The 92574-nt window shown below is 48.5% G+C and carries 86 protein-coding genes, 1 tRNA gene and 1 other RNA gene (1 of these 88 cut by a window edge); 54 read left to right on the forward strand and 34 right to left on the reverse strand.

From position 1 onward, the window contains the following. A protein-coding gene (locus H608_RS0119390; RefSeq protein WP_051268557.1) for a glycerophosphodiester phosphodiesterase family protein crosses the window boundary here: on the reverse strand, positions 1 to 584 show its 5' portion. Its footprint begins 331 nt before the window's first position; the window shows 584 of its 915 coding nt (coding positions 1–584); its start codon is at positions 582 to 584; the stop codon falls past the left edge of the window. A 228-nt stretch (positions 585 to 812) separates the two neighbouring features. Next, a complete protein-coding gene (locus H608_RS23085; protein WP_038009242.1) occupies positions 813 to 1880 on the reverse strand; it encodes an Mrp/NBP35 family ATP-binding protein in 1068 nt (355 codons plus the stop codon). Between the two features lie 137 nt (positions 1881 to 2017). Here H608_RS23085 and H608_RS0119400 point away from each other — a divergent pair, with 137 nt between their 5' ends. Continuing rightward, positions 2018 to 2656: a carboxypeptidase-like regulatory domain-containing protein gene (locus tag H608_RS0119400; protein ID WP_028789140.1), complete on the forward strand. Its 639-nt coding sequence runs from the start codon at positions 2018 to 2020 to the stop codon at positions 2654 to 2656. Between the two features lie 87 nt (positions 2657 to 2743). Continuing rightward, entirely contained in the window at positions 2744 to 3631 is an 888-nt protein-coding gene (locus H608_RS0119405; RefSeq protein ID WP_028789141.1) for a 3-hydroxyacyl-CoA dehydrogenase family protein, read from the forward strand. Between the two features lie 123 nt (positions 3632 to 3754). Here the strand turns inward: H608_RS0119405 and H608_RS0119410 are convergent, their stop codons facing one another. Next, positions 3755 to 4195 (reverse strand): type I restriction enzyme HsdR N-terminal domain-containing protein, encoded by a 441-nt coding sequence (locus H608_RS0119410; RefSeq protein ID WP_028789142.1) that lies wholly within the window; start codon positions 4193 to 4195, stop codon positions 3755 to 3757. Positions 4196 to 4242: 47 nt separating this feature from the next. Here H608_RS0119410 and H608_RS0119415 point away from each other — a divergent pair, with 47 nt between their 5' ends. Genes H608_RS0119415 through H608_RS0119425 form a run of 3 tightly spaced genes read left to right on the forward strand, consistent with a single transcriptional unit; the run spans position 4243 to position 7146 of the window. After that, positions 4243 to 5013 carry an AMP nucleosidase gene (locus H608_RS0119415; protein WP_028789143.1) on the forward strand — a complete coding sequence of 257 codons (771 nt, stop codon included), beginning with the start codon at positions 4243 to 4245 and terminating at the stop codon, positions 5011 to 5013. A gap of 26 nt (positions 5014 to 5039) precedes the next feature. Then, complete coding sequence (locus H608_RS0119420; RefSeq protein ID WP_028789144.1) at positions 5040 to 5432, forward strand: hypothetical protein; 393 nt, start codon at positions 5040 to 5042, stop codon at positions 5430 to 5432. 7 nt (positions 5433 to 5439) lie between these two features. Then, entirely contained in the window at positions 5440 to 7146 is a 1707-nt protein-coding gene (locus H608_RS0119425) for an ABC transporter ATP-binding protein (protein ID WP_028789145.1), read from the forward strand. Positions 7147 to 7148: 2 nt separating this feature from the next. On the opposite strand, the gene H608_RS0119430 is transcribed toward H608_RS0119425, so the two are convergent. Then, positions 7149 to 10988: a TraB/GumN family protein gene (locus H608_RS0119430; RefSeq protein WP_162142907.1), complete on the reverse strand. Its 3840-nt coding sequence runs from the start codon at positions 10986 to 10988 to the stop codon at positions 7149 to 7151. Between the two features lie 352 nt (positions 10989 to 11340). On the opposite strand from H608_RS0119430, the gene queA reads away from it, so the two are divergent. Next, on the forward strand, positions 11341 to 12390 hold the full coding sequence (gene queA / locus H608_RS0119440) for a tRNA preQ1(34) S-adenosylmethionine ribosyltransferase-isomerase QueA (protein ID WP_028789148.1): 1050 nt from the start codon (positions 11341 to 11343) through the stop codon (positions 12388 to 12390). A 131-nt stretch (positions 12391 to 12521) separates the two neighbouring features. Next, on the forward strand, positions 12522 to 12977 hold the full coding sequence (locus H608_RS0119445; protein ID WP_028789149.1) for a TonB-dependent receptor plug domain-containing protein: 456 nt from the start codon (positions 12522 to 12524) through the stop codon (positions 12975 to 12977). Between the two features lie 214 nt (positions 12978 to 13191). Here the strand turns inward: H608_RS0119445 and H608_RS23910 are convergent, their stop codons facing one another. The 5 genes from H608_RS23910 to H608_RS0119470 form a co-directional block, all read right to left on the reverse strand. Next, positions 13192 to 14472 (reverse strand): carboxypeptidase-like regulatory domain-containing protein, encoded by a 1281-nt coding sequence (locus H608_RS23910; protein WP_162142908.1) that lies wholly within the window; start codon positions 14470 to 14472, stop codon positions 13192 to 13194. Next, on the reverse strand, positions 14472 to 15137 hold the full coding sequence (locus H608_RS0119455; RefSeq protein WP_028789151.1) for an alpha/beta fold hydrolase: 666 nt from the start codon (positions 15135 to 15137) through the stop codon (positions 14472 to 14474). The genes H608_RS23910 and H608_RS0119455 overlap by 1 nt, the downstream gene beginning before the upstream one ends. 79 nt (positions 15138 to 15216) lie before the next feature. Beyond that, a complete protein-coding gene (locus H608_RS0119460) occupies positions 15217 to 16539 on the reverse strand; it encodes an aspartate kinase (RefSeq protein WP_028789152.1) in 1323 nt (440 codons plus the stop codon). A 109-nt stretch (positions 16540 to 16648) separates the two neighbouring features. Further along, positions 16649 to 17740 carry an Ldh family oxidoreductase gene (locus H608_RS0119465; RefSeq protein ID WP_028789153.1) on the reverse strand — a complete coding sequence of 364 codons (1092 nt, stop codon included), beginning with the start codon at positions 17738 to 17740 and terminating at the stop codon, positions 16649 to 16651. Between the two features lie 527 nt (positions 17741 to 18267). After that, complete coding sequence (locus tag H608_RS0119470; protein WP_028789154.1) at positions 18268 to 18708, reverse strand: single-stranded DNA-binding protein; 441 nt, start codon at positions 18706 to 18708, stop codon at positions 18268 to 18270. Between the two features lie 291 nt (positions 18709 to 18999). On the opposite strand from H608_RS0119470, the gene mnmA reads away from it, so the two are divergent. The 6 genes from mnmA to H608_RS0119505 all read left to right on the forward strand — a co-directional run bounded on the left by mnmA (position 19000) and on the right by H608_RS0119505 (position 26274). Next, positions 19000 to 20109 carry a tRNA 2-thiouridine(34) synthase MnmA gene (mnmA, locus tag H608_RS0119475; RefSeq protein WP_028789155.1) on the forward strand — a complete coding sequence of 370 codons (1110 nt, stop codon included), beginning with the start codon at positions 19000 to 19002 and terminating at the stop codon, positions 20107 to 20109. Between the two features lie 120 nt (positions 20110 to 20229). Beyond that, positions 20230 to 20988 (forward strand): hypothetical protein, encoded by a 759-nt coding sequence (locus tag H608_RS23095; protein ID WP_038009211.1) that lies wholly within the window; start codon positions 20230 to 20232, stop codon positions 20986 to 20988. Positions 20989 to 20999: 11 nt separating this feature from the next. Beyond that, positions 21000 to 23006: a S8 family peptidase gene (locus H608_RS23100; RefSeq protein ID WP_051268514.1), complete on the forward strand. Its 2007-nt coding sequence runs from the start codon at positions 21000 to 21002 to the stop codon at positions 23004 to 23006. 66 nt (positions 23007 to 23072) lie between these two features. Next, positions 23073 to 24329, forward strand: coding sequence for an ABC transporter permease (locus tag H608_RS0119495; protein WP_028789158.1), 1257 nt, complete (start codon positions 23073 to 23075; stop codon positions 24327 to 24329). 94 nt (positions 24330 to 24423) lie between these two features. Then, complete coding sequence (gene tsaD, locus H608_RS0119500) at positions 24424 to 25464, forward strand: tRNA (adenosine(37)-N6)-threonylcarbamoyltransferase complex transferase subunit TsaD (RefSeq protein ID WP_028789159.1); 1041 nt, start codon at positions 24424 to 24426, stop codon at positions 25462 to 25464. 87 nt (positions 25465 to 25551) lie between these two features. Then, the gene (locus H608_RS0119505; protein WP_028789160.1) at positions 25552 to 26274 is read left to right on the forward strand and encodes a tRNA1(Val) (adenine(37)-N6)-methyltransferase; all 723 of its coding nucleotides are present in this window, start codon (positions 25552 to 25554) and stop codon (positions 26272 to 26274) included. 5 nt (positions 26275 to 26279) lie between these two features. Here H608_RS0119505 and H608_RS0119510 read toward each other — a convergent pair whose 3' ends face one another. Next, positions 26280 to 27482: an NAD(P)-dependent oxidoreductase gene (locus tag H608_RS0119510; RefSeq protein WP_038009212.1), complete on the reverse strand. Its 1203-nt coding sequence runs from the start codon at positions 27480 to 27482 to the stop codon at positions 26280 to 26282. A gap of 262 nt (positions 27483 to 27744) precedes the next feature. Here H608_RS0119510 and H608_RS0119520 point away from each other — a divergent pair. Continuing rightward, positions 27745 to 27826: transfer RNA gene (locus H608_RS0119520), tRNA-Leu, on the forward strand. A 37-nt stretch (positions 27827 to 27863) separates the two neighbouring features. Here the strand turns inward: H608_RS0119520 and H608_RS0119525 are convergent. After that, positions 27864 to 28718, reverse strand: coding sequence for an SH3 domain-containing protein (locus tag H608_RS0119525; RefSeq protein WP_028789162.1), 855 nt, complete (start codon positions 28716 to 28718; stop codon positions 27864 to 27866). A gap of 204 nt (positions 28719 to 28922) precedes the next feature. Further along, on the reverse strand, positions 28923 to 30242 hold the full coding sequence (locus H608_RS0119535; RefSeq protein WP_028789164.1) for a PKD domain-containing protein: 1320 nt from the start codon (positions 30240 to 30242) through the stop codon (positions 28923 to 28925). A 266-nt stretch (positions 30243 to 30508) separates the two neighbouring features. On the opposite strand from H608_RS0119535, the gene H608_RS0119540 reads away from it, so the two are divergent. The 3 genes from H608_RS0119540 to H608_RS0119550 all read left to right on the forward strand — a co-directional run bounded on the left by H608_RS0119540 (position 30509) and on the right by H608_RS0119550 (position 33684). Further along, positions 30509 to 30781 (forward strand): TFIIB-type zinc ribbon-containing protein, encoded by a 273-nt coding sequence (locus H608_RS0119540; RefSeq protein WP_028789165.1) that lies wholly within the window; start codon positions 30509 to 30511, stop codon positions 30779 to 30781. Positions 30782 to 31004: 223 nt separating this feature from the next. After that, positions 31005 to 32288, forward strand: coding sequence for an acetyl-CoA hydrolase/transferase family protein (locus H608_RS0119545; protein ID WP_028789166.1), 1284 nt, complete (start codon positions 31005 to 31007; stop codon positions 32286 to 32288). An 82-nt stretch (positions 32289 to 32370) separates the two neighbouring features. After that, the gene (locus H608_RS0119550) at positions 32371 to 33684 is read left to right on the forward strand and encodes a GntP family permease (protein ID WP_028789167.1); all 1314 of its coding nucleotides are present in this window, start codon (positions 32371 to 32373) and stop codon (positions 33682 to 33684) included. 219 nt (positions 33685 to 33903) lie between these two features. Here the strand turns inward: H608_RS0119550 and H608_RS0119555 are convergent, their stop codons facing one another. Beyond that, positions 33904 to 34308 (reverse strand): SWIB/MDM2 domain-containing protein, encoded by a 405-nt coding sequence (locus tag H608_RS0119555; RefSeq protein ID WP_028789168.1) that lies wholly within the window; start codon positions 34306 to 34308, stop codon positions 33904 to 33906. A gap of 392 nt (positions 34309 to 34700) precedes the next feature. Between H608_RS0119555 and H608_RS0119560 the strand changes: the two genes are divergently transcribed. The 4 genes from H608_RS0119560 (at position 34701) to H608_RS0119575 (ending at position 37964) form a co-directional block, all read left to right on the forward strand. Further along, positions 34701 to 35555, forward strand: a complete 855-nt coding sequence (locus H608_RS0119560) for an SDR family oxidoreductase (protein ID WP_028789169.1) — start codon at positions 34701 to 34703, stop codon at positions 35553 to 35555. 26 nt (positions 35556 to 35581) lie between these two features. Continuing rightward, entirely contained in the window at positions 35582 to 35812 is a 231-nt protein-coding gene (locus tag H608_RS0119565) for a putative periplasmic lipoprotein (RefSeq protein ID WP_028789170.1), read from the forward strand. A gap of 6 nt (positions 35813 to 35818) precedes the next feature. Continuing rightward, on the forward strand, positions 35819 to 36274 hold the full coding sequence (locus H608_RS0119570; RefSeq protein ID WP_155990268.1) for a hypothetical protein: 456 nt from the start codon (positions 35819 to 35821) through the stop codon (positions 36272 to 36274). 145 nt (positions 36275 to 36419) lie between these two features. Further along, the gene (locus H608_RS0119575; RefSeq protein ID WP_028789172.1) at positions 36420 to 37964 is read left to right on the forward strand and encodes an FAD-dependent oxidoreductase; all 1545 of its coding nucleotides are present in this window, start codon (positions 36420 to 36422) and stop codon (positions 37962 to 37964) included. Here the strand turns inward: H608_RS0119575 and H608_RS0119580 are convergent. The 3 genes from H608_RS0119580 to H608_RS23105 form a co-directional block, all read right to left on the reverse strand. Beyond that, entirely contained in the window at positions 37961 to 39859 is a 1899-nt protein-coding gene (locus H608_RS0119580) for an AAA domain-containing protein (protein WP_028789173.1), read from the reverse strand. The two genes, H608_RS0119575 and H608_RS0119580, sit on opposite strands and share 4 nt — an antisense overlap. Before the next feature lie 29 nt (positions 39860 to 39888). After that, positions 39889 to 41094 (reverse strand): exo-beta-N-acetylmuramidase NamZ family protein, encoded by a 1206-nt coding sequence (locus H608_RS0119585; protein WP_038009246.1) that lies wholly within the window; start codon positions 41092 to 41094, stop codon positions 39889 to 39891. A gap of 138 nt (positions 41095 to 41232) precedes the next feature. Continuing rightward, positions 41233 to 41760, reverse strand: a complete 528-nt coding sequence (locus H608_RS23105; RefSeq protein ID WP_051268516.1) for a DinB family protein — start codon at positions 41758 to 41760, stop codon at positions 41233 to 41235. Positions 41761 to 42290: 530 nt separating this feature from the next. Here H608_RS23105 and H608_RS0119600 point away from each other — a divergent pair. The 15 genes from H608_RS0119600 to H608_RS0119670 all read left to right on the forward strand — a co-directional run bounded on the left by H608_RS0119600 (position 42291) and on the right by H608_RS0119670 (position 52230). Then, positions 42291 to 42896, forward strand: a complete 606-nt coding sequence (locus H608_RS0119600; protein WP_028789176.1) for a hypothetical protein — start codon at positions 42291 to 42293, stop codon at positions 42894 to 42896. Beyond that, entirely contained in the window at positions 42893 to 43300 is a 408-nt protein-coding gene (locus H608_RS0119605) for a hypothetical protein (protein WP_155990269.1), read from the forward strand. Before H608_RS0119600 ends, H608_RS0119605 begins: the two co-directional genes overlap by 4 nt. 72 nt (positions 43301 to 43372) lie before the next feature. Next, positions 43373 to 43945 (forward strand): hypothetical protein, encoded by a 573-nt coding sequence (locus H608_RS0119610; protein ID WP_028789178.1) that lies wholly within the window; start codon positions 43373 to 43375, stop codon positions 43943 to 43945. Between the two features lie 156 nt (positions 43946 to 44101). After that, entirely contained in the window at positions 44102 to 44542 is a 441-nt protein-coding gene (locus tag H608_RS0119615; RefSeq protein ID WP_038009250.1) for an NUDIX domain-containing protein, read from the forward strand. Between the two features lie 36 nt (positions 44543 to 44578). After that, positions 44579 to 45388: a HipA family kinase gene (locus H608_RS0119620; RefSeq protein ID WP_038009214.1), complete on the forward strand. Its 810-nt coding sequence runs from the start codon at positions 44579 to 44581 to the stop codon at positions 45386 to 45388. Beyond that, positions 45366 to 45749, forward strand: coding sequence for a DUF3037 domain-containing protein (locus tag H608_RS0119625; RefSeq protein ID WP_028789181.1), 384 nt, complete (start codon positions 45366 to 45368; stop codon positions 45747 to 45749). Before H608_RS0119620 ends, H608_RS0119625 begins: the two co-directional genes overlap by 23 nt. A gap of 45 nt (positions 45750 to 45794) precedes the next feature. Beyond that, the gene (locus H608_RS0119630) at positions 45795 to 46523 is read left to right on the forward strand and encodes a YoaK family protein (protein WP_028789182.1); all 729 of its coding nucleotides are present in this window, start codon (positions 45795 to 45797) and stop codon (positions 46521 to 46523) included. 70 nt (positions 46524 to 46593) lie between these two features. Next, complete coding sequence (locus H608_RS0119635; protein WP_028789183.1) at positions 46594 to 47556, forward strand: ABC transporter ATP-binding protein; 963 nt, start codon at positions 46594 to 46596, stop codon at positions 47554 to 47556. An 18-nt stretch (positions 47557 to 47574) separates the two neighbouring features. Then, entirely contained in the window at positions 47575 to 48165 is a 591-nt protein-coding gene (locus tag H608_RS0119640; RefSeq protein ID WP_211227097.1) for a Crp/Fnr family transcriptional regulator, read from the forward strand. Positions 48166 to 48299: 134 nt separating this feature from the next. Further along, entirely contained in the window at positions 48300 to 49178 is an 879-nt protein-coding gene (locus H608_RS0119645; RefSeq protein ID WP_028789185.1) for a pirin family protein, read from the forward strand. A 114-nt stretch (positions 49179 to 49292) separates the two neighbouring features. Next, positions 49293 to 49757, forward strand: a complete 465-nt coding sequence (locus H608_RS23110) for a nitroreductase family protein (RefSeq protein ID WP_051268521.1) — start codon at positions 49293 to 49295, stop codon at positions 49755 to 49757. Between the two features lie 7 nt (positions 49758 to 49764). After that, positions 49765 to 50052 (forward strand): hypothetical protein, encoded by a 288-nt coding sequence (locus H608_RS0119655; RefSeq protein WP_028789186.1) that lies wholly within the window; start codon positions 49765 to 49767, stop codon positions 50050 to 50052. A gap of 147 nt (positions 50053 to 50199) precedes the next feature. Further along, positions 50200 to 51141, forward strand: coding sequence for a ring-cleaving dioxygenase (locus tag H608_RS0119660; protein ID WP_028789187.1), 942 nt, complete (start codon positions 50200 to 50202; stop codon positions 51139 to 51141). After that, positions 51138 to 51773 (forward strand): alpha/beta hydrolase, encoded by a 636-nt coding sequence (locus H608_RS0119665; protein ID WP_038009215.1) that lies wholly within the window; start codon positions 51138 to 51140, stop codon positions 51771 to 51773. The genes H608_RS0119660 and H608_RS0119665 overlap by 4 nt, the downstream gene beginning before the upstream one ends. Positions 51774 to 51867: 94 nt before the next feature. Beyond that, positions 51868 to 52230, forward strand: a complete 363-nt coding sequence (locus tag H608_RS0119670; RefSeq protein ID WP_028789189.1) for a cupin domain-containing protein — start codon at positions 51868 to 51870, stop codon at positions 52228 to 52230. A 154-nt stretch (positions 52231 to 52384) separates the two neighbouring features. Here H608_RS0119670 and H608_RS0119675 read toward each other — a convergent pair whose 3' ends face one another. After that, on the reverse strand, positions 52385 to 52975 hold the full coding sequence (locus H608_RS0119675) for a hypothetical protein (protein WP_162142909.1): 591 nt from the start codon (positions 52973 to 52975) through the stop codon (positions 52385 to 52387). Between the two features lie 145 nt (positions 52976 to 53120). After that, positions 53121 to 53261 (reverse strand): hypothetical protein, encoded by a 141-nt coding sequence (locus H608_RS24485; RefSeq protein WP_155990270.1) that lies wholly within the window; start codon positions 53259 to 53261, stop codon positions 53121 to 53123. A 323-nt stretch (positions 53262 to 53584) separates the two neighbouring features. On the opposite strand from H608_RS24485, the gene H608_RS0119690 reads away from it, so the two are divergent. From H608_RS0119690 to H608_RS23920, 6 genes are all read left to right on the forward strand, one after another. Beyond that, positions 53585 to 54217, forward strand: a complete 633-nt coding sequence (locus H608_RS0119690; RefSeq protein WP_028789192.1) for a sterol desaturase family protein — start codon at positions 53585 to 53587, stop codon at positions 54215 to 54217. Between the two features lie 10 nt (positions 54218 to 54227). Then, positions 54228 to 55028 (forward strand): SDR family NAD(P)-dependent oxidoreductase, encoded by an 801-nt coding sequence (locus H608_RS0119695; RefSeq protein WP_038009217.1) that lies wholly within the window; start codon positions 54228 to 54230, stop codon positions 55026 to 55028. A 5-nt stretch (positions 55029 to 55033) separates the two neighbouring features. Beyond that, a complete protein-coding gene (locus tag H608_RS0119700; RefSeq protein ID WP_028789194.1) occupies positions 55034 to 56020 on the forward strand; it encodes an NAD-dependent epimerase/dehydratase family protein in 987 nt (328 codons plus the stop codon). A 7-nt stretch (positions 56021 to 56027) separates the two neighbouring features. Then, on the forward strand, positions 56028 to 57122 hold the full coding sequence (locus tag H608_RS23915) for a sensor histidine kinase (RefSeq protein ID WP_051268523.1): 1095 nt from the start codon (positions 56028 to 56030) through the stop codon (positions 57120 to 57122). After that, positions 57119 to 57880 (forward strand): LytR/AlgR family response regulator transcription factor, encoded by a 762-nt coding sequence (locus H608_RS0119710; protein WP_051268525.1) that lies wholly within the window; start codon positions 57119 to 57121, stop codon positions 57878 to 57880. Before H608_RS23915 ends, H608_RS0119710 begins: the two co-directional genes overlap by 4 nt. Before the next feature lie 65 nt (positions 57881 to 57945). Further along, positions 57946 to 58542: a DNA-binding response regulator gene (locus H608_RS23920; RefSeq protein ID WP_051268528.1), complete on the forward strand. Its 597-nt coding sequence runs from the start codon at positions 57946 to 57948 to the stop codon at positions 58540 to 58542. Between the two features lie 38 nt (positions 58543 to 58580). Here the strand turns inward: H608_RS23920 and H608_RS0119720 are convergent, their stop codons facing one another. From H608_RS0119720 to H608_RS0119770, 11 genes are all read right to left on the reverse strand, one after another. Next, the gene (locus H608_RS0119720; protein WP_028789196.1) at positions 58581 to 59705 is read right to left on the reverse strand and encodes a DUF4932 domain-containing protein; all 1125 of its coding nucleotides are present in this window, start codon (positions 59703 to 59705) and stop codon (positions 58581 to 58583) included. A 221-nt stretch (positions 59706 to 59926) separates the two neighbouring features. Next, positions 59927 to 62116: a T9SS type A sorting domain-containing protein gene (locus H608_RS0119725; protein ID WP_028789197.1), complete on the reverse strand. Its 2190-nt coding sequence runs from the start codon at positions 62114 to 62116 to the stop codon at positions 59927 to 59929. 155 nt (positions 62117 to 62271) lie between these two features. Continuing rightward, entirely contained in the window at positions 62272 to 65298 is a 3027-nt protein-coding gene (locus tag H608_RS0119730) for a sensor histidine kinase (protein WP_081658962.1), read from the reverse strand. A 15-nt stretch (positions 65299 to 65313) separates the two neighbouring features. Beyond that, a complete protein-coding gene (locus H608_RS0119735; protein ID WP_028789199.1) occupies positions 65314 to 65751 on the reverse strand; it encodes an SET domain-containing protein in 438 nt (145 codons plus the stop codon). Continuing rightward, positions 65748 to 65984, reverse strand: coding sequence for a hypothetical protein (locus tag H608_RS0119740; RefSeq protein ID WP_028789200.1), 237 nt, complete (start codon positions 65982 to 65984; stop codon positions 65748 to 65750). The genes H608_RS0119735 and H608_RS0119740 overlap by 4 nt, the downstream gene beginning before the upstream one ends. A gap of 86 nt (positions 65985 to 66070) precedes the next feature. Then, positions 66071 to 68260: a xanthine dehydrogenase family protein molybdopterin-binding subunit gene (locus H608_RS0119745; protein ID WP_028789201.1), complete on the reverse strand. Its 2190-nt coding sequence runs from the start codon at positions 68258 to 68260 to the stop codon at positions 66071 to 66073. A 10-nt stretch (positions 68261 to 68270) separates the two neighbouring features. Next, entirely contained in the window at positions 68271 to 69248 is a 978-nt protein-coding gene (locus H608_RS0119750; RefSeq protein ID WP_028789202.1) for an FAD binding domain-containing protein, read from the reverse strand. Then, entirely contained in the window at positions 69245 to 69877 is a 633-nt protein-coding gene (locus H608_RS0119755; RefSeq protein ID WP_028789203.1) for a (2Fe-2S)-binding protein, read from the reverse strand. Before H608_RS0119755 ends, H608_RS0119750 begins: the two co-directional genes overlap by 4 nt. Positions 69878 to 70473: 596 nt before the next feature. Continuing rightward, entirely contained in the window at positions 70474 to 71394 is a 921-nt protein-coding gene (locus H608_RS0119760; protein WP_028789204.1) for a DUF1735 domain-containing protein, read from the reverse strand. Between the two features lie 31 nt (positions 71395 to 71425). Next, on the reverse strand, positions 71426 to 72856 hold the full coding sequence (locus H608_RS23125; protein ID WP_162142910.1) for a RagB/SusD family nutrient uptake outer membrane protein: 1431 nt from the start codon (positions 72854 to 72856) through the stop codon (positions 71426 to 71428). A gap of 30 nt (positions 72857 to 72886) precedes the next feature. After that, positions 72887 to 75820, reverse strand: a complete 2934-nt coding sequence (locus H608_RS0119770) for a SusC/RagA family TonB-linked outer membrane protein (protein WP_028789205.1) — start codon at positions 75818 to 75820, stop codon at positions 72887 to 72889. Between the two features lie 667 nt (positions 75821 to 76487). Between H608_RS0119770 and H608_RS23925 the strand changes: the two genes are divergently transcribed. Together H608_RS23925 and H608_RS0119780 are read left to right on the forward strand one after the other, a co-directional pair. Then, positions 76488 to 77513 (forward strand): sensor histidine kinase, encoded by a 1026-nt coding sequence (locus H608_RS23925; protein WP_051268532.1) that lies wholly within the window; start codon positions 76488 to 76490, stop codon positions 77511 to 77513. Then, positions 77507 to 78265 (forward strand): LytR/AlgR family response regulator transcription factor, encoded by a 759-nt coding sequence (locus tag H608_RS0119780; RefSeq protein ID WP_028789206.1) that lies wholly within the window; start codon positions 77507 to 77509, stop codon positions 78263 to 78265. The genes H608_RS23925 and H608_RS0119780 overlap by 7 nt, the downstream gene beginning before the upstream one ends. A gap of 209 nt (positions 78266 to 78474) precedes the next feature. Here H608_RS0119780 and H608_RS0119785 read toward each other — a convergent pair whose 3' ends face one another. Further along, positions 78475 to 79470, reverse strand: a complete 996-nt coding sequence (locus H608_RS0119785; RefSeq protein ID WP_051268534.1) for a long-chain-fatty-acid--protein ligase — start codon at positions 79468 to 79470, stop codon at positions 78475 to 78477. A 51-nt stretch (positions 79471 to 79521) separates the two neighbouring features. Here H608_RS0119785 and H608_RS0119790 point away from each other — a divergent pair, with 51 nt between their 5' ends. From H608_RS0119790 to fsa, 8 genes are all read left to right on the forward strand, one after another. Then, on the forward strand, positions 79522 to 79980 hold the full coding sequence (locus H608_RS0119790) for a hypothetical protein (protein WP_028789208.1): 459 nt from the start codon (positions 79522 to 79524) through the stop codon (positions 79978 to 79980). An 18-nt stretch (positions 79981 to 79998) separates the two neighbouring features. After that, positions 79999 to 80838, forward strand: a complete 840-nt coding sequence (locus H608_RS0119795; RefSeq protein WP_155990271.1) for a UbiA prenyltransferase family protein — start codon at positions 79999 to 80001, stop codon at positions 80836 to 80838. A gap of 103 nt (positions 80839 to 80941) precedes the next feature. Then, positions 80942 to 81214: a hypothetical protein gene (locus H608_RS0119800; RefSeq protein ID WP_028789210.1), complete on the forward strand. Its 273-nt coding sequence runs from the start codon at positions 80942 to 80944 to the stop codon at positions 81212 to 81214. Positions 81215 to 81262: 48 nt separating this feature from the next. Next, complete coding sequence (locus tag H608_RS0119805; protein WP_028789211.1) at positions 81263 to 82069, forward strand: 5'-nucleotidase, lipoprotein e(P4) family; 807 nt, start codon at positions 81263 to 81265, stop codon at positions 82067 to 82069. Positions 82070 to 82102: 33 nt separating this feature from the next. Continuing rightward, on the forward strand, positions 82103 to 82828 hold the full coding sequence (locus H608_RS0119810) for a pyridoxine 5'-phosphate synthase (protein ID WP_028789212.1): 726 nt from the start codon (positions 82103 to 82105) through the stop codon (positions 82826 to 82828). Positions 82829 to 83011: 183 nt separating this feature from the next. Then, the gene (locus H608_RS24695) at positions 83012 to 83392 is read left to right on the forward strand and encodes a hypothetical protein (protein WP_051268536.1); all 381 of its coding nucleotides are present in this window, start codon (positions 83012 to 83014) and stop codon (positions 83390 to 83392) included. Positions 83393 to 83585: 193 nt separating this feature from the next. Next, positions 83586 to 83685: signal recognition particle sRNA small type (gene ffs / locus H608_RS24205), an RNA gene on the forward strand. Between the two features lie 81 nt (positions 83686 to 83766). Then, the gene (fsa, locus tag H608_RS0119825; protein WP_028789214.1) at positions 83767 to 84417 is read left to right on the forward strand and encodes a fructose-6-phosphate aldolase; all 651 of its coding nucleotides are present in this window, start codon (positions 83767 to 83769) and stop codon (positions 84415 to 84417) included. A 257-nt stretch (positions 84418 to 84674) separates the two neighbouring features. On the opposite strand, the gene H608_RS0119830 is transcribed toward fsa, so the two are convergent. Next, positions 84675 to 85949: a type IX secretion system plug protein gene (locus H608_RS0119830; RefSeq protein ID WP_028789215.1), complete on the reverse strand. Its 1275-nt coding sequence runs from the start codon at positions 85947 to 85949 to the stop codon at positions 84675 to 84677. Between the two features lie 105 nt (positions 85950 to 86054). On the opposite strand from H608_RS0119830, the gene H608_RS0119835 reads away from it, so the two are divergent. Further along, positions 86055 to 87290, forward strand: coding sequence for an ABC transporter permease (locus H608_RS0119835; RefSeq protein WP_028789216.1), 1236 nt, complete (start codon positions 86055 to 86057; stop codon positions 87288 to 87290). On the opposite strand, the gene H608_RS0119840 is transcribed toward H608_RS0119835, so the two are convergent. Next, complete coding sequence (locus H608_RS0119840) at positions 87287 to 88018, reverse strand: TrmH family RNA methyltransferase (protein WP_028789217.1); 732 nt, start codon at positions 88016 to 88018, stop codon at positions 87287 to 87289. The genes H608_RS0119835 and H608_RS0119840 overlap by 4 nt on opposite strands. Positions 88019 to 88037: 19 nt before the next feature. Between H608_RS0119840 and tamL the strand changes: the two genes are divergently transcribed. Then, on the forward strand, positions 88038 to 90371 hold the full coding sequence (gene tamL, locus H608_RS0119845) for a translocation and assembly module lipoprotein TamL (protein ID WP_245565781.1): 2334 nt from the start codon (positions 88038 to 88040) through the stop codon (positions 90369 to 90371). On the opposite strand, the gene truB is transcribed toward tamL, so the two are convergent. Then, positions 90353 to 91066: a tRNA pseudouridine(55) synthase TruB gene (truB, locus tag H608_RS0119850; RefSeq protein ID WP_028789219.1), complete on the reverse strand. Its 714-nt coding sequence runs from the start codon at positions 91064 to 91066 to the stop codon at positions 90353 to 90355. The genes tamL and truB overlap by 19 nt on opposite strands. Positions 91067 to 91091: 25 nt before the next feature. Then, positions 91092 to 92414 (reverse strand): DUF58 domain-containing protein, encoded by a 1323-nt coding sequence (locus H608_RS0119855; protein WP_028789220.1) that lies wholly within the window; start codon positions 92412 to 92414, stop codon positions 91092 to 91094. Between the last annotated feature and the right edge of the window lie 160 nt (positions 92415 to 92574).

Genomic DNA, 92574 nt, shown 5'->3' on the forward strand with positions numbered 1-92574 from the left:
ATAACATTCATCAGCAGCTCTACGAACTCCGCGGGTTCGGGATGATAAATATTATCGGTAGAAGGCTGCGTTTTGGTTTCGATATTATAGTAGGGAAATGGCCGGCGGCTGACCATCATGTACTGCCGCACGCTGTCTATTATATCGGCGAGCAGTGGTTTGGTCGCTTTCATTTTTGCCTGTTGCGGGAAACGCGGGTGCGGACGCATGCCCACATCAAAACGCGCCACTTCGGCATAAGGCATTTTGAAAATATTCAGTTGTTTTTCCTCGGCTTCGGTAACCGGTTTGCCGTCGGGATGCGTGCTGATTTCGTGGTTGAAAAAAGGTTCGTGAGAGAGCACTACCTTTTTATCGGCCGTAATGACCGCATCCATCTCGAGTGTGGTAACGCCGAGGTCGAGGGCGGTGCGGAAGGCGGGCCATGTGTTTTCCGGTGCCAGGCCGCGTGCGCCGCGATGGCCTTCTGTGTCAAAAGTTTCCGGTTGAGGTGCTATTGGCGGCACGTTTTTACGGCTTATATGACAGGCTGCGAAAAAGGCAACCACTACGAGGCTATAATTAAAAATTGTTTTGCGTTTCATAAGGGTTAATGTGATAATTTGATGATTTGAAAATTTGACAATAAATACAGTCAAACGGCTTTTCAATCAGCAAATTCTCAAACCACGGAACTTCGGGGTCAAATTATCTGCGTTTGAATCTTTCAGGCCGGAAAATTATAAACATTTTCGCAGACCGGAAGATGCTATGTATAATTTGACGATTTGATAATGGCTGTTTGACTGACGCATTATCAAATCTTCAAATTTTCAACTCAGTTGCTTCACCACCTCGCCGGCAAAAGACCTGAATGCTCCTTTCGTCACTTCATCCTCGCTGATCATAATGGGTCGGCCGCGGTCGCCACCTTCGCGGATGCCCTGTACCAGCGGGATCTGCCCGAGGAAGGGAAGATCGTATTCGTCGGCCAGGCGCTTGCCGCCTTCTTTGCCGAAAATGTAATATTTATTTTCCGGAAGCTCGGCAGGTGTGAAGTAGCTCATGTTCTCTACCAGTCCCAATACTTTTACGTTGAGCTGGGCCTGGCCGAACATTGCGATACCTTTTTTGGCATCGGCGAGGGCCACGTCCTGCGGGGTGGACACAATCACTGCTCCGGTTACGGGAACGGTCTGCAGCAGGGTCAGGTGAATATCGCCGGTACCGGGCGGCATGTCTATCACGAGGTAATCGAGATCGCCCCAGTCAACATCGGTGATAAATTGCTTGATAGCACTGCTGGCCATGGGTCCGCGCCATACCACGGCATTCTTTTCATCTACCAGCAAACCGATGCTCATGAGACGGATACCATATTTTTCGAGGGGAACGATCATTCCTTTCCCGTTTACGTCTTTCATCATCGGGCGCTCGCCGCGCACGCCAAACATGATGGGAACGCTGGGACCATAAATATCGGCGTCCATCAATCCGACGGAGGCACCTGTTTCGGCCAGGGCGAGTGCGAGGTTGGCGGCCACCGTGCTTTTCCCTACACCGCCTTTACCGCTGAAAACGGCGATGGTGTTGCGCACACCACCCAGCACGCGCGGAGGGGCGTCCTGCAATGGTTTGGCAGCAGCGGCCGGTTTACCGGAAAAATTAACCCGTACCACCACGTTCTTGTCAATCAGGCGGCGGAGTGTGCTGATGCAGGCCATTTTCACCTCATCCCTTATAGTGCCGGCATTGGTAGCATAATCGAGGGTAAACGAGATATAATATTTCTCCACAACGATATCCCCGACCTTATTAAGCGATACGATATCTTTTCCTTCTGTGGGATCCTGCACATTACTGAGCGCATCGAGTATCTGTTCCCGGGTAATCTCCGCCATGTAAGTATTCTTTAAAAAATTGCCGCTGAAGCAGCTATATTAAAACCTATGTTAAAAAAGAAATAAGACTGCAAAGGTAAACACACAATCGTCTATTTTGTTGGCTCTTTTCAACAACTTGTACTTATTTTTACTCTGTGAAGAAACTTTTACAATACCTGCTCACTGCTGCTCTCCTGCTTCCGGTTGCTGCCAAAGCCCAATTCGAAACCGTCCGTGATTCCGTGGTCCAGCTTTATGGCGTTGTCATGACGGCCGACAGCCTGGAAGGCATCCCGGCTGTAAGCGTTTCAGTTAAAGGCCAGAACCGTGGCACCATTACCAATGCGGATGGTGTATTCTCGATTGTGGTATTGAAAGGAGATATGGTGGAATTTTCGCACGTAAGTTATAAGACCAAACTCGTTGAAGTGCCCCGGAATATAAAGGGCAATCAATACAGCATGGTGCAGTTGATGGTGAATGATACCGTTTACCTGCCTGCCACCATCATCAAACCAAGGCCTACCCCCGAGCAATTCGCGAGGGATTTTGTCAATACACCTGTACCGGACGATGATATTGAAATTGCGCGACGTAATACCAATGCCGCCGCTCTCCGTGCCCGTATGAACAATACGCCGGGCGATGGCGCAGAAGCCATCAACCAGCAGTTCAACCGCGTGGCACAACGCGCCCGCTACCAGGGACAGGTACCACCGATGAATATCTTCAACCCGGCTGCCTGGGCCGACTTCATTCAATCCTGGAAAAGAGGCGATTTCAAACGTAAATAACCGTTTACGCCGAGATGCTTATTTTTGCCGCCATCTGCGCGGCAGAAGCTGTTGCAGTTATTTTTCACCTGAAAACATTGCGAACATATGAACGTTTCTGTTATTGGCGCCGGCACCATGGGTAACGGCATTGCGCACGTATTTGCCCAAAACGGTTATAAAGTAAACCTGATCGACGTATCGGAAGCGGCCCTGGAAAAAGCCATCGCCACCATTACGCGCAACCTCGACCGCCAGGTAAGCAAGGGTTCCATAACGGAAGAGATCAAACAATCGACGCTGCAGAATATCAGCTCGCACAGCAGTCTCGGCGCCATCTCGCATTCGCAACTGGTAGTGGAAGCCGCTACCGAAAACGAAGCCATCAAATTATCGATCTTCAAGCAACTCGATGAGATCGCACCCGAAGGATGCATTCTCGCTTCTAATACTTCCTCTATTTCCATTACCAAAATAGCCGCCGTTACCTCCCGTCCCGAACTGGTGATCGGTATGCATTTTATGAATCCCGTACCGGTGATGAAACTCGTTGAGATCATCAATGGTTACGCCACCGATGCAAAAGTAACCGCCACTATTACGGAGCTTAGCAAAAAACTCGGCAAAGTCCCCTGCGTGGTAAACGACTATCCCGGATTTATTGCCAACCGCATCCTGATGCCGATGATCAATGAAGCCATTTACAGTCTGTACGAAGGTGTGGCAGGCGTGGAAGAAATCGATACGGTGATGAAGCTTGGCATGGCACATCCGATGGGGCCGCTGCAACTGGCCGATTTCATCGGGCTCGATGTATGTCTTTCTATCCTGCAGGTGTTGCACAACGGATTCGGTAATCCGAAGTATGCACCTTGCCCGTTGCTGGTGAACATGGTGACGGCACGGAAACTGGGTGTAAAATCAGGAGAAGGATTTTATGTATATACAGCAGGCAGCAAAGACCTCGTGGTGAGTCCGCGCTTTGGCAATCAGTGAATGGTGAATGGTGAATCGTCAATGGTCAATAGTGAATGGTCAATAGTTGTACTTGCCTAAATACGGTTGACTTTTTGAATTTTGACTTTCGGTCCCTGAGCGTGTCGAAGGGTTACTTTTGAATTATCCCTGCCATGCCGGCAATGCATTCAGTTCCTGCAAACTGCCGTTTGATTTTTCCCAGGCCTGGGTAGAGGTGCCGTTAGTGATCACCAGGAAAGTAGCAGGAAGTGTTATATGATAACGTAAAACCTGGTAGTAAGCTTTTTCTCCGGGTTGAATATCGGGTGCCTTGCACTCGACCAGCATCCATGGCTGGTGTTGCTGATCATACACCAGGATATCGAAACGCTTGCGAAGTTCACCTACGCGTATTTCTTTTTCCAGGGCAATCAGGGCAACAGGATAATGCAGTTGTTCGATCAGTACACGGACAAAATTCTGACGCACCCATTCCTCTTCTGTCAGCAGCAACCAGCGCTTGCGGATTCTGTCGAAGATCATCGGCCGGTCATTCTCGTGCCGTATGCTAAAATCAGGTTCCGGGTAGCTCAGTTTTATCATTAGTCCAAAAATAAAACATTATATTAGCCGAATTTAATTTTCATAGTATGAAGACAAAAGAAGAGATCGTCAACAACTGGCTTCCGCGCTATACGGGCGAGAAGTTGGAGAACTTTGGAAAATATATTCTCCTGACCAACTTCAGTAACTATGTAAAAATGTTTGCCGAATGGAATGGTGTGGAAGTTGTTGGAGAAGGCCGTCCGATGCAGTGTGCCACAGCCGATAATATCACGATTATCAATTTCGGCATGGGTAGTCCCGGTGCCGCCACGATCATGGACCTGCTGAGTGCTATCGAGCCCAGCGCCGTATTATTTTTAGGTAAATGCGGGGGTTTGAAAAAACGCAACAAGATCGGAGATCTTATTCTGCCTATTGCGGCCATCCGCGGTGAAGGTACTTCCAACGACTACTTCCCTGCAGAAGTGCCTGCCATGCCGGCCTTCGCCCTGCAGAAAGCCGTGTCGACCACCATCCGCGATTATTCCGTAGACTACTGGACAGGAACCGTATATACCACCAACCGCCGTGTGTGGGAACATGATGCAGAGTTCAAAGAATACCTGCAGCAAATCCGCGCCTACGCGATCGACATGGAGACCGCCACCATTTTCACCGTAGGTTTTTATAACAAGATACCTACCGGCGCACTGCTGCTGGTAAGCGATCAGCCAATGGTACCGGAAGGTGTGAAAACAGAAGAAAGTGACAAAAAAGTAACAGGCAGTTACGTAGAGACCCATCTGAAAGTCGGCATCGATTCACTGAAACAACTGATTAACGACGGGCTTACGGTACGACATTTGCGTTTTTGATCGTAACACTTCAAAAAACACATACCATGAAACTCCTCCTCGTGTTATCTGCTACCCTGGCGCTGACAGCAGGCCAGAAAGGCTGCGGTAAAAAAAAGACGGCCGATCCTGATAAAGTTTATAAAGGCCGCGTGGAAGTAGCGGGCATCTGTTCCAACATTACCATCAAGGTGCTGGATGAAAAAGTGGATACGGCACTGTTCCAGGCCAATTGGACAGACGAGACCACCGGTAAATCCTATACCAATGTATTTGCCCTGGGCAATCCCTGCGGATTTAACAAAGCCAATGCGGCCACCGATGGCGCGAAAGAATTTTACTTTAAAATAGATACCGCCAAACAACAGGATTGTGCTGTTTGCATGGCTTATTATCCCGTTCCGCAAAAGCGGGTGAACATAAAAATTGTGACGCCCTGATCATTGCATGAAGCCCTTGCTCGATATACAGGATCTGACCATACATTTTTCCGGTGAGCAGGGAGAAATACCGGCATTGCGCCAGGTTTCGCTGACGGTCAACCGTGGCGAAATCCTCGCATTAGTTGGTGAATCAGGATCAGGCAAATCCGTAACATCGCTTTCCATTCTTCGTTTGTTGCCCACTCCTCCTGCCCTCTTTAAACAGGGCCAGATACTTTATTCGCCTGACGGCGAAAAACAAACGGATCTGCTGAAAGAATCTGCCGATGCCATGCAGCAATTGCGCGGCAATCATATCAGCATGATCTTCCAGGAACCAATGACCTCGCTCAACCCTGTGTATACCTGCGGGCAGCAGGTAGCGGAAGCCTTGCGCTTACATAAAAATCTTTCCGCACAGGAAGCACGCGGGCAAACACTTTACTGGTTCGAACGTGTGAAACTTCCGAATCCCGCGGCGATCTACGACCGTTTTCCGCATCAGCTCAGCGGCGGGCAAAAACAACGGGTGATGATCGCAATGGCGATGTGTTGTCATCCATCACTCCTGATCTGCGATGAGCCTACTACGGCGCTGGATGTGACCGTTCAGAAAACGATCCTGCAACTGATCCGGGAATTGCAGCAGGAATCGGGCATGGGCGTTATTTTTATTACGCACGATCTTGGCGTGGTGGCGGAAGTAGCCGATCGCGCGGCCGTGATGTATCGCGGAGAAATTGTAGAAAGCGGCCCGGTGCGCCAATTGTTTACCACCCCTTCTCATCCTTATACACAGGCATTGCTGGCCTGCCGCCCGGTGAATCATCCCCGGGGTAAACGATTGCCGGTGGTGAGTGATTTTATGGGAAATGAAAAACAGCCGCAACCAATAGTCATTGATAATTCACCCGAAAAAAAAGCAACTGCACCAGAACCATTACTGAAAGTAGAAGACCTTTCCGTTTGGTTTCCTATAAAGAAATCATTCTGGGGTAAACCATTGCAGTTTACCCGTGCCGTGGATGAAGTGAGTTTCGATGTATACAAGGGAGAAACGCTCGGGTTGGTTGGCGAAAGTGGTTGCGGCAAAACAACATTGGGCCGCACGCTGCTGCGGCTGATAGAACCTACTTCCGGCAAAATATTTTACAATGGTGAAGAACTCACCGCGCGTTCCGGTAAATCCCTGCAAAGCATGCGGCGCGATATCCAGATCATTTTCCAGGACCCCTATTCGTCACTGAATCCGCGCTTAACGATCGGCAGTGCCATTGCCGAACCTATGCGTGTGCATGGCATTGGCAGCAGCGACAAAGACCGTCGTGACAAAGTAATCGATCTGCTGGAAAAAGTGAACCTGAAAGCGGAACATTACAACCGTTATCCGCATGAATTTTCCGGCGGGCAGCGTCAACGCATCGTAATCGCCCGTGCGCTTGGATTGAACCCTTCTTTTATTATTTGTGATGAATCCGTATCGGCGCTCGACGTGAGCGTGCAGGCGCAGGTATTGAACCTGCTCAACGATCTGAAGAAAGAATACGGCTTCACGGTGATTTTCATCTCACATGATCTCTCCGTAGTGCGTTATATCAGCGACCGGATCCTGGTAATGAACCGTGGAAGAATAGAAGAGATCGGCAATGCGGATGACGTTTATCTCTCGCCGCAATCTTCCTATACGCGTCAACTGATCGCTTCCATTCCCAAAGGTTTGCCGGCCTCGTAATCTCAATCATCTTCCGGCATCATCGAGCGCAAATACCCCATGTCCAGGTCTGAACGTCCGTAGAAAAATTCTGCGCTTTTGCGAAGCGAATATTCCAGTTTCCGCAATTGTTTTTTCAATTGTGCGGCTACCGGTTCTTCCGATTCATTCTTCAACTTAGTAGCGGTCATCTCCGTAAAGTCGGCCCAATCGTCGGTTTCTTTTTGAATCGTGTATTCATCGAAATGAAGGCTGTCTTTGATCATCGGACCAACGATCGCCAGTTTCCAGCCGAAATCATCTTTCTTGGCTCTGTAGCGGAAAAAATAAACTTCTGTTTCGCGGCCACTGATTTTCATGGGGAGTTTGTCGATATAGGCGATGGAATCCGGCAGCTCCGAGCTGTTGTCCATGATCAACCGGCTCTTGGCTAATTTTACTTTATTAAAAGATGTTGCCGGAAACACAGCCGCTTCTTTTTTTATCTCACGGAGATCTCTGTATAACTCATAAGCGAACAGTTCATCGTCTGCAAACCTTTTCACCAATGAATCCGGGTAAGGTTTGTTGTTGCGGATCAGTTGCAGCAAAGTGTTATAGCGCACGCGTGAGTTGGAAGACCGGAGCATCTGATCGAAGAGCCCGGGCACTTGCGCATTTTTATCCCAATAAGGCAGCAGCAAGGTGGCATACAATTCAAGTTTCTCATTGCCATAATCGACGTTGACGCGTGCGGCGAGGCCGGTCTCTTCGATTGCAGCCTCCTCTTTTCCCTGTTCTACCTGGCGGATAGCTTTCTGCTGATCCTGGATAGCCTGGCGTTTAACTTCCTGGCGGGCTTTGAGCAAAAACTTAGGCATGTATTCTTTGTACTCTTTTGCCTTTACCAGGTTGCTGTCTACCATTTCACGGAGGATCGACATAACGGGTTTCTCGTAATCATCGAGATTCAGCAAGGGCAGCAGATCGGGAAGAATGGTTCTGGCGAGTTGAATGGAATCGGTAACATCGCTGAGAAAGGAACCCGCATCGCCCCGCAGGTATTTTTTCACCAATACGTCAGACAAACGGCTGTATTTAGACAAATTCCTGCGAATGTTATAATTCATGTACGGACTATAATCTTCGTTGGCGGAGGCCATCAACACAGGAGGATCGGCTACGACGATATCCCTGAATTTTTTAAATGAATAAGTTGTTTTCTGATCGACCATGGCCGAGAGCACTGCCTGTTGCAGGTCGAGTGTATCGCCTGCCGCCGTGTACAATTCAGCCAGGAAATCCGTGGCTGGTTTGGCCTGGATATTACCCAGCGAACCGATGAAGGATTTTTTGGTATCGAGGTACTTTTTGTCTTTCCAGTTGAGCCCAGCTATTGCGCGGCGGATGTTGGGAATATCTTCTTCAAACAATTTCACATCGTCTACTTTTTTCAATGCGCGTTTGCGGCGGATACTGTCTTCGCTGAAAAAATCTTCGAAGAAATATTTTCCTTTTTTCTCATAAGGGTTGAAGCCTTTGAGTGTATCGGCGGGCGTGAATGTATCGAAGAAGCTGCGGATAAATGAGCTTGCCTGTAAAGTATCCGTTTCGGCAGCGAGTACAAAAGAAACACCATTGCCGATAAAAGCTTTTCGGCGCAACATGCGGCTGCTGCCGGAATCAGACAGATGTATCTCGATCGACTTCATGCCATTGGCGAGCTTCTGTTGTTGTTTGTACCGGACGATCCAGTTGCTGTCGAGTCCTTTGCTCAGATCATATTCATCTTCGAGGCGGCTGCTATCCGGCGTATAGTAATAACGTTGTGTTTTGGAAAAAATAACCAGGATCTTTTCGCCTGTGCTGTCGCTGGCGATGGTGTTCACTCTCGACATACCTTCTTCCAATTGATTCTCTTCCGACTCGTCCACCTCGCGTGCATAGTTTTTCAACACATTGATCAGTTCCAGCTTTTCCTTTTTCTGTGTAGGGAAAACGGGCGACTGTACGCGATAGTATAGGTTGGTATCGACGCGTTCCGTTGCGGCTGCGTACAACAATGGTTTGATCTGGAACGACTCCAGGAATTGCTGCAGGCGCGGATTGTCTTTTTTGCCTCTTGCAAGGATCATATAGTAATGCGGGCCTTTGATCAGGTAGCGTGTTTTCAGTACGCCGCCCTGTACATCGCGGTATTGCACATCAAGTGCGGGGTAACCCTGGTAATTGAATTGTTTGCGGCTGACCTGGCTGTCGATGAATTTGGAAGTGGCAAAGCTTTCTTCCATTAAACCAAGATCAAAAGTGTCTTCTTCCGCGAAATTGAGGTTATGGATATCCATCCGTATAACGCGGTAGTTGGTTTGTGTGGCAGAATCTTCCGCATCGAAGAACCATGTATCGTTTGCCTTTACATGTGGTGTATGCGGGAATGTAGCGGTAAAACCACCGGTTGGTGGTGTATACTGCACCCAGCTATTGTTAGCAGGTTTGAAGTTGCGGAACTGAATGCTGTTGAAGAAACGCTCGGCTTCCGTTCCTTTCTGTACGTAATCGGCATTGCCGCTCATTTTGAAGAACACCAGTTCAAAAGGTGTAATGAAAATACGGTAGCGTTGTACATCGCCGCGGCGTGTTTTGTTGGTGACATCGATATGGCGGTAACCATTGAGGCGGCCGGAGGAACGTTCGAGAATGCGACCGGGAATATTTTCATACAGCATGCTGTCGATCTTCTGCTGTACGGTTTCCAAAGAATGACCCCAAAGCCACGGGCTATAAGGAACGCGCGTAACCACATAGTAACTGCCATTGGCCATATCGGCGAACTGACGGAAGTTGTCTCCGCGGCTGGTCTCGGCTTCGTATAACTTACCGGGTACGTCCACGCGATAGAAACTGTCGGGTGCAAACTGTGCAGAGAAAGTAACAGGTACGCGGATCTTTTCCACGCTGGCTTTAAAGTCGCTGTTGCGTGCGCCCATCTTAACGGGCCGGAGTGTATACCCTTTGCGGCGGAGCAGTTCGATAACACCGCGCTGACCGGGAAGATGCGCTGCGCCGACACCTACAAACAATGAAGCGTTGGTACGCAAAATGGAATCGATATTATCGGCCTGAATCTCGTTGCGGCGGTACAGGAACTTTTCGTCGAATGCTTCGGACTGGCTGTTGACTTTATTGATGGTATCGAGGAGATCAAGGTTGCCGCTTCTGTAGGCGTCCTGGAGTTTACCGGAAGAGAAAGCGTCATCGTAATCGTAGCTGCGCGATTTGCGGTTATTTTTTTCTTTCGCAGCATCTTTATAAGCTTCCATCATGAGGCGCATGCTTTCGGCGTAGGACTCCACGCCGGCTACTCTTTTTCCCCATTTCTTACCGCACTGGTAGATGTGCATATCGAGATAAGTATCCTCTTCGAAATCGCTGGAGCGATCGCCGTAGGAACGGTAGAGCAGGTTATTGATGACGGACGGTGAACTGGAAAGTATCTGTTGAATAGACTTCTCGTACTTCTCAAAACTGAGTGAGCTCTGGCGGAGATAATCATTGAAGCCGCCGCCGCCGCTGCCTCCCATCATACCGAGATAATCGGACTGACTGAGATCGTAGCGGCTCATGTCTTCCTGCCAGGATTCGGGATTGGTTTCGAGGGCCACTACATCGGCATTACGGATGCCGAGATAAAAAGAGTCGGAAAGATTGAAAGCCAGTTTGCTGCTGACGTGCATCGTGCCAAAGAGGTAGGATGTTTTTTTCATTCCGTTACCGCTGATCTCCCAGAGGAGGCTGGGATATTTATCGGGCTTAACTGTTTGAGAAAAACCAAGGGTACCAATAACAGACAACAACAGACAAAACAAGGCTCGCTTCAAATACATACGGAGGCTTTTGGTAGATCGTAAAAGTAAGATGCGTTTTGAGAAAAAAGACATAAAAAAAGCCAGGGCATGGGGCATCGGGCTGACTGGCCGTTTACTACGGTTCTTTAATAATCAACAAATTGAGAGCAAAAATGTTACCGGAAAAAAACTGGCTGCTTTAGTAACTAAATTTAGTAACTTTGCACACTTTCGGTATACCGTGTTAACGGTATACTCAGACAAGGCCCGGTGCCGTAAGACCGGGGATTGCCTTTCTGTTCCGGCTACCATTGGGTAGCGGTCATTGTGAAGTCCATTCCCTGCCTGCGCCGGTCTGCGTCGTCAGACACCTAAATACACTTATTAACGCATGAAGCTTTCACAATTTCGTTTTGACCTTCCTTTAAACCTTATTGCGCAAAACCCGGCTAAAAAACGCGAGGACGCCCGTATGATGGTTGTTCACCGTCATACCGGCCAGATCGAAAACAAGCACTTCCGGGATATCCTCGATTATTTCGACGACAAGGATGTATTTGTGGTAAACAACACCAAAGTGTTTCCCGCGCGCATGTATGGCCGTAAGGAAAAAACAGGTGCTAAGATCGAAGTGTTCCTGCTGCGCGAGCTGAACAAGCCGAACCGCCTGTGGGATGTAATTGTTGACCCGGCCCGTAAGATCCGCGTTGGCAACAAGCTTTATTTCGGCGACCAGGAAGACCTGGTAGCAGAAGTGATCGACAACACCACCAGCCGTGGACGTACCATCCGTTTCCTGTGGGACGGCAGTGAGGAAGAGTTCCGTGCGCAACTGGAAAAACTGGGTGAAACTCCCCTGCCCAAATACATTAAGCGCAAACCCGATGAAGAAGATAAAGAACGCTACCAGACTGTATATGCGAAGCACGAAGGTGCGGTAGCGGCTCCTACTGCCGGTCTGCACTTCAGCCGCGAGCTGATCAAGCGTCTTGAGATCAAAGGTGTGCGTTTTGCAGAAGTAACACTGCATACAGGTTTGGGTACATTCCGTCCTATTGAAGTGGAAGACCTGAGCAAGCATAAAATGGACGCGGAATATTACCGCATTGATGAGGCGTCCTGCAAGATCGTTAACCGCGCGAAAGAATATGGTCACCGTATCTGTTCTATCGGTACAACCACGATGCGTGCAATGGAGTCCTCGTTTACGGCGCAGAAGCTGTTGAAGCCTTCTGAAGGATGGACCAACATGTTCATTCATCCGCCTTACGAATTCAACATTGCGGATTCACTGGTAACGAATTTTCACCTGCCTAAGACGAGCCTGCTGATCATGACCTGTGCATTTGCAGGTTATGAGCTGGCCATGGAAGCTTATAAAAAAGCAATCAAGGACAAGTATCGCTTCTTCAGTTATGGCGATGCCCTCCTGGTTATCTGATTATCAAGCCCGTTTCTTAGAAACGGGCTTTTTTTGCCTGGTTGTGTAAAAGCTGTTACCGGCGCATCCTGTGTTGGGGTTTAACACCCTGCTAAGACAAAATTTTGTAAATTCATACTAAATGTCAACACATGAAAAGAGCGTTACTCATTGTGATGGCCTGCGGTCTGTTCCTGGCTGCTGAAGCACAGAAACAGGAGCGGGCGCTTACCAGAAATGAAGAACTGAACCGGGCCTATTGCCGTGGCTTATTCGCCAGTGCAGACGGAACTTTTTTCGACATGATGGATCCGAAAGTGTCGGCAGGCAGTCAGGGGTTTATGAATATCCTGGATTTCCTGGAAGGCCGGGTGCCGAATCTGACGCTCAGGAAGGGAGAAGACTTTCTACGGGTGCCCTACATACGTGGTAACAGGGCTTCTATATTTTTAAATGAGATTCCGATAAATCCGGGTATGCTTACCGGTATTCCGATTACGGATGTAGCGATGATCAAAGTGATTCGCGGGCCGTTTGCCGGTGGCGCGGGTTCGGCTACCGGTGGGGCGGTAGCGATTTATACGATTAACTCGGATAGCGAGGAGTGAATGGTGAATCGTCAATCGTCAATGGTGAATCGTCAATCGTGAATAAACATCCCGCAGTTGTGGGGCTGATTCGTGCAATTCGAGGGCTTTAGGAGGCGCGTTCGGGAGCTACGCTGTTTGACTTATTACTTAAAACACTTCGATAAGCTGAGTGCACCGCTTATAACGGCTGTTTAACTTCTATCTTATACCTTATTCCTTACGCTTTAAATGCTCACTTCGCGTTTTTCGATTCGGGAACGTATTCTATAGGCAGCATATTGCAGATTCTTTCCATGAATCCCCACCAGGCGCTGGTATAAATATTCTGTACAGGCCAGTAATTACCGCGGCGATCGAAGGACATGGCAGATTTTTTATCAGCCAGGAAAATAAGCGACCGTTGATAATAAGGATTTCTCGTTTCGCGATAAAAATCCAGGTAAGCCTGTGACTCGAGTCCGTACTTATAAGTGACTTCGAGGTAGTCGGGAAACCAGAAGGTTTTGTGTGGAGGTGTGTTTGACAGGATTAAACTATCCGCGGTGAGTGAGTGCCGCTCATATTCATCTACAAAATCATTCTGTCTTAGTACAATGCGATAATAGGCCAACGAATCAGGATGATTAACATCATTGGTTTGAAGCGTATCGGATGTGCCCGCGCTTTGTTTAGGGGTTGTTATTTTTACCGTCGCTCCTTCGAATATATTACCGGTTATAGCCCCTTTACGCCACATCGCTCTCACGCGTTCTTTCTCTTTATTAGGTATTCTTTTCATCCGGCGTACCTGGAAACCTGCTTCCTCCAGGTTGTTGTTATACAATGCCTGCAGGAAATGTTTCATTGAGCCGAAATACGCTTTTTCGCGGGCATTGATCCACCGGTTTTTTGGTTTGGTATTCAGTTCCTGGAACAATGTGTAGCCGGCAAAAAAGGAAGACTTCTCATCAAACTTTACTTCAAACTGTTCCATTTGGTATTGGATCCGGTAGCCCAATGCCCGGTTTTCGATGATCAGTGGTTTATCGGCGATCGCCTCCAGGCGCTTCGTTTTTTTATAATACCGGAAACGGATATCTTCTGTATTCATGATGCGGCAATAGCGCGCATTGATGGAATATCCGAGGAAGTTTTCCAGGAAAAGCTTCCCCCATTTATCCCAGGTTTCGGCTTCGTATGCTTCGATAGTAACATTATCCAGTTCGTCCACTTTCGGCAACAATTCAGCTTTGATATCCATCGGCAGCTGGTTGCTATTGACATTATAAACTCTGGTATGGTATCCGATGGAGGAGATAACGAGTTGGAGTTGGGAGCTTTCGGGAATGTTATCGAGATAAAAAGAACCGTCACCGGAGCTTACCGTTCCCCTGGCGGTATTGGATATGAACACACTGCTTCCGGGTACGGGAACGCCGGTTTCAGCATTGACAACATGTCCTTTAATAACAGGCTGGGCACCGGCCAAGAAGTGCAGGACCGAGCAGGCAATCATCAGCAAAATAATTCGCATCAGCAGTTGGTTTGGAGCCATCCTTGTATCAATGCCGATACTTCGGCGGCCCGGTTATAGATCATCATGTGTGTCGCTCCCGGTAATATTTCCGCGTTCTTTATCCTGTTGACAGGAAAAATTTTATCGGCATCTCCATGGACATGAAGGAACCTGTGAGGCGGCAAATTACCGGATCGCCAATTAACGATGCGATCGATAGCCCAATTTACATAAGCCGGATCAGCTTTTTTTCTATAATCTCTGGCCAAGGCAGCTTCTTCAGCTGAAGAAACGCCCAGACGGCCGTTGTTCATCTTTTCAGCGAGACTGGATTTGGTCCAGGAACCCAATGGCATCAGCCTGTTCAGGCGCAGACTGCCCGATACACGCATCCACAGGGGAAGTTCGGGTCTTGTTTTAACGCTGGAAACAAGCACCAGGCGGCAATCAGGTAGCTGCCTGGAAATTTCGATGGCCATCATTCCGCCAAAAGATACGCCCATGAGGACGGGTGAAGGATCGCTGATGACCTGTTTCATGCGAGCTGCATAGTCTTCCAGGGATTCGCGGCTTTGGGGTTTCAGCCACGGAATATGTGCGAGTTGATACCCGCTAAGTTCAAGGCGTGAGAAAATTTTTTCATCGGCCCCTAACCCACTTATGCAGTAAATAATATTCGACATTTATTGAGTTGTAAGTCTTAAGTAACACGATTCACCGATTGACTTATTGACTTATTCACTTATTGACTTATTGGCTCACTCATTCAAGTCCGAACATCCCCTTATTCAACTGTTGCAGTATCTGGTCTTTTTGTGCTGCGGGTACCAGCAATGAAATATTGTGCGGGCTTCCGCCGTAAGACACCATACGGATCGGGATGTTGAGGATGGAACCAAAAAGCCGTTTAATGATATCGGATGTTTGAGAAATTTCATTCCCCACCACGGAAATGATCGATTGTCCTTCGTCGACCTCTACTGATCCGAAAGGTTCGAGTTCTTTGATGATATCTTTCAGGAAGGCTGAGCTGTCGATGGTAACGGAAACCGCTACTTCCGATGTGGTGATCATATCGATGGGTGTGCGGTACTTTTCAAATACTTCAAAAATTTTCCGCAGGAAACCATAAGCCAGCAACATCCGGCTGCTCTTGATGCGAATAGCGATGATATTATCTTTCGCGGCAACGGCTTTTACACCTACGCTGGCTGCATTGGCGGTAATTAATGTGCCTTTTGCATCGGGCTGCATGGTATTGAGCAGTTTCACGGGAATGCTGTACTGCTGTGCCGGCCAGATAGATGCGGGGTGCAAAATTTTTGCCCCGAAATAAGCCAGTTCGGCTGCTTCTTCAAAACTGAGTTGCTCAACGGGCACTGTCTTTTTCACAATACGCGGATCGTTGTTGTGCATCCCATCGATATCTGTCCATATCTCACAGGCAGAAGCATTGATGGCCGCGGCGATCAGTGATGCGGAGTAGTCACTGCCTCCGCGTTTAAGATTGTCTACTTCTCCCTTCGCATTGCGGCAGATATATCCTTGCGTGATGAAAAGTTTTTTGTCTTTATGTTGTTCCAGTTGCTGGCTCAGTTTGACTTTGATGCTACCGATCTGGGGTTCATCGTAACTGTCGATGGTCATGAACTCCAGCGCAGGAAGCAGCGTGTGGGGAATCCCCTGCTCTGCGAGATAAACGGAGAAAAGTTTGGTAGAAAGCAGTTCGCCTTGTGCGAGAATGTCTTTACTAAGCGCTTCGCTGAAGGAGATGCGCAGGATAATGGTAAGGAATTCGAAATGATCATCGATGATCTGTTGCGCTTTTGCAACAGCTTCATCCGACTTTACGAGTTCGCTTACAAAAGAGCGATAGTGTGCTTCGAGTTTAGCGATCGTTTCACGAGCACCCTCCCGGTCACCGCGGGCGATATTGTTTCCGATTTCCACCAGTGCGTTGGTAGTGCCGGATAGTGCAGACAACACGACGATAGTTGGTTCTGTTTCTTTGGTCACCAGCGATGCGATATGGTGCATGCGTTCAGGTCTGCCCACACTGGTGCCACCAAACTTCATTACTTTCATTTGTTCCCCCCTCCCTTGATTTTAACTGGAATAAAAAAATGTGGTTGCAAAGATAAGGATGCAGCATTTTCTGCCACAACCTTTTTCTATACCACACGAGCGTAAGTATTTATGAATTGCTCAGGCGATCAAGTCCCATATTGCCTGCAAGTTTATCCAGATCGTCGACAACGGATTGCAATAACGGAATACCGTGTTGGCCGCGGTATGTTTCCATTTCACGTTCGGGGTCGCCGGGGATGAGTACATTAAGGGAAGGATCGGAGGTACGGGCGTTTCTGAAACCCTTGATCCAGTTATCCATATGTTCCTTGAAATCATCTGCTGTGCGGAAGGCGTCGATGCGCATGGCACCGAAAAAGTGGCCGATGCCTTTGCCGGGTTGTTGTGACGGCATGGGAACGTATGCGGGGAACGGAGGCACCCACGGTGCATAGTTGGCGCCGCTTAACAAAGCAGAGAAAATATCAACGACAGCCCCCAATGCATATCCTTTATGGCTTCCGTGTTCGCGATCGCCGCCGAGCGGGAGTAATGCACCGCCTTGTTTCAGGATATGCGGATCGGTTGAAGGTTGCCCATCCTTATCCTGTACCCATCCGGACGGTGTGGGTTGACTTTTGCGTTGCAATATTTCGAGTTTACCGTTTGCTGCGGTGGTGGTAGCGAGATCGGCAACAAAGGGCGGTTCGGTGCCGGCGGGCACTGCCACACAGATCGGGTTAGTCCCAAGCATTTTGTCTATCGAAAAGGTTGGTGCTACTAGTGGACTTGCATTGGTCATGGCGATACCGATCATGTCGTTGTCGAGTGCCATCATGGCGTGGCAGGCGGCTATACCGAAATGATTGCTGTTTTGCACGCTTACCCAGCCGGTGCCTGCCTGTTTCGCTTTTTCAATAGCGACGTTCATGGCATACGGCGCTACGACGAGTCCGAGTCCGCTGTCGCCGTCGACGACTGCTGTGGAAGGAGACTCGTGAATGATCTTGATATCGGGAATTGCGTTTACCCGTTTCACTTCCCATAATCTTACGTATCCGCTCAGGCGGGCAACGCCGTGGGAATCGACGCCGCGCATATCGGCGGACAGTAGAACGCGGGCGGCGGTGTCGGCTTGCTGCGGCGGGCATCCGATATTATGGAAAACGTTTTTGGTAAAGGCAAGTAACTGATCGTAGGCGAAAACTTGTTCAGGCATGCCGCAAATATAAGCGGAAGGTAAGAAACGGTGAGAGCCGCTGGCAGGGAACGAGATGCGGGCTGTGAATAGCTGCCGGCTTTGGTTGCCGCGGCACCGATTCGATTCGCCGCAACAATAGCCGGGAGCAGATGGATTTTTTGAGTTGCGGGCACGACATTTCCCTGGATTTTCTCAAATCCTTCATTTTCTCATTCAACCGGATCATCAGTAAAAGCGTATCCCCTTTACCAGTGTTTCCCCAGTTGTCCCCCATACCCCTTTATGCCCCCAAGGATTTACATCCCCTTCTTCGTCGTCGCCGGCACGTCTGCCGGTCTTATCATAACGGGAGCTATTTTCAGAAAAACCGTCCCACCCTCCTGCTTTCCCTAACCCTGATCTCCGCCCCGATCACAGTCAGCATACGCAGCCTTTGTCCAATCACCCGGTTTTTCTGTTTTCCGCTTCTTCACTTCCGGACATAGAAAAGCCCCTCACGGAGGAAGGGGCCGTTCTATTACTATCTTATATTTTACGTTGCCTTATCAGAATGGAAGATCATCCATCGGCTCTGTCACATCATTCGCCGACATGGCACCGGCACCTGAAGCTGCGGTCTGATTACCACCACTGTTATAGCCTCCGGATGAAGGAGCCGGACCACCTTCAGCACGACCACCCAACAATTGCACTTCTCTTACACGCATAGTCAGCGATGCACCGTTCGTTCCGTCGTTCTTCGTGAACGTGCGCACTTCCGGCTGTCCTTCCGCATATACCTGCTTGCCCTTGGTCAGGTACTGCGCTACCGCCGTTCTATCCGTCCACCAGGCACAGTCTACCCAGGTCGTACGTTCCTGGTTATTGCCCTGGCCATCTTTATATTTCTCCGTATGCGCTACGGTAAAATTGATCACATTCTTACCATTAACCGTGTTTACCACGCAGTCTCTTCCGAGATTTCCGATAATCTGTAACTTAATCATAGTACTCAGTATTTTAGTGTCGTGTTATTATATTGCTAAACTAAAAAAGAAACGGCAAGTTAGTACTTATATTCTGCTTACAAGCCACCTTCCACGACAGAGATCAGCAGATACAGTGGCCAACCGCCGTTTCTTAGTGCAATATCGCACATCAGGGAGGCCGTTTCCAAGGGTAAAAAACGTTCGGAATCGAGTATTTTTCTTGCATTACATTCCTTATCAACCCTTAAACTTCCGTTTCCCTACATCCCCTTTTTCATCGTATCTTTGCGGCTTGCAAATTTTTCAACCATGAGCAGAAAGGGAAAAGTACTGGTAGCCATGAGCGGCGGTATCGATAGCACCGTCACCGCACTCATGCTCAACGACCAGGGCTATGAAGTAGTCGGCATCACCATGAAAACCTGGGATTATACCGGCAGCGGCGGCGGCAAAAAGGAAACCGGCTGCTGCAACGTCGACAGCTTCAACGACGCCAGACAGGCCGCAGTGGAGCACGGCTTTGCCCATTATATTTTCGATATCCGTGAGGAATTCGGTGGCTTTGTCGTGGAAAATTTCGTAGATGAATATATGGCCGGCCGCACTCCCAACCCCTGCGTTCTCTGCAACACCCATATCAAATGGCGCGCGCTCCTCAAGAGAGCCGACGCCCTCGGTTGCGACTTCATCGCCACAGGGCATTACGCCAAGATCCGCCAGCACGACAACGGCCGCTTTGTTATCAGCAAAGCCGTTGACGATACCAAAGATCAAAGCTATGTTCTCTGGGGCCTGCAACAGGATCTCCTCAGCCGCACCCTCCTGCCACTTGGCCCCTACCAGAAAACGGAGATTCGCCAAATGGCGCTGGATTATGGCTATCCTGAACTCGCCAAAAAAAGCGAGAGCTACGAAATTTGTTTCGTACCCGATAACGATTACCGCGGTTTCCTGAAACGCCGTGTTGACGGACTCGAAGACCGCGTAAACGGTGGCAATTTTGTTGATAAAACCGGCAAAATCCTGGGACAACACAAGGGATACCCGTTTTATACCATCGGGCAACGCAAAGGCCTGGATATCGCGCTCGGCCGCCCCGTTTTCGTAACCCGTATCGATCCCGATACCAATACCGTCGTACTCGGCGATGAGGCCGATCTCGAACAGGACGAAATGACCGTTGGCAAACTCAACCTGATCAAATACGACACCATAACACCTGGTATGGAGGCTGTTACCAAAATCCGCTATAAAGACAAAGGCGGCCTTTCCAACCTTTATCCAGGGGAAAACAATACCGTCAACGTACGCTTTTACGAAGCTGCCAAGGGCATTGCACCCGGACAAAGCGCCGTTTTCTACGAAGGCGACGACGTGATCGCAGGCGGACACATTCATGCAGGCCGCAGAACCATCTGAGCGCCATCGCTTCCACGTACGGGTTTTTGTTTGTAGTTTTATCGCGGCAGGCCACAAATTGGTCCTTCCGGTTGTCTTATTAAAAAAGTTCGATCCGTGACAAATTCAGCCTCCCGCAGAATGCTGCAAACCCTTATCGCCGCCTTCGCGCTGCTCCTGACCATTGGATTCAGTGCCTGTTCCAATAAGGACGAAGATTTTACCGCACCCGCTATGAGCGAATATCTTCCATTGGAACCAGGACGTTATATCGTTTACCGCCTCGACTCTACCGTTTTTACCAATCTCAACCGCGACGTGGAAATCCGCAGCTACCAGGTAAAACACGTCGTCGACGCACAGATCAACGATAACCTTGGCCGCCCTTCCTACCGCGTATACCGCTATATCCGGGACAAAAACGGAACGCAACCCTGGACACCCAACGGGTCTTTCATGGTAACCTCACTCAGTGATCAGACAGAAATCACTGACGACAACCAGCGCGTGATCAAACTGCACGTGCCGCTCCGCGAAGGTTTCAGTTGGAAAGGCAACCGCTATCTCCCCACCAATCCTTATGGTGGTTATTATTCTTTCAGCGTCGACGACGATATGAAAAACTGGGATTTCTATTACGACACGTTCCAGGACTTCAGCTACGATAATCGTACTTATACCGATGTGCTGAGCGTTGAACAGATCAACGAAAGTCATAACCTTCCGATCCAACCCAATTACAGCATTGCTTCGAAAGAACGTTCCGTTGAACGCTATTCCCGCGATATCGGATTGGTTTATAAAGAATATCATCTCTGGGAATACCAGAACAATTCCAGTTCGGCCAACCCTACTTACACAGGCTTTGGCGTTACAATGTGGATGATCGATCACAACTAACCTGCTTCATTATGAAGATCAGATTCCTGCTATGCCCGCTGTTCTTGTTGCTTTTCAGTACTGCCGGCAAAGCACAGCTTACCCGTTATACCATTCAACTAAAAAATAAAGGTAACGCTCCTTTTACGCTGGCCAATCCATCCCAATATCTTTCGCCGAGAGCAATTGCGAGACGCCAGCGTTATGGCATTGCCATCGACAGCGCCGATCTTCCTGTTACGCCGGCTTATCTTACACAAATCCGCAGCGTAAGCAACGTAACAGTGCTGAATGCCTCCCGCTGGCTGAACCAGATAACCATACAAACCACAGATGCCGCCGCTATCACTACTATACAAAGTTTCAGTTTTGTACAGTCAGTTTCGGGCATTGCCGCCAGGCAGCAATTGAGACAGGTCGACCGCAATGAAACTGTTCAGCTTTACACACCCGTTGCCGGCCGCGAGTTCGGCGCGCAGGGCGTGCAGGCAGATTATTTTGACTACGGGACAGGTTCTTTTAACGAGATACATCTTCATAATGGTGAGTTCCTGCACAACATCGGCCTGAGAGGCCAGGGCATGCAGATCGCCATGCTGGATGCAGGCTTCCTCAATTATACTTCCTTAAAAGCCTTCGACAGCATCCGGATCAATGGGCAGGTTTTAAGCACCTGGGATTTTGTTGCCCGCGAAATCAGTGTGGTGGAAGATCATGTGCATGGCATGCAATGTCTGTCTACTATTGCGGCCAACATCCCCGGCCAATTTATCGGCAAAGCGCCAAAAGCTTCTTTTCACCTGTACCGCACCGAAGATGCTGCTTCCGAATATCCGATCGAAGAGTTCAACTGGGTTTGTGCAGCAGAGCGTGCAGACAGTGTAGGCGCTGATGTGATCTCCTCTTCTCTTGGTTATTATGATTTCGACCGCGCGCAATTCAATTATACGTATGCAGATATGAACGGCCGCAATTCAATTATCGTGAAAGGCGCCGCCGCTGCAGTACGCAAAGGCCTGCTGGTATTCAATTCGGCAGGCAACGAAGGCACCAACTCCTGGCATTATATCGCCACCCCCGCAGATGGCGACAGCGTTATTGCCGTAGGCGCCGTTAACGCTAACAGTGCAGTCTGGCCAAGTTCGAGCTATGGTCCTGCTGCCGACGGCCGCGTGAAACCCGATGTTGCATCCGTTGGTTGGCAGGCAATGATCCAGACCACATCAAATACAGTCGGGGTTGGAAATGGCACCTCCTTCGCCGCGCCGAATATGGCCGGTATGGGCACCTGTCTCTGGCAGGGCTTTCCCGAATTCAACAACATGAAAATCGTGAACGCGCTCCGCAAATCCGGTCATCGCTTCGCTACGCCGGATGACCGCACAGGTTACGGCATTCCCAATCTGAAACAGGCTTTCGGTTCATTGGTTACAGATTATGCAAGTTCCGATCTGAGCTTCAGCAATTGCGCTGCCACACTTAACTGGCGCAGCAAGGATGTGAATGCAATGAAATACGAGATCGAACGCAAATTGCCCGGAGAAAATTCGTTTACCAAAATAGCAGAACGGCAACCCGAAGCAGGCACCGTATTGGCCAATCACACTTATCAATTCCAGGAAACAATTAACCAGCAACAGTCAGGCGCCGTTATCAGTTACCGGATCCGCCAGATCATCGATACCAGTGCGGCAGGGTTTACTGCCGTGTACATCGATACTGCCACCGCAACACTGACACAATCATGCATACCTGTCAATCCGGATCCGGAAGTAACGGATATACGCATCCTCGTTCAGCCCAATCCCGCCACCGGTGATCATATAGACCTGGTAGTCGAAACTCCCGGTGCCATTTCCCAACTCAATGTTGTTTTATTTGACCTTAAAGGGCGCCAGATGGCACAATGGCAACTGAGCAAAGGAACAGGCCGTGCCATATTCAATCTACCTTCCGGTGCGCTTGCCCGCGGTGCTTATATCATTCGCGTAGCAGATAAGCATACCGTTATCGGCAAAACGAAGTTTCTTTTCCGGTAATCCGCCTCAACGACCTCCGGCAAAATTTGTTTTCGGCGCTCCCGCAGCAAACGGTAATTTCGTTACATGATCAGGCGCAGCTTTGAGATCGTGGCCAGCAGTCTTCGCATGGCGCTCCAGGAGCTTTGGAAAAACAAGCTGCGTACCTTCCTGTCGCTTTTCGGCATTACCATCGGCATCTTCTGCATCATTGGCGTATTGGCCACCGTTAACAGCCTGCAACAGAATATTCAGAATGAAATCAATTCGCTTGGTTCCAATACTATTTATGTAGATAAATGGGATTACACCGCAGGTGGCGGCCCCGATTATCCCTGGTGGAAATTTGTGAACCGGCCGGTTCCGAAGTACGGCGAAATCCAGCAGATCAAAAACAGGACCTCCTACGCAAAATATGTTGCCTTCCGCATCCAGGTGACAGATAATGTTGAATACCGCGGCACACTGCTGAACAACATCAATATCTACGGCGTCAGCGATGATTTCGAAAATATCCAGCCACTGGAAATTCCCTGGGGGCGCTATCTCTCCGATCCTGAATTCAATTACGGGAGTGCCGTGGTGGTATTAGGTCATGATGTGGCAGAAAAATTATTGGGCGCTACTGATTATGCGGTGGGCCGTGAGGTAACCATTCGTGGTAAAAAATTACTGGTAGCAGGTGTAATAAAGAAGCAAGGTAAACAGATGATCGGTGGATGGGATTTTGACCAGAGTGTCATCATCCCTTATCGTTTTGCACGCAACATCATGAACGAATTAAAAGCTGATCCCGTTATTCTGGTGCAGGGCAAAGACAATGTTCCAAGCAGGGCATTGAAAGATGAACTCACCGGCGCTATGCGTGCTATTCATAAGTTAAGCCCTACACAGGAAGCAGACTTCGCTTTGAACGACATTAATGATCTCAGCCAAAGCGTAAGCGAGGCCTTTGTTGGCCTCAATATCGGCGGTGCCATTATCGGTGGCATCAGCCTGATCGTTGGTTTGTTTGGCGTTGCCAATATTATGTTTGTGACGGTACGGGAACGCACTTCACAGATCGGTTTGAAAAAAGCGATCGGCGCAAAAAAAGGCATCATCCTTACCGAGTTCCTGCTGGAATCTGCCTTTCTCTGTATCATCGGCGGCCTTATCGGACTTACCCTTGTATTTGTGTTAGCACAGATACTTTCACGGGCGCTCGATTTCCCCGTTTTCATTTCTGTCGATAACATGATCTGGACATTCGTGATCTGTGTTACTGTTGGCATCGTTGCCGGCATTATTCCTGCCTCACAAGCCGCCCGCATGGACCCGGTAGTGGCGATACGGAGCAAGTAGTTAATTTGATGATTTGAAAATTTGAAGATTTGGCAATGGCTTTTCATTAACACACTCTCAAATTTTCAAATCATCAAATTAGTACCTTTGCCTCATGTATCTCCTGGCTATAGAATCTTCGTGTGACGAGACTGCCGCGGCCGTTTGTGCCGACGGTAAAATACTTTCCAATTTCATCGCTACACAAAAAGTGCACGAAATGTACGGCGGCGTGGTACCCGAACTGGCATCCCGCGCGCACATGCAACATATTGTGCCCGTGGTACACCAGGCGCTGGAGAAGGCCGGCTGCACACCCACGCAACTCGATGCCGTCGCTTTTACGCAGGCACCCGGATTGATCGGATCGTTACTGGTGGGCGCACAGTTTGCCAAATCACTGGCTTTGTCCTTGAACATTCCCCTGATACCCGTACATCACATGCAGGCGCATGTACTGGCCAACCTAATACCGGAAGAAAGACCTTCTTTCCCTTTTCTTTGCCTTACCGTGAGCGGGGGCCACACACAAATTGTGCGTTGCAATTCCCCACTCGATATGCAGGTCATCGGAGAAACGATCGACGATGCGGCAGGGGAAGCTTTTGATAAATCAGCCAAACTGTTAGGGCTGCCCTACCCCGGCGGACCACTTGTTGACAAATATGCCCGCGAAGGAAATCCGGAACGGTTCAGCTTTCCTGAACCCCGCATTCCCGGGCTTAACTTCAGCTTCAGCGGATTGAAGACATCCATACTTTATTTTCTTCGCAATGCCGGCACCAGCCTGCTTTATAAAGAGGAATTCAAAGCTACGGATGAAGAGCGCACCGCTTTTATTCAAAACAACCTGGCCGATCTTTGTGCATCGATACAACACCGCATCATCAGTATTTTATTAAATAAAATGAAAAAAGCTGTTGAAGAAACAGGTATCCGCGAAGTATGCATTGCCGGTGGTGTTTCAGCTAACAGCGGACTGCGCCAGGCATTAAAGGAAACAGGCGATAAACTGGGTTGGAAAACGTATATCCCGCCGTTCGAATATTGCACCGACAATGCGGCCATGATCGCTATTACCGGTTATTATAAATACCAGGCCGGGCAATTCGCCGACCTTTCAGTAGCCGCATCCGCCAGAGCGGAATGGGAGTAGTAATTCAAAAAGTAGTAAGTATTAAGTTATAGGTAGTAAGTATAAAGCCATTCACTATTGACCATTGACGATTCACGATTCACGCTCATGCCCAACACTTATTTCCGTTTCAAAGAATTTACCGTTCACCAGGAACGTTGCGCAATGAAGGTTACCACCGAAGCATGCCTTTTTGGTGCTTGGGCAAGCCATTATCTTAAAACCGATACTTCTCCCAAACATATATTGGATATAGGCGCAGGTACAGGGCTATTAAGTCTTCTGCTGGCGCAACAACACTACAGCCGCATCGATGCCATTGAACTGGATAAAAATGCAGCCGGGCAGTGCCGGCAGAACTTCGCTGCTTCTCCATGGCGGGAACGCATGCATGTCATTGAAAGCGATGTGCGCTCATTTCCCTTTACCCAATTATTCGACGTCATTATCAGCAACCCTCCTTTTTATGAAAACGATTTAAGTTCTCCTGTGGAAGGACGGCAACTCGCACATCACAGTGCAGCACTTTCATTGAAAGACCTGGTAGACCGGGTGCGTACACTGCTTACTGACCAGGGAAAGTTTTTTGTATTGTTACCCTATAAAAGAAAAGAGGATCTATATCAACTTGCAAAGGCCGGCGGATTGCATATTGTCCATCAATGCAACGTACGCAACAGCCCGGGTCATCCGTTGTTTCGTTTGATGGCGGTGCTTTCACCAACGTATTCAATAGATAAACAAGAGGAACTGTTTTCGATCCGTGACGAAGGGAACAATTATACACAGGAGTTTGTCCAACTGCTGCATCCTTACTACCTGAACCTTTAACCTCTTCAGGCTTCTCCGGCATAATCTTTCAGGTAGCTGAATGTCTCCGTCAATTTTCCATCGAGGGCGATGGTAGCGCGATCGATCGTTGGAGAGCCGCCTTTCACCAGGTCATCCAGTATAAACTTGATCAACTGCTCGCCGAAATATCGAGAGGCATCACGCGGAAGCTCGTTCGGTAAATTACCGACGGCCATCACATCGATAGCACCTTTGGTATAAGCCGGCACTTTCTGCAGCGTATCACGATCGATACCATATACCGGATCTTCGATCGTTTGATCACCGGCGTTGATCGGTACCGAACCATTTTCATCATCCGTAATGTCTGCGATAGTCTGGATGATAAAATTGTCGGTATTCACGTCCGTTTTTTCAAAAAGACGCGGCACATTTTTATCCCAGTACACGCCGTTCATCAGGATATCTGTCTGTGCGGCGTAAGGCAGGAATTTGCAAACGAATTGCTCAGGGTTATGGTGAAAAGCCTCACGGCTGTACTTGCCCGTCTGACGATGCATATAGAGGTCGGCACCTTTCAGTTGTGTGTAAACGGGGTAAGAAAAACGGCGGTTCAGGTAATCATCGGGTTCCACTTCGTGAATGCCCATGAGGTTCATCACTTCAAGAATACCATGTGCCACACGTCCGGAGCCGGTCACGGCAATTTTTACATTTGGTAACCGTACGCCAAAATAACTATGAATGAGTTCGCGGAAACTGCGTTGCTTGTATACGCGTTCGAGTTGATAGAGACCGGTGCGGTTGCCATAAGCCATCATACCGTTGTGTGCGCCTACAACGCCGGCAAAAAAACCGAAACCGATAATCCGCTGTCCGTCTTCGTGCTCAAGGCATTCGTAGTCGATGAGGCGAATGCGCTGATCGAGAATAGTGCGCAGCAGTTTTTTATTATGCGGTTGCTTTTTGCGGGTATGCGAGAAAAAAAGATAGGTTTTGCCTGCGATCAGTTTCTCGACCGGCACTTCTTTGATGCCGAGCAGGATATCGCAATCGCTCACCTCATCACGCACTTCCACGCCGGCCGCTTCGTATTCGCGGTCGCTGAAGCAGCGGTCGGGAGACGACTGGGCAACCACGGTTACGTCCGGCGCGTTTTTGAGTATCCATTTGCATTGGGCAGGCGTCAGTGCCACACGGTTGTCGGCTGGAATTTTTCCTTCACGAATAAGTCCGATCTTGATCATAAATCAGGTATTTGCAAGCATGAAACCGGCCTATTTTTATCAAAAAAATGGGCTGGGCGACGCAAAGGTAGGCAAAAGGTGAAACAGCCGTTATAAGTAATAGGTAATAAGTAACAGGTTAGCAGACATTTTGCTATTCTCCTATTGACCATTGACTATTGACTATTGACCATTCACTATTGACGATTGACCAAAATCTGCGGCGAAAAGAAATAGTTGTGCAGAAAATTGAAGGGAATGATGTAATATTGCAGCCCCGGAAGCCCGGGTGGCGAAATCGGTAGACGCAGCAGACTCAAAATCTGCCGCCGCGAGGTGTGTCGGTTCGAGTCCGACCCCGGGCACAAAAAAGGTAAGATCATTCTTACCTTTTTTTATGCGTTAATTGCAAAAACTCCGGTCCACGTACTCCTTTTTGCCTTTCGAATTAATATAATAGCATCCTCCCCTTGGCCCTCTGTAATATTTTCTGGACGGCGCCGCATTGGCTGCCCGCATAGCGCGTTCCTCTTCGGCAGCTTGTTTTTTTAATTGCGCGGTGTAGGTCGCAGTAGGTTTGAAATAATGATGTTGGCCTGTTTCCAGCCGGGCGCTGTCTTCCTGCGATGGCTCCAGTTCTTCCCAATCTATCGCTATGTCGTCTCTTAATACATATCCGCTGTGCTCCGCAAAATCTATTTGCACCCAATCTGGATGGTCATCGACCTCATACGCCCGCACATAACTAAGGCGAAGTATTTTACCGATGCTGGGCGATTTGGCATCGGGCTTCGAACGCACGTTTAATGTATCGCCGCTGATCCACGCATAATCGGATTTTAACCTGGCAAAAAATGCTGCTTCTTCGTCCGCTTTCTTTTTCGCCAGCGCTTTTTGCGCCATTTCTTCCTTGAGATCACGGAACGCCTGCATTTCATCGCGGTAATATTTTACCGGAAATGAAGGATTGGTCTTTTCAATATTTTCACAATCACGCTCTATGTCTTTATATAAATCTACTCCGGCATAGGAAACTGACAGGTTATAATAGCTTGGCAAACGGTCCAACTGAAATTGTGCATCTGAAATATACCCCACGAGAGCAGAACCAAACTGGGTATCCGGCACCCGCAAAACGGTCATTTCTTTACCGTCAACCGTCTTTTTTTTAAGCCATTGTGTAACATCGATTGTTTGCGCCTTCGCAGAAACAACGAACAGAAGAAGGGGAATTAAACAGGAGATAAAGTTTTTCATATCGTATTATTGGCCTGCCAAAATAGAAATTAACCTTTGAATTTGCAATCGGGGATTTTTCCCCTTTTGTTCAGCCAGAGCGATAGACGAAATATATTCTTCCTTCCTTAACAACTCCAGAAGCCACTGTTCCGCAACATTTTTTTTCGATAGAATAAAAAAAGCGGGGACCTTATGGCCCCCGCTCACTCCAAATAACGAAGCTTATTTTTTCCAGATCTTCAGGTTGTCGTAATAAACAACACTCTCCTGGTTCTGCCACATATTCACACCTACCTTCAGGTATTGTCCGGAACCATCACCTACCTGGATGTTTGTTTTGTCAAACACCACTACTCCATCAATCGTCAATTTCATGTATCCTGCACTGCCGATCTTGTATTGAAATACCATGTGCAGCCATTTGTTGGTCGGAATGGTAAACGTGGTCGGATAGTAAGCATTGCTGCCACCTTTCCAGTTCACCAGCCAGAATTTTCCATCCACATGCCAAAGGCCGGGTGAAGCAGAACCGCCGGATGTTACGGGGTGAAATTGCAAACTGTGTCCGCTGTTCTGGAAAAGTTTTTCATACATCACGTCGTACTCAATCGCGCCTTCCAATGGTGTCAGCGATTCGCTGTATTGTACTTCAGAACGGATGCCCGAAGACACATTGGCCGGAACCGATTTAAAAGATCCCGGACCGTCTTTATAAACGGTGGTAGACAAACCGCCATTACCGTGCTGACCGGAACCGTTGATGATATCCGATGTACTGTTGTAACCGGTGCTGTAGAGAAGTGTGCCATAGTTACCGGTTGCACCACCACTAGCGGAAGCGCTTTTTACTGTCACGGTGGTGTTGGCACTGGCAGTAGCACCGCCATTGTCGGTTACTTTTAGTGTAAACACGTACGTACCTGCTGTTGTCATTCCGCTGATCGCTGTCGTAGCGGATGAGGGAGACTGAATAGTGGCGGCAGGTCCCGAAGCCTGGCTCCAGGCCCACGATGCGATCGTACCATCCCTGTCGGTAGCCGTTCCGGTAAGCGTGGCGGTACTAACCGGCAGTGTGATACTTTGATCTGTACCGGCATTGACGGTCGGAGTTGCATTCGCAGTACCTGTCCCCTTCACACTCACGTGTACCGTATCCGTTGCACTGCGGCCGCGGCTGTCGGTTGCCTGCAGACGAAAACGATATTCACCTGCTGTCAACGCTGTTACATTGGTAGAAGAGCTATTGGGAGAACTGATAGTGGCCGTGGCTCCGGTTTCCTGGCTCCACCTGAACGTGCGTGCCGTACCGGCTGTAACGGTTGCTCTCAACGTAACCGAATTGGTGGGAAGTGTAATCGTTTGATCTGCTCCGGCGGATACGGCAAACGACCGTGAAGTTCTGCCTGCCGAATCCGTTGCCTCATCTACTGCCTGGGCAGCATTTTCAGCTTCTTTAGAACAGGCAGCAATAAGAGTAAATACGCACAAGACGGCGATGATGGGCATAAAAAGCCCTGTTGTTTTTCTGTTAGCGGTGTTCATAAAATATTGTTTGAGTCGCCAAAAGTCAATAACAATGCCAGTACTGCTTGCGCCCGATCAATAAAAAATAAAAACCGTCCGGGAGGGAATATCTACGCTTAAAGTAATAGTGAACGAAATGTGAAATCATGAAATAGTGAACGGTGAATGGTCAATTGTGAATAAACAGCCAACGCTTTACACACTTATCACTTAATACTTACTACTTATCACTTATTACTTATTGCCACAACCTTGCTAACTTCGTATTTCTAAACGATCTCCACATGAAATGTCCGAATTGTAATGAAACACTGGTAATGGCCGACAGACAGGGTGTAGAAATTGATTACTGCCCGCAATGCAGAGGCGTGTGGCTCGACAAAGGCGAGCTCGACAAAATCGTCGAAAGGTCAGCTCAATACAATTCCAGTGCGCCCGATTCTTCCGGTTCCTTTCCTCCAGACCAGGGATACCATGAAAAAGATTATAAAAAACAAGATTATCCGCAAAAGAAAAAAAGAGGCGGCTTTCTCGGTGACCTTTTTGATTTCGATTAAGGACGGGAATCGGCAATCGTGAATCGTCAATCGTCAATAGCTCCCTAGGGCCGAAAGCCATCATAAATAAGCGATGAATAAAGAAATGGCTGTTCGCGTAAAACATTACCCTATACCTTAAGCCTTACCCCTTTTACCTTACCAGAATCATCCCGCTTCCTGAAAACCATCATCTCCGCACCTTTATCACGATAGTACCTTTGCCGTTTCAAATACCAGAAACATGGCAGTTGTTTATTCCTCTCCCGCAGAAGCCGTACAACACATAAAAAGTAATGACCGCGTTTTTATCCACGGCAGTGCCGCTACGCCGCTTACACTTGTGCAGGCACTGCTGGCACGAGGTGGAGAAATAACGAATGTGGAACTCGTGGCTATCAGCACCTTCGGGCATATCGACTGGGATCATCCGCATATCCGGAAAAACTTTTACCTCAATTCGCTCTTTGTTTCCGGCAACGTGCGCGAATGGGTCAACAGCGAATCGGGTGATTATGTGCCTGTTTTCCTCAGCGAAATCCCGAATCTTTTCCGCAACGGATACCTGCCGCTGGATGTTGCGCTGGTACAGGTATCTCCGCCGGACATACATGGCTATTGTTCCCTGGGCACCTCTATCGATGCGGCACGCTGTGCCGTGCAGGTAGCCACCAAAGTAATTGCACAGGTCAATCCCAATATGCCACGCACACACGGCGATGGCCAGGTACACGTATCCAGGTTTGCCTCGATGATCTGGGATGAGTCGTCACTCCCTGAAGTCAACTATGCCGAAAAAGTGGATGCAGCTTCACTGCGTATAGGCGAACATGTAGCGGGATTAATCGAAGACGGCTCTACTTTGCAAACAGGCATAGGCGCTATTCCCGATGCCGTGCTGGCACAACTTGGCAATCATAAAGGTCTGGGTATTCATACTGAAATGTTTTCTGATGGCATTGTGCCATTGGTGGAAAAAGGTGTAATTACCAACGAACATAAAAAAGTACATCCCGGAAAGATCGTAACAAGCTTTATCGCCGGCACAAGAAAGGTGTATGACTTTGTGCATGACAACCCGGCCGTGGCTTTCATGGATGTTTCTTTTGTCAACGACACTTCCGTGATCCGCCGCAATCCGAAAGCGGTTGCCATCAACAGCGCCATCGAAGTAGACCTTACCGGTCAGGTCTGCGCCGATTCGATTGGCATTTATCAGTACTCCGGCATTGGCGGACAAATGGATTTCATGCGCGGTGCTTCTTTGTCCGAAGGCGGCAAACCCGTTATTGCCTTGCCCTCCGTTACCAGCAAAGGCATTTCCCGTATCGTGCCCTTACTTAAACCAGGTGCAGGTGTGGTTACCACACGCGGACATGTACATTATATTGTTACCGAATACGGCGTGGTAAACCTGTACGGCAAAAACATGGAGCAACGGGCAAGGCTGCTCATCAGCATTGCCCATCCCGATCAGCGCGACATGCTGGAGCGCGCTTATTTTGAGCGTTTCAGAAAAATATTTTAGCCAGATCCCGTTTTTCCGGGTACGTACCCAAAAAAACGGCTTTCCGGCGGTCTGAGATGCGTTCAGATTGTTATCTTGTGGCATGACCGCCTCATTTGCCCAGCTATTGCTTGCCCTGCTGGCCGGTATCGGCCTGATCATTGTCTTAACTGTACGTTATCGCGTACATGCATTCCCTGCACTTTTTTTAGCCTGCCTTGTGGTAGGCCTCGGCGTGGAAATGGCTCCGATGGACATTATCCAAACCATGAAAAAAGGTTTTGGCCACATTATGCAAAGCCTTGGATTGGTGATTGTACTCGGTACACTTCTTGGTTCGATTATGGAACACAACGGCAGCACACGCGTAATGGCCGCCGCCATTCTCCGGCTGGTTGGTGAAAAACGTGCTGCAACTGCCATGGGTATTACCGGCTTTATTGTCGGCCTGCCTATCTTTTGCGATTCCGGATATATTGTATTAAGTGGTCTGAACCGTTCCGTCGCGCGCAGAAGCGGCGTTTCCATCGTCGTGCTGTCTGTGAGCCTTGCGTCGGGTCTGTATGCCGTACATTGTCTTATTCCCCCGCATCCGGGCGCCACGGCAGCAGGAAGCATTATCGGCGGCAGCATGGGCATGCATATTCTTATCGGCACACTCGTAGCTGTTCCCGCGGCACTCGCCGGATGTGCATGGGCGCGCTACATGGGAAAGAAAACGCCCACCAGCGACGAAAGTTTTATTGATGAAGAACAGGAAGAACTACCGGTCATGGCACCATGGAAAGCTTTTCTGCCGATCATTGTACCGATCGCATTGATCGGTGCCGGTGCGTTCAGCGGATTGGAAGGTGGCAATGCTGTATTGAAAATACTTGGCGAACCGATCATTGCGTTAGCCATTGGCGTTACCCTTGCCCTGGCCACCAGCACGGGCCGCCGTCATGCAATGGGACGACTGATGAGTGAGGCTGCAGAAAAAGCCGGCGGCATTCTCGTGATCATTGGAGCAGGCGGCGCTTTTGGCGCCATACTCGCCACCACCAATATCGGCGAACATCTTCAACAAGCGTTGCCATTGAGCAGTCTTGGTTTGCTGTTCCCATTTCTCCTGACCTTTGTCTTGAAGACCGCGCAGGGTTCGTCTACCGTAGCCATCATTACTGCTGCCTCTATCATAGCTCCACTGATGGGCGCATTGGGATTGGATAGTGAAAACGGGAAACTGCTTTGTCTGCTGGCGATGGGTGGCGGCTCCATGATGGTGTCACATGGCAATGATGCTTACTTCTGGGTGATCAGTAAATTCTCGGCTATCGATATGCGGCCGATGCTGAAGGTTTATTCCGTCGCAACCATCATCATGGGATTAACTACCTTTTTTGTTGTCTGGTTACTTTCCCTTTTTATGTTATGATCATCGTATCAATGTAAACGTTCCTTTCAGCAGTTTCCCAAGCCTCCAGCAATCCATTGACAGTTTTAAGTAGTAAGTTATAAGTAAACAGGCTGCTACTCCTTATTAACTTATTCACGATTGACGATTCACCTTTCACGATTGACGATTGACGATTCACTAATAAAAAAAGGGCACAACATAATATTGTACCCTTGAATCAGTTGAAAAGCTATTCGCTTATTTCACGTGCTTGCTGACAATCTTAGCCAGGTCGAACATAGACACCTGGTCTTTGCCGAACAAACCTTTCAGTTTGGCATCAGCGTTGATCATACGTCTGTTCTTTTTGTCCTGGAGATTATTTTTCTTGATGTAGTCCCAGATCTTTTTGATGATCTCTGTACGGGGCAGAGCTTTGGTTCCGATTACTTCTCCGAGTGTTGCGCTTGGAGTCAGCGGAGCCATGAAAGCTGCATTTGGTTTGCGGGCTGATTTTTTCTTCGCTGCTTTTTTAGGAGCGGCTGCTTTTTTGGGAGCGGCCTTTTTAGGAGCTGCTGCTTTTTTGGCGGCTTTCTTAGGAGCGGCCTTTTTTACTGCTTTTTTTGGAGCTGCTTTTTTCGCAGCTTTCTTTACTGTTGCCATGGTTATTAATATTAAATTAATGGGTTAATGACTAAATTTACAGCTTTTGGTATAGATGGATGCATAATTTTCCCACATTCAATCCACCTTTTTTTCAGCGGGCTTTTCCGGGGTATTTTACCTCCTGATTTCACCTCTGCCATCACTGTGAAATTAAAGGTATTATTTTCACCTAATATCCCCCACTTTTCTTAAAAAATTTCATCGCCGAAGCTGAGGGCATACGGTAACACTCGCGGGAAAACAGGTCGACACTAGCCCCCTGGCAAATCGTTATTGCACCACAATCCTCTCCTCTCTTAACGCCTAAAATCCAAAGCCTTAAATCGCCGATCCCCCTGAAATGCAGGAGTGGCGGGACTTTTGTACCTGCTTACCAAACAAAAGATGCTATGCCCGACAAACGTACTATACCTCCGCAACACCAAAATCGCCAGCCGGGATTGGAAAAACAGATGAGCCCACAACCCATTTACACCAATGATAAACCGGGTTTGGGACGCCTCAAAGACAAGGTAGCGCTTATCACCGGAGGCGACAGCGGCATCGGGCGGGCGGTAGCAATTGCCTTCGCCAAAGAGGGGGCTTCGGTGGCCATTGCCTATCTGGATGAACACGAAGACGCCCGTCATACAGCCGAGATTGTTGAGTGGTACGGCAGTAAATCGCTGGTACTGGCAGCCGATATTACCAATGAAGATGCCTGCAAAAACCTGGTACAACAAACCCTTACCCACTTCGGGAAACTGGATATCCTGGTCAATAATGCCGCCGTACAGTTTCAGCAAAAAGACATCACCAACATTACGGCAGAGCAGCTCGAACTGACCTTCCGTACCAATATATTTTCGCAATTCTACCTGGCAAAATACGCCGTGCCTTATTTAAAAGAAGGCAGTTCCATTATTAATACCGCCTCTATTACGGCCTTTCGCGGCAATCCCGATCTGATGGATTACAGTGCGACCAAAGCCGCTATTATCGGTTTTACCAGGAGCCTGTCACAGTCGCTCGTTTCCCAGGGCATACGCGTCAACGCTGTAGCACCGGGCCCCGTATGGACACCGCTGATTCCCGCTTCTTTTGATGAAGAAAAAGTTGCTGAATTTGGTGACGGAGTACCAATGGGGCGTCCGGCAGAACCGGTAGAAATTGCTCCTTGTTATGTATTTCTTGCCTCCGAAGAAAGTGCTTTTATCACGGGACAGACATTGCACCCCAATGGTGGTACAGTGATCAATGCCTGATTATATAATACTAAATAGGATATATTATGAAAAAGATTTTTTTTGCAGGGCTTGTACTCTTCCTGCTGGCAGCTTGTAACAACAACCCAAACAGCAACCGGGATTCAAATGAGGTAGCACAAGACTCTACAATTCCGGGCAATAATCCGGCTAGCGGTCCGCGTGTTGATACAGGAAATATTCCTTCCACCGACACACCGTACAACCGCACCGATTCCGTGCCCATGCATCTTCAACATCAACAACCCAAACCCTGATCCTTTATGACACTCTCGGCAACTTCCTTTTGCGATATATACAAACTTCAATTGCTGCAGGGATTTCGTGAGATAAAATTACGTGAGTTGCAGCAAAAGACGGGCGATAGCAATCCTGCTATCGCCCGGTTTATGGACAACCTGGCTGCTCAGGCCCGTCATTGCAGGAAAGAGATCGCCAGCCTGCTGAAGACGTCCATACGCCCGTCATTTGAGCTATTAAATACAGAATGCTGGCATCCGATGTTCCACATGAGAGAAGTTCTTTTTACCAAAAGAAATGAGGTGTCGCTGAAAGAAGTAATCAGCCAGATCAATGAAACAACGGGTAATATCTACCGGCGCGTGCTCGATAAAGCAACAGGATTGCCAGGGATAGTCAGCGCTTTATTGTCGCAACAACATTCGGACCTGCTGAAAGCGAGTCATCATTTTCCGGTGGAGCCGGAAAGCCGCCGCTAAGCAGCATCCGCACGCATTGGGGACATAGCGGTACAATCCGTTGCCCCTCGCACACTTTTGCCAATTGACCAACTGCGATATCCTTTCGTTTAAAAGGCATAGCATTTGATCAATCAATTGCATCTATTCATTTCAACCATTATTTATGATACAACGCGACGGTGCCATGATCAGTTTGTGGCAGGGAAACATATTCGCCTTTACACCGAAAAGCAAGGTTGATCCCCGGTTAGTATATGATGTGATCATCGTCGGCGGTGGCATCACCGGCATCTCCACTGCCCTTTCCCTGCAGGAAGCCGGTAAAAAATGCCTTGTATTGGAAAAAGAAATACTGGGCTTCGGCACAACCGGGGGCACCACGGCTCACCTCAATACATTGCTCGATACTCCGTATACCACCATTCAGAAAAATTTCAGCGAAGATGACGCAAAACTCACGGCCAAAGCGGTACAGAAAGCTTTGCGGCTGATCCATGAACGTGTTAATCGTTTTGCCATTCCCTGCGGCTACAAAGAACAGCAGGCCTTCCTGTACGCGCAGAATGAAGAACAGGAAAAAGAACTCGATGAGATTGCTAAAGCATCGGAAGCGGCCGGAATCGACCTCACGTATACTACCGAAATCCCCTTCCCGATCCCTTTTACAAAAGCCATACAGGTCAATGGTCAGGCGAGCTTCAGCCCCCTGCATTATTTATATGGCATAGCTGAAGCCTTTGAAAAAGCCGGTGGCACCATCGTTGAACATTGCCGGGTAACCGGAGTGGAAGAAACAGAACCTTTAAAGATCACCACAGACGCAGGCACCTTCAAAGCACGGGATTTGATATATGCCACGCATATTCCGCCGGGGGTAAACCTGCTTCACCTCCGGTGTATGCCCTATCGCAGTTATGCAATGGCCGTTACGTTGCAGGATTATGAGTATCCCGACGGGTTAAGTTATGATATGGTCGATCCCTATCATTATTTCAGGTGCCAGGAAATAAATGGAAAAAAATACCTTATCGCAGGCGGCAAAGACCACAAGACCGGCCATGAAGAAAATACGCGGCATTTATTTGAAACACTGGAAGCGGTTGTACATCGCTATTTCAATGTAAAAGGAATTGCTTACCGCTGGTCGTCGCAATATTATGAACCGGCGGACGGACTACCTTATATCGGACATCTTCCCGGACATCCGCAAAATATTTATGTGGCAACAGGCTTTGGCGGAAACGGCATGACTTATAGTAACGTAGCCGCGATCACGTTAACCGGTTTATTGACCGGCAGAGATGATCGCTATGCAAAATTGTTTAACCCGAACAGGCTCAAACCGGTTGCCGGTTTTGTCAATTTCATTCAGCACAATGCCGATGTGGTAAAACAATTCGCAGGAAAAATTTTTTCCGGTGAAAAAATAAGCGGCTGGTCAGCACTCGCCCGCGATGAGGCAAAACTCATCAAAGAAGAAGGACAGAAAATCGCTTTATATAAAGATGATAAAGGAATATTACACGGTGTCAACCCATCCTGCACGCACTTGCATTGCGATGTAAACTGGAACAATGCCGAACAATCCTGGGATTGCCCCTGTCACGGTGCCCGTTATTCAATGGATGGCAAAGTACTCACCGGTCCTGCCGACCGCGACCTGGAAAAAATTGCCCTGGACGATCCCGGAAATAAAAAACATTCTTAGTCTTCTATCAATTCCCATGCACTTTGATAGGCGTTTTGCTCTTCTGCATAACTGATAAAACCTGCATAAAAAGGATATTGCGAGAGGGTGGCACTGTCGCCGATCACCACCAGTTTTTTGCGTGCCCGCGTCATCGCCACGTTCATGCGGCGTATGTCCGTGAGGAAGCCGATGCGGTTTTCTGTATTGCTTCGTGTAAGACTGATATAAATGATGTCGCGCTCCTGCCCCTGGAAACTGTCGATGGTATTAACGGTGATCGACGGGCGATAAGGAGCCAGCGCAGGCTGGTGATTCAACGCATCCTGCAACCACTCTACCTGCCGGCGATAAGGGGAAATAATGCCGATGGAGGGAAAGTTTCCCGCTTCATGCGACGATAACAACTTTACCAGGTGATTCAGATGGCGGTAAAGAAAAGCACCTTCTTCAGGATTGCTGGTCGCCGTACCATCCTGCTTTTCATCGAAACCGCAACCCGCCGTATCCACAAATAACAAAGGTTGGTCATCGGGAAAAAGGCGGTGATCCTTCACGCTTTGATGTGCCTGCAATGCATTGTGGTAAAAATGAGCAGACGAATAATGCATAATCTGTTCATGCATCCGGTATTGTTCATTCAGCATCACCACCGAAGACGGATGACTGGCGACCAATTTCTCCATTAATGTTTTTTCCAGGCCATTGGCTACAGCAGCTTTAACGGTTGGAGGCAACTGGCAATGGTCACCGGCCAGCACCAGCTTGCGCGTTTTGACGATAGGAATCCAGCAGGCAGGTTCCAATGCCTGTCCGGCTTCGTCGATCACCACCGTATCGTACCGCAATGAACGGATAGCCGGATTTGCGGCTCCGACCAGGGTGGCTGTAATCACCTGCGCTTTATCCAGCAGATCCTGCAAAATGTATTGTTCGGTCTGGTCAACTTGTTTTAGCAATGCATAGGCTTCATCAAACAAAGCCTTGCGTTGTTCGCGTTCGGCTTTACCAAATTGCCTCTTGTATTTGTGCGCCATGTTTCGAAACTCATTCGCCTGCTTTTTCAACCGGCCGATCTCTTTCATCGAAGGATGTGCCGACATCTTTTCATCCAATGTGAGCGAAGAAAGTCTTTCGGAAACACGTGCGGGATTGCCAATACGCAATACATTCAATCCCTGCGCAGCCAATCGTTCACTCAACAGATCAACCGCTGCGTTGCTGGGCGCGGTAACGAGCATGCGCGGGTTGCCATTTTTCACCAATACTTTAATCGCCTGCACCAACGTAGTTGTTTTGCCGGTGCCGGGAGGGCCGTGTACAATTGCCAGGTCTCCGGCCTGCACGATCTTCTGAACGGCTTGTTGTTGCGAAGGATTGAGGGAAGGAATAATTATTTCAAATGTCTCATCGCTGAATACAGGCTGTGCAGCGCCGGTGAGTACACGGACCAGTCGTCCGTCAGTTGCATTTTCTGCGAGCTTTGCAGCGCGTTGCAACGCGCTTTGCATTTCGTCGTAACTATTATCATCAAAAAGCATGTCAATGCCGAGTTTGCCATCGCGGGCCCAATCGGGCAGTTCGTCTGTTCTGAGCGAGAGACGGAGTTTGTTGCCACTCACCCAGGTTACAATGCCTTCGGTCCTGTTTTCGCGCGGAGCATGATTGGAGAAAAAAGCGGCGGGCACGCCTGAGCGTAACTGATGCGGAAGATCCTGGTGCGTGGTACGTTCGAGTTCTACGGTCAGGTAATCACCTTTGCCAAATTCTTTATCCCGGATGGCAACGGGATACCAGCAAAGACCATTGTCACGGCGTTCGGCTACGGAAGCATTGGCGGCCATCGTGGCATACATACGCTTATCTTCTTCGCGCTCGAGTTTCAGCAGGTCTTCCAGCTTCTTGAAATACTCCATCCGGCAAAAATACGGCGTACCGGGATGTGTCAGGGATACAGCACGTATTTGAGGCGCATTTTTTTGTAATTGCTGAGGCCGGGCTCCCAGGTACGGCGGATCTCTTCGGCAGATTTGCCGGCCATTACCTGTTCTTTAAAAACACCGTTTCCGGCGAGCACTTCGATGCGTCCGATCTGTTTACTTACCGACCGGTCGAAGAAACGCGCTTTATCGGGATATTGCTGATAAAGCTCCAGCATCCATTCGATCTGCACACGTTTCATCTTCTTCAGTTTTTCCAGATCATAGTTTCTGAAGTCGCGGCCGTAGCAGGTCTCATTCATATGGAGCGGCGTTTCGCTCATACCGGGGATGCTCACAGGCGTAAAGGAAAAATCATATTGGCCTTTGAATGCGGGAGCGCCCAAAACCGTAAAAGGAAAATGGGTGCCTCTGCCCTGGCTGATGATCGTTCCTTCGAAGAGACAAAGTGTGGGATATAAAATAATACTCTCCTGTGTATTAAGATTGGGTGAGGGAGGAACGGGCAACGTATAAGGCAGATCGTGTCTGTAATTAGCAACGGGTACGATGCGCAGGCGGCATTTTTTCTTACCCGGAATCCAGCCTTCGCCGTTGATCATCTGTGCAAACTCGGCTATGGTCATTCCGTGTGCGATAGGAATGGGAAATTGACCGATGCCTGATTTATATTCCATATCGAGAACAGGTCCGTCGATCAGGTAACCGTTGGGGTTGGGCCGGTCGAGGATGAGCAGTTCTTTGTTATTATCGGCGCAGGCCTCCATTACATCGCGGAGCACATTGATATAAGTATAAAAGCGGCAGCCGACATCCTGGATATCGAAAATAAAAACGTCTACGTCGTCGAGGTCGGCTTTGGAGGGTTTACGTTTATTTCCATAGAGGGAAATAACAGGAATGCCGGTAGCGGCGTCTTTTTCATCGGCTACTTTGGCGCCGTTGCTGGCGTTACCGCGAAAGCCATGTTCCGGACCAAATGCCTTTACGATATTGATACCCCGGCTGAGCAGGCTGTCTACCAGGTGGCGCTTGCCGATAATGGTGGTAGGATTGGCGAGCACGGCTACTCTTTTCCCTTTTAAATAGGGCACATACTGTTCAGTCTGATCGGCGCCTGTGACGATCGCTTTTGCGGGATCATTAACCACAGGGGTATGAAGGCTGAAAAGAGCGAGGCAAAAAGCAACGACGGGCCAATTCATAAACATAACAATCGGTATTAATGCCAATAAAGTTATAAGATCGTGCGATGTTTTTGCAGGAAAAAAGAACGCAAAAAGCGGCATTGACGGAAAATGCCTCCGTTAGAATCTATGAAAAAAAATTACTACCCGGTTAAATGCGTGTCATTCGGCAGCAGCAGGCAGTGGAATAGTAAGTTCGGCCGCAATTTTCCGCAACTGATGGATATGCCTTTGGGTATAGACGATGATAAAGCTGAGCCATTCCTGCCGCGTGAGTGCGCCGTTAACGGGCATTTCGAAATCCAGGCACAGCAGGGAAAGGTCTAATGCTGCTGCTTTTTGTTGAAGGGTTTGCCAGATTTGGGTGAGTGTATCGATGCTTTGTTGCGGATCGAAGGGACCATTGCCGGGTATGATGAAATCGGGCGACTCCATTTTGATGGTAAAATCGAGAAACGTTTTGGCGATGCCTTCAGAAAGCGCGTCGGGATCACGGTCGGCGGATTTAACGTTGCCGTCGAGTAAAGCGGCGATATCGCAGGCTTTGATGATATGATCGGTTACCTGGCCGGCGGTCCAGCCGGAGACTTCGGTGGACTGATTGAAGGTTTGGGCATTGAAGGCTTTGATGATACCGACAAGTGTATCGGGTGTTTGTTTTAACTGTTGCTGGAGTGTAGGTAGTTGCATAAGAGAAGTGTTTGAATGAAACACAAACCTAACGGGAAAAACCGGTTTCGATGGGGTGTGAATGCGGCGAATAGGCGGTTAAATACGACAGTTTTAAACTTACCCGTTTTTTATACGGCTATCAGGTTTTGGTGAAATTAATTTTGGGGTATTGTTCAACTTTAAAATTTAATATGATGACAAGTATGACAAAACGGGATCGCGCCGCGTTAATGCAGGCTTTTGATCAACAGATACGTGCCGTTTCGGCCTCGAAGGATGCAGCCCGAAAATTTCTGGCGAAATGGGGGTTTGGCAACTACTGTGATGCGGCTAAAAATCAGTCCGAAGAAAGTAAACATTCAAATCCATGTACCTGCCAGTTTTGTGAGAGTGAAACCAGGCGGCAATATGATGAGGCCGAAAAGAATAGTCGCTTTGCGAGGCTTTTCGGATATACCGAATAGCCTGCAAAAAATCTGTCCAAATAAAAAATCCTTCCATGTATTGATGTATTTCTTTTGTACTAACCACTTAAGAAAATTGAACTCATGTATCAATTTACACCCGGACTCGTCTTCGGATTTCATGGATGCGATAAAACCGTTCGCGACGCAGTTGTTGAAGGACGGATAATGTTGAACGCTAGCCGCAATAAATATGATTGGCTGGGAGCAGGAGTTTATTTTTGGGAAAATGATTGTCATCGCGCGCTGGATTTCGCACAAAATCATCCCACCAGAAAAATAAAATCTCCATCTGTTCTGGGAGCTGTTATTGATCCTGGATATTGTCTCAATTTGCTGAACTCCGAAGATCGGAGGTTCCTAAAGAAATCATATGTAACGTTTAAACGTTCTACTATTGTTTTTCAAAATAAAGAACGTGATGACATTTCGAAGCTTAGCAATAGAAACGGTTTCCGGACCCTCGACTGCCACGTGATTGAAAATCTCCACAACATGCGGCAATACTTAAACCAGTTCCCGTTCGAATCCATCCGCAGTGCATTCACAGACGGACCTGAATTATATCCCGGCGCAGGTTTCAGGGAAAAAGATCATATCCAGCTCTGCATTCGCAACCCCAACTGCATAAAAGCCTTTTTTATCCCCAGACTTGAAGTAGAGTGGCCTCTTGTAAGCAAGTCATCATGAGATATACATTGCGCCAGCATTACAGGTCTGGAAACATCCCGGAAATATTTAAACTTACCCGTTTTTTATACGGCTATCGGGTTTTGGTGAAATTAGTTTTGGGGTATTGTTCAACTTTAAAATTTGTTAAAATGACAAGTATATCACAACGGGATCATGATGAACTAATAGCGGCATTTAAGAAGCAACGTGAACAACTTAAGAACTCACCGGAAGTCAGACGAAAATCCCTTGTTAGAATAGGATTTGGAAATTATTGTGACGGGTCTGATGGAGAGATCAAAAATGCTGAGATTTTCATCCCCTGTAGCTGCGAGTTCTGCGATAACGAAAGAAAAAAACAATACGAAACAGCCGTTTTGCAGCATAGCCGTTTAGCAAGGAGTTGTGGCTTTTTCGAATAAACGGATCAACACCCGGCAAAAATCCTTCCATGTGGCAACGACCTCTTTTGTTTATCTCAGAAAGTTTAAATCATGTATCGATTTACCCCGGGACTTACCCTCGGATTTCACGGATGCGATGAAAGTATTCGCGATGCTGTTGTTAATGGAAGTAAAATGCTAAACTACAGCCGCAACAAATATGACTGGTTGGGATCAGGAATTTATTTCTGGGAGAATGATTATGAACGCGCGTTGGATTTTGCACAAAACCACCCTGCAAAAACGATCCGGCAACCAACGGTCCTAGGTGCCGTAATTGACCCTGGCTACTGCCTGAATTTAGTGAATACGATGGATAGACGACTTATATTGGACTCCTATTCTATTTACAAACAACACTTATCAGGCATCCACAATAAAATGGATTTGCGAAAGCTCGATTATCGGGTCATTGAAAATCTCCATAACATGCGGCAATCCTTAAACCAGCTCCCGTTCGAATCCATCCGCAGTGCATTCACAGAAGGACCTGAATTATATCCCGGCGCAGGTTTCAGGGAAAAAGATCATATCCAGCTCTGCATTCGCAACCCCAACTGCATAAAAGCCTTTTTTATTCCCAGACTTGAAGTAGAGTGGCCCCCTGTAAACAAGCCATCATGACAGAACATACTCCCGCCCTTGTTGGTGTTAACACCAACAAGGGTACCTACAACCCAAAGCAGGCATCAGAAATCTCAACGACTTTGCTGTTAATCCATCATTTATGCCTTTTATTCCCAGACTTGAAGTAGATTGGCCTTCGTTAAATTAAGTATCATGACAGAACAACAAATCCGCCCGGCCGTTGCTGCCGCCGTTTTTAATAACCAAGGCCAGATTCTTCTTCAAAAAAGAAAAGATGTCAATCGCTGGGGACTGATCTCAGGTCACGTTGAATTTGGTGAAAGTGTTGAAGAAGCCATGCTGAGAGAGATAACGGAAGAAACAGGCACACAGGCACAACTTTTACGCCTTATTGGTGTGTATTCTTCTCCTTCATCCCAGACATACCATTACACCGATAAAACGGTTCAGTACATCACCACCTATTTTGAAGCACGCTTACAAAATGAGTTCCCCGAAAATTTTTCCAACGAAGAAACAGCAGCGCTCCGGTTCTTTCATCCCGACCAAATACCCGCAAACGAACTCGCTCAGTTGCACCCCAACTGGCTCACTGACGCCTTAAGTCCCGCAACCTCCGTATACATCCGTTGATGGCTATGTGGCTTCGCTTTAATATTTTTGCAATACATGTCTGCAACGCCTGTTAACGAAATCACACCCTTACGCACCGTACACGCCGTACGCTACGTAACACCTCTCCGCGAAGGCGGCTCACTGCCCGCCATCGCAGAAGCGGATGACGGTTTTCTGTACGTACTCAAATTCAGAGGAGCCGGTCAGGGTGTTAAAGCACTCATTGCCGATCTCATCGGCGCCGAACTCGCGCGCCTGCTGGGCTTTAAAGTACCCGAACTCGTTTTCGTTCAGTTGGACGCCGCATTCGGACGCACAGAACCCGATGAAGAAATCCAGGAATTGCTGCGCAAAAGCACCGGTCTCAACCTCGGTTTGCATTATCTCTCCGGCTCTATCACCTACGACCCTGCCGTTACACCATTGCCTGCAGAACTGGCATCGAAAGTGGTTTGGCTGGATGCCTTTCTCATGAACGTAGACCGGACGGCCCGCAATACCAATATGCTTAGTTGGAACAAAGAGCTCTGGCTGATCGATCATGGCGCCTCGCTTTATTTTCACCATAACTGGCCCGACTGGCAGCAACAGGCGGCCAGGCCTTTTGCCCAGATCAAAGATCATGTGTTGCTCAACCAGGCATCGGAGCTGGAAAAAGCAGACAAAGAAGCGCATGCCCTGATCACACCCGATCGGATCCGTGATATTGTTTCGCTGATCCCCGACGAATGGCTTGCATTGAATGCAGAAATAAATTCACCCGATGAAGGCCGGGATGTTTATACACGTTTCCTTACAACCCGCCTCCAATCTTCTCACCTGTTTTTAAACGAAGCACTGCATGCAAGAGCGTCACTTGTTTGAGTATGCGGTGATCCGCATTGTTCCCCGCGTAGAACGCGAAGAATTCCTGAATGCAGGAGTGATCGTCTATTGCAAATCACTCTGCTTTCTCGATATGAAATACGTGGTCAACCACGAAAAACTGCATGCATTTGCCCCTGATATCGACTGCAACGAACTGAAGGAACATCTCACCGCTTTTGCGTCCATCTGCGCCGGAAAAAAAGATGCCGGCCCGATTGCGTTACTGGAACCTGCACTCCGTTTCCGCTGGCTAACGGCCTGGCGCAGTACCATCGTGCAGACTTCGCGCGTACATCCCGGGCTTACTACAGATGCAGACGCAACACTCATCCGGCTTTTCGACCAATTGGTTTTATAAGCCAGATGCCTGCCACAAATCGTAAATTTGTGCAAATCATCTATTGTGTTTCGTCATAAAGGCAAAACCCGAACACCACTGCACAACCTCCGGCTGGCCTCGATTTTATCGGCTGTTGCAGGTATGGTCAACGTTACCGGCTACCTGGCGATCGGACAACTGACCACCAATGTAACCGGGCACTTTGCCTATTTTGCCGAAGACCTGTCCCACGGAAATTACTACCGGGCGGGCGTATTGCTGCTTTTCGTGCTTTCTTTCCTGACGGGCGCTTTTGTTTCCGGATGTCTGACTGAATTCTTTTCGCGCCGCAACGACCGGTACCGGTATATGGTACCCGTGCTGCTCGAAGGGCTGATCCTCGTCGCCCTGTCATTGCTACCACTACTTGCAGCCGAACGATGGACCTATATAATTGCCTGCCTGCTGTTATTTGCCATGGGTTTACAAAATGCGCTCGTGACATCTGTGTCCAACGCCATCGTACGGACCACCCACCTCACCGGGTTATTCACCGATCTGGGGATCGAATTGGCGCAATGGTCGTATTACCGGCAGCCTGATGATCGCAAAAAGCTCCGGACTTCGATCAAACTGCGTATCGTAATCGTCGGTTGCTTCATGGCAGGGTGTGTAACAGGTGGCATCCTCTTCAGCCACCTGCACATGAAGGTGCTGCTGCTCGCCGCAATGCTGCTTGCAACGGCGCTGACCTACGACACCTTGCGTTACCAGGTGTTGTTGCTTCGGAGAAAATATCATCATCACCGGTAGTTTTCGGCTTGGTTAGCATCCGCTTGTTGTATTTTTACGCCGTCAGCTTTAAATCTTTGTTTTACCTGCAATGGATCTATTAACAGTAACGGATATCAGTAAGCAACTTCCCGGCGGTTTTACCCTCGCTCCTATCAGTTTTGAAGTGCCGGCTTTGCGCAAGATCGCATTGGCGGGAGAAACCGGTTCGGGCAAAACCACACTTCTCCGCATCATCGGCGGACTTATTCAACCCGATTCCGGCGAAGTAAGATTGGAAGGAAAAAAAGTGAAAGGGCCGATGGAAAAACTCATTCCCGGACATGAACGCATCGCCTATTTATCCCAGCATTACGAACTTCCCAATCATTACACCGTAGAAAATATTCTCGAGTACGCCAGCAAAATGCCGGAACATACCGCGGAACAATTATACGAAATCTGCCAGATAACGCATTTACTCAAACGCAAAACTGACCAGCTTTCCGGAGGAGAAAAACAACGTATCGCGCTGGCGAGGATGTTAACCACACTGCCGGATCTGCTATTATTAGATGAACCTTTTTCCAATGCAGACATGCTGCACAAACAACGGCTCAAGGAGGTGATACGTGATATCGGTGAACAACTGAGCATTACCTGCATATTGGTATCTCACGATCCGCTGGACAGTCTTTCATGGGCCGACGAGCTGCTGGTACTGCGCGATGGCAAACTCATACAGCGCGATAATCCGCTTGACATTTACCATCAGCCCAAAAACGAATATGTTGCGGGGTTGTTTGGCACCTATAACCTGTTGCCTTCCGAACTTTTCCCTCGATTATCCGCCGGTGCACAGATCATGATCCGCCCGGAGCAATTTATTCCGACCGACCAGTCCGAAGCGATCGTATCCGGTATCGTTAAGGAAGTATTGTTCTACGGAAGTTTTACGGAACTGGAGGTGCGGATCGCCAACCGTTCCCTCTGGGTGCGAGTGCTGGAGCCCCGTTACAGCAAGGGCGACGTGATCCACCTCACCATGGCGCTGGGTAGCCTGCATGCGCTCTGATTCCTTACATTTGTATCTATGGATTTGTTTGAACGCATTCACGCCCATGTCAACCGCAGTTCCCGCCTCTCCGATGCCGATCTCGAAATCATGGATGGCTTATTGGAAAAGCGAATGATAAAACGCAAAACCATGTTGCTGCAGGAAGGCGAAGTATGCCATTTCGAAGCGTTCGTGAACCAGGGATGTATCCGCTCTTATTATTTGGATGAAAACGGATTTGAAGTGACGCTGCAATTTGCAATAGAAGACTGGTGGGTCAGCGATATCGCCAGTTTCCATGAGCAGAAACCCAGTCACATGTTCATCGAAGCATTGGAAGATTGTGAACTGTTAGTCCTCAATCCCGCCACCAAAGAATCACTGCTTCAGCAACTCCCCTCACTCGAAAGGTATTTCCGGCTGATGGTTCAACGCAATCTCTCCTCCCTGCAATCACGTTTATTTAAAACAATAGCCACGTCGGCGCAGGACAAGTACCTCGACTTCCTGGAAAAATATCCCACCATCCCGCAACGTGTACCCCAACATTATATAGCTTCCTACCTCGGCATCTCCCCTGAATTTTTGAGTAAAATAAGAACGAGAATGGCCAGGAAGTCAATTTGAGAATTAGATAATTTGAAAATTTGGCAATAAAATGCATTTTCGAATTGTCAAATTGTCTAATTAGCATTTCTTGTCCTGGTTCAATGTTTTTCCGTTCCGGTTGTGCCAATTTTGAGGTACAAAAATCACGCAGGATGGAACGAAAAGATTTTCTGAAAAAAGGCTTATTGGGGACCGGCATGCTGGTTACCAATGCGGCATTGGGCGGAGTGCTCCGCAACGACATCGACGAGTTGAAAGAGCTGGAAGTTATGGGTTTGAATCACTTACCCAACCCGCAAACATGGCAGGGACCTTTTGCAGTATTGCATCGCGCCCATACCCGCGGTCATGCCTCACACGGTTGGCTCGACAGTCACCAGACTTTCAGTTTTGCCAACTATTATAATCCGGACAGTATGCATTTCGGGGTGCTGCGCGTGCTGAACGATGACCGCATAGATGCGTCGAAGGGTTTTGGCCGTCATCCGCACGACAACATGGAGATCATTTCCATACCACTGGAAGGAGATCTCGAACACAAAGACAGCCTCGGCAACACCGCCGTGATCCGCGCAGGCGACATCCAGGTGATGAGTGCCGGCACTGGTGTCTTTCACAGCGAATACAATAAGAACGACGATCGCGAAGCACGTTTTTTACAAATCTGGGTGTTCCCGCGTCAACGCAATGTGGAGCCGCGTTATGATCAGTTAACGCTGGATATACATGCACGCAAAAATAAATTGCAACAAATCCTTTCTCCCAATCCGGGCGATGAAGGTGTATGGATTCACCAGGACGCCTGGTTTCACATGGGACGATTCGACAAAGACATTTCCGTTGATTATTCACTGAAGAAAAAAGACAACGGCATTTACGTATTTGTGATCAATGGCAGCGTGCAGATTGATGATGTTACACTTGACAAACGCGATGGCCTGGGCATTTGGAATATCTCCGGACTCTCCCTCCAATCGTTGAGTGACGACACCGAAATACTGATCATGGAAATCCCGATGACCATTTCATAAAAAAAGAAGCATGTCAATCAATAAAACAGCCACCACACAATATCCCGTTATCGATCTCATTCGGCAGCGCTGGAGTCCGCGGAGTTTTGCGACAAAGCCATTTCGCCGGACGATATGCATACGATCCTCGAAGCTGCATCGTGGTCGTTCAGCGCCATGAACGAACAACCCTGGCGATATGCCGTTGCTTATCGCGGTACAGCACTCTTTGATATCTTTTCATCCTGGCTGGCGGCCGGCAATCAGCCTTGGGCGAAGCATGCAGCGGCTTTAGTGCTGAGCAGCACCGTTACTTCGTTTGCGAGTGGCCGTCCTTACCCTGATGCGTTGCATGATGCAGGCGCTGCCAATATGTTGCTGACATTACAGGCGGGAAGCATGGGCATCGGCGTTCACCCGATGGCAGGATTTGATAAAGCAGCAGCGGAATCATTTTTGCCCGAAGGGCTGCAACCCGTGATCATGCTGGCAATGGGTTATCCTGATACGCATGAGAAATTGGATCAGCCTTACCGTACGCGTGAACTGGCACCCCGAACACGCAAATCACTAAATGAATTTCTCCTTAACGCAGAATAACAATGTTATGAAACTGAACATACTGGTATTGTGCAGTCACCCTGAAATAAAAGACACGATCTTACGCTTGCTGTCTGCAGAAGCTGATTGGAATGCCGAAGCCGCCATCAATGCAGAAGAGGCATTACAGGCAAAAGGCAATTATGATGTCATCTTACTCGGCAGTGGCTTTTCACTGTCAGCCGACAAAGAACTTTGCAATCATTTGCAACAACAACATCCCAGCGCCCGCATCATCGAACATTACGGCGGCGGAAGTGGATTATTGTTTGGCGAAATAAGAGCTGTAATTTGAAAATTTACCCTGACACTTCGGGATTGATAATAAAAAAATGCATTCCCAAATTATCAAATCTTCAAATTACCTAATTAGTATTTCTTGTCCTGGTTCAATGTTTGCCGCCAATACAAACAGGATATTTGCTCTATAAAACCACAGATCATGAATAATCAAATAAAAGGCCTGCATCACATTACGGCCATTGCATCTGACGCGCAACGTAACTACGATTTCTATACACGCATACTGGGTTTACGCATGGTAAAGAAGACCGTCAACTTCGACGATCCGCAAACCTATCATTTCTATTTTGGCGATGAACAAGGTACGCCCGGCACCATTCTCACTTTCTTTCCCTGGACACATGCCCGCGCCGGCAAACCCGGTACCGGTATGGCTACCGAAATCGGTTATGCTGTACCCGCTGACAGCCTTGACTTCTGGCAACAACGTTTTAAAGAAATGAATGTGCCACACGGTCCTGTCCGCGAAGAATTTGGTGACACGGTATTACCTTTTTCCGATCCTGACGGGTTGCAACTGAAACTGGTGGTTCCTGCCAATGCAGATCCACGCAAACCCTGGACAACCAACGCAGTGAATGAAAACAAGGCTACACGCGGTTTTCACAGTGTGGCGCTTAGTTTAAAAAACACCGATGATACCGCTAAAATACTGACCGATATCTTTGGTTATAATCTCGACAATCAAGAAAATAACCGCTATCGTTTCAAAACTGACGTAATTGAAACCGCCAATCTCGTCGATCTGATTCTCGACCCGGAAGCAGGTCATGGTATCAATGCAGCTGGCACCAATCACCACGTGGCATTCAGGGTGAGTGACGAAGAAGTGCTGATGCATTTCAGGGAGAAAATATTATCTGCCGGATTCAACATCACGCCCAAGATCAACCGTGACTATTTCTTCTCACTTTATTTCAGAGAACCCGGCGGCGTATTATTTGAACTGGCCACTGACAATCCCGGATTTGCGACTGATGAAACGGTAGAGAACCTGGGAACAAGTCTGCGCTTGCCCAAGCAATATGAGCAGGCGCGTGAGCAAATCGAAAAAATCTTACCTAAACTCACACAGGCATGAGCAACGCACAACAACATACATTAGATATCCGCCAAAGTGGCCGTCCGTTGGACGGCGCTTCGCGGGTGTTGATCCTGCTGCATGGACGCGGCGGATCGGCAGAAGACATAATCGGATTGGCGAATCACTTATCGGTGGATGGATTTACGTTACTGGCGCCGCAGGCAACAAATAACACCTGGTATCCGTATTCGTTTATGATGCCGCATAAAGCCAATGAGCCATGGTTGAGCAGTGCCCTTGAAAATGTAGCGGCAGTAGTGGATGAAGCAATAAAAGCTGGTGTAGAAAAAAAAGACATCTACTTCGCGGGCTTTTCGCAGGGGGCGTGTTTGATGCTGGAATACCTGGCGCGTAATGGAGAAGAGTATGGAGGCGCGGCGGCCTTCACAGGTGGACTGATCGGCGAAAGGCCGGATCAATCGGTTTATAAAGGTAACTTCGGTGGCATGCCTGTTTACCTAGGCACCAGCGATCCCGATCCGCATGTGCCGGTGGAGCGTGTGAAATTTACAACAGCCGTATTGGAAAAAATGGGCGCGAAAGTAACGGAGAGAATATATCCGGGCATGGGGCATACGATAACGAAGGAAGAAATAGATGAGGCGAATAAAGTCGTATTTAGTAGTTAGTAAACTCTCTTTGCGCCTTAACTACTTTGCGCCGCTGCGTGAAAAATTCACGCAAAGAAGCATAAGGAGCAAAGGCGCTCAAAAGCAATGACCTATGGAATTTAAGTATACAAGACTGTATTCCGACTCGCGCGGGGAAAGTCTTTTCGAAGACAAAACGATTCCCATGCGATCAGCCGGGACGATCGGTTTTTTGTCAGAGCTATTTCCGGTAGAAGGTATCATCTTTCGTGAGGTGGAAGCGAATTATGACTATGACTTTCACCATGCACCGCAGCGGCAATTCCTGGTGTTGCTGGACGGAGAGATCGAAATAGAAACATCTTTGGGAGAAAAAAGAACATTCAAGACCGGCGACGTGTTGCTGCTGGAAGATGTGGCCGGTAAAGGGCATCGCACGAGAAATGTCCGCCAGGAACCGAGAAGGTCGTTATTTATCCCGCTCCGGGCGAAATAGAAAAATTTCTACGATTTCGCTAGAATCTTTTCCCTTTCGAATGGGTGATTTCTTTTTATGGCTTTTCTGTCGTAACTAGATGTGTGGTGGTACCCGTTTTTTAAACCAATACTCCAAGTGATTGATGCAGGCTGAGAGGTCTGCATTTTTTTTGTCAGTCTACATTCTTGTAAACCTTTCGCGTTGACAAGATGATTCTCTGTAATATGCTGAAACCTTTATTTACTTCATATTTCAATACCCATAAATAACGGACATACTTGTTCGTTTTATAATCGAGCATATCCACGGTCAGCGGAAGAGACGAATAATCTCGAAAATGATACAGGTCCATCAATAATTGTTCCCATGAACCCGCGGAGCAATTAAGAAAGATGACGGTCTGAATATCCTGTACACCAAAAAAAGAAGCCGTGTCACGGGAAAGGTGCTGATTATATTTTACCTGACTGATAAAATCTTCATTAGTCAGCAGATCATAGAAGAATTCGGTCGAGTCACCGCCGTTGAGTTTTCCATACTCGATGTGCTGGTCAGGTCCTCCATTGCAAAAATCTCGGAAAGCATATCCATATTTGTCACCATAAAAACAGACGACGGCGGAGTCTTTTAAATCCGCCTCTTTTTGCAGCTCAGCTTTTACAAATGCGGCAAACTGACGATAAACCAGCGTATCATAGCTCTGCCCAAACGTAAAGACCGAAAAAAGTAAACCAGCAAAAAAAGTGATAGTCCGGTATAGCATAAGCATGGTTAAGGTCACCGAAAGTATCAAGCGGATTTTTAAAAAAGTGTTAAGGATGAGCGAACAATGATTCTTATGCTTAAATCGAGAGCGCGCAGAGCACCGAAGCAAATTTATTGCCCGTCACGCCGATCGCGTGGTAGTCCTACCACGGCGAACCGCTGTAGTAGTTCAGGCTGAAGCCATACGCATCTCTCGACACTTTTGAATGAGCCGATCCGCTCTTACCGCCTTCGCCCATGTCATAGGTGCCGTCACCTACCTGTGTACCGTTCACGCCTTTCAAAAGAGGCCTTTTAGAAGGCTTCTGGAAATAAATTATTTAGAGAAAATTTTAGGGACTAGATAATTGAGCGCACTATAAGAAAAGAAGCAGTTGAAATGCCTCAAAAAATGCTTTTTATGATTTGTTGGAAAAATTACTGTAATGCGCTAAAGCTTGACATGGATAGGAATTTTTTGAGATGCCACACAATATAATATCATTTATCTCGTCCAACAACCCAACCTTCTTTTTCCCCGCTTCAACAACCTCAGCCTGCAACTCATGCCTCCTTTCAAGGTTTTTATCCCACCCCACTCCAACTTGCAGGCAAATCAGCACCGCCGATGAAAACAAAGAATAAAGGCCAGGCCACGATCTTCCGCAACAAATACCTCGAACTGTTGACAAAAACGCATCCTGCGGTCATCTTTGCGATGTACGTACCCGTTATTATCTATCTGTTGTGGTACAGCACCGCGCGGGCCGGTTATCCTTTGTGGCAAACAATGCTCACTTATTTCGGTGCCCTCTTCTTCTGGACATTATTCGAATACATCGCTCACCGTTTTTTGTTTCACCTTGTCAGCCGCAACCGGCGATTGAGCCGCGTCACCTACGTGCTGCACGGCAATCATCACGAATATCCGCGCGATAAACAGCGCCTGTTCATGCCGCCCGTACCGAGCATACTTATTTCAAGTGTATTGTTCACCATTTTTTACCTGATGATGGGCATAAGAGCTTTTGCTTTCTTCCCGGGTTTTATTTCCGGTTATCTTTTGTACGGAAGCATGCATTATGCCATTCATGCATTTGCTCCTCCGTTCAAATGGCTCAAACCTTTGTGGCGCAATCATCACCTGCATCATTACAAAGACGAAGAGAAAGGTTTTGGTGTGAGCTCGGTGTTGTGGGATAAAGTTTTCGGCACCATGTTCCCGGCTAAAAACGGTGACGTACCCGATAAATCATTTTAAAATATTGATCATGACAAACCAGTTGTTAACCTACACCCTTATTACCGGCGCGGGCTCCGGCCTGGGCAAAGAATTTGCGCGCCAGTGTGCCGCAAGCGGCCGCAATCTTTTATTGCTTGCGTTGCCCGGCAGCGGAATAGCCAGCGTTGCCACACAGCTTGAATGGGAATACACCATCCGTGCGGTTGCAGTTGAAGTAGACCTCAGCGATGTCGATCAGCTACAAACTGTCATTCCTCCCCTGCTCGAAGCTTATCCTGTCGATTTCCTGCTCAACAATGCTGGTATAGGCGGCACGTCTCCGATAGCCGGTTCTTCAATCGATATGATCGACCGCATCATCCAACTCAACGTGCGTGGCACGGCCATGCTCACGCGCATGCTTATTCCTTATTTACTGAAACAACCCAACAGTTTTATCCTGAATGTCTCGAGCATGGCAGCTTTTACACCCATTGCGTATAAAACGGTTTATCCCGCTTCCAAAGCATTCATTTCCTCCTTCTCTCTCGGTCTTCGCGAAGAACTTGCGGGCACTGGCATTTCCGTGAGTGTGGTTTATCCGGGCCCCATCATGACCAACTCCAATACGTCAAGACGTATACTGGCGCAGGGATTGAAAGCGAGACTGGGACTATTATCCACGGCGGCCATCGCCTTTTTTGCTTTGAAAAAAACATGGGAAGGCGAACCCGTTATTATTCCCGGCATCATCAATCGTATCAACCAGCGCCTGATGCACTGGCTTCCTTCGGGATGGAAGTTGCGCATGGTATCACGTGAAGTAAAAAAGGAAATAACCCTCGGCTGATCAATATGGAAACAGTGCTCATTACCGGTGCCAATGGCTTTTTAGGAGCCCATCTTACGCGCGGGTTGTACAGGAAAGGTTTTGCCGTACGTGCAATGATCCGCGCCGGTGCCGACCGCAGAAGCATTGCGGATATCCCCTGCGAAATTTTTGAAGGAGCCATCGATAACAAAAACGATATCGACGCGGCATTGAGCGGCATCGATTTTGTTATTCATGCCGCATCCGTTACCACGCCCTGGGGATTCCCTTTTTCGCATTACGAACGCATCAATTACACTGCCACACGTATGCTCGCAGACGCCTGCATCCAGCATAAAATCCGCAAATTGGTTTATGTAAGCACGGCCAATACACTGGCACCGGGAACCCTTCAATATCCAGGAACCGAGCTGAGTCCTTTCACCCTTTTCAGCGCAGGCTCCGCGTACATCGACACCAAGTACCTCGCACAGCAATACATACTCGAACAAACCGCACAGCATAAATTACCCGCTGTGATCGTAAACCCTACTTTTATGATCGGTCCCGGTGATTTCAAACCCAGTTCCGGCCGTTTGTTGTTGTACGGCATGAATCGTTTCCTGCTGTTTTATCCACCGGGAGGGAAAAATTTTGTTGACGTCGCCGATGTGTGCACCGGTGTGATCGCCGCATTGGAAAAAGGCCGCACCGGCGAATGTTACCTCCTGGCCGGTGAAAATCTTTCTTACCGTGAATTCTTTCGCCTGATAAGGCGTTGGTCCGGACAACGCAGTCTGATGATCTCTTTACCCGCATGGCTGCTGCGTTTCACCGGTATGGCGGGTTCACTGATCGGGTATATAAGAGGACGCTCCCTGCCACTCAACCGTTCCGTAACGTACATGGCCTGTATCGGCAATTATTATTCAGCCAGGAAAGCCGAACGGGAATTGGATGTCCGCTTTTCGCCCGCGGGACAGGCCATACACCGGGCTCTGGACTGGTTTAAAGAAAATAACTACTTTTAATTTAACGATGATACAAAGCGATAGCGAACCCGATTTTCCCAATGACGGCCGTTTCTTTCAACACAAATGGATGCGGTATCTTTCACGCGTCTTATTGTTATACCTGTTCAGCATCATCTTCAAAACATTCGATCATACTTTCGTCACCGACCTTGGTATTTTCAATTTCCGCGGCCAGTTGTTCAGCCTTTTTTATGTAGTGTATGGACTGATCGTATGGGCAGCCGCTTCCTGGATCGCTGAAAAGATCGAGCAAAGGGTACGTACACTCAAAACAACCGCACGTTTACTTTTTTTATGCGGCGGGTTATTGCTCTTCGGTATAGTGGCCAGTTATGTGTACGGGTTGTTATACGGACTTTTTGACATCTGGCTTTTCAATCGTTATGAGGCATGGGAAAGTTTCAAAGCATTGAGCTATGATCTGATCCTCGGTATTTTCATGTTTTACCTGCTTACGCTCACCTTCAACGGTATTATTTTTTATTACAAAGCCTGGCAGCAATACCAATTGCATACCGAACGGCTGATGCGTGAAAATATTCAATCGCGCTACGAAGCGCTGCGCAACCAGATCGATCCGCATTTTTTCTTTAACTCGCTGAGTGTGCTCACCAACCTGGTGTACAAGAGTGCGGATCTTTCCGCTGAATATATTACACAACTCGCGCGTACCTACCGGTATATTCTTGACAGAAAACTAGAAACGCTTGTGCCGGTAAAAGCGGAACTGGAATTCCTGGATTCATTTTTATACCTCATGCGGATCCGGCACCAGGAAAGCATCCGCGTCAGCCTGCAGATCGATCAGCACACGCGCGACAAAGGCAGCATTCCGCCGGCATCGCTGCAACTGCTGGTTGAAAACGCGATCAAGCACAACCGTTTCTCGTCTAATGATCCGATCAATATTTCCGTTCGCGATGAAAACGGCTGGCTGATTGTTACCAACCCGCTACGGTTGAAAACACAACGCGATACCGGTACCGGCATCGGGCTGGAAAATATCCGCAAGCGCTATGAACTGATCAATGCGCCGCGGGTGGAAATAACCGAAACAGCAGAACAATTCATCGTTAAAATACCCGTTATCTTTTCATGATGAAAGTGGCCATATTTGAAGATGAACCGCACAATGCGGAGCGCCTGACCCACCTGCTGGATCAATGCTCGCCGGCAACGGAAGTGATTGCCATTATCGATTCAGTGGCAAAAGGACGAGCCTGGCTGGGCGAAGTGCCACCTGTGGATCTCTTACTGATGGATATCCAGCTTTCGGACGGCAATTGTTTTGAATTATTCGACGAACAATTATTGCGTAAGCCGGTGATCTTTACCACGGCCTACGACAGTTTCGCGCTGCAGGCCTTCAAGGTCAACAGCATCGACTACCTGCTCAAGCCGATCGACCAGGCCGACCTTCAACGCGCTCTTACTAAATGGCAGCAGTTGAGAACCGATCAGTATTCACTCGATGTGGGAAGGCTGGCCGAAGCGTTCATGCGCCGCGATCACACACGTTTTCTGGGACGGATCAACAATCAATTGATCTATGTAAAAGCTACAGATATTGCCTATGTACAATTTGCCAAAGGCATCACCTGGGCTATTACTTTTGCCGGTCAAAAATGGCCACTCGACTATTCACTCGAACAAATCGAGCAAATGCTGGACCGGCATTCCTTCTTCCGCATCAACCGCCAGTTTATCGTACACGTGGATGCGATCAAAAAAATAACGACCTATTACAACAGCCGGCTCATCCTGCAACTGGAACCGGCGGCGGAAGCGGATGTCCTCATCAGCCGCGACCGGGTAACCGCCTTTAAAAGCTGGCTCGAGGGCCGGCCGGTGTCCTGAAAACAGATACTGCAACGGCGCAACGCAACGAACCCTATCTTTACAGTTGAAATTGCCCCCTGAAAATGAAGGAACGTGCGTCCATATTGATCGTTGAAGATGAGCTGATCACCGCTACCAGTATCCAGGAACTGCTGGAAGAAGAGGATTACCGGGTCACCGGCATCGCTTCCAGTGCCGCGGCCGCCTTGCGCTTGTGCAGCCAGGCCGAGCCGGTGCCCGCTGTTGTTGTCTGTGACATTACGATTAAAGGCGATGTGAATGGTACCGAACTGGCGGCACAACTCAAAAGTCTTTACGGCTGCGAGATTATTTTCCTCACTGCTTACACCGACAACCGCACCTTGCAGGACGCTTTCAGCAAAGATCCTGTAATGTACGTGGTAAAACCTTACAGCGATACGCAACTACTCGTGGCCGTGCAAATGGCTTTCTTCAAACTTTTCAATAAAGAAAAAAATACCAACCCCGGCCGGCTGGAACTGACCGAACGTGAAAAAGAAATTGCGGAAATGGTTGGTATGGGACTTTCGTCCAAACAGATAGGTCCCAAACTCGGGATCAGTATTGAAACGGTAAAAACCCACCGCCGCCGCATGCTGCAAAAAAATAACATCAGCAGCTTTCCCCATCTCATTTACCTGATGAACCAGGAGTCCTGATTGCTATCCGCAATCAGCAACCCTGTTTATAAAATCCGTTATTTTTTATCTACAAACTGTTGCAAAAATTCCGGGTACCATTTGTCGATTTTTTCATTTGGATGCGCTGAACGGATTTTGAAAAGATTTTCGGTAAATATTTTCATTTTCGGAAAACCTCTCTCTGTCATCACAGCAATAACATCATTTGTCACCTTATCCAATGTGGACGGGTCATAATGATCCTGGCAATAAAGCAGGAAAACACCAAAGGTCATATATTCATTAAATACCTTCACGGGATCAGGATAGGCAAATGTTCCGTCAGCTTCTTCATTCACCCATGTTTTTCGTTGAGCAAAAACCTGGTTGATAAGTTCCTTATTCGCTTGTGTGGGAGCATGCACATAATTGTGATCAATTTCGGTAAACATTACTCTTGTATTGAATAATTCGTTTTCAAGCGGAGTAAGGTTTGGAAAATTATCAACGGGAGGCAGGTTCATATGGATCAGCGTAAAGTTATTATTTGTGAATTGTCCTGTATAATTCAACCCGTTCACTAAAGGAGAACAAAAAATGATGTAGCTGTCTTTTTTAGTTTCAAAATTGTTTTCCAGCCATTTCCACTGCTTTCCGAGATTGGCTTTTTTATCATAGTCTGAAATAATTCCGGCATAAAACTGTTTGTGATCAGCATAGAACTTTTTGAACTTCGCTTTTTTTGCAAACGCTTCTATTTCCTTTTTATACCTGGTAATCGGATTTTCATCAATTTTCATATTAGCAACTCCCATAGCCGGAAAGTCAAAAACATCGCTTTTTATCAGCTTATTCCCCTTGAAATTGTAGGAAATGGCATTTCCCGTCAGAAAAATATAATTATATGGAGAGGCCACCATTAATGAATCGAAAGTTTTAATAATTTTTTCATTTTCATAAGGTTTAAAATGAGAACGTAAATCCTTGTAGTACTGTCCCTCCTGCTGAATCATATCGTCATTTTCCTTGCCTGAATTTGTGATGGCAATCATAATGTGAAGCAACTCTTTCACTTCATTGATTTCAACTTTGTATTTACCCTGATTTGCCTTTTTGAATTTCTCCGAAAAATTTACTTTTTCCTGTGCGGAGGAACCGAGTGAGATTAAAAACAATAAGATGGGGAGCAGGTGCTTCTTCATGGTGCTAATGCTATTATTATTTTTTCTGAATTGAATACACGTAACTAACAGGATTTAGGTCATCTTCCATATCAGCCTTATTTTTTCGCCGGCGAAAGTACAAAAAAGAAAAGGTTGCCGCCACAGGAAAAAATCCTGCAACAGTCAACCTTTCTTGAGAAACACCCCGTTGAGGTTCGTCCTTAACCCCAGGGATCGTTGCTAACGTTGGCTCTGAGTAGTTATCGCTTAATCAGTTTTTGTAACAATGTTCCGTTTGCGGTGTAGGCTTTGATGAAGTATACACCTGTGGCCATTCCGCCCAGTGAAAGGTTTTGTCCGTTGACCGGTTTATTCCATACACGTACCTGTTGCCCCGCAGCCGTATAGGCTTCGAGTCTTTCCACTTTTGTGGTTGTACGGAAGATGACCGTTTCTCCCGCAGGCACAGGCCCGAGAGAGAACGAAGCAGGCGCGCCGGCTTCTCTTATGCGTACTACATGACTGTAATAAGGCGCACCGTCAATACTTTTTACCAGCAACCGGTAATACCTTCCTGTGCGTGCATCAAAAGATGCATCGAGATAGTCGTATGCCATCACACCGAAGTTGGCACCCGGTTGCAATTGGTATACCGGTGCATACTGCACGCCATCGGCAGAGGCTTCCAGTACATATTCGCGTCCATCGCCCTGTTCCTGGGCCTGCCATTGCAACAATGCGCCGTTGCCAACCGCCTGACCTGTGAAGGAAAGCAACCGTACAGGCAGGGTCTGGTCGCATCCGGTAAGCAGGAACAAAGTATCGGGTGAAACGGGACTCAGACATTGTGTGCTGCTCAGTGGGCGCGATGCAGTGGAGTCACTGGTTCCGCCTGCCTGTCCCTGGTAGAAAAGCCGGCTTTGCTGTACCAGTGCCAGCGGCGTAACACCGATATCTGCGCAGTTATCACTGATCGTGATCCTGTATTGCAATTCATAGCTTGCACCGGCCGGAGCCACGTCCCCTCCTGTTCCGGCTGCGCTTCCCTGGCCCATGTAAGCCACAACTGTTCTGGTGGCTGCATTGTAACCCGCGCGGTCGTCATTCAACGCATCTGTTTGTGCGGCGCCATCTATACGCAATGAATTTTCAACGTATTTAAAGTAAGGAGGCAGCTTGTCTTCCGCACGTACGCCTTCCGCCACATCTGTTCCGGTATTACGCACGCGTGTAGTCAGCATTAATGTATCGCCTTTTACCAATGTTCCGCCACTCCGGGTATTCGTCAGGGTGTTCTCCATGATCATTTCCGGTTCGTAGGTATCGATCTCTGCCGTTACCACGCCTAAGACATAACCCTCCGAGGTTGTGCTGATACGGATCACCGTAGATTGATCATTGTTGCGCAGATACTGAAATCCCGCATTGTTCAATTTGAACAGATGGGCATCGTAACCGTATGTATTCTGGTGAGCGGGTATGCGTGAGGTAACGAGTGAGCCCGTGTCGGTGATGGAACTGTTCCAGGCATCGCGTGCACCACTGGTGGTAGCCGCACTTTCGCCTGCGGCGGTCTGATCGGCGAATACGCCGTCGCTGTTGCGGCGCATCTGGAATCCGTCGATGGCACCACGGTCACCGTCATATACGATCACCCCTAAACGTGCATTCACATCGCCTGTAGGAGGACAACTGAAACCGGATACACCGATATCCCTTGTGCTGGTAGAGGCCCCGCCACTTGTGCCTACAACGGCCATACCGTCGAACACGGTAAGGTTGCGCATCGGTTGCGTGGAATCGCGGTAGATGACGACCATCGTCCATCCGCCGTAGGCATTCACCATGGGTGTATTGCCTGCGTTAACCGTATCACATTTTACATTCGCCACTGTATAGTAACCGCTTCCGCCGCTGCGCACAAGATTGGTAACATCGGCATAAGACTGGTAGCCGTGAAAGACGGTATTAACCGTATCTACGTTATTGGCTGTAATGGTCTGATAAGCGCCGTTCGGCGTACGGAAGCGTACCGTGTTCCAGTTGCCGGGACTCATGGGTGCTGTGCCGTTGCTTCCCTGGCTGATAGCGATTCCCGCACCCCAGTAGAGGCCCGCAAAAGCCACGCCGCTGCAATCGGGCAATGTCAGTTGCGAACTGGAACTGTTGTACGTTGACGGATCTCCATCAATATCAATATTGGTTGGGTACTCGTTATCATTTTTACATAACACGCTGCCGGTCGGACATGCGGGTGGTGCCTGGTTATAGGCCACCGCCGACCCTCCGGAACGTTGCTTCGTTGTAATGATGTTGTTGGAAACGAATACCAGCCGCCCTTTAAGATCCGTACTGTAACGGGGAGTAAAAGGACGTAATTCCTGTGCGCCTGCACAAAGGTGCAGCCCCACCACGGCCGCGAGGACCAGGCATTTTTGCTTTGAGTTCATGTTAAGGCAATAGTATCTCTGCCGGCTATCAACCGTCAGAGAATGGTTTAGCAATAAATGTTTAGGGGGCTGAGAGAATGATGTCGCAAAACTAGGATAGTAATCTGTCAGGGATGTTCGTAATTTTTCAAAAAGGCCGTTCGAATTTTTTCGAATCAGGCGGGCATTTCAACGGGGAATAACAGGTGGAAACACGTACCAGTACCGGCTGTGGCAGTTACTGTCAACTTTACCTGAAGCAGGCGCGTCAATTCTTTTACCATCAGCAGTCCCAGCCCTGCCTGTTCGGAAGGCACTTCAGTGGAATGCGGATTATTTAACCAATGCTGGTAAGCCGGTTCCAGTCCGGGACCGGTATCACAGATACGAAGCCCATTTCGCTCCCCTTCTTTTACGGGTGAAATGATAATGGTCCCTTTGCGGGAAAACTTGACCGCATTGTCAATAATATTATGAAGGATTACTGCCAGCAGTTGTGCGTCGCCGGCAAAATAACTGTCGGCCGTAAGTTCATTGACCATCTGTGTTCCGCGTCCCTGGGCTATTTCCCGGAACACCTGTATCTTATCTTCTACCAGCTCATGCAGGCTAACACGTTCAGTATGCTGAATTTTTCCACTCACCTGGCTTTTGAGGTAACGCAACAGGTTATCGACCATGTGGTACATCCGCGAGCTGTTATCGCTTAATGTCCGCGCCTGTTGTATGAATAATACATTACCGTCCTTCTCCATATTCTCGTACATCTTTTTCGCGAGCAGCCATTGGTACTGCAAAGGTGTACGGATATCATGACTTACCGAACGGATGATCTTTTCCTGTATATCGTTGCGATGCGTAAGTTCACTCGTCTTGCGCTGAATACCTTCTGCCAGGAAGCGGTTGTGCCGTTTGATAAAACGCAAGCGAAGCCACATGAATAACCAGAACAATCCGCCTACCGCTGCTACGCATAAAAGATAAAACCAGGTTTGCTGAAACCATGCCGCCGCCACATGCAGATAAAGCACGCGCTCCGTGTAATTGTTTTGGCCGAATCCGTTCAACTTGCGGATATGCAAAGCATATTCACCTGAAGGCAAGGTAGAGAAGGATACCAGTCCGTCATCACCAAGCGGCAGCCACACCGGCACATCATTTCCGCGCACGAGCGCATAAAATACCTGCACATTACGGCGATTGCCGAAATACGAAGTACTGAGCTGAACCGACAAACGACCGAACTGGCGGGGCAGGTGAATATGTTGCGAGTCGCTTATTTTTCGCTGATCCAAAAGAATATGATCGATAAGAATAGTGCCGTCCGGCAACAGCGGCTGAATTTTTTCCGGATGAAAAAGCACCAGGCCATTCAGAGAGGGAAGGGAAAAATAACCGTTTTCCAATTGAAGTCCGCAGGGCTCACATCCACCATTGAACTCATTGGTAAGAAAGCCTGATCTTTTATCATAATAAAAATAATACACTTCTTCCTGTTTGCCTTCGGCATAACGCAACAGATCGGCTTTGGCTATCTGGAAAAGTCCTTTGTTGGTGGTAATCCAGAAATAACCTTTTTTATCTTCCAGGATGCAGTGTGATGCGGTCAGAAAGCTGCCACGGTCCAACGGAAAGTTGGTGAGTTTACCGGTCTCATATAAAAAGAAGCCCCGCTCATAAGTCGTGATCCAGAGCCGGTTGTTTTCAGCATAAAGACTCCGGATGTACTGCCCGTTTAACCCGGTGACCGAGTCGCGGCGTTTGTCTTTGAAATAATAACGCATCAATCCCTTGCCTGTTCCCAGCCAAAGAAAATCAGGTGATGTCTGCAACAGGTAACTTAATCCCGATAGGTTATTTATAACTTTTTCCGGTTGCTGGTCCTGTTTGTAACGGGATAAACTGAAAAGCCCGTCGCCATCTGTAGCTATCCACAAAGTGCTGTCCTGTCCCCAGTAAAGTACTTTAACATCCGCTTTGAATTCCCATTTTTGCTCGAACGTTCCATCGTTTTTCCTGAACCGGTAGAGCCGGTTTTGCTGCTTAACCCAGATAAGCCCCCGCGTGTCACCAAGAATGCTGTAGAAATCTGTTTGCATAAATTTCTTGATGAAAGGCACAACCCCTGGTGGCGATGAGAGACTGAGCAGATTTCCCTGTGCCGTTAAAATAGTTTTGTCGTCATAGGCCATCTGTCCATAATAAACATCATCGTATTGACCTGCCGTAAGCGTGACGAACGGTTGCGCCGCATAGACATGTAAACCCTTGGTGTCATTTCCCAGGAAAAGCCGTTGCATTTTCTCATCGTAGAACGCCGTATAGTTAATGTTGCGTTCGAGTTCTATGCCCGAAAGAATAAACCGGCTTTGCAATCGTCCCTCTCCTTTTTGCTCAAGCTGATAAAAGGAACCGTTGATATAACAGAGAACAAAACCGGGAGAAAAAAGATTCCAGAATAAGCGGACGGGTTCATTGCCTTTTAGAAAAGCCGGGTTGCGGGGCAGGTCACCTTCCAGCCGGCAGTCGGTGATTTGACCATTTTTGCCAAAGGAAGAGAATTTCTTCAGTGCATTATCAAAATAGAAAAGATCGCTGCCGATGACAAAAAAACTCCAGAGATCTTTGGCGTTGAAGGGTGTGCGTTGTTGCAAAGAAGCTGAACGGTAACGTAATACTTCTTTGGCTGAACAATGAAAAAACTGATCATCGTCTGTGGAAATGATGACGTGATCCGGCATGATGAAATGATCGGCCTTGTTGGGAAGACCGGTAGAATAGTTGACGGAAGCTTCGCCGGCAAAGGAGGGGTGGATTTTAGTCCATTGTCTTTCCGGCGTCAATGCCTGCGTGTCGGTATATGCGCGGCCGTCTTTTATCCGCACAATTTCATTCATGTCATTGAATGCATAGATCGAATGCCGGTCGGGGCCGCGGAAAAAATAGACAAACCGGTTGGAGGATATGGCGATATCGGCTTTGCCAATGCGCACAAAACGTTCTCCATCGAAACGGACTAATCCGTCTTCGGTGGTCATCCATATATATCCGTAGGTATCTTTTGCGATAGCCTTGACGCTATTCTGCGGCAGGCCATGTTCATCCGTATAATGGTTACGAAAAAAACGCAAGGTATCTGCGGCCTGCAAAGGCTGCATACACAGCAGGAGAAATACAACCGCAGATGACAGAAATAATCTCATAGCATACCGGCAACCTCAGGATGATTTGCGTTTGTTCCTGGCTTCAATCTTTATGTTCTTCCGTACCTGGTCCCAATAATCTTTGCCGTAGCTCACCAATATTTCGGCACCGGCAGGAATGTCTTTTTCCGCTTTGATGTATACGCGTCCTTTAGACTTTTCGTAAACGCTGTTGTTGGAGATACCTTTCACACGGCTGAGTCCGGCGGCATCGTTGGCATAGCGGGCCAACGCATCTTTATGCGGCGCAGCATCGATCACATGTCTGCTGTTATAGAAATAAATGTATCCGTTGTCGGCATCGTCTTCCACCTCTTTCCAGGTGGTCACCGTACCTGTGTATTCAACGATGCGTGTTCCTTTCGGAATAAATACGCGGGTGAATAACCCTTTGCCGGAATCGGGCAATGATGATTTCTTTACGAGCAATTCTTCTTTGGTGAGTAAACTCATTCTTTAAATTGTTTTTCCAGTTCTTCGGCGATGGCCTGTAATAATTCAACGGGTACGTTACCGTTATGCGGCACGATAGCGCGGTAATTTCGTTCTTCATCCGGCTCAAACATTACGTCTGTTTGCGCCACCCATACGGCAATATGATAACTGAAACCGCGAACCCTTAACTCGGCAGCATAGTCCGAAGCGGTGCCCCGGTATGTAACGGTAAGGATAAAATCGTCCGCCATAGTTCGCAAATATAGCCGACATGGGCCTTTGCCGCAATAAAAATCCCTTCCGTCATTGTATTGTCATTAAAGAAGCGACCGGCTGCTTATAATAACTTATCGGGCGTTACCGGTAACTCGCGGATGCGTTTGCCCGTAGCGTGGTAGATGGCATTGGTAACGGAGGCTGCATAACCAATCAGCGCAATCTCCCCCATTCCCTTTGCTCCCATCGGATTGATATACGGATCTGGTTTGTTGATGAAAATAGTATCGATATCCGGCACATCGGCATTTACGGGAATGTGATAATCGGCAAAATTGTTATTGACCATTCTTCCGAAGCGGTGATCAAAAACGGCTTCTTCCATCAAAGCCATTCCTATACCGCCGATGGCCCCGCCGACCATCTGGCTGCGGGCCGTCTTTTCACTTACGATCTTTCCGGCATCGGCTACCGTAACGATCTGTTTGATACGGACAACACCCGTACGGGCATGTACCCACAAGCGCGTAAAGTGTACGGAAAAAGAATAGAACGCATACTTCTGCCGCTCCTCACCACTCTTCGAATCACGGGTAAGATCGATTGCGGATTGCCCCATATTTTTTAACAGGTCGCTGAAGGATATGGATTCAGCACCATTGCCGATGCGTCCTTTCTCAAACAACCATTCCTGTTGTGGTTGTTTTGAAAAACCGGCTTTGCCTTCGTTCATCGCCAGGATGAGTTTTTCTTTCACCGCTGTACATACATCATGCACGGCTGCGCCGACCCCGGAGTTGGTACCGGACCCGCCCTGTGTTGGAGCCGGTGGCAAACGCGAATCGCCTAATTCAAACCGGACCTTATCATAGGGAAGCCCTAATACATCGGCGGCAATTTTTACCATGGCCGTGCCCGTACCCGGACCGATATCACTGGCCGCACTTTGCACAAGTAGTGAGCCATCTGCTGCAAGCACCGCTCTGGCAGTTGCCGCAGGACGGTGTGCACCGAATACGCCGCTGCTCATACCGTAACCTTCGAGCCACTCCCCGTTTTTCATCGAACGGGGCTGACGGTTTCTTTTATACCACCCGATTTTTTCTGCCCCCTGATCATAACAATCCATCAGGAACTTGCTCGAATAAGGTAACCCGCTTTCAGGATCAGTGTAAGCATAATTTTTCTTACGCAGATCCAGCGCATCCATGTCCAGTTTATAGGCCAGTTCATCGAGGGCCGACTCCAAAGCAAATGCGCCCGTGGCCTCACCGGGCCCCCGCATCCAGGTTGGTACGCTCACATCCAGCGGCACGAGGCGGTAACGCGTATCGACGTTTGCGCAACTGTACATGAACTGCGTCATGCGCACAACACCTTCGGTAAACTCTTCATAAGAAGCTGTGGCAGCAGTAGCGTCGTGACTGATACCGGTGAGTATACCATCGCGGGTAGCGCCGATACCCACCTGCTGAATGGTATGCGGACGATAACCGACCAGTGTAAACATCTGGCTTCTCGAAAGCATCAGCTTCAATGGCTGTCCAACCTTGCGTGCACCCATCACCGCCGCCACTTCATACGGCCAGGTACGCAAAGCCATACCAAAACCGCCACCGACAAACGGTGCCACCACGCGCACATTATCCTGTGGCACACCGAACAACTGTGCATACGAACGCTGCGATGCTTTTACTCCTTGTGTTTTATCGTAAACGGTCAACTGATCGCCATTCCATACCGCGGTGATACTGCCGAGTTCCATCGGGTTGTGTACTTCATGCGGAATAACATAGTCCTCCTCGATCCATACGGCCGCTTTTTTATAGGCGTTTTTTTCACCGCGGCTGTATTCGCTTTTACCCCGGCGCGGCGCGGCGGCTTTGGACAACTGTGTAGAAAGATCGGTTGACGATTCTGTTGTTTTGTACGCAACTTTTACCAGTGAAGCGGCGTGTTGGGCGCGTTCGAAGGTGTCGGCTATCACGAGCGCAACAGGTTGGCCGGCAAAATAGATTGCAGGGCTGGACATCAGTTTCATACCCGCGGGCCCGCTATCGCCCTCACCTGTATAACCGGGAATAGCCGGGCGGTTGAGGTGCGTAATAACGGCGAGTACGCCGGCGGCGTTCTCTGCTTCTTTGGTAGCAATGGCAGTAATGTTGCCTCGCGCTATGGAGCTGCCGACAAGCACGCCATAACATAATTTCTCCAACGGATATTCACCGGCATACAAGGCCTGACCGGTTACTTTCTGTTTACCATCGACCCGGTCAATTGGTCCTTCTGTTTCAAAAAAATAATTTCCCATCGGTCATGTTTTAGGAGGAGGCCGTTTCGAGTGCCTGTATAATTGCCTGTGGCAGTAGTTTCAATTTGAAATTATTCTGTCCGTATCCTTTCGCTCCCTGTGTGGCGATCGATGCTGCTTTTTGAAAAGTCTCAACCGATGCCGGTTGACCGGTCAATGCTTTTTCAACATTGAGCAGGCGCCACGGTTTATGCGCTACTCCACCTGCGGCAATGCGCGCATCGCTGATGCGGTTGTTCTCGATCGACAGAGCAACTGCTACCGACACCAAGGCAAAGGCATAGGAAGAGCGGTCGCGGATCTTGAGATAAAAAGAATGCTGCTGAAATTTATTAGAAGGAATTTCTACAGCGGTGATGAGTTCACCTGCCTTCAATTGGTTATCGGTTTGCGGTGTATCACCGGGCAGGCGATGAAAATCACCAAAAGGAATACGGCGTTCACCTTTATTACTGCGCACAACGGCTGTTGCATTCAACGCAACGAGTGCCACGCACATATCGCTTGGATGCACGGCAATGCATTTATCCGACGCACCGAAAATGGCGTGCATACGATTATAGCCGCCGAGAGCGCCGCATCCCGAACCGGCTTGTCGTTTATTGCAGGGCATGGTGGTATCATAAAAATAAGTGCAGCGCGTACGTTGCAGCATATTGCCGCCCACTGTTGCCATGTTGCGTAACTGCGGCGAAGCACCTGCGTGCAGTGCCTGGCTCAGCAATGGAAAATCGCTGCGGATCATTTCGTTGATGGCAACGGCGCTGTTGGTGGCCAGTGCACCGATGGAAATACCGGAAGATGTCCGTTCAATATTTTTAAGTGGCAGGTTATTGATATCGATCAGCCGCGGCGGGCTGGTAACACCACGTTTCATCAGATCCACGAGATTGGTACCACCGGCAATAAAGGCGGCCCGTGGTTCACGTTTGATGGCGTCGAGTGTTGCATTGACGGAAGCAGTGCGGAGGTAATCGAAATTGATCATAGATTGTTCCCTCCTTTTTTTGTTTCAAGAATAGCGTCCACGATATGCGGGTAGGCACCGCAGCGGCAAAGGTTGCCGCTCATGAATTCGCGTATCTCGTCGGCTGATCCGGCATGTCCTTCGTTGATGCAGGCTACGCCACTCATGATCTGCCCGGGTGTGCAGTATCCGCATTGAAAAGCATCATGTTTGATAAAAGCTTCCTGCAGCGGATGCAGTTCATCTCCTTTCGCCAGCCCTTCGATGGTGGTGATCTTTTGTCCCTCGTTCATCACGGCGAGGCTGAGGCAGGAATTGATGCGACGGCCGTTGACATGCACGGTGCATGCACCGCATTGGCCCTGATCGCAACCTTTCTTGGTACCGGTAAGACCGATTTGTTCGCGGAGGAGATCGAGCAATGTGGTGCGGGGTTCTACCTGGAGCTGGTGGAGTTTGCCATTGACCTCAAGTTTAAGTGGCATTTTTTCAAAAAAACCGGCGATGGTTTCATCGGCTCTTTCGCCGGCAGCCCGGGTGACCACGGAAGGAGTAAGGGATACGGCTACTGCCGCGCCGGACCATTTCAAAAAGTCGCGGCGTGAAGCTCCTTTGCCCTGCTCGTCGGAGGTTGGTAAAGTTTTGCTCATAGAAGTCAAGATTGTGAATGGTCATTCCGAAGCCTCGGGAGTGAATCGTCAATCGTCAATAAACAGCTATTCAACCATTGACTTATTCACTGATTTGCTTTGCCTCTCTAAATATAACGAATCATAAGAGCAAATCAGCGGGTTTTGGATATTGACTTTGCTACTTTGCGCCCTTGCGTGAGATCGACGCTGTTGCTTTGTAAAGAAACGCAGCCCAGGATGAAAGCCCCATTCACGATCACCCGGCGCGGTTCGCGCCCTTCGAGGACCTCAGGGAGCGAACCAGGAGAAATTTTGACTTTTGAATTTTGACTTAAAAAAAAAGCAGGCTGGCTAGACAACCACCTGCGTTTGGTCTTCGTTGACCGTTCACATGAGAAACTATTAAAAAGCGTTATGGCATTACTTTAGTATAACGGTTGAAATGTCAGATCGTTACGAATCGAACGAAATAAAGATATCATCCGTGTTTGCGCACAATTTGTTAAGGCTGACCCAACCGTGAATTTTGCGGACCGGCTGCACAATACGGTTACCGGAAACGAAAAGGAGCCGGAAAAACCGGCTCCTTTTACAGATAGATTATAAGAAGGATCTCAACGAGGTCCGATATAAATCAGGGTGTCAGCGAATACACGATCGGTTGGTACTGCTCCGAAATAATATTTCAGGTAGATCACCGGCGTGCTGCCACTTTCGTCGTAACGGCTGTTGGCGCCGGGTACGGGAGTGAACGGCAAGGCGGTTCCACCGGTATAATTATTAACAGCAGTAACCTGATCAGAAGAACCAAACACTACTTCAGGTGCTACGTTAGTAAATCCGCCAGGAGAGCCTGCATTGCTGAATGGCTGAAAAAAGCCATCGGCAAAAGGCCAGTACATCGCAACGGAGCTTGGTCCTGTAGTGATCATTTCTACTTCTTCATCGAAAGCGCCGGTATAGGCAGGTGTAGGGCTGTAGGTAAAATACCCTTTGAGCCGGTACACACCGTCATACTTGTTCTTTACAGCAACCCGTACTACGATGGTAGGTTTGATACCGCTGATTTCTGCGCCGTTGATCGAAGAGATGGCGAGGCCGATGGCCCAGCTACCCTGTGCGATCTGTGAAGGGCGAAGTTTCACACGCAGCATCAGCTTACGCTGATCGGGAGTGAGCGTTACTTCATTACCCGGCACCAGTGCATAGTTTGCAGGAGACATTGCCTGCAGGCTCGTACCGTTCGCATCATTGTAATCATATACCACACCCGGCATGTCGACGAGTTTCACTGTGGCATTAGAAGTGATGTAAGAACGTGTCATGAAACGCAGCTCGGCCAGATCGATTTCCACGATCTGATCGCTGTATTCCATGTTTACGTTTCTGCCTGCCGCGCCGTCGGTAAATTCTACTACGGGACGCTTGGTATTCTCATTGATGTCGCCGAATACGTCATCCTTTTTACAGGAATAAAATACGACGGCAGTCAGTGCTGCAAGACCCAGCAGGGATTTACTTAAACTTAATTTCATGTTGGTCTTGTTGGAGGTTTAGTCGGTTTAATTAGTAGCCGGGATTCTGATCAATGTTGTCATTGGCAAGAATCTCAGACTGCGGAATCGGGAACGCCCATGCACGGTTGGTAGAAGCCAGTGTACAGAACGTTGCGCAGTTTTGTGTACGGTTGATCACACGGGCAGTACGCTTGATGTCGAAGAAGCGGTGTCCTTCGGCAACCAGTTCCTTGCGACGTTCTGTCTGGATAGCCGTTTGCAGCGCAGTGCCTGTCTCGGCGCCTACAGCAGCACCGCGTATTGCGCGAAGTGCATTCAGGTCGGCGAGTGCAGGTACATCCAGGCCGCCTTTACGGGCATAGGCCTCGGCGCGGATCAGGTACATTTCGGCTGTACGGAACAGTTTGATATCCACTACACCGTCGGGGTTACCGGCAGCGGTAGATTTTGCCCAGTATTTACCCAATACGGTACGGCCTGTTCTTACACGGAAGTAAGCAGGACCGCGAACGTCAGAGCCACTGTAAAGGCTGGTCAGCGCAGTTACAGGCAGCCATGAAGCACGGTCAGCAGAAACGTCATAGATTTCGCGGCCCAGGGCTGCGTTACCTGCGAACATTTTAAATGACCAGATCAGCTCGGCTGAGGTAGCATCTTCCCAGATTTGGGGGAACTGAGCTGCAGTAGCCAGCGGACGTGCATTGATAGCCAGCGTAGAGTACTTGATAGCACTGTCGAGCTGATTAGCATAGATGTATACACGTGCGAGCATGGCGTTCACCACCAGGCTGTCGATGTAGGCGCGGTTAGTTGCGGTAACAGCACTGGTAGACTGAATAGAACGGTCAGTATTGGACAACATGGTTTTGGCTGCTTTCAGATCAGCCTCGATCTTGTCGTATGTCTGCTTAACGGTTCCGCGTGCAGGCATCTGCTCGATATCGAATACCTCTACATAAGGAATACCCAGGGAGGTAGCGTTACGGTCATAGTCATTAGCCCACCAGCGAAGCAGTTCGAAGTGCATGAAAGCACGGAGTGCTCTTGCCTGTCCTTCGATACGGTTTACTTTGGTTGCATCAGTCGCGCGGTATTTGTCAATGCCGCGGGTTACCAGGTTGGTCTGACGGATAACCTGGTAAGCACCTTGCCAGGCGGCTTCGGTTACAGTGTTATCAGCCGTATAGTTCCAGCGGAACAACGTGTTGAGGTTACCGAGGTTTTGAGAACCGCCGTAGAAGTTATCCGCGGCGATATCCGGACCAGACAGCCATACGCTACCGCCGTTAACACCCGCATAAAGGGCGTTGTTGCGCATAGCAGCATAAGCTCCGGTCATGATGCGGTCATGGTCATCGACAGAGGTGAGTTCATCGCCGCCGATTGTATGGGTGGGATCAAGCTCCACCGACTTTTTACAGGAGGTGAACAAAGCACCTGCTGCAATAAAAAGCGCTGTATATAAAATCGTCTTTTTCATGTTCATTTTTTTCTTGTTGTTAGCGTTAGATTAGAGCCCGATGCTTGCACCAATAGTCACAGCTTTCAGTGCAGGGTATACTGCACCTGTGAGTACGCCTGAGCTGACTTCAGGGTCGTAGCCCAGGAATTTGGTCCAGGTAACGAGGTTCTGACCTTGTGCAAATACACGCAGGTTGCTGATCTTCCATCTGCCGAGTACGGTTTTGGGAAGAGTATAGCTCAGCATTACGTTGCGGAGGCGGATGTAGTCACCTTTTTCAACGAAACGTGTAGTGTTCTCGAAGAAATCGTTGAAGGAAGATGGGATATCAGTGATATCGCCTGGTTGTTGCCACTCACGCAGCAGAGCACGGTGCAGGTTAGACGTGTAGTACTGAGGGTTCTCGATGTCTACGCGGGCCTGGTTGTAGATCTTATAGCCATAAGTATAAACAAACTGGGCAGACAGGGAGATTCCTTTATAAGCTACATCAGCACCAAAGCCACCGAATCCTTTAGGATCGAAAGAACCTACGATTACTGCATCGTTAGGATCGTATTGGTTGGTGATGGTTTTGCCATCAGCCTGATAGTAGAGTGCATCGCCATTGTCAGGATCAACACCTGCATAACGTACGAGGTAGATGCTGTTGGCACGCTCACCTACACGGTTGATAGAGATACCATCGATGATCTCGTTGTTGCCATCCAGTTCGAGTACTTTAGAACGGTTGGTAGTCCAGTTACCGTTTACATTAACATTCCAGTCTTTGTTCTGGAACACTGTGTAAGCAGCAGAAAGTTCGATACCAGCGTTACGCAGGCGACCCATATTGGTCAGGATGCTTGAAACACCATTGGTAGAAGACAACTGGCGGTTCAGGTACAGACCTTTTGTTTCGCTGCTGTAGATTTCGAAGCCGATGGTCAGTGCATTTTTCAGCAGGGTGAAGTCAACACCTGCGTTAAGTGTGGTACGTGTTTCCCAGCTAAGCTGATCCTTTCTGAGGTTGCTGATAGCCAGACCACCGATACCATTGTAGGTAACAGAGCTGAATTGCTCAATCGCTTCGTAAGCGCCACCGATATCTGCGTTACCCGCAGAACCGTAGCTCGCTTTTACTTTGATGTTATCGAAGATGTTCTGGTTAGCCATGAATTCTTCTGAAGTCAGTGCCCAGCCCAGACCGATACCACCATAGTTTACGAATTTCTTGCCTTCCGCCAGACGGGAGCTTCCGTCGCGACGACCGGTAACGTTCACGAAATATTTGTTCTTGTAATCGTAGTTACCGATAAAGAAGTAAGACAGGATCGCATCGTTAACCTGGTTGCCGTTAACCGTAGGGATAAAGCTGTTGGTAGGCGTACCGGGTGTGATGCCCGCAGCGTTCTTGAATGGTCCTACAAGACCGAAACCTGTGTAACCGGCAGATGTGGCACGGCGGTTAACGATCTCATGGAACAGACCTGCACCAAAAGTGTGGTCGCCAGACTTACGCTCGTAGTTCACAGAAGAAGTACCGGTGAAACGGAATGTGCGGGCAGTAGCGAACTGAAACGCGCCGTTACGTCCTGGTACAACTGTATTTGACTGCGTATTGCGGTCGGTATAGATGTCGTTCTGTGTGTCGGTAAAGTCGATACCCCATTGTGTACGAACGCTCAGACCTTTAACGGCAGCGATCTTGTAATCGAGACTTATTGCACCAACACCTTTGATCTGACGGCGTGTGTTATAGTTGCGCAGCAGGTCAGGCAGCGGGCTGTAGTTACCACCCGGGTCAGCCAGCTGAAGCGAACCGTCAGCAGCATAAGGAGTAAAGTAAGGCAGGATCCAACGGTAAGCATTCAGTGGTGTATTTACCACGTTATCGTTTTCAGGAGTACCTGATCTCTTAGAATAACCAAGTGTTGTAGACAAACCGATTTTCAGGTTGCCTGCAGTGTGGTCGAGGTTCATGCGACCTGTATAACGTTTCAGACCGGTTGTTCTTACCAGACCTTGCTGATCGAAAATAGAACCGGAGAGGAAGAAACGCGTTTTGTCATTACCGCCGGTAGCACTCAGCACGTGCTGCTGGGTAACTGATTTGCGGAAAACCAGGTCTTGCCAGTCGGGATTTACGTTGGCAAGGCTGTCAGCCTCGGCTTGTGTCCAACCGAAGGGGTTCACACCATCCGGACGGTCATAATTCAGTTCATAATCCAGTTTCTCACGGCTGTTCATCAGTTTCAGCTTGCTTTCGGGCATTTGCTGCACACCATATTGATAGTCGTAGTTTATAACGGTTTTAGCGTTGCGGCCACGTTTGGTGGTAACAACGATCACGCCGTTCGCACCACGGGAACCGTACTGTGAAGTAGAAACCGCGTCTTTCAGCACGTTGTAGGTTTCGATATCGGTAGGGTTGATGCTGGAAAAGTCATTGGCTGTCACCTGGATACCGTCAACGATATACAGAGGTTGCGTGCCTCCCAGTACAGAACCTTTACCACGGATGGTAACGCTGGAAGCAGAACCAGGCTGACCGCTCTGAGACTGGATCAGCAGGCCGGGAGCCTTACCCTGGAGCAATTGCTCGAGAGAAGCGATAGGCTGGAGATTAACCTCAGCTCCGGCAACTTTAGCAGTTGAACCAGTATATGTTCTTTTGTTTTGTACAGTGTAACCGGTGATAACCACCTCACGGAGATCATTTGCTTCAGCTTCTTTCAGTTGAACGTTGAATTGACCGCTGGCAACGGAAACCTCCTGGTTGGTATAACCAACGATGGAGAAAACCAGGGTAGCATTGGCGGGAACGGAAATCGAATACCGGCCATCAGCGCCGGTTGTTGTGCCAGTACGGGTACCTTTAACAGATACGCTTACACCCGGAAGGGGCGCGTCGCTCGCATCTGTCACGATACCTGACACCTGTGTCTGTGCCCAGAGAAAAACAGGCAACATCAGTGCAAAGAATACTAGTGCTTTTTTCATGTAAATGAATTTTGGTTTGTTACTGTCTTAAGCAGTATATATGTGAATACAAAAGGGACATGGGGTGAGATAAGCAGTTTGATGAAGACAATCCGGTTATCCATGTTGCTTCACTGGCAAGTCTTATTTTACGTCAGACATGAATAAGAAATACCGAGACGTGATTACAACAGGTTGAGTTAAATTGTTTTGGAAAGCAGTCGACCGTTGGTTTTTGCACATCATTGCTATGATTCATGTCATGGACCGGGGATAAAACCGGCGGGCGGCAATTTCTTCATATACTTTTAACATAACTTTTTTGTTTTACCGAGTCATGAAAATACAAAACTTAAACATGAAATAACGGATTCGTGTCTCAAATATCTTAATTTTGCTCGTCAAACCTTCAAAATCAGCTTTCTGCGGAACCCGGCCGGCTTCCATGCAGCGTTTTCCGGTCAGAAGGGATCAGAGGGAGGACACTACACACCTCCGACTACCGGCGTAACCGGGCTGTTGTCCCTTTTACCACTTGTAATGAAATACGCCCATGAAAAAAAATTTGTACTTGCTTAACAAGGCATGCAAATAGTTTTATGGCGGATTTCCGTTTTAAATTTTTAATCGCGCGGGACTGACCATTCCGCGGACAAAGCCGCAAAAAACCAAACCAAACCTGGAATCCATGATCAAGGACTTCCTTCTGAAACTGATTTTCATTCCACTGCTGGGAATAGTACTGCCCCTTACGGCCGGTATTATCAGCTATGCCTATTATACAACCTTCGAACTCATTGCGGCTCATTGCTTTTTCATCCTGACCTCCTTCGTTATATGGGCCGGCTGCCTCTGGCTGCACAGCAAACTACGCGTGCTGTATACCGAACAACACAAACCTGCCTATAAACTGCTGACCGTCTGCGCCGTTTCCGCGCTTTATGCGGCCTGCGTAGGCGGACTGTCGGTCATCGGCTGGATGAACCTCTCGTACGAAACGTTCAGCTGGACACCCATCTATAATTTTGTGGCCGTTTGCGTCTTCGTGGTCATTCTCTTCACCCTCGCCTACGAAATCCTTTTCCTCAACAAGGAGCGAGAACTCGACAGCAAAATCGTGCAGATCATGGACCAGGAACGTTCACAGGCCACCTTGCAGGCGCTGCGCAGCGAACTCGATCCGCATTTTATCTTCAATTCCCTGAACACCCTCAATTACCTGATCGCGCACGACGCGCCCCAGGCACTGCTGTTCAACAACCGCCTGGCGCAGGTTTATAAATACATTCTCGTGAACCGGAACAAGGAACTTGTGCCCCTCACCGACGAAATCGAATTCATCGACAACTATTTCTTCCTGCTGCAGATCCGCCATGAAAACAAACTCGCCATGGTAAAAGACATGCAGGTGGACACCGATAGCTTCTTCATTCCACCCTGTGCCCTGCAACTGCTGGTAGAAAACTCCATTAAACACAACGATTTTTCTGAAGAACATCCGCTGGAGATCAATATCACCATCAGCGGGCTGTTGCTCAAAGTGCGTAATTCCAGTTCGCCCAGGAAATATAAATCCTACTCCACGGGGGTGGGACTAAAAAATCTGCGGTCGCGGTATCGCATTATCTGTCATAAGAACATACAGGTAGAACAAACAAGTGATCACTTTATCGTCACACTCCCTCTCATTACTCAAAACCAGATAGCATGTTAAACACGATTATTATTGAAGATGAAAAAGCAGCTCAGGAAAACCTGGTGGAAGCGCTCGCAGCTGTAGCCGACGATGTACGCGTTACGGCCCGGCTGGGCAGCGTAGCGGAAGGCGTTGATTATTTCACCAAACGCCATGAGGTAGATCTCATCTTCAGCGATGTGCAACTGACAGACGGCTTGTCCTTTGAAATTTTTAACGCCTGTAATATCCGCACTCCCGCCATTTTTATAACCGGCTACGATGAATTTATGCTCGACGCATTCGAATCAAACGGCATCGATTATTTATTGAAACCCGTGCAGCAGGAAGATATCCGCAAAGCGCTGGTGAAATACCGGATGCTGGAAAAACATTTTACCAATCAACATTCGCTTAACCACTTATTGCAACATATCGGCGCTCCGAAGAAACAGCGCCTGATTGTAAAGAAAGGCGTCGAGAATATTGCACTCAAACTGGAAGACATTGCGCTTTTCTATACAGAGAACAAAATTGTTTATGTAATAGACCGCTGGGGAAAAAAATACATTGCCGACCGCAATCTCTCCGAACTGGAATTAGAACTCGACCGCGGTATTTTCTTCCGCGCCAACCGGCAATATATCATCAATATCAACTTTGTCCGCGGATTTAAAACGTATGAGAAAGTGAAATTGCTGATCGATCTTACCCTACCCGAGCTTAATCATTTTATTATTGTGAGCCAGGAAATGGCGCCGCAGTTCCGCGAGTGGATGTATAATGCATGAGAAAAATGTGAAAATGTGGAAATATGAAAATGTGAAAATGAAACAGCCGGGGCAACAAGGTTTGAGAATGACTTTGCTTCTTTACTCCTTAGGCGTCTTTGCGTGAACAACACGCGCTTTTCACGCAGAGACGCAAAGAAATTAAGACGCTGTTATTCACGATTGACGATTGACGATTGACCATTCACTATTCACTATTCACCATTCACTCACACCACCAGCAAACTACATCCCCGCAGATCGCTGTTATCGAGCCGGCCCAGCACTTCAAAACTTCCGTCGGGATAAATTCGTCCGGCATCATCGGTGGCAATAAATGCGCAGGAATACAAATTGGCCAGATCAATGACATTGATAGCTCCGCTGACTGCTTTGTTTCCCCGGAACCGGACCGCCAGCGGATCTTCTTCTTCCCGCACGGCCACCTGCATCCACGGAGGACAATTAAATAACCCTTTTCCAGTGGAATAAGCCTGCGACAATAATTCGGTCATGCCGTATTCTGCATGCACCGACGACAGGCCAAATGCCTGTTGCAATTTTTCGTGTACCGCAGGCCTTATCAATTCTTCCCTCCTGCCTTTCATTCCTCCCGTTTCCAGGATCACGGTATGCTTTAACGGTTGCGGATATTGTTCGGCAAAGTCCAGCAGTGCAAACGTTACCCCGATCAACCACACTTTTTGTCCGGCCGCTTCCAGCTCTTTCAGCAGTGCTGCCAGCCGGTCGTATTCGTATAAATAAAATCCGCTCGCCGGATGGACGCTTTGTTGAATCAGGCGGTCAACCATGTATACCAGCGACGAATGCTGACGTTCAAGATAAGCCGGTAATAAGCCGATGATACACCATTCGCGGGGATTGGCGTAGAATTGTCCGAACGCTTTATTGAAACTGGCTTCGTAGATAGCGGCGTCCTTTACCAGGTGACGGCTGTTGATCATACCTGTTGTGCCGCTGCTCTCAAATACTAAAGCGGGTTCAAACTGCGTTGTTATCACCGGTTGTGTTTTGAAGAAACGGATGGGCAGGAACGGGATCTGTTCCGGTTGCGTAACCTGCGCAGGTTTTACTTTCAACGCATCCGTATAATCGCGGTAAAGACTGTTTTGGCTGTATTGATAGTGAAATAACTCCAGTGCAAGTTCAGCCTGATCAGCGGTGCCTGCATTAAAAATTTTTTCTATCCATGCTTGTGTAGTCATCAGCCTGTTTATGGGAAAAAGAAGTATATTTGTTTACCTACAATGTTTAATATGAAAACATTATCCCTGTTTTATATTCTCTCGCTCAGTTTTGTACTGGTTGCGTGCAGCAAAGATAAGTTTGAGACTACTCCCCGCATTGAGATCAAAGGATATAATTCAAGGGAAATACCCGAGCCGCCTCCCGGTTTCGACACCGAACTCGTGGTTACACTCAACTTTTTCGACAAGCAGGGTGATATCGGGGAAGGCACGTTGTATGCAGAACGTAAACGTTTGAACACGATTGGCCAGCCGCAGCCGGGCAATGGCCGCCCCGATTCCTATACACAGCCGATCCCCGCTTTTACCAACAAAGACCAGGGAGAAATTATCTTCCGTCTGCGTTATGATGACCTGAAGGACAACCTGCTTGTACAGGACACGATACAATTCCGTTTCGCCGTTACGGATCGCGCAAATAATACCAGCGATACCATCACCACAGAGCAAATTGTCATTTTACGTTAGTAAACCCGGCCTGTTATTGTGCTGAGACGGCTACTTTACTTTCTTGTTTACAGCAACCTGTTTATTGCCGCCTGCGCCGTGCTGATGGCATGGGAAACCTGCAGGAGACTACACACGGATATTCCCATCGGGTCGCTAGCGGGCTTTCTCTTTTTTTCCACCTTGCTCAGTTATAGTTTTCACTGGTACCTTACACCTGCTTATACCGGCAATTCATCGAGGGTGCGGTGGTTGCAGCATTTCCGTCCCGTGCACCTGGCGCTTTTTGTGGCGGGCATGGCCGGAACGATTTATTTTTTTGTACCGCTGGCAGCTTATTGGTTCTGGATGTTGGGCGGCGCCCTGGCCACATTCCTCTATTCGGCACCCAAACTCCCCTATCGTTTCTTTGCATGGCTGCGCACCATCGCCATTGGCAAAACATTATTCCTCGCATTCATGTGGACCTATGCCACGGCGATATTGCCCGTCATGCTTTCTGATGAACCAGCCCCGCCGGGATGGCTTTGGTTTATATTGAGCCGTTTTTTTCTGTTGTATCCGATCTGTATCCTGTTTGACATACGCGACAGGGACTATGATAAAAAAACAGGCATCCGCAGCCTGATCACAATCCTGAGCGTAAAACAGGCCGGTTATATCTTTTGGGGGTCTTTACTGGCAAATGTGATATGCATACTGATATTGGCAGGTAGTGTTACAGGATGGTCATCTGTCTTCTCCCTGTTATTACCGCCGGTGCTGACAGCCTGTCTCTATGACTACGCAAAGCGTCACGTTTCTGACTTATTGTATTACCTTATATTAGATGGATGCATGGCGTTATCTGCCATTCTATACCTTTCCGCAGGTATATGAAGTTATTTTCAGCGCAATTATGGCTGTTACCAAAATTTTAAGGTTTCTCCCGGGTGATTAGCATAGAAATTGTAACAATGATTGTTTGCGCAATAAATCAGATATGCACGTGAATTTTTCGAAGATCGTTCATTTTACCCGTCTTGTTAAGACTGGAGGTCGCCTCCGGGAGTTCAACTTCCGTAAATTGAAGGCTGAAGGAGAAGAGTTGTTTAATGTGGACACGGTAGACGACCGGGGTAACCGGATCCTGTTCCGGATGCACAAACGCGACGGAAGCTGGAGCGTTTCTTCCGAGCAGCCCCTTCCTCAATGGATTGCAGACAATGTATCACTTCTCGGCGATGAGCTGGATCAGGGTGTAATAAACAACTGATTTTTTGCTTTACCGCTGGTGTGTTAATTTGCAGGTTTACTTACAACTATGCGTCGATTATCCATCATTCTCGTACTGCTTGCAGCACTTTCCGCCTGCTCAACTTCCCGTCAAACCGGCACCGGATCAACCGGCACTGCCAACCTGGTGGCAGATGGCAAAATATGGTCATCTTTTTTCCAGCAGTCAGCCGGTGAATACCGTGCGCTTTGTCTGCAGGCGTTCAATATCGCGCGCCTGCGATTGGATGAAGCATTAAAAGCCCCACACAGCAAACCATTGGCCATCGTTACCGATATCGATGAAACCTTTCTCGATAACAGCCCTTATGCTGTTGATCAGGCGTTTAAAGGAAAAGACTACGACGCCGCTTCCTGGAATGCCTGGACCACCCGCGGAATAGCCGACACGCTTACCGGCGGACTCGCCTTTTTCAATTATGCCGCCTCGAAAGGTGTGGAAGTCTATTATATCACCAACCGGCATGAGCGCGAACGCGAAGGCACACTCCGTAATCTTCAGCATTTCTCCTTTCCCTACGCCGATAACAAACACCTGATCCTGCGTCAGAATGTTTCAAGCAAAGAAGGCCGCCGCAACCAGGTGGCTGCCACACACGAGATTGTGTTGCTGCTCGGCGATAACCTTTCCGATTTCAACGCTTTATTCGATAAAAAATCTGTTGCCGAACGCAACGCGTCGGTACAGCAACTGGCAGATTATTTTGGCAAACGCTATATCGTATTGCCCAACACCAACTATGGTGGCTGGGAAGATGCCGTTTACGGCAACCGGTATGACCTGACTCCTGCGCAGAAAGACTCTGCCATCCGTTCGGTACTCAAACGTCCCTAAGACTTTTCTAAAATTGTTACCTTTAGCGACACTATGACCAAACTCTCCGTCAACATCAATAAAATTGCCACGCTGCGCAATTCGCGGGGAGGAAACAATCCCGATCTGCTGAAAGTAACGCGTGATATCCAGCTCTTCGGCGCCGATGGAGTGACCGTACATCCACGACCCGATGAACGGCATATCCGTTACCAGGATGTGCGGGATATCCGCCCACTCATTACGACCGAGTTCAATATTGAAGGCAACTGCACCGAACAGAAATTTGTAGACCTGGTGCTGGAAGTAAAACCCGATCAGGTAACGCTTGTTCCGGATGCCCTGGGGCAACTGACCTCCGATCACGGATGGGACACAATCAAGCATAAACAATACCTGCGCGATATTATAAGTGTATTCAGGAAAGCCGGCATCCGTGTCAGCATTTTTGTAGACCCCGTGATCGAGATGGTGGAAGGCGCCGCAGAAACAGGTACCGACCGCATTGAATTGTACACGGAAGGATATGCACGTCAATTTGCCGCGGGTGAAGAAGACGCCGCGGTGGCGCCTTATACCTTAGCTGCCGCAAGAGCGGTGGAGCTCGGCCTGGGATTGAATGCCGGGCATGACCTCGACATGCACAACCTCGCCTTTTTCAATCAGCGTGTACAGGGATTGGCCGAAGTAAGTATCGGGCACGCGCTGATCTGCGACGCTTTGTATTTAGGATTGGAAAATACGATCCAGTTGTATAAACGCCAGTTGACGCTGGTTTAATATAGCTGCTGAAGCAGTAGAAATATCACTCTTTAAACCAATGATATGAATACCGCCCTCCGCTTTTTGCTGTTTGTGCTTTTTGTATTGCTGTATTTTTCGCTGCTGACCTGACAAAATGTTAAAGCCTCCGGCGCCGGGCCACTTCTGCCCCGCTGTATTCGTCTGTTATAAAAAAAGCCGATGAAACATCTTCTACCCTTATTTTTCCTGATTGGTTTTGCAGCAACTGCCCATGCCCAGAAGGTAGAAAGCATTCATTTTCATTTGTACACCGACAGCCTGAAAAAGGGTACACATAATTATATTAATGTCGACGGTAAACTCTCCAATGGCCGCTGGCTACCGCTGACGGCAAAAGATATCCGCTTCACCACGGATTACGGTCGTTTTGAAGGCAACGAGCTCGTGCTTCCCGAAAATACCACCGTGGCCTTCGTCACCGTCAGGGCCGAGCTGATCAGCGATCCCAGTCTCCGCCTCGAACAAAAAATCTGGATCAAGACCATTCCCAATCCGGATGTGCTACCGTCCAAAGAAGATGTGCTGCCGAAGAAGAGGTGAAAGGGAGAAGGTATAAGGCCCGACACTTCGGGCCGAAGCTTCGGCCTAAGGTGGAAGGCATAGGATTGTAGTTCCAAACTTCTGACTTTTGAATGTTGATTTATTCATTCTTTCCCGCACCAACGACAAATGATTTTCAAATTTTCAAATTATCAAATTGCCTAATTATCCCGTATTTGCTTATCTTCGCGGCCGGCAGGTCTTACACGACCAGCTCCTGCTGAATCTCCCCAGGGCCGGAAGGCAGCAAGGATACGCGGTTGTAGCGGTGCGATGTGAGTAGCCTGCCTTTTTTTTTCTTTTTTTCCGGAAGACCATTAACCCGGAACATTCCCACTGCCAACAGATCTTCAATCAACAAATTTCCTCTTGCTATGAAATTTTTCATTGACACTGCCAATCTCGCTCAGATCAAAGAAGCTCACGAATTAGGCATCCTCGACGGAGTTACCACTAACCCTTCACTGATGGCCAAAGAAGGCATCAAAGGACAGGAAGCTATTTTCAACCACTACCGCGCTATCTGCGACCTCGTAGACGGCGACATCAGTGCAGAAGTAGTGAGCACAGATTTCGACGGCATCATTGAAGAAGGCAAGAAGCTGGCCGCTATCCACCCCAATATCATCGTGAAAGTGCCGATGATCAAAGACGGTGTGAAAGCGATCAAATGGTTTACCGACAACGGTATCGCTACCAACTGTACACTCGTATTTTCTGCCGGACAGGCCATCCTTTGTGCCAAAGCCGGTGCCAAATATGTATCGCCCTTCATCGGTCGTGTAGACGATAGCGGCTGGGATGGCGTACAACTCGTACAACAGATCGCCAACATTTACGCAGTTCAGGGATTTAAAACCCAGGTACTGGCAGCTTCTATCCGCAATGCCAACCACATCATCCGCTGCGCAGAAGCCGGCGCCGATGTGTGCACCTGCCCGCTCGATTCAATCCTGGCACTGCTAAAACATCCGCTTACCGATATCGGTCTGGCAAAATTCCTCGAAGACGCAAAGAAACTTTAAATACAAAAAACCGCCTGAAGGCGGTTTTTTAATGTGTAAATGTGTCGGTCCGGCTTCGCCGGACGATATGTGTAAATGTGGAAATGGAAACGCTTCCCTGCACACTCATTTTCCCATTTACACACTTACACATTCTCACCTGGTTCCTGCCACAGAATTCAATTGCGTAAATCCTCCCAAGTCAATTGAAACACTTCTCTCCATACTCATTTTCACATTTACACATGGCCCCGCAAAGCGGGCACATTTTCACATTCTCACCTGGTTCCTGCCACAGAATTCAACTGCGTAAATCCCACCAACTCATCGGCACGGCCGCCAAACGGGCGGAAGTAAACCAGCACCATATAATTATTTTCAGCCCCCCAATAATTGCCTTCTATATTTTCAGGCACGGCATTGCGCGAAGCACCTCCTGGTTGTGCCACATAAGAATAGTTGTAATATCCCTGCTTTAAAAACAACGTTTTTTCATACACACCTTTCTCTTCATTGAATTCCATACGAGAGGCATCATTGGTTTTATAGCCCGTTACTTCCCCATATAGATAAATGTCTTTGCCAGGGATTGCCTGCTTGTTAGGTGGCACAAACGTAAAGTGCGTGTAGGCATAATCGCTCTGCCAGTACGGATTGTTGCCATCCGTATTCTCCAAGGTATAAATGCCATTGATATCGGTATAAAAGAAATACACCTGTCCTTTGCGGTCTACGTCAGGCTTTACCACCACATCTACCCTGCCGGGCACGCTGTCATATATTTTCACCATGCGGTCACTCATGAGCCGCAGACTCCGCAGATCGATCCAGCGCCATTCTATGCCGCCGGGAAAGGTGGTGCCGTCATCACTGAATTCAAAATAGTTTCCACGGAAGATAGTCGGCTTGTCGACCATCACCGACGTGTTCCAGTTATAGTTCTGCAGTATGCGCAGGCGAATGTCCTGCGGCGATAGTATGTTAATGCGTGAGTTAGCCGTATTGATCACGGCCTGCACACGCTGATGCGTTTGAAACAATTGACCATTGTAAGGCTGACGTATCTGTGCTCCGATCTGTACTTTATTATCCACTACCAGGAATCTTTTCGTCAGCACCGTTTTCGATGTGTCATTGTTCAGGAATACTTTCAGGATGTAGTTACCCGATCTGGAAGGTATCGAGTTACGTTCGGGAAAACGTGCCTGGTAATGTGTGTAACGTGTCTCGGATATAGATGAGTTCCTGTATGTGCCGATACGTGTGCTTTGAAATCCCTGGATATAATCAAATCCCATCAGGCTGCTCTGCGTCCAGTCGGCATTGCAGAGGATAAAACTGAAATAAAAGTTTTTGATGTCGCCGTCCATGTCATCGAAATGCAGTTCCAACTGATCCGCACCATTGAGTTGCAGGACCGGATAGCTATAGATATCTCCCGCCTTGAATAATTTAACAGAATGAATGGAAGGCTGATAAATGCGTTCTTCCCATTGCGCACGCAGACCTGTCGTTAAACCAAGCAGCAGCAGAAAAAAAAGGATTCGTTTCATGAGGATCAGCGTTAAAATGAACCGCAGCCGGGCAGACAACGGCATGAAAAAGTGAAATTAAGACTTTAAACCGCTTAATTTTGACACTAAGACAAATTAATCGACTTGAAGGTTGCCCGTTTCATCGCTCATCGTGTTGCTTTTAACCAGCAACGTTCACTGTCCCGGTTTATCATCCGGCTTTCCATCGTGGCAACCGTTATCAGCGTGGCGGTTATGATCGTTACATTGGCTTTCGCCAATGGTTTCCAGGAAAAAGTAAGTGAGAAAGTTTTTAGTTTCTGGGGGCATATCCGTATCCAGGAAAAACAACCCTTCAAAGCGTTGATCGCTGAAGAAATTCCGATCACCCGTGATCCTGATCTTGAAAAAGATATCATGCGGGATCCGCAGATCAAAAGCATTGCCGCTTTTGCCACCAAGTATGCCATCCTTAAGACAAAGGACGAGATCGATGGTGTGTTGCTGAAAGGCGTGGATGCCGGTTACAATTTTCACCAGATGGAGGATTTTATCCAGGAAGGACGGCCCATCCAATTCAACGACAGTACCTACAGCCGCGAGATCATGCTGTCCGCTTATATGGCTTCACAATTAAAATTGAAAGCCAATGACCGCATCCTGATTTATTTTATCCGTCCCGACGGCCGCCTCCGCCCCGACCGGCTGACTGTTAGCGGTATTTACAAAACCGGCATCGAAGAATACGATCATACTTTCGCCATTGGCGATATCCGTTTACTACAACGACTCAATGATTGGGACTCCACGCAGATCGGCGGTTATGAGTTGTTTCTACACGACAGAAAAGCGATCGATCAAGTGGCCGATGATATTTACAGCCGCGAAAACTTTCCTCCTACCTGGGATGCGCAGAGTGTGCGTTCAGTATCTCCCAATATCTTCGACTGGCTCAACATGCAGGACACCACCCGCAATGTGCTGATCGGGTTCATGGTGGCCGTGGCGATCATCAACCTCATCACCTGCCTGATTATCCTGGTGCTCGAACGCGTGCGGATGATCGGCGTGCTGAAAGCTTTAGGCGCCACCGACTGGACCGTGCAAAAGATATTTCTTCGTCATTCCTTATTAATCACCTTGTCGGGTATCCTGCTCGGCGCAGCAGTCGGGTTGGGCATTCTCTATCTGCAGGAAGCGACCGGCTTTATCACCCTGCCGGAAGATGCTTATTACATGGATAAAGCTGCCGTTAAAATTGTATGGAGCCAGGTGGGGTTGGTTTGCGGCGGCACCTTATTGATTTGCCTGCTCGTGTTGATGATCCCTTCGCTGATCGTGCGGAAGATCCAACCCGTAAAAGCGATACAGTTCCGCTAACCCCGCATGTGCGAAAGCAGGATGCCCGTTGCCACCGCTGCATTCAATGATTCAGCCTGTCCTATTCGGGGTATCGTAATGCGCTTCGTAACTTTTTCAAATACTGCAGGGCTTATTCCTTTTGATTCGTTGCCGATCACGAGCACCCCTTCTTTTATTTTTCCGGTGGCACTAACAGCCTGTCCTTCCAGTGCGGCGGCATAGATTACAGGCTGACCTTCTTCAGCCAACCATTTTTCCAGATCGGTATATAAAATGCCTACGCGGCTGATGCTGCCCATAGTCGATTGCACCACTTTGGGGTTGTAGCAATCGGCACAATCACGGCTGCATATGATCCGGCTGATCCCGAACCAGTCCGCAATCCGGATGATGGTGCCGAGATTTCCCGGATCCTGGATGGTGTCGAGCGCCAGCACCAACTGCCCGCGGACCGGTGCCGCATACGGGATGTCGAATTGTTTTACAACGGCCAGCACCTGGTTGGGCGTGGCCAACTGCGAAATCCTTTCCAACTCATGCGGCTGAAGGGTCACCGTGTCGGGTCCGCCTGCCGGCCGCTGGCTGATCCATTCCGGTACCGCATAAAGCTCCGTGATGCGGTCCGGACAGGCCTGGAGGAGCTCGCTCACCAGCTTGGGCCCCTCGGCGATAAATACGCCCTCTTCATCCCTGAATTTTTTATGGCCCAAACTTTGAATATATTTGATCTTCAATTTAGTAAGCATCCGGTTTGTATTAGTTTTTATGTCAACCAGCCATCGGTCACCACATACCCTTTTTTGGAAATTCCTGGTAGCAGCATGGCTGATATTCCTGATGGACTCCTGTACGGTTGTGCGAAAATACCCCGAGCAGCAACCATTTGTCTATAAAACAAATATCAATGTTATAGGCAACTTTACCAATGAACATCGAAAGGAACTGGAAGCCGGCCTCACCAACCAATTGGACGACAGCATGCAGGCCCGCAAACTCGACCGCCTGGTCGTCTCCGTTTTGCGCCATCCGCCGGTATTTGACAGCGCCAGTGCCGACAAAACCGTGGAGTTCATGCGTTATTACCTCAACTCACTCGGGTATTTCCAGGACTCGATTACTTATTCGAGAGAAATAAAACCTAAAGGCGACCAATACCGAACCTATGTAACCTTCGACGTAAAACCCGGCAAAATTGTGCGCCTCGACTCCATCAGTTACACGATGAAGGACAGCGCGCTTCAGGCGCTTAACAATGCACACCTGGATCAGGCCCTGATCAAAAAAGGTGATCCGTTTGCGCAAGCAGTGATCGCCGCGGAACGTGACCGCATCACCGAACTCTTTCGCAACAACGGCTACCTGCGTTTCAGCTCGGATGAGATCTACGGCCTTTGGGATACCCTGGACATTTCACTACTGCAACCGCGGCTCGATCCGTTTGAACAACTCGAAGTATGGCAGGAATTGCGTAAGCGCCGTGAAAATCCGACTGCCAATCTCGAAATGCGGCTGAAGCCTTTGACCGACAGCAGCAAACTCTGGAAATATTATGTGGGGAATGTAACCGTATATCCCAATTACACCATCGACACGCTCAATGGACAACGGCATGAGGAAACGGTGAAAGATGTACAAATCATTCAGCACGGCTACGAATTCAAATCAAAAATCTTTCCTTCCAATATTTATCTCAAACGAGGCGACCTGTACAACCAGCGACGTTACCTGCGTACGTTGAACCGTTTTAATAATCTCGGCACATGGCGCGTGGTAAACATCGACCAGGTGCCGCGGAAAGGACAGGATACCGTTGACTTTGTGATCCGCCTTACGCCCGCCAAAAAATATTCGTTCACCACCAACCTTGAAGGCAGTGTGAACCAAAGCCCCATTTCCGGCAACCTGCTTGGTATTGGCATCAACGCCGGTATACAAAACAGAAATTTTTCCCGCGCAGCCAACCTTGCCAATACCAACATCCGCTATGGTGTGGAACTGGGCGCAAACGAAATAAGCCAGTTTATCCAGACGCAACAGGTGAGTCTCAGCCATAACATTTCCATACCACGCTTCCTTTTCCCTGAATTTGGTTTTGTAGAAAAATTCAAGGAACGTTTCCGGGGAAATATCCGCTCGCTTTTCTCTTTCAATGCGGCCAACACGGAACGGCGTCTTTTGTACAACCTCACTACAATCAACGGTGGCTGGGGCTATGAATTTCAGCGCCGCCGCTGGTTGCTGACCGTGCGACTGCCCAACATAGAATATTCTTATCTCCAGCAACGCGACAGTCTTACACGGCTGATTGAACAAAACCCTTCATTGCGTAATATTTTCACGGATGGATTTATTTCATCTGTTGTTGCCAACTATACACTGACAGGTGGCAACAACCGTGCGCTGAATGTGCTGCGTGCCAACGTGGAAGAATCGGGATTGCTGACTGGCATGATCCGCAATTCCTTTTTAGATAAACATCTTTACCGTTTTATCAAAGCGGATGTGGAAGTAGCGCGGCTGATCAGGTTTACCAAATCGTCCATCGCCTTGCGCGCATTTGCAGGCGTGGGATATGAATTTGAATTCACACGCGATCCGGCGAAGCGGAACAACCTGCCGTTTTTCAAACAATACTTCTCAGGAGGTCCGAACAGTATGCGCGCCTGGCAACTCCGGCGCTTGGGCCCGGGATCAACGGTCCAGCCTTTTACGGGCGCCAACAGCATACCCGACCGTTATGGCGATGTGCAAATAGAAGTGAATGCGGAATACCGTTTTCCCGTGGCAAAACCACTGGGCATACCGGTCAACGGAGCTTTGTTTACCGACATCGGTAACGTATGGTTCCTGAAAAAATCTGCCGGCACGGAAGAGCAGGTATTCAAACTCAGCCGGCTGCCGCAGGACATAGCCATTGGTGTAGGTGCGGGCCTGCGCATCGATCTTAGCTTCTTTGTGATCAGATTCGATTATGCCTACAAGGTGAAGGACCCGAGCCCTGATGCGCGTAATGCGTCTTACCAGAATAAATTCTTTGCGTATCCTTTCTTCAAGGGCGACCAGTTTCAACTGGGCATCAACTATCCGTTTATATTCTGATCCGGCTTTTCAGCAGCTTCTTTTTCACGGGAAGCCTTCAACTGCTCCGCAAATTCTTCGGGTGTAATCGCATCTTCCACGCGGAATTCTCCGATGCGTGTGCGGCAGAGTTTGCTTAAGTACGCACCGCAACCAAGCAATTGTCCGAGATCATTTGCCAGGCTTCTGATGTACGTACCCGTAGAACAGACCACCCGAAAATCAAGTTCACCGGTGCGCGCGGGTTTTACCTCAAAAGCATAAATCGTAACGCGGCGCGGGTCGAGTTTTACTTCCTTTCCCTGGCGTGCCAGTTCGTACACGCGTTTACCATCTACCTTAATAGCCGAGTGCGCCGGAGGTATCTGGTCGATGGGGCCGGTAAGGCGGGCCACTGCTTCGTTTATCTGTTCGGGAGTAATGTGGGATATGTCTTTAAAATCCTGTGGCTCAGACTCGAGGTCATACGTGGGGGTAATGGCACCGAGAGTAATGGTGCCGGTGTATTCTTTTTCCTGCGCCATGTATTCGTTGATGCGCTTGGTAAATTTTCCGGTGCAGATGATCAGCAGGCCCGTCGCCAGCGGATCCAGTGTGCCTGCATGGCCTACTTTCTTAATGCGTATCTGTCCACGGATCTTGCGTACCGCATCAAAAGAAGTCCAGCGAAGAGGTTTATTGATCAATAAAACTTTGCCTGATTCAAAATCATTCATGCCGCAAAGATCGTGAATCCGCCAATCAGATGGAAGACCTGTTTTTCAGTTCCACATATTTGTTGATAGCGTCGATGGTCAGGTTTTCCGGCGTAGTGAGGATGGCAAGGATGCCATTGTTGCGCAGTTCTTTTACCATCAGCCTTTTTTCGTAAGCAAACTTATCGGCGATGGTTTTAATATAAATATCCTCGATCGTTTTCGCTTTGCTTTCGCTGACGGCGGTAAGTTCCGTGTTTTCAAAAAACACCACGAGCAGCAGGTGGTAGTGGGCGATCTTCCGCAAGGCGGGCAAAGCGCGTTGCAGGCTCTCGGGCGATTCGAAATTAGTGAACAACACCAGCAGGCTGCGATTGGTGATGCGGTGCCGGATAACGGAATATAACTTTTCGTAGTCGGCTTCCAGGAATTTTGTCTGCTGGCGGTACAACACTTCCAGGATGCGGTTCATCTGCGTGGGCTTCTTGTCTGCCTGCACCCAGGCATCGAGGTTTTCGGCAAAAGTGACCAAGCCCGCTTTGTCCTGGCGGACGAGCGCCACATTTGACAATACCAGGCTCGCGTTCACCGCATAATCGAGCAGGCTCATGTTCTCGAAAGGCATCTTCATCACACGGCCTTTATTGATAAGGCAATAAATCTGCTGGCTGCGTTCGTCTTCGTAACTGTTGACCATCAGATCGCCTTTGCGGCCGGTGGCTTTCCAGTTGATGGTGCGGTAATCGTCACCGCGTACGTATTCTTTGATCTGTTCGTATTCCATGCTATGCCCTATTCTTCTCACGCGTTTCACGCCGGCATCCTGTAGCTTGTTGCTGGCGGCGAGTAATTGATAGCGGCGCATCTGCATATACGAAGGATATACTTTGATCACACGATGTGCATCGATGGTATAACGCCTGCTTACGAGTTTCAGCGGACCTTCGGCATAACAATAAATATTTCCGAAATCGTATTCACCTCTTACGACCGGGCGAAGTGTATACTTTATTTCTCCGTTAGATTCGCCTTTGACCAGGAGGTTGCGTTTCCAGCGGCGCTCTTCAAATTGAAAAGGCAGTTCATCTACCACTTCCACACGCACATCGAAGGAGTAGTTATTGTGAATAATGACCGAGACGGGGTTGTCATCGCCGAGGCTCATGCGATCGCCGGCTTCTCTCGATGCGGTGATGCCCTTACGGCTGTAAAGCAGCAGCGTGTCGATCAGCACCAGCACCAGCAGAAAAATCAGCAAGAGCCAGGCCAGGGTAAAGAGGTTTTCCCAGAAATAGCTGACCACGCAGAGAACAGCGGATAGTCCCCCGATGTAGTAAACAAAATTTCTGAGATAAAACGACTTGGTCAAAATTTAAATTTAGAAAGTCAAAAACGTGAATCGTGAATCGTGAATCGTCAATGGTGAATAGTGAATAGCTACTTAATACTTATTACTTACTACTTACTACTTACTACTTACTACTTACTACTTACTACTTACTACTTACTACTTACTACTTACTACTTAC

The organism is Terrimonas ferruginea DSM 30193, assembly GCF_000425585.1.
GTDB classification, from domain to species: domain Bacteria; phylum Bacteroidota; class Bacteroidia; order Chitinophagales; family Chitinophagaceae; genus Terrimonas; species Terrimonas ferruginea.

Excerpts from the sequence above, each read along its gene's own strand:
- H608_RS0119510 (WP_038009212.1), bottom strand. The coding sequence starts at position 27,482 with ATGATCAAGATCGGACTTATTCGTGAAGGAAAAATTCCAGCCGACAAC.
- H608_RS0119410 (WP_028789142.1), bottom strand. The coding sequence starts at position 4,195 with ATGATAAAACTGAGCTACCCGGAACCTGATTTTAGCATACGGCACGAG.
- H608_RS0119625 (WP_028789181.1), top strand. The coding sequence starts at position 45,366 with ATGCAAGAGCGTCACTTGTTTGAGTATGCGGTGATCCGCATTGTTCCC.
- H608_RS0119430 (WP_162142907.1), bottom strand. The coding sequence starts at position 10,988 with ATGTATTTGAAGCGAGCCTTGTTTTGTCTGTTGTTGTCTGTTATTGGT.
- H608_RS0119570 (WP_155990268.1), top strand. The coding sequence starts at position 35,819 with ATGACACTCTCGGCAACTTCCTTTTGCGATATATACAAACTTCAATTG.
- H608_RS0119740 (WP_028789200.1), bottom strand. The coding sequence starts at position 65,984 with ATGGCGGACGATTTTATCCTTACCGTTACATACCGGGGCACCGCTTCG.
- H608_RS0119805 (WP_028789211.1), top strand. The coding sequence starts at position 81,263 with ATGCGTCGATTATCCATCATTCTCGTACTGCTTGCAGCACTTTCCGCC.
- H608_RS0119690 (WP_028789192.1), top strand. The coding sequence starts at position 53,585 with ATGAAAACAAAGAATAAAGGCCAGGCCACGATCTTCCGCAACAAATAC.
- H608_RS0119665 (WP_038009215.1), top strand. The coding sequence starts at position 51,138 with ATGAGCAACGCACAACAACATACATTAGATATCCGCCAAAGTGGCCGT.
- H608_RS0119720 (WP_028789196.1), bottom strand. The coding sequence starts at position 59,705 with ATGAAGAAGCACCTGCTCCCCATCTTATTGTTTTTAATCTCACTCGGT.
- fsa (WP_028789214.1), top strand. The coding sequence starts at position 83,767 with ATGAAATTTTTCATTGACACTGCCAATCTCGCTCAGATCAAAGAAGCT.
- H608_RS0119455 (WP_028789151.1), bottom strand. The coding sequence starts at position 15,137 with ATGTCGAATATTATTTACTGCATAAGTGGGTTAGGGGCCGATGAAAAA.
- H608_RS0119670 (WP_028789189.1), top strand. The coding sequence starts at position 51,868 with ATGGAATTTAAGTATACAAGACTGTATTCCGACTCGCGCGGGGAAAGT.
- H608_RS0119415 (WP_028789143.1), top strand. The coding sequence starts at position 4,243 with ATGAAGACAAAAGAAGAGATCGTCAACAACTGGCTTCCGCGCTATACG.
- H608_RS0119545 (WP_028789166.1), top strand. The coding sequence starts at position 31,005 with ATGGCAGTTGTTTATTCCTCTCCCGCAGAAGCCGTACAACACATAAAA.
- H608_RS0119505 (WP_028789160.1), top strand. The coding sequence starts at position 25,552 with ATGCCCAACACTTATTTCCGTTTCAAAGAATTTACCGTTCACCAGGAA.
- H608_RS0119755 (WP_028789203.1), bottom strand. The coding sequence starts at position 69,877 with ATGAGCAAAACTTTACCAACCTCCGACGAGCAGGGCAAAGGAGCTTCA.
- H608_RS0119445 (WP_028789149.1), top strand. The coding sequence starts at position 12,522 with ATGAAAAGAGCGTTACTCATTGTGATGGCCTGCGGTCTGTTCCTGGCT.
- H608_RS23095 (WP_038009211.1), top strand. The coding sequence starts at position 20,230 with ATGCTGCAAACCCTTATCGCCGCCTTCGCGCTGCTCCTGACCATTGGA.
- H608_RS0119760 (WP_028789204.1), bottom strand. The coding sequence starts at position 71,394 with ATGAAATTAAGTTTAAGTAAATCCCTGCTGGGTCTTGCAGCACTGACT.
- H608_RS0119550 (WP_028789167.1), top strand. The coding sequence starts at position 32,371 with ATGACCGCCTCATTTGCCCAGCTATTGCTTGCCCTGCTGGCCGGTATC.
- H608_RS23915 (WP_051268523.1), top strand. The coding sequence starts at position 56,028 with ATGATACAAAGCGATAGCGAACCCGATTTTCCCAATGACGGCCGTTTC.
- H608_RS0119470 (WP_028789154.1), bottom strand. The coding sequence starts at position 18,708 with ATGATTAAGTTACAGATTATCGGAAATCTCGGAAGAGACTGCGTGGTA.
- H608_RS0119660 (WP_028789187.1), top strand. The coding sequence starts at position 50,200 with ATGAATAATCAAATAAAAGGCCTGCATCACATTACGGCCATTGCATCT.
- H608_RS0119800 (WP_028789210.1), top strand. The coding sequence starts at position 80,942 with ATGCACGTGAATTTTTCGAAGATCGTTCATTTTACCCGTCTTGTTAAG.
- H608_RS23110 (WP_051268521.1), top strand. The coding sequence starts at position 49,293 with ATGCATACGATCCTCGAAGCTGCATCGTGGTCGTTCAGCGCCATGAAC.
- tamL (WP_245565781.1), top strand. The coding sequence starts at position 88,038 with ATGTCAACCAGCCATCGGTCACCACATACCCTTTTTTGGAAATTCCTG.
- H608_RS0119790 (WP_028789208.1), top strand. The coding sequence starts at position 79,522 with ATGAAAACATTATCCCTGTTTTATATTCTCTCGCTCAGTTTTGTACTG.
- H608_RS23910 (WP_162142908.1), bottom strand. The coding sequence starts at position 14,472 with ATGCGAATTATTTTGCTGATGATTGCCTGCTCGGTCCTGCACTTCTTG.
- H608_RS0119640 (WP_211227097.1), top strand. The coding sequence starts at position 47,575 with ATGGATTTGTTTGAACGCATTCACGCCCATGTCAACCGCAGTTCCCGC.
- H608_RS23925 (WP_051268532.1), top strand. The coding sequence starts at position 76,488 with ATGATCAAGGACTTCCTTCTGAAACTGATTTTCATTCCACTGCTGGGA.
- H608_RS23125 (WP_162142910.1), bottom strand. The coding sequence starts at position 72,856 with ATGAAAAAGACGATTTTATATACAGCGCTTTTTATTGCAGCAGGTGCT.
- H608_RS0119600 (WP_028789176.1), top strand. The coding sequence starts at position 42,291 with ATGTATCAATTTACACCCGGACTCGTCTTCGGATTTCATGGATGCGAT.
- H608_RS0119750 (WP_028789202.1), bottom strand. The coding sequence starts at position 69,248 with ATGATCAATTTCGATTACCTCCGCACTGCTTCCGTCAATGCAACACTC.
- H608_RS0119635 (WP_028789183.1), top strand. The coding sequence starts at position 46,594 with ATGGATCTATTAACAGTAACGGATATCAGTAAGCAACTTCCCGGCGGT.
- H608_RS0119560 (WP_028789169.1), top strand. The coding sequence starts at position 34,701 with ATGCCCGACAAACGTACTATACCTCCGCAACACCAAAATCGCCAGCCG.
- H608_RS0119735 (WP_028789199.1), bottom strand. The coding sequence starts at position 65,751 with ATGAGTTTACTCACCAAAGAAGAATTGCTCGTAAAGAAATCATCATTG.
- H608_RS0119645 (WP_028789185.1), top strand. The coding sequence starts at position 48,300 with ATGGAACGAAAAGATTTTCTGAAAAAAGGCTTATTGGGGACCGGCATG.
- H608_RS24695 (WP_051268536.1), top strand. The coding sequence starts at position 83,012 with ATGAAACATCTTCTACCCTTATTTTTCCTGATTGGTTTTGCAGCAACT.
- H608_RS0119620 (WP_038009214.1), top strand. The coding sequence starts at position 44,579 with ATGTCTGCAACGCCTGTTAACGAAATCACACCCTTACGCACCGTACAC.
- H608_RS0119405 (WP_028789141.1), top strand. The coding sequence starts at position 2,744 with ATGAACGTTTCTGTTATTGGCGCCGGCACCATGGGTAACGGCATTGCG.
- H608_RS0119810 (WP_028789212.1), top strand. The coding sequence starts at position 82,103 with ATGACCAAACTCTCCGTCAACATCAATAAAATTGCCACGCTGCGCAAT.
- H608_RS0119770 (WP_028789205.1), bottom strand. The coding sequence starts at position 75,820 with ATGAAAAAAGCACTAGTATTCTTTGCACTGATGTTGCCTGTTTTTCTC.
- H608_RS0119465 (WP_028789153.1), bottom strand. The coding sequence starts at position 17,740 with ATGCCTGAACAAGTTTTCGCCTACGATCAGTTACTTGCCTTTACCAAA.
- queA (WP_028789148.1), top strand. The coding sequence starts at position 11,341 with ATGAAGCTTTCACAATTTCGTTTTGACCTTCCTTTAAACCTTATTGCG.
- truB (WP_028789219.1), bottom strand. The coding sequence starts at position 91,066 with ATGAATGATTTTGAATCAGGCAAAGTTTTATTGATCAATAAACCTCTT.
- H608_RS0119535 (WP_028789164.1), bottom strand. The coding sequence starts at position 30,242 with ATGAACACCGCTAACAGAAAAACAACAGGGCTTTTTATGCCCATCATC.
- H608_RS0119710 (WP_051268525.1), top strand. The coding sequence starts at position 57,119 with ATGATGAAAGTGGCCATATTTGAAGATGAACCGCACAATGCGGAGCGC.
- H608_RS23105 (WP_051268516.1), bottom strand. The coding sequence starts at position 41,760 with ATGCAACTACCTACACTCCAGCAACAGTTAAAACAAACACCCGATACA.
- H608_RS0119425 (WP_028789145.1), top strand. The coding sequence starts at position 5,440 with ATGAAGCCCTTGCTCGATATACAGGATCTGACCATACATTTTTCCGGT.
- tsaD (WP_028789159.1), top strand. The coding sequence starts at position 24,424 with ATGTATCTCCTGGCTATAGAATCTTCGTGTGACGAGACTGCCGCGGCC.
- mnmA (WP_028789155.1), top strand. The coding sequence starts at position 19,000 with ATGAGCAGAAAGGGAAAAGTACTGGTAGCCATGAGCGGCGGTATCGAT.
- H608_RS0119745 (WP_028789201.1), bottom strand. The coding sequence starts at position 68,260 with ATGGGAAATTATTTTTTTGAAACAGAAGGACCAATTGACCGGGTCGAT.
- H608_RS0119575 (WP_028789172.1), top strand. The coding sequence starts at position 36,420 with ATGATACAACGCGACGGTGCCATGATCAGTTTGTGGCAGGGAAACATA.
- H608_RS23085 (WP_038009242.1), bottom strand. The coding sequence starts at position 1,880 with ATGGCGGAGATTACCCGGGAACAGATACTCGATGCGCTCAGTAATGTG.
- H608_RS0119580 (WP_028789173.1), bottom strand. The coding sequence starts at position 39,859 with ATGGAGTATTTCAAGAAGCTGGAAGACCTGCTGAAACTCGAGCGCGAA.
- H608_RS0119565 (WP_028789170.1), top strand. The coding sequence starts at position 35,582 with ATGAAAAAGATTTTTTTTGCAGGGCTTGTACTCTTCCTGCTGGCAGCT.
- H608_RS0119460 (WP_028789152.1), bottom strand. The coding sequence starts at position 16,539 with ATGAAAGTAATGAAGTTTGGTGGCACCAGTGTGGGCAGACCTGAACGC.
- H608_RS0119495 (WP_028789158.1), top strand. The coding sequence starts at position 23,073 with ATGATCAGGCGCAGCTTTGAGATCGTGGCCAGCAGTCTTCGCATGGCG.
- H608_RS0119730 (WP_081658962.1), bottom strand. The coding sequence starts at position 65,298 with ATGAGATTATTTCTGTCATCTGCGGTTGTATTTCTCCTGCTGTGTATG.
- H608_RS0119780 (WP_028789206.1), top strand. The coding sequence starts at position 77,507 with ATGTTAAACACGATTATTATTGAAGATGAAAAAGCAGCTCAGGAAAAC.
- H608_RS23100 (WP_051268514.1), top strand. The coding sequence starts at position 21,000 with ATGAAGATCAGATTCCTGCTATGCCCGCTGTTCTTGTTGCTTTTCAGT.
- H608_RS0119695 (WP_038009217.1), top strand. The coding sequence starts at position 54,228 with ATGACAAACCAGTTGTTAACCTACACCCTTATTACCGGCGCGGGCTCC.
- H608_RS0119525 (WP_028789162.1), bottom strand. The coding sequence starts at position 28,718 with ATGAAAAACTTTATCTCCTGTTTAATTCCCCTTCTTCTGTTCGTTGTT.
- H608_RS0119725 (WP_028789197.1), bottom strand. The coding sequence starts at position 62,116 with ATGAACTCAAAGCAAAAATGCCTGGTCCTCGCGGCCGTGGTGGGGCTG.
- H608_RS23920 (WP_051268528.1), top strand. The coding sequence starts at position 57,946 with ATGAAGGAACGTGCGTCCATATTGATCGTTGAAGATGAGCTGATCACC.
- H608_RS0119785 (WP_051268534.1), bottom strand. The coding sequence starts at position 79,470 with ATGACTACACAAGCATGGATAGAAAAAATTTTTAATGCAGGCACCGCT.
- H608_RS0119655 (WP_028789186.1), top strand. The coding sequence starts at position 49,765 with ATGAAACTGAACATACTGGTATTGTGCAGTCACCCTGAAATAAAAGAC.
- H608_RS0119615 (WP_038009250.1), top strand. The coding sequence starts at position 44,102 with ATGACAGAACAACAAATCCGCCCGGCCGTTGCTGCCGCCGTTTTTAAT.
- H608_RS0119675 (WP_162142909.1), bottom strand. The coding sequence starts at position 52,975 with ATGCTATACCGGACTATCACTTTTTTTGCTGGTTTACTTTTTTCGGTC.
- H608_RS0119540 (WP_028789165.1), top strand. The coding sequence starts at position 30,509 with ATGAAATGTCCGAATTGTAATGAAACACTGGTAATGGCCGACAGACAG.
- H608_RS0119830 (WP_028789215.1), bottom strand. The coding sequence starts at position 85,949 with ATGAAACGAATCCTTTTTTTTCTGCTGCTGCTTGGTTTAACGACAGGT.
- H608_RS0119420 (WP_028789144.1), top strand. The coding sequence starts at position 5,040 with ATGAAACTCCTCCTCGTGTTATCTGCTACCCTGGCGCTGACAGCAGGC.
- H608_RS0119585 (WP_038009246.1), bottom strand. The coding sequence starts at position 41,094 with ATGTTTATGAATTGGCCCGTCGTTGCTTTTTGCCTCGCTCTTTTCAGC.
- H608_RS0119555 (WP_028789168.1), bottom strand. The coding sequence starts at position 34,308 with ATGGCAACAGTAAAGAAAGCTGCGAAAAAAGCAGCTCCAAAAAAAGCA.
- H608_RS0119610 (WP_028789178.1), top strand. The coding sequence starts at position 43,373 with ATGTATCGATTTACCCCGGGACTTACCCTCGGATTTCACGGATGCGAT.
- H608_RS0119700 (WP_028789194.1), top strand. The coding sequence starts at position 55,034 with ATGGAAACAGTGCTCATTACCGGTGCCAATGGCTTTTTAGGAGCCCAT.
- H608_RS0119605 (WP_155990269.1), top strand. The coding sequence starts at position 42,893 with ATGAGATATACATTGCGCCAGCATTACAGGTCTGGAAACATCCCGGAA.
- H608_RS0119840 (WP_028789217.1), bottom strand. The coding sequence starts at position 88,018 with ATGCTTACTAAATTGAAGATCAAATATATTCAAAGTTTGGGCCATAAA.